Source organism: Desulfovibrio sp. SGI.230 (genome assembly GCF_050313065.1).
GTDB lineage: Bacteria > Desulfobacterota > Desulfovibrionia > Desulfovibrionales > Desulfovibrionaceae > Desulfovibrio.
The window spans coordinates 114093-227352 of record NZ_JBNPKS010000001.1 but is presented as its reverse complement, the minus strand read 5'-3'; the positions used below and the strand labels follow the sequence as shown (position 1 = coordinate 227352).

105 protein-coding genes and 4 tRNA genes (2 of these 109 only partly in view) are annotated in these 113260 nt (G+C 60.7%); 61 read left to right on the top strand and 48 right to left on the bottom strand.

The features are described 5' to 3' along the window. The 7 genes from ACQRAG_RS01055 to ACQRAG_RS01025 all read left to right on the top strand — a co-directional run. Positions 1-681 carry the end of a DNA translocase FtsK gene (locus tag ACQRAG_RS01055; RefSeq protein ID WP_414437667.1) on the top strand. 1794 nt of this gene lie to the left of the window's left edge, so 681 of the gene's 2475 nt are visible here — the last part of the coding sequence; its start codon lies off the left edge, out of view; its stop codon occupies positions 679-681. A gap of 9 nt (positions 682-690) precedes the next feature. Continuing rightward, positions 691-1362, top strand: a complete 672-nt coding sequence (gene lolA / locus ACQRAG_RS01050; protein WP_168935789.1) for an outer membrane lipoprotein chaperone LolA — start codon at positions 691-693, stop codon at positions 1360-1362. Between the two features lie 456 nt (positions 1363-1818). Continuing rightward, positions 1819-2247, top strand: coding sequence for a hypothetical protein (locus ACQRAG_RS01045; protein WP_168935790.1), 429 nt, complete (start codon positions 1819-1821; stop codon positions 2245-2247). 6 nt (positions 2248-2253) lie between these two features. Then, positions 2254-2775 carry a 3'-5' exonuclease gene (locus tag ACQRAG_RS01040; RefSeq protein ID WP_168935791.1) on the top strand — a complete coding sequence of 174 codons (522 nt, stop codon included), beginning with the start codon at positions 2254-2256 and terminating at the stop codon, positions 2773-2775. A gap of 137 nt (positions 2776-2912) precedes the next feature. Continuing rightward, on the top strand, positions 2913-3368 hold the full coding sequence (locus ACQRAG_RS01035) for a GNAT family N-acetyltransferase (protein WP_427803740.1): 456 nt from the start codon (positions 2913-2915) through the stop codon (positions 3366-3368). A 246-nt stretch (positions 3369-3614) separates the two neighbouring features. Continuing rightward, a complete protein-coding gene (locus tag ACQRAG_RS01030; RefSeq protein WP_427803739.1) occupies positions 3615-4556 on the top strand; it encodes a hypothetical protein in 942 nt (313 codons plus the stop codon). Continuing rightward, on the top strand, positions 4547-5545 hold the full coding sequence (locus ACQRAG_RS01025; RefSeq protein WP_168935794.1) for a hypothetical protein: 999 nt from the start codon (positions 4547-4549) through the stop codon (positions 5543-5545). The genes ACQRAG_RS01030 and ACQRAG_RS01025 overlap by 10 nt, the downstream gene beginning before the upstream one ends. 55 nt (positions 5546-5600) lie before the next feature. On the opposite strand, the gene ACQRAG_RS01020 is transcribed toward ACQRAG_RS01025, so the two are convergent. The 3 genes from ACQRAG_RS01020 to ACQRAG_RS01010 all read right to left on the bottom strand — a co-directional run bounded on the left by ACQRAG_RS01020 (position 5601) and on the right by ACQRAG_RS01010 (position 8625). Further along, a complete protein-coding gene (locus ACQRAG_RS01020) occupies positions 5601-6050 on the bottom strand; it encodes a YkgJ family cysteine cluster protein (RefSeq protein ID WP_168935795.1) in 450 nt (149 codons plus the stop codon). A 16-nt stretch (positions 6051-6066) separates the two neighbouring features. Further along, positions 6067-6486 carry a CoA-binding protein gene (locus ACQRAG_RS01015; RefSeq protein WP_427803738.1) on the bottom strand — a complete coding sequence of 140 codons (420 nt, stop codon included), beginning with the start codon at positions 6484-6486 and terminating at the stop codon, positions 6067-6069. A gap of 120 nt (positions 6487-6606) precedes the next feature. Beyond that, on the bottom strand, positions 6607-8625 hold the full coding sequence (locus ACQRAG_RS01010) for a cation:proton antiporter (protein WP_300645643.1): 2019 nt from the start codon (positions 8623-8625) through the stop codon (positions 6607-6609). Positions 8626-8744: 119 nt separating this feature from the next. Between ACQRAG_RS01010 and ACQRAG_RS01005 the strand changes: the two genes are divergently transcribed. Further along, positions 8745-9254: a nitroreductase family protein gene (locus ACQRAG_RS01005; protein WP_168935798.1), complete on the top strand. Its 510-nt coding sequence runs from the start codon at positions 8745-8747 to the stop codon at positions 9252-9254. Positions 9255-9343: 89 nt separating this feature from the next. On the opposite strand, the gene gdhA is transcribed toward ACQRAG_RS01005, so the two are convergent. Together gdhA and ACQRAG_RS00995 are read right to left on the bottom strand one after the other, a co-directional pair. Continuing rightward, the gene (gene gdhA, locus ACQRAG_RS01000; RefSeq protein WP_168935799.1) at positions 9344-10696 is read right to left on the bottom strand and encodes an NADP-specific glutamate dehydrogenase; all 1353 of its coding nucleotides are present in this window, start codon (positions 10694-10696) and stop codon (positions 9344-9346) included. A 117-nt stretch (positions 10697-10813) separates the two neighbouring features. Then, entirely contained in the window at positions 10814-11746 is a 933-nt protein-coding gene (locus ACQRAG_RS00995) for an AraC family transcriptional regulator (protein WP_239465006.1), read from the bottom strand. Between the two features lie 312 nt (positions 11747-12058). On the opposite strand from ACQRAG_RS00995, the gene ACQRAG_RS00990 reads away from it, so the two are divergent. From ACQRAG_RS00990 to ACQRAG_RS00950, 9 genes are all read left to right on the top strand, one after another. Beyond that, complete coding sequence (locus ACQRAG_RS00990; protein ID WP_168936340.1) at positions 12059-12907, top strand: substrate-binding domain-containing protein; 849 nt, start codon at positions 12059-12061, stop codon at positions 12905-12907. Positions 12908-13153: 246 nt separating this feature from the next. Further along, positions 13154-13927, top strand: coding sequence for a GntR family transcriptional regulator (locus ACQRAG_RS00985; RefSeq protein ID WP_337809781.1), 774 nt, complete (start codon positions 13154-13156; stop codon positions 13925-13927). A 93-nt stretch (positions 13928-14020) separates the two neighbouring features. Further along, a complete protein-coding gene (locus tag ACQRAG_RS00980; protein ID WP_204625573.1) occupies positions 14021-15673 on the top strand; it encodes an FAD-binding protein in 1653 nt (550 codons plus the stop codon). A 7-nt stretch (positions 15674-15680) separates the two neighbouring features. Continuing rightward, positions 15681-17264 (top strand): FAD-dependent oxidoreductase, encoded by a 1584-nt coding sequence (locus tag ACQRAG_RS00975; protein WP_427803737.1) that lies wholly within the window; start codon positions 15681-15683, stop codon positions 17262-17264. A 54-nt stretch (positions 17265-17318) separates the two neighbouring features. Further along, on the top strand, positions 17319-18281 hold the full coding sequence (locus tag ACQRAG_RS00970) for a tripartite tricarboxylate transporter substrate binding protein (protein WP_168936336.1): 963 nt from the start codon (positions 17319-17321) through the stop codon (positions 18279-18281). A 51-nt stretch (positions 18282-18332) separates the two neighbouring features. Next, complete coding sequence (locus ACQRAG_RS00965; RefSeq protein WP_168936335.1) at positions 18333-18782, top strand: tripartite tricarboxylate transporter TctB family protein; 450 nt, start codon at positions 18333-18335, stop codon at positions 18780-18782. Between the two features lie 24 nt (positions 18783-18806). Continuing rightward, a complete protein-coding gene (locus tag ACQRAG_RS00960) occupies positions 18807-20324 on the top strand; it encodes a tripartite tricarboxylate transporter permease (protein WP_204625802.1) in 1518 nt (505 codons plus the stop codon). 208 nt (positions 20325-20532) lie between these two features. Then, positions 20533-21951 (top strand): dihydrolipoyl dehydrogenase, encoded by a 1419-nt coding sequence (gene lpdA / locus ACQRAG_RS00955; RefSeq protein ID WP_427803736.1) that lies wholly within the window; start codon positions 20533-20535, stop codon positions 21949-21951. A gap of 8 nt (positions 21952-21959) precedes the next feature. Further along, positions 21960-22289 carry a DMT family transporter gene (locus ACQRAG_RS00950; protein ID WP_204625804.1) on the top strand — a complete coding sequence of 110 codons (330 nt, stop codon included), beginning with the start codon at positions 21960-21962 and terminating at the stop codon, positions 22287-22289. A gap of 166 nt (positions 22290-22455) precedes the next feature. On the opposite strand, the gene ACQRAG_RS00945 is transcribed toward ACQRAG_RS00950, so the two are convergent. The 5 genes from ACQRAG_RS00945 to ychF all read right to left on the bottom strand — a co-directional run bounded on the left by ACQRAG_RS00945 (position 22456) and on the right by ychF (position 26624). After that, positions 22456-22932, bottom strand: a complete 477-nt coding sequence (locus ACQRAG_RS00945) for a flavodoxin (RefSeq protein WP_240937740.1) — start codon at positions 22930-22932, stop codon at positions 22456-22458. A 134-nt stretch (positions 22933-23066) separates the two neighbouring features. After that, positions 23067-23561 (bottom strand): (R)-mandelonitrile lyase, encoded by a 495-nt coding sequence (locus tag ACQRAG_RS00940; protein WP_427803735.1) that lies wholly within the window; start codon positions 23559-23561, stop codon positions 23067-23069. Positions 23562-23575: 14 nt separating this feature from the next. Next, positions 23576-24532, bottom strand: coding sequence for a DUF362 domain-containing protein (locus ACQRAG_RS00935; protein ID WP_427803734.1), 957 nt, complete (start codon positions 24530-24532; stop codon positions 23576-23578). Positions 24533-24562: 30 nt separating this feature from the next. Further along, positions 24563-25282, bottom strand: a complete 720-nt coding sequence (locus ACQRAG_RS00930; RefSeq protein ID WP_427803733.1) for a carboxymuconolactone decarboxylase family protein — start codon at positions 25280-25282, stop codon at positions 24563-24565. A gap of 241 nt (positions 25283-25523) precedes the next feature. Next, a complete protein-coding gene (gene ychF, locus ACQRAG_RS00925; protein WP_006005438.1) occupies positions 25524-26624 on the bottom strand; it encodes a redox-regulated ATPase YchF in 1101 nt (366 codons plus the stop codon). Positions 26625-26949: 325 nt separating this feature from the next. On the opposite strand from ychF, the gene ispG reads away from it, so the two are divergent. Genes ispG through dxs form a run of 7 tightly spaced genes read left to right on the top strand, consistent with a single transcriptional unit; the run spans position 26950 to position 35237 of the window. After that, positions 26950-28026: a flavodoxin-dependent (E)-4-hydroxy-3-methylbut-2-enyl-diphosphate synthase gene (gene ispG / locus ACQRAG_RS00920; protein WP_006005442.1), complete on the top strand. Its 1077-nt coding sequence runs from the start codon at positions 26950-26952 to the stop codon at positions 28024-28026. Beyond that, entirely contained in the window at positions 28026-29756 is a 1731-nt protein-coding gene (locus tag ACQRAG_RS00915; RefSeq protein WP_204673738.1) for a proline--tRNA ligase, read from the top strand. Before ispG ends, ACQRAG_RS00915 begins: the two co-directional genes overlap by 1 nt. A 24-nt stretch (positions 29757-29780) precedes the next feature. Further along, complete coding sequence (xseA, locus tag ACQRAG_RS00910; protein WP_427803732.1) at positions 29781-31274, top strand: exodeoxyribonuclease VII large subunit; 1494 nt, start codon at positions 29781-29783, stop codon at positions 31272-31274. Continuing rightward, complete coding sequence (locus ACQRAG_RS00905; protein ID WP_337464294.1) at positions 31267-32160, top strand: M23 family metallopeptidase; 894 nt, start codon at positions 31267-31269, stop codon at positions 32158-32160. The genes xseA and ACQRAG_RS00905 overlap by 8 nt, the downstream gene beginning before the upstream one ends. Before the next feature lie 6 nt (positions 32161-32166). Then, a complete protein-coding gene (gene xseB / locus ACQRAG_RS00900; protein ID WP_204625811.1) occupies positions 32167-32436 on the top strand; it encodes an exodeoxyribonuclease VII small subunit in 270 nt (89 codons plus the stop codon). Continuing rightward, positions 32436-33329 carry a polyprenyl synthetase family protein gene (locus ACQRAG_RS00895; RefSeq protein ID WP_297139374.1) on the top strand — a complete coding sequence of 298 codons (894 nt, stop codon included), beginning with the start codon at positions 32436-32438 and terminating at the stop codon, positions 33327-33329. The genes xseB and ACQRAG_RS00895 overlap by 1 nt, the downstream gene beginning before the upstream one ends. 3 nt (positions 33330-33332) lie before the next feature. Continuing rightward, positions 33333-35237: a 1-deoxy-D-xylulose-5-phosphate synthase gene (dxs, locus tag ACQRAG_RS00890; RefSeq protein ID WP_204625812.1), complete on the top strand. Its 1905-nt coding sequence runs from the start codon at positions 33333-33335 to the stop codon at positions 35235-35237. Between the two features lie 247 nt (positions 35238-35484). On the opposite strand, the gene tilS is transcribed toward dxs, so the two are convergent. From tilS to ACQRAG_RS00860, 6 genes are all read right to left on the bottom strand, one after another. Further along, positions 35485-36540: a tRNA lysidine(34) synthetase TilS gene (gene tilS, locus ACQRAG_RS00885; RefSeq protein ID WP_427803731.1), complete on the bottom strand. Its 1056-nt coding sequence runs from the start codon at positions 36538-36540 to the stop codon at positions 35485-35487. 17 nt (positions 36541-36557) lie between these two features. After that, positions 36558-36893: a hypothetical protein gene (locus ACQRAG_RS00880; protein ID WP_168935703.1), complete on the bottom strand. Its 336-nt coding sequence runs from the start codon at positions 36891-36893 to the stop codon at positions 36558-36560. Beyond that, positions 36893-38197 (bottom strand): glutamyl-tRNA reductase, encoded by a 1305-nt coding sequence (gene hemA / locus ACQRAG_RS00875; RefSeq protein WP_168935702.1) that lies wholly within the window; start codon positions 38195-38197, stop codon positions 36893-36895. Before hemA ends, ACQRAG_RS00880 begins: the two co-directional genes overlap by 1 nt. 15 nt (positions 38198-38212) lie before the next feature. Next, positions 38213-39040 carry a cytochrome C assembly family protein gene (locus ACQRAG_RS00870; protein ID WP_006005466.1) on the bottom strand — a complete coding sequence of 276 codons (828 nt, stop codon included), beginning with the start codon at positions 39038-39040 and terminating at the stop codon, positions 38213-38215. Beyond that, complete coding sequence (locus ACQRAG_RS00865; RefSeq protein ID WP_297158912.1) at positions 39027-39722, bottom strand: precorrin-2 dehydrogenase/sirohydrochlorin ferrochelatase family protein; 696 nt, start codon at positions 39720-39722, stop codon at positions 39027-39029. The genes ACQRAG_RS00870 and ACQRAG_RS00865 overlap by 14 nt, the downstream gene beginning before the upstream one ends. Before the next feature lie 82 nt (positions 39723-39804). Next, entirely contained in the window at positions 39805-40764 is a 960-nt protein-coding gene (locus tag ACQRAG_RS00860; RefSeq protein WP_168935699.1) for a hypothetical protein, read from the bottom strand. Between the two features lie 143 nt (positions 40765-40907). Here ACQRAG_RS00860 and ybgF point away from each other — a divergent pair, with 143 nt between their 5' ends. From ybgF to ACQRAG_RS00840, 4 genes are all read left to right on the top strand, one after another. Further along, complete coding sequence (gene ybgF, locus ACQRAG_RS00855) at positions 40908-41945, top strand: tol-pal system protein YbgF (RefSeq protein WP_427803730.1); 1038 nt, start codon at positions 40908-40910, stop codon at positions 41943-41945. Further along, a complete protein-coding gene (gene dprA, locus ACQRAG_RS00850) occupies positions 41942-43246 on the top strand; it encodes a DNA-processing protein DprA (RefSeq protein WP_304025196.1) in 1305 nt (434 codons plus the stop codon). The genes ybgF and dprA overlap by 4 nt, the downstream gene beginning before the upstream one ends. Then, positions 43247-44230 (top strand): tyrosine recombinase XerC, encoded by a 984-nt coding sequence (locus ACQRAG_RS00845; protein WP_304025193.1) that lies wholly within the window; start codon positions 43247-43249, stop codon positions 44228-44230. A 193-nt stretch (positions 44231-44423) separates the two neighbouring features. After that, complete coding sequence (locus ACQRAG_RS00840) at positions 44424-45341, top strand: manganese-dependent inorganic pyrophosphatase (RefSeq protein WP_040369259.1); 918 nt, start codon at positions 44424-44426, stop codon at positions 45339-45341. Between the two features lie 642 nt (positions 45342-45983). On the opposite strand, the gene ACQRAG_RS00835 is transcribed toward ACQRAG_RS00840, so the two are convergent. The 5 genes from ACQRAG_RS00835 to ACQRAG_RS00815 all read right to left on the bottom strand — a co-directional run bounded on the left by ACQRAG_RS00835 (position 45984) and on the right by ACQRAG_RS00815 (position 50505). Continuing rightward, entirely contained in the window at positions 45984-46487 is a 504-nt protein-coding gene (locus ACQRAG_RS00835; protein WP_300646343.1) for a flavodoxin family protein, read from the bottom strand. A gap of 48 nt (positions 46488-46535) precedes the next feature. Further along, complete coding sequence (locus tag ACQRAG_RS00830; protein WP_289616090.1) at positions 46536-47837, bottom strand: TRAP transporter large permease; 1302 nt, start codon at positions 47835-47837, stop codon at positions 46536-46538. 9 nt (positions 47838-47846) lie between these two features. Beyond that, complete coding sequence (locus ACQRAG_RS00825; RefSeq protein WP_168935694.1) at positions 47847-48317, bottom strand: TRAP transporter small permease; 471 nt, start codon at positions 48315-48317, stop codon at positions 47847-47849. Positions 48318-48411: 94 nt separating this feature from the next. Continuing rightward, positions 48412-49488, bottom strand: coding sequence for a TRAP transporter substrate-binding protein DctP (gene dctP / locus ACQRAG_RS00820; RefSeq protein ID WP_204625819.1), 1077 nt, complete (start codon positions 49486-49488; stop codon positions 48412-48414). Between the two features lie 66 nt (positions 49489-49554). Next, complete coding sequence (locus tag ACQRAG_RS00815; protein WP_297158924.1) at positions 49555-50505, bottom strand: AEC family transporter; 951 nt, start codon at positions 50503-50505, stop codon at positions 49555-49557. Between the two features lie 259 nt (positions 50506-50764). Between ACQRAG_RS00815 and ACQRAG_RS00810 the strand changes: the two genes are divergently transcribed. Beyond that, the gene (locus ACQRAG_RS00810) at positions 50765-51163 is read left to right on the top strand and encodes a hypothetical protein (RefSeq protein WP_289616092.1); all 399 of its coding nucleotides are present in this window, start codon (positions 50765-50767) and stop codon (positions 51161-51163) included. 267 nt (positions 51164-51430) lie between these two features. Here the strand turns inward: ACQRAG_RS00810 and ACQRAG_RS00805 are convergent, their stop codons facing one another. The 5 genes from ACQRAG_RS00805 to ACQRAG_RS00785 form a co-directional block, all read right to left on the bottom strand. Beyond that, positions 51431-52285, bottom strand: coding sequence for a formate/nitrite transporter family protein (locus tag ACQRAG_RS00805; RefSeq protein WP_168935690.1), 855 nt, complete (start codon positions 52283-52285; stop codon positions 51431-51433). Between the two features lie 121 nt (positions 52286-52406). After that, positions 52407-53546 (bottom strand): UDP-N-acetylglucosamine 2-epimerase, encoded by a 1140-nt coding sequence (locus ACQRAG_RS00800; RefSeq protein ID WP_427803729.1) that lies wholly within the window; start codon positions 53544-53546, stop codon positions 52407-52409. A gap of 17 nt (positions 53547-53563) precedes the next feature. Continuing rightward, positions 53564-54430 (bottom strand): metal ABC transporter permease, encoded by an 867-nt coding sequence (locus ACQRAG_RS00795; protein WP_289616095.1) that lies wholly within the window; start codon positions 54428-54430, stop codon positions 53564-53566. Further along, complete coding sequence (locus tag ACQRAG_RS00790; protein ID WP_168935687.1) at positions 54423-55262, bottom strand: metal ABC transporter ATP-binding protein; 840 nt, start codon at positions 55260-55262, stop codon at positions 54423-54425. Before ACQRAG_RS00790 ends, ACQRAG_RS00795 begins: the two co-directional genes overlap by 8 nt. Next, positions 55246-56178 (bottom strand): metal ABC transporter substrate-binding protein, encoded by a 933-nt coding sequence (locus ACQRAG_RS00785; protein WP_204673754.1) that lies wholly within the window; start codon positions 56176-56178, stop codon positions 55246-55248. Before ACQRAG_RS00785 ends, ACQRAG_RS00790 begins: the two co-directional genes overlap by 17 nt. 149 nt (positions 56179-56327) lie before the next feature. Here ACQRAG_RS00785 and mobA point away from each other — a divergent pair, with 149 nt between their 5' ends. From mobA to ACQRAG_RS00750, 7 genes are all read left to right on the top strand, one after another. Further along, entirely contained in the window at positions 56328-56981 is a 654-nt protein-coding gene (gene mobA / locus ACQRAG_RS00780; RefSeq protein WP_303876435.1) for a molybdenum cofactor guanylyltransferase, read from the top strand. Positions 56982-57234: 253 nt separating this feature from the next. Beyond that, a complete protein-coding gene (locus ACQRAG_RS00775) occupies positions 57235-59688 on the top strand; it encodes a PEP/pyruvate-binding domain-containing protein (RefSeq protein WP_302261578.1) in 2454 nt (817 codons plus the stop codon). Further along, entirely contained in the window at positions 59689-61389 is a 1701-nt protein-coding gene (locus tag ACQRAG_RS00770; protein WP_303876433.1) for a sensor histidine kinase, read from the top strand. A 9-nt stretch (positions 61390-61398) separates the two neighbouring features. After that, positions 61399-61779, top strand: a complete 381-nt coding sequence (locus ACQRAG_RS00765) for a response regulator (protein WP_006005507.1) — start codon at positions 61399-61401, stop codon at positions 61777-61779. 1 nt (position 61780) lies between these two features. Then, positions 61781-64426 carry a PEP/pyruvate-binding domain-containing protein gene (locus tag ACQRAG_RS00760; RefSeq protein WP_427803728.1) on the top strand — a complete coding sequence of 882 codons (2646 nt, stop codon included), beginning with the start codon at positions 61781-61783 and terminating at the stop codon, positions 64424-64426. A gap of 77 nt (positions 64427-64503) precedes the next feature. Continuing rightward, positions 64504-64579: transfer RNA gene (locus ACQRAG_RS00755), tRNA-Val, on the top strand. A 582-nt stretch (positions 64580-65161) separates the two neighbouring features. After that, complete coding sequence (locus ACQRAG_RS00750) at positions 65162-67108, top strand: FAD-dependent oxidoreductase (RefSeq protein ID WP_427803727.1); 1947 nt, start codon at positions 65162-65164, stop codon at positions 67106-67108. A gap of 333 nt (positions 67109-67441) precedes the next feature. Here the strand turns inward: ACQRAG_RS00750 and ACQRAG_RS00745 are convergent, their stop codons facing one another. Continuing rightward, positions 67442-68191 carry an IclR family transcriptional regulator gene (locus ACQRAG_RS00745; RefSeq protein WP_304045975.1) on the bottom strand — a complete coding sequence of 250 codons (750 nt, stop codon included), beginning with the start codon at positions 68189-68191 and terminating at the stop codon, positions 67442-67444. Between the two features lie 267 nt (positions 68192-68458). Between ACQRAG_RS00745 and ACQRAG_RS00740 the strand changes: the two genes are divergently transcribed. The 10 genes from ACQRAG_RS00740 (at position 68459) to ACQRAG_RS00695 (ending at position 80389) form a co-directional block, all read left to right on the top strand. After that, positions 68459-68683, top strand: a complete 225-nt coding sequence (locus ACQRAG_RS00740) for a 4Fe-4S dicluster domain-containing protein (protein ID WP_304025946.1) — start codon at positions 68459-68461, stop codon at positions 68681-68683. Between the two features lie 9 nt (positions 68684-68692). Next, positions 68693-69727 carry a 3-methyl-2-oxobutanoate dehydrogenase subunit VorB gene (gene vorB, locus ACQRAG_RS00735; protein ID WP_304037333.1) on the top strand — a complete coding sequence of 345 codons (1035 nt, stop codon included), beginning with the start codon at positions 68693-68695 and terminating at the stop codon, positions 69725-69727. 12 nt (positions 69728-69739) lie between these two features. Next, positions 69740-70483: a thiamine pyrophosphate-dependent enzyme gene (locus ACQRAG_RS00730; RefSeq protein WP_304025942.1), complete on the top strand. Its 744-nt coding sequence runs from the start codon at positions 69740-69742 to the stop codon at positions 70481-70483. After that, the gene (locus ACQRAG_RS00725) at positions 70476-71012 is read left to right on the top strand and encodes a 2-oxoacid:acceptor oxidoreductase family protein (protein ID WP_304025940.1); all 537 of its coding nucleotides are present in this window, start codon (positions 70476-70478) and stop codon (positions 71010-71012) included. The genes ACQRAG_RS00730 and ACQRAG_RS00725 overlap by 8 nt, the downstream gene beginning before the upstream one ends. Before the next feature lie 13 nt (positions 71013-71025). Further along, on the top strand, positions 71026-73119 hold the full coding sequence (locus tag ACQRAG_RS00720; protein WP_427803726.1) for an acetate--CoA ligase family protein: 2094 nt from the start codon (positions 71026-71028) through the stop codon (positions 73117-73119). 66 nt (positions 73120-73185) lie between these two features. Next, positions 73186-74430: an MFS transporter gene (locus tag ACQRAG_RS00715; protein ID WP_304025936.1), complete on the top strand. Its 1245-nt coding sequence runs from the start codon at positions 73186-73188 to the stop codon at positions 74428-74430. Between the two features lie 53 nt (positions 74431-74483). Continuing rightward, entirely contained in the window at positions 74484-75899 is a 1416-nt protein-coding gene (locus ACQRAG_RS00710) for a sodium:solute symporter family protein (RefSeq protein ID WP_427803725.1), read from the top strand. A gap of 34 nt (positions 75900-75933) precedes the next feature. Then, complete coding sequence (locus ACQRAG_RS00705; protein WP_304045988.1) at positions 75934-77310, top strand: FAD-binding oxidoreductase; 1377 nt, start codon at positions 75934-75936, stop codon at positions 77308-77310. Positions 77311-77313: 3 nt separating this feature from the next. Next, entirely contained in the window at positions 77314-78612 is a 1299-nt protein-coding gene (locus ACQRAG_RS00700; protein WP_304047742.1) for a (Fe-S)-binding protein, read from the top strand. Between the two features lie 247 nt (positions 78613-78859). Further along, complete coding sequence (locus ACQRAG_RS00695; RefSeq protein ID WP_427803724.1) at positions 78860-80389, top strand: outer membrane homotrimeric porin; 1530 nt, start codon at positions 78860-78862, stop codon at positions 80387-80389. A 623-nt stretch (positions 80390-81012) separates the two neighbouring features. Here the strand turns inward: ACQRAG_RS00695 and ACQRAG_RS00690 are convergent. Further along, entirely contained in the window at positions 81013-81318 is a 306-nt protein-coding gene (locus tag ACQRAG_RS00690) for a DUF6538 domain-containing protein (RefSeq protein WP_427803770.1), read from the bottom strand. Between the two features lie 141 nt (positions 81319-81459). After that, a tRNA-Leu gene (locus tag ACQRAG_RS00685) sits at positions 81460-81544 on the bottom strand. Between the two features lie 169 nt (positions 81545-81713). On the opposite strand from ACQRAG_RS00685, the gene ACQRAG_RS00680 reads away from it, so the two are divergent. The 5 genes from ACQRAG_RS00680 (at position 81714) to ACQRAG_RS00660 (ending at position 86387) form a co-directional block, all read left to right on the top strand. Continuing rightward, positions 81714-82781 carry a DUF1786 domain-containing protein gene (locus ACQRAG_RS00680; protein WP_204673762.1) on the top strand — a complete coding sequence of 356 codons (1068 nt, stop codon included), beginning with the start codon at positions 81714-81716 and terminating at the stop codon, positions 82779-82781. Positions 82782-82814: 33 nt separating this feature from the next. After that, positions 82815-84113 (top strand): phenylacetate--CoA ligase family protein, encoded by a 1299-nt coding sequence (locus tag ACQRAG_RS00675; RefSeq protein WP_168935593.1) that lies wholly within the window; start codon positions 82815-82817, stop codon positions 84111-84113. A 5-nt stretch (positions 84114-84118) separates the two neighbouring features. Continuing rightward, the gene (locus tag ACQRAG_RS00670; protein WP_168935592.1) at positions 84119-84730 is read left to right on the top strand and encodes a DUF456 domain-containing protein; all 612 of its coding nucleotides are present in this window, start codon (positions 84119-84121) and stop codon (positions 84728-84730) included. 7 nt (positions 84731-84737) lie between these two features. Further along, the gene (locus ACQRAG_RS00665) at positions 84738-85499 is read left to right on the top strand and encodes an RNA methyltransferase (RefSeq protein ID WP_279137229.1); all 762 of its coding nucleotides are present in this window, start codon (positions 84738-84740) and stop codon (positions 85497-85499) included. Positions 85500-85838: 339 nt separating this feature from the next. Further along, positions 85839-86387, top strand: a complete 549-nt coding sequence (locus tag ACQRAG_RS00660) for a flavodoxin family protein (RefSeq protein ID WP_303739982.1) — start codon at positions 85839-85841, stop codon at positions 86385-86387. Between the two features lie 141 nt (positions 86388-86528). Here ACQRAG_RS00660 and ACQRAG_RS00655 read toward each other — a convergent pair whose 3' ends face one another. After that, a complete protein-coding gene (locus tag ACQRAG_RS00655; protein WP_304025924.1) occupies positions 86529-86951 on the bottom strand; it encodes a pentapeptide repeat-containing protein in 423 nt (140 codons plus the stop codon). A 312-nt stretch (positions 86952-87263) separates the two neighbouring features. Here ACQRAG_RS00655 and ACQRAG_RS00650 point away from each other — a divergent pair, with 312 nt between their 5' ends. The 3 genes from ACQRAG_RS00650 to ACQRAG_RS00640 all read left to right on the top strand — a co-directional run bounded on the left by ACQRAG_RS00650 (position 87264) and on the right by ACQRAG_RS00640 (position 89203). After that, positions 87264-87569 carry an Ada metal-binding domain-containing protein gene (locus ACQRAG_RS00650; protein ID WP_427803723.1) on the top strand — a complete coding sequence of 102 codons (306 nt, stop codon included), beginning with the start codon at positions 87264-87266 and terminating at the stop codon, positions 87567-87569. Between the two features lie 314 nt (positions 87570-87883). Then, positions 87884-87960 (top strand) — tRNA-Glu (locus tag ACQRAG_RS00645). A 445-nt stretch (positions 87961-88405) separates the two neighbouring features. After that, a complete protein-coding gene (locus tag ACQRAG_RS00640) occupies positions 88406-89203 on the top strand; it encodes a hypothetical protein (protein ID WP_427803722.1) in 798 nt (265 codons plus the stop codon). A gap of 512 nt (positions 89204-89715) precedes the next feature. On the opposite strand, the gene ACQRAG_RS00635 is transcribed toward ACQRAG_RS00640, so the two are convergent. The 3 genes from ACQRAG_RS00635 to ACQRAG_RS00625 all read right to left on the bottom strand — a co-directional run bounded on the left by ACQRAG_RS00635 (position 89716) and on the right by ACQRAG_RS00625 (position 93065). Further along, a complete protein-coding gene (locus tag ACQRAG_RS00635) occupies positions 89716-90414 on the bottom strand; it encodes a hypothetical protein (protein ID WP_427803721.1) in 699 nt (232 codons plus the stop codon). Between the two features lie 195 nt (positions 90415-90609). Continuing rightward, positions 90610-92355 (bottom strand): YcaO-like family protein, encoded by a 1746-nt coding sequence (locus tag ACQRAG_RS00630; RefSeq protein ID WP_427803720.1) that lies wholly within the window; start codon positions 92353-92355, stop codon positions 90610-90612. 2 nt (positions 92356-92357) lie between these two features. Beyond that, entirely contained in the window at positions 92358-93065 is a 708-nt protein-coding gene (locus ACQRAG_RS00625) for a class I SAM-dependent methyltransferase (protein WP_204625907.1), read from the bottom strand. A gap of 243 nt (positions 93066-93308) precedes the next feature. On the opposite strand from ACQRAG_RS00625, the gene ACQRAG_RS00620 reads away from it, so the two are divergent. After that, positions 93309-94172, top strand: a complete 864-nt coding sequence (locus tag ACQRAG_RS00620; protein WP_427803719.1) for a 50S ribosomal protein L11 methyltransferase — start codon at positions 93309-93311, stop codon at positions 94170-94172. A 75-nt stretch (positions 94173-94247) separates the two neighbouring features. Beyond that, entirely contained in the window at positions 94248-94751 is a 504-nt protein-coding gene (tpx, locus tag ACQRAG_RS00615; RefSeq protein WP_418473447.1) for a thiol peroxidase, read from the top strand. A 425-nt stretch (positions 94752-95176) separates the two neighbouring features. Here tpx and rho read toward each other — a convergent pair whose 3' ends face one another. The 15 genes from rho to ACQRAG_RS00540 form a co-directional block, all read right to left on the bottom strand. Then, complete coding sequence (rho, locus tag ACQRAG_RS00610) at positions 95177-96427, bottom strand: transcription termination factor Rho (protein ID WP_040369422.1); 1251 nt, start codon at positions 96425-96427, stop codon at positions 95177-95179. A gap of 195 nt (positions 96428-96622) precedes the next feature. Continuing rightward, entirely contained in the window at positions 96623-97141 is a 519-nt protein-coding gene (locus ACQRAG_RS00605) for a CarD family transcriptional regulator (RefSeq protein WP_006005737.1), read from the bottom strand. 178 nt (positions 97142-97319) lie between these two features. Further along, entirely contained in the window at positions 97320-97913 is a 594-nt protein-coding gene (gene pth, locus ACQRAG_RS00600; RefSeq protein WP_204625904.1) for an aminoacyl-tRNA hydrolase, read from the bottom strand. A gap of 10 nt (positions 97914-97923) precedes the next feature. Further along, the gene (locus tag ACQRAG_RS00595; RefSeq protein WP_368491367.1) at positions 97924-98679 is read right to left on the bottom strand and encodes an alpha/beta fold hydrolase; all 756 of its coding nucleotides are present in this window, start codon (positions 98677-98679) and stop codon (positions 97924-97926) included. A 178-nt stretch (positions 98680-98857) separates the two neighbouring features. Next, a complete protein-coding gene (locus tag ACQRAG_RS00590; RefSeq protein WP_168935716.1) occupies positions 98858-99448 on the bottom strand; it encodes a 50S ribosomal protein L25/general stress protein Ctc in 591 nt (196 codons plus the stop codon). 72 nt (positions 99449-99520) lie between these two features. Further along, positions 99521-100465 (bottom strand): ribose-phosphate diphosphokinase, encoded by a 945-nt coding sequence (locus ACQRAG_RS00585; RefSeq protein ID WP_168935717.1) that lies wholly within the window; start codon positions 100463-100465, stop codon positions 99521-99523. Between the two features lie 45 nt (positions 100466-100510). Continuing rightward, positions 100511-100585: transfer RNA gene (locus tag ACQRAG_RS00580), tRNA-Gln, on the bottom strand. Beyond that, a complete protein-coding gene (gene ispE / locus ACQRAG_RS00575) occupies positions 100576-101499 on the bottom strand; it encodes a 4-(cytidine 5'-diphospho)-2-C-methyl-D-erythritol kinase (protein ID WP_427803718.1) in 924 nt (307 codons plus the stop codon). The genes ACQRAG_RS00580 and ispE overlap by 10 nt, the downstream gene beginning before the upstream one ends. Before the next feature lie 10 nt (positions 101500-101509). Continuing rightward, positions 101510-102043, bottom strand: a complete 534-nt coding sequence (hslV, locus tag ACQRAG_RS00570; protein ID WP_072337505.1) for an ATP-dependent protease subunit HslV — start codon at positions 102041-102043, stop codon at positions 101510-101512. Beyond that, a complete protein-coding gene (locus tag ACQRAG_RS00565; RefSeq protein WP_302261562.1) occupies positions 102043-103458 on the bottom strand; it encodes a M48 family metallopeptidase in 1416 nt (471 codons plus the stop codon). Before ACQRAG_RS00565 ends, hslV begins: the two co-directional genes overlap by 1 nt. 10 nt (positions 103459-103468) lie before the next feature. Beyond that, entirely contained in the window at positions 103469-104920 is a 1452-nt protein-coding gene (cysS, locus tag ACQRAG_RS00560) for a cysteine--tRNA ligase (protein WP_168935720.1), read from the bottom strand. 15 nt (positions 104921-104935) lie between these two features. Then, the gene (gene rpiB / locus ACQRAG_RS00555) at positions 104936-105364 is read right to left on the bottom strand and encodes a ribose 5-phosphate isomerase B (protein WP_006005754.1); all 429 of its coding nucleotides are present in this window, start codon (positions 105362-105364) and stop codon (positions 104936-104938) included. Between the two features lie 15 nt (positions 105365-105379). Next, positions 105380-106147 carry a hypothetical protein gene (locus ACQRAG_RS00550; protein ID WP_168935721.1) on the bottom strand — a complete coding sequence of 256 codons (768 nt, stop codon included), beginning with the start codon at positions 106145-106147 and terminating at the stop codon, positions 105380-105382. After that, the gene (locus ACQRAG_RS00545) at positions 106144-107874 is read right to left on the bottom strand and encodes a tetratricopeptide repeat protein (RefSeq protein ID WP_418741183.1); all 1731 of its coding nucleotides are present in this window, start codon (positions 107872-107874) and stop codon (positions 106144-106146) included. The genes ACQRAG_RS00550 and ACQRAG_RS00545 overlap by 4 nt, the downstream gene beginning before the upstream one ends. A 3-nt stretch (positions 107875-107877) precedes the next feature. Beyond that, positions 107878-108972 (bottom strand): sigma-70 family RNA polymerase sigma factor, encoded by a 1095-nt coding sequence (locus ACQRAG_RS00540; protein WP_006005762.1) that lies wholly within the window; start codon positions 108970-108972, stop codon positions 107878-107880. A 167-nt stretch (positions 108973-109139) separates the two neighbouring features. On the opposite strand from ACQRAG_RS00540, the gene ACQRAG_RS00535 reads away from it, so the two are divergent. The 5 genes in view from ACQRAG_RS00535 to ACQRAG_RS00515 are tightly spaced (at most 23 nt apart) and all read left to right on the top strand, a layout consistent with a single transcriptional unit that may run on beyond the window. Next, positions 109140-111542 (top strand): homocysteine S-methyltransferase family protein, encoded by a 2403-nt coding sequence (locus ACQRAG_RS00535; RefSeq protein WP_289616022.1) that lies wholly within the window; start codon positions 109140-109142, stop codon positions 111540-111542. Between the two features lie 4 nt (positions 111543-111546). After that, entirely contained in the window at positions 111547-112008 is a 462-nt protein-coding gene (locus tag ACQRAG_RS00530; RefSeq protein WP_168935725.1) for a TlpA family protein disulfide reductase, read from the top strand. Next, positions 112008-112478 (top strand): N-acetyltransferase, encoded by a 471-nt coding sequence (locus tag ACQRAG_RS00525; protein WP_289616020.1) that lies wholly within the window; start codon positions 112008-112010, stop codon positions 112476-112478. Before ACQRAG_RS00530 ends, ACQRAG_RS00525 begins: the two co-directional genes overlap by 1 nt. Before the next feature lies 1 nt (position 112479). Then, positions 112480-113025 (top strand): hypoxanthine phosphoribosyltransferase, encoded by a 546-nt coding sequence (hpt, locus tag ACQRAG_RS00520; RefSeq protein WP_297138305.1) that lies wholly within the window; start codon positions 112480-112482, stop codon positions 113023-113025. Positions 113026-113048: 23 nt separating this feature from the next. Next, positions 113049-113260, top strand: the 5' end (the start) of a protein-coding gene (locus tag ACQRAG_RS00515) for a DUF3426 domain-containing protein (RefSeq protein WP_289616018.1). It continues 496 nt past the right edge of the window; 212 of the gene's 708 nt are visible here — the first part of the coding sequence; its start codon is at positions 113049-113051; the stop codon falls past the right edge of the window.

Here is a 113260-nt window from a genome sequence, read left to right as displayed (position 1 = left end):
CAGCTCCCGCCGGATCTGGCCGATCTGGAGCCCTTGCCCTATCTGGTCATCGTCATCGACGAACTGGCCGACCTGATGATGACGGCTGCCCGCGAGGTGGAGACCAGCATCGTGCGTCTGGCCCAGCTGGCCCGTGCCGCGGGCATCCATATGATCCTGGCCACCCAGCGCCCCAGCGTGGACGTGGTGACCGGCCTGATCAAGGCCAACTTCCCCTGCCGCATCTCGTTCCAAGTCACGTCGCGGCATGATTCGCGCACCATTCTGGACCAGGCCGGTGCCGAGCATCTGCTGGGCCGCGGCGACATGCTGTTCAAGCCCAGCGGCGGTCGCTTGCAGCGTTTGCACGGCCCCTTCCTGAGCGATGAGGAAGTGCAGAACGTCGTCGGTTACTGGAAGCACCATCTCGTGCCCAGCTACAAGGTCAGCTTTGCGGACTGGAACGCTGACGGCGCGGCCGGTGGCAGCGGTGGCGGCAGCGGCGCAGGGGATGTGGCTTCGGATCCCCTGTACGCGGAGGTCCAGGCTTTTGTGACCGAACAGGGCAGGGTGTCCATTTCCCTGATCCAGCGTCGCTTCAAGATCGGCTTCAACAGGGCCGCCAATATGGTGGAACAGCTGGAGGCCGACGGTATCATTGGCCCTGCTGACGGCAGCAAGCCGCGAGCCGTGGTCAAATAGGAGGTAACAATGCGCATGATCAAATCTCTGGTGCTTGGTGCCGTATCCCTGCTGGCGCTTGCCTCATGGGCGCAGGCCGCCGATCTCGTGGGAGATCTCAAACAGCGTTATGACACCTTGCAGTCTTTTTCCGCCGAGTTCGAACAAAAGCTCACCCATAAGGAAAGCGGGGCTGTAGAGACCCGTTACGGGACCCTGCATTTCAAAAAGCCCCTGCTCATCCGCTGGGAGACGAAGAAGCCCATCAAGGAGACCCTTGTGGTCACGGGCAAGGAGATCTGGGATTACATCCCGGAAGAGGAAGTGGCCTACCGCTATCCTCACGATCTGGTGCAGGATTCCCGCAGCATCATCCAGGTGCTGACCGGCCAGGCCGCGTTGAGCAAGGATTTTGACATCAAGGAAGAAGGTTCGGAGAACGGGATGCGGAAGATCCGCCTGTACCCCAAGGACCCGACGCCCCAGATGGTCGAAGCCCTGATCTGGGTGGATGCCCAGACCTTTATCCGTCGCGTGGATCTGGTGGACTTTTACGGCAACCATAACGACGTGAATTTCACCAAGTTCATTCCGGACGTCATGCTGGGAAGCAGCACCTTCCAGTTCACGCCGCCCAAGGGCGTCGACGTGGAAGACCGCACGGATAAAGCCAAGGTGCAGGAGCGCGAGCTTTTCAAGTAGCGCCATCGTGCAAAGCAGATAAAAAAGGCCCCGTTTTGCGGGGCTTTTTTGTTGTTTCGTTTCCCTCGTACTGGTTGCAGGAAGGAACGGCCTCCTGATCCCGTCTGCACAGTGTGCGGGCCGTGCAGGCCTGATGCGTACCGGTGCATGAGTGCTGGGGACCGTTCTGGATTCTGAAGCATTCCGTGTGGACAGGTGCCGCGACAGCATGGACGGCTGGCCTGTACGGCTTCGTCGGGGAGGTCTGTATCCTGCCTTGACAAAGGCTGCGGAGCACGGGCATTATCCCCACGATGGGGCATTCTCTGATCCGGCGGACATGCGGTCCGCAGAGGGTGGACGCGCGCGACAGCCGGTGGTCAGGCTGTGCACGAAAGAGCATGCCCGGATTCACGACGAGGCCGTTTCGTCCGTATGCGGTACGCCGTGGCAAAGAGCAGACAAAGGAGTGTTCATATGTCCGCTGACTGGAGCAAGGGCGTTGAAGAACTGGTGCAGGCCTGGCAGAGCGATCCCCTGAATGCCCGCGCGGCCTTCCTGGCGTATCGTGACTATCTGGTGGGTCTGGAAAACGTTTCGCTGGAATTCAAGGCCCGTCCGGGCGTCAGCTATTCGCTGCGTGCGCGCAATGCCGCCCAGAAACGGCGCGAGCTGTTCGTCCTGGTGGACGTGGTGGATGACGAACCGGAAAGCCGCTGGCTGTCGGTCTGCTTCTATGCCGACATGATTCAGGATCCTGACGAGCTGGGCGACTATGTGCCGGCCGGTCTCATGGGCGAAGATGCCTGTTGCTTCAATCTGGATGAAGATGATGATGCCATGCGTGCCTACATCGCTGACCGCATCGCCGAAGCTGCCCGCAGCGCGGCGGAGGGCAAGGAGTAGCCCCGTATGACGACAGGCCGGTATGTGGCCCTTGATTTTGAAACTTCCGGCTATGCGGCCCACAGCGCGTGCGCTGTGGGCCTTTGCCGCATCGAGGATGGCGTGGTGACGGACAGCTTTTACAGCCTGATCCGTCCGCCGTCCTCCCGTGTTTTGTTCACCCATGTGCATGGCCTGACCTGGCCCATGCTGAAAGACGCCCCCACCTTCACGGAACTGTGGCCGCAGCTCGTGGCCTTCATGGAAGGCAGCCATGCCCTTCTGGCCCACAATGCCGGCTTCGACCGCAGGGTGCTGCATGCATCCTGTCAGGCTCTGGAGCTTGTGCAGCCGCAGCTGCCGTTTTTGTGTACGCTCAAGGGAGCGCGTCGCAGCCTGCCGCTGGCATCGCGGGCGCTGGACAGCGTCTGCGGCTACTTCGGTATCCCGCTGGATCATCATCATGCGGGGTCCGATGCCCGGGCCTGTGCGGAGATCTATTTGCGCCTGCGCGGCCTGGGCGTCACAGATGGTCAGATGAAATTGTAACGGCGGTCAGACAGCGCAGACAGGAGGCATCCCCCCGGATGACCTCCTTTTTTTATGGCTGAAGGTCGGCGAACGGGGCACGGGCGGATGGGAGAAGCCGCGCGACCGTATGGAGAAACGGAGAGCTGGGAGGGGATATGGATATCGTACATGTCCGTAATCATAAAAAAGCCTGGTTGCCGCTCTTGCTCGTCGGGGATGAGAGCGAAGCCATGATAGACCGGTATCTGGAACGCGGGGAATTGTTCGTCCTTCATGACCCCGATGCCCGGGGGCTTTGCGTCGTGACCCGGGAAGGCGAGGGCGTGGCGGAGATCAAGAACCTGGCCGTGGCAGCCGCCTGGCGCAGACGCGGTTACGGCAGGGCGCTGATAGAATTTGTCTGTGCGCGCTATGCCTCGTCCTGCCATAGTTTGCAGCTGGGGACAGGAGAAGTCCCATCGACGCTGGCATTTTACCGGGCCTGCGGTTTTGTGCCCTTTGACCGCATCCCTGACTTCTTTATCCGCAACTATCCCCAGCCCATCGTGGAAGAGGGCATACTCTTGCGTGATATGGTGTACCTGCGGCGCCGGCTGTCTGCCGGGGGATAGGGCAGGGAGCGGGGGATCGTATCAGGACACAGCGTGCGTCATTTTTTTGAATGCTTATGTGGAGCCATTTGGGGGGTGATGTTTAATACATTGTAATCAATGATTATTCATGAATGGCATCCTCTTTGCTAGCTATATATGGATACAGCTATCCATGGGGGAAATTTGGCAGTGTCGGGCAGCATGCAGGAGCGTCACGGAGCGACAGGGCGTACACGACAGGCCGCGTTTGCGGCGGTCGGGTTCGTGTCTTTGCTTCTGGCCGTACTTCTTGGCTGGTTGTCCTTGCAGGGAGAAGGCGGGTGTAGCGGAGATAACGATGCAGCCGCCCTTCGCCATGAGCGGGAGACCTTGCTGGCCCGGCAGCTGGAACAGTTCTCCTGCATCCGTCAGGCGCGGGTGCAACTGGCTCCCCAAAGCTGGCAGTCCGGGGCGGTCATCGTCCTGGAGCCCGCGCGACCGGAAGCCATGCCGGATGCCGCAGCTCTGGACAGGATGCTGGATACCCTGTCCCTGATACCGGATGCCCCGGACAAACGCCATGTCCTCGTCTTCGATACGGAAGGACGGCGCCTGTATCCTGATCATGAGACAGACGAGACGGCCCGCCGGGAACAGGAAGTGGCGCTTGAGCGGCAGGCCCTGCGGGTCTTGCGGCCACTGCTGGAAGGCAACGGCAGGGCAGAAGTCCTCGTCAGTCTGGATGGGGCAGAAAAAGGCCGGACAACGGGACGTCGTACCATCTCGGTATTGCTGGAAGAAAATGCCGTCCCGGAAACAGTGCGCCCGTATCTTGAGAGCCTGCTGGGGCAGGCCTGTGCGCTGGAAGAGGGGAGGGGCGATGCCCTGCGGATCTGTTTTCTGCCTGCCAGGCGGAATGCGGCTGCCCTGCGGGGGCTGGCCTTCATCTTTGCCGTGCTGGCTCTGGCCGGTATGGCTGCATTCTTTCGGGCACGTCGTCGGGCCTCTGGCTCATCTGCCGATCCCGAAGTCCGTTTTGAGGAAAAACTGCCGTGTGAGGCAGAAAGGGACAGCAAAGCGGCAGAGGATGCCGAGAGTCTGCGCCGGCAGCTGGAAACCTCTTTGCGCGAGCATCCCGGGCAGGGGGTGGCCCTGCTGCGGCACTGGTTGATACAGGAAGATACAACGCCGGAAGGGGCAGCAGGAGGGCGGGAGTCATGCAACTGACAGGCAGCCAGCGGTGTGCGGTCTTCCTTCTGGCCATGGGCGAAGACGTGGCCACGGACATGCTGGGCCGCATGCAACGGCAGGAAGTTGCCCGGATAACGGAAGCCATGGCCAGCCTGCCGCACGTCCCCGAAAGCGAAGTGCGGGCAATCTTGCGGGAGGCCCGGATATTTCTTGAGACGCAGGCCGACGGCATCTGTGCGGACAGGGCCCTGGCCGGTCGCCTGCTGGCGCACTGTCTTGGCGAGCGCGAGGCGCGGGAGACCATGCGCGCCTGGGGCCCGGCGGAGTCGGCACGGCCGTTCGAATCTCTGGAGCGGATGCGCCCGGGGCAGCTCTATCAGCTGCTGCGGCAGGAACATCCCCAGACGCTGGCGCTGGTCCTTGGCCATCTTTCCGCTTCCCAGGCGGCGGGCCTGCTCATGCGCCTGCCGACGGAGATGCGCTCACTGCTGCTGGAGCATATCGGCGGGCTGGCCCCGGTGGATGCGGACATCCTGGATGAGGTGGACAGTGTGCTTGCCCGGCAGGCTGCGGAAAGATCCGTGCAGGACTGGCGTCCCGGCCTGCAGGTGGCAGCGGAGATCGTGGCGGCTGCGGGCAAGGATGCGGCCAGGGAGCTGCTGGCCGATCTGGAACGGCACGACTCCCGCCTGCCGTCGCTGCTGGGCAGGATGGTTCACTGTCCTGAAGACTGTTTGAAACTGGAGGACGGTCTGCTGGAAGAGGCACTGGAGGAAACGTCCGGTGAAGCTCTGGTCGGGGTCTTGGACACCTGCGGGCCTGCCGTGCGTGCGGCCCTGCTGGAGCATGTCCCGGAGGCACGGCGATCCGCCATCGAGCGGCGTCTCCGCGAGGGGGAAACATCTCCGGGGCAGTCTGCGACATATCGTGAAGATTTTTTGCGCCGTGTGCGTCATTTGCAGGCAGAACGCCTGCAGGCGGATCTGGATGCGGCAAAAGCCGCCGGACCGAGGACCGGATCATGAAAAACAGCCCGGAAGATCATCTTCCGGGCTGTTTTTTTCTCGATGTTCAGGCAACCTATTTGTCCAGGATCAGGGCATTGGCCTCGCAGCTGCGGTCACTGGCCAGCAGGCCGTTTTCCTGCAGATAGCGTTTGCCCTGGGCGGCAAAGTCGGCATGGCTGATCTCTTTGGGGATGCCGGGACAAAAATCCTTGGCCAGATGCAGGCTGACGGGGTCTTCTATATTGCCCCGGAAAAAAGGCCAGGCTTTGCAGATGGAAGGCTTGCCTTCATGGACGATGCAGCCTTTGCCTTCCCGGAAGAAGATGCAGTAGCCGTCTTCGCCCACGCGGATCTTGAGTTTGGTCCCCACATATTCCCCAAACTGGCGTATCACCTCTTCCTCTTCCATACGGAGAGTGGCGCAGAGCCGCTTCAGGTCGGAGGGGCTGACGACGATACCGCCTTTCCCCTTGCAGCAATGGCCGCACATCTTACAGGAAAAGGCCTGGGTTTCTTGGCTCATTTCGATATCCTCAGGATTATTTTTGCAAAGTGAGCAGGCGGGCGTGTTCGGCCATGAGGCAGAGATCCTCCACCACCAGGATCTGTTCAGGCTCCAGCAGGGCACGCGCCTCGGCGGAGCGGATGCCCTCCTGCATCCAGAAGCAGAGGGGCTTCCAGGGCAGGGCCAGCACTTCCTGCGCATGGGCGGGACAGTACTGGGGAGCACGGAAAAGGTCGATGATGTCCACCGGCTGGGGCAGGGACGCCAGATCGGGATAGGCCGTCAGGCCCCAGACGGTCTTGCGGACAGGGTGCACCGGAAAGATGGTATAGCCCTTGTCCAGCAGATAGCGGCCCACTCTGTCCACGGGCTGCCCGGCTTTGTCCTTGGCGCCTACGATGGCGATGCTGCGGGATCGCTGGAGTACGTCCCGGATGGCGGTAAACGAAAGCATCCTTGCCTCCATAAGGGATTGCCCCGACATAGCCGACGGGGGAAGACGACTATACGGGCTGACAGGGGCAAGTGCAAGCCTGGGCTCCGGCTTGATGAAAACTTGCGCCCTGTCGCGATATCAGGCCTGGTGGGCCTCCTGGGCGGTCGCTGTTGCAGGTGTCGCAGGAGCGGCACAAATGACCGGCTTGACGGCAAAGAGCTTGTCCGTTTTGCCGAACAGGTAGAGCAGATCCCCGGCTTCCATGACGAAGTCGGCAGGCGGGGAGGCCACTACCTCCTGCTCGCTGCGGGCCACGGCCACCACGGTCACGGCGTATTCCCGGCGCAGGTTGCTCTGGGCAAGGCTGAGGCCGCACAGGGGGGAACCTGCCTCCAGCCGCATGGTCTGCACACCCATTTCGGGCAGACGGCTGGCAACGCTTTCCAGACTGTCCGCAGCACTGCTCATGCGCCGGATCATACGGTAATTCTGCTGGCGCAGACGGGCGGAGAAGGCGTCGATATCCTGACGGGGCACCAGATACTGGGTCAGCACCTGGTTGAACACCTCGATGGAGGTCTCGAATTCCTCGGCGATGACCACATTGGCTCCCAGACGGCGCAGCGGGGCGACCTCGGTGATGAAGCGGGTGCGGGCCACGATGTAGAGGTCGGGGTTCATGCGCCGGGCTTCCAGGGTGATGGCGCGCACTGCCGCCGGGTCGGAGATGATGATGGCCAGGACACGGGCCGTGTAGACGCCCAGATGCTCAAGGATGACAGGCTGGGAGGCGTCCCCGTGCGAGATGGGCTCCTTGTTCTTGTAGCGGCTCACGGTCTCGGGGTTCATCTCCAGGATGGTGTAGGGGATGCCGGATTCCTTGGCCACCTGGGCCAGGTGTTTGCCGCTGATGCCGAAGCCCACGATGATGAGATGATCCTTGAGGGTGCTGGCCTTCTGCTGCTCTGCTTCCGGGCTGGAGGCTTCCTTGCCGCGTCCCCTGGTCAGCAGGGCGGCGGCGCGGGGGGCCAGATTGATGAGGAAGGGCGTGAGCATCATGGTGATGACGCTCAGGGCCAGGAAGGACTGGTAGCCGATGTCGTTGAGCAGACCGGCGGCCAGACCGGAGGCGGCCAGCACGAAGGAGAATTCACCGACCTGCGCGAGGCAGAGGGAGGTCTGGATGGCCGTACGCAGCGGGTAGCCCTGCACCAGGACGGCGGGCATGGTCAGCAGGCTCTTGATCAGGATGAACAGCAGGGTGTTGAACAGGATGGCCCAGATGTGCTGGAGGAAGAAGGAGAGATCCAGCATCATGCCCACGGAGATGAAGAACAGGCTCATGAAAACGTCACGATAGGGCATGATGCCCGAGATGACGCTCATGCTGTACTGGGAACGGGCCAGCATCAGGCCCGCCAAAAAGGCGCCCAGCGAAAGCGAAAGGCCCAGGCTGTGGGTCAGCAGCGCCATGCCGAAACAGGTGCCCAGGGTCGAGAGGAAGAGCAGCTCGCGCGAGCGGGTGCGCATGACCGCTTCCATGAAGCGGTTGAGGCCCAGATGCGCGGCCAGCAGCACGGCCCCGAGGATGCCGCCCACTTTCAGCACCGACAGCAGCATGTCCAGGGGCGCCATATGGAACTGCCCGGACAGCAGGGGCACACAGAGCATCATGGGCGCGACCATGATGTCCTGAAAAACAAGGATGGCCAGAGAAAGACGCCCCGTCGGCGTGCTGGTGAGGCCTTTCTGCTGGAAGATCTGCAAGACGATGGCCGAAGAGGACAGGGCCACGAGACAGCCCCAGAAAATACCGCTGGGCAGGCTTGTCCCGTCCAGAAGGGCGGTGAGACCGGCTATGGCCAGCACCGTCAGGCCGATCTGCAGGCTGCCCCCCAGGAACACGGGGCGTTTCAGGCGGCTCAGGGCCTCGCCGGACAGCTCCATACCGATGGTGAACAGCAGCATGGCCACGCCCAGCTCCGCCACATCGCTGATGGACTGGCTGTCCACGATGCCCAGCAGGGAAGGCCCGCACAATACGCCGGTCAGCAAAAATCCTACGGTTGCCGTCAGCTTTATCTTGTTGCATACAAGGTTGACGACGATGGAAAGCAGGAAAATGATGACCAGTTCATCGAGCAGTTCAAAATGCATTTGTACCTCCGGGGCAGGTGCGAACCCGCACGTCATGCGCCGGTCCCGGACCGGTTGGGCATGCCGTTTGCAGGGGAACTATCATAAAAAAAGGCGGCCAAAGCCGCAAGGGAGTACCTATGGACTTGTTTGAAGCGATCAGGACCCGGCGCAGTATCCGTTCCTTCACCGACGAACCCGTCAGCCAGGAAGATATGGACCGCATGCTGGAGGCCGCCATGTGCGCTCCCAGCGCCAACAACCGCCAGCTCTGGCATTTTGTCGTGATCCGTGACCGCGAGATGCTGCGCAAGGTGGCGGAGGTCCATCCCTACGCCAAGATGGCGGCAGGCGCAGCCGCAGCCGTCATCATCTGCGCCGATCTGAACGAAGAGAAGACCCCCGGGTTCTGGGTCCAGGATTGCTCGGCGGCCACGCAGAACTTCATGCTGGCGGCGCGTGCCCTGAACATCGGCACGGTCTGGTGCGGTCTGCATCCCATCGAGGACAGGGCCCGGCCGTTCCGCGAGATCTTCCACATGCCGGAGAACATCCGTCCCCTGAGCCTGATCGTGCTTGGACATACGGATCAGGAGTTCAAGGCTCAGGAACGCTTCCGCGCTGAACGTGTCCATAACGAAGACTGGTAGGCAGGCCCTCCGCGCACGCGTTTTTGTGTGATGCAATGAAAAAAGCCCGGCATGGCCGGGCTTTTTTCATTGCTGTTTGGAGGGGAGCGCTAGCAGACGCCCTGAGCGATCATGGCATCGGCCACCTTGCGGAAGCCGGCGATGTTGGCACCCAGCACCAGGTTGCCGGGCTGGCCGAATTCCTTGGCGGTCTCGGCAGCATTCTTGTAGATGTTGCCCATGATGTCCTTCAGCTTGCCGTCGACGGTCTCGAAGGTCCAGCTCTGCATGCCGGCGTTCTGCTGCATTTCCAGCTGGCTGGTGGCCACGCCGCCGGCGTTGGCAGCCTTGGCCGGGCCGTAGGCGATACCGGCTTCCAGGAAGGCGTGCACGGCTTCCAGGGTGGAGGGCATGTTGGCGCCTTCGGCCACGCACTTGCAGCCGTTGGCCAGCAGGGCCTTGGCGTCAGCCAGGTTCAGTTCGTTCTGGGTGGCGCAGGGGAAGGCGGCGAAGCAGGGCACGGACCACACGGCATTGCGGCCTTCGGGGTATTCGGCCACAGGGGTGTGCTTGGCGGTAGGCACCAGTTCGGCGTAACGGGTCAGGGAAGCGCGTTCCACTTCCTTCACCTGCTTGAGCACGTCGACCTTGATGCCTTCGGGATCATAGATCATGCCGCGGGAGTCGGACACGGTGACGGGCTTGGCGCCCAGCTGGAGCAGTTTTTCGCAGCAGTAGGTGGCCACGTTGCCGGCACCGGAAACGGCGCAGACTTTGCCTTCCAGGCTTTCGCCGCGGTCTTCCAGCATGTTCTGGGCAAAATACACGGCACCGTAGCCGGTGGCTTCCGTACGGGCCAGGGAACCGCCGAAGAGCAGGTTCTTGCCGGTCAGCACGCCTTCGTAGCTGCGGGTCAGGCGCTTGAACTGGCCGAACATGTAGCCCACTTCGCGGCCGCCCACGCCGATGTCACCGGCGGGCACGTCGATGGTGGCACCGATGTGACGGTGCAGCTCGGTCATGAAGGCCTGGCAGAAGCGCATGACTTCGGTCTCGGACTTGCCCTTGGGATCGAAGTCGGAACCGCCCTTGCCGCCGCCGATGGCCAGACCGGTCAGGGAGTTCTTGAAGATCTGTTCGAAGCCCAGGAACTTGAGGATGCCCAGGTTCACGCTGGGATGGAAGCGCAGGCCGCCCTTGTAGGGGCCGATGGCGGAGTTGTACTGCACGCGGTAGCCGCGGTTGACCTGGATCTCACCCTTGTCGTCCACCCATTCCACGCGGAAGCTGATGATGCGTTCGGGCTCGGTGATGCGCTCGAGGATCTTGTACTTTTCGTACTTGGCGTCTTTGTCCAGCAGGGGCTGGAGGGTCATCAGCACTTCTTCCACGGCCTGGAGGAAGACAGGTTCGCTGGCGTACTTCTGTTTCAGGCCTTCAATGACTCGTTGAGCGTAAGACATGGGTGCACTCCTCTGTGCTCTGTGTGCGCATAGCGCAAAAAACGTTGAATCCTGCCGTTAAAGGCAGGAATTTTTTTTACGCAGTTTCTCCGAGCCTTGCAATACGTTTTTCGGCGCTCAGTGGGAGTTTTCAGAGGGGCAGGCGTCGTGGCGGCGCATCCTTTTCAGATCGCGGAGGGGCGGTTCGCCAAAGAGGCGCTTGTACTCACGATTGAACTGGGCCGTGCTTTCGTAGCCTACAGCCAGCCCCGCGCTGCCCGCATCCATCTCGCCGGCCAGCATCAGACGCTGGGCCTCGTACAGGCGCAGCCGCTTGTGATACTGCAGCGGGCTCATGCCCGTGACCTCCTTGAAATGCCGGTGGAAGGTCGATGTGCCCATGTTGACCTGGCGGGCCAGCTGGCTCACCAGCAGGGGCTTGCGGTAGTTCTTGCGGAGCCAGTCCGTAGCCTGGGCGATGCTGTTGGCCTGGGTGCCGTGGGTATTGAGCTGACGCAGCCCGGCGCCCTGCGGCCCGATGAGCAGCAGGTAGTGGATCTCGCGGATGACCAGCGGCGCAAGGATGGGGATCCGTTCCGGCGTATCCAGCAGGCGGGCCAGACGCAGGAAGGCATCCAGCAGTTCGGGGCTGGTCGTGCCCAGGATGACGCCGCTGTCCGGGCGGGCCGCAGGCGGGACGGCATCGGCCAGTTCCTTGACCATCTGGCCGGTCAGGCTCCTGTCCAGCTCCAGCGACATGGCCAGGAAGGGGTGGTCATGGCAGGCCTGGAGGACGCGGAAGGCGTTGGGCATGTCGACGCCCGTGACCAGGCACTGGCCCTCCCCGTAATGGATCTCCCGGTCCCCCAGCATGGCGATCTTTTCTCCTTGCACGATGATGGATGCCGAAGGCTTGCCGAGGCAGGTCGTGGTGGTGTGGCAGGTCTCGAGCCTGCGCGTGACCAGTCCGGGCACGGGGCTGTGGTACGTGCCCGTGCGGGGCATGTGCTGGAGCAGGATCTCCTTGATGCGGGCATTGATGCGGAGCAGTTCAGCGTGCGGGTCGAGCATGGGAACATCCTTAGAAGAAAAAGGCTGCAACGACTTTGAATATAAACAACTTGTCGTAGCCTGAACAGCGGAAGAGAGGATCTGGCAAAAAAAGAGCATAAATGTATCGCCTGCGGGGCAGACCGGCCGTTCATGCTGCCGCGGCAAGGCGGAAAACAGGCTGTAATGGCCTGTATGGACGCCATGTCTGGCCGGACGTGTGCCGCCATGGGTCTTGTGTATTGTCCGAAAGTTTTTTTTGGGGCACAGTGGCCGGAAGCGACGTAAGGCCGGGCATCCCGCCCGGCTGCAAGTTCATCTGGAGGAAGCACCATGAAGTTTTCCCGTATGGCCAGCCTGGTCTGCCTGCTGTGTCTGTTCCCCTTGTCCGTCCCCGTCCAGGCCGCGGACAGCCTGAAGATCTCCAGCACCATCGGTCCGGTGGATGCCGGTATCCTGCCGCTGCTGGCCGATACCTTCAGCAAAAAGACCGGTATCGCCATCAGCATGGAAAAAGCCGGGACCGGCAAGACCCTGAAAAAGGCGGAAAGCGGCACCTTCGACCTGGTGATGGTCCATGCCCGCAAGCTTGAGGACGCCTTTGTGGCTGCCGGTTTCGGTGTGGATCGCCGCGATGTCATGTACAATGACTTCGTCATCCTGGGCCCTGCCGGTGACCCGGCGGGCATCAAGGGCATGAAGAGCGCTGCCGAGGCCTTTGCCACCATCGCCAAGGCCGGTGTGCCCTTCGTCTCCCGCGGGGACAAGTCCGGTACCCATGTCAAGGAAATGGACATCTGGCAGGCTGCCGGCATCCAGCCCGCTGGCGCCTGGTATGAGGTCTATGCCGACGGCGCCAAGGGCAACAAGGCCACGACGCTCTATACGGACAAGAAGCAGGCCTACACCCTGATGGACCGCGCCACCTGGCTGACCCTCAAGGATACGGTCAAGGTCGTGCCTCTGGTGGAGAACGACCCCATCATGCTCAACCTTATCGCCATCATCCGGGTCAATCCCGACAAATTTCCCCAGGTCCACAAGGATGCGGCCCTGAAGTTCGCGGACTGGCTGGTGGGCGATGAAGCCCAGACCATCATCCGTGATTTCGGCAAGGACAAGTACGGGCAGCCCCTGTTCTTCCCCAATTCCGATCAGTGGAACGCCAAGCACGGCAAGTAGTGACTGACGGCAGGGGAGCTTTCGTACACGGGGCTCCCCTATTTTTTATAAAAGATTTCATAATTTTTTGATACCGAAAAAGCGGGATGTGTCCGTTTAACATGCATGAATATATGATTTTTTTATGCCAGCATTCCCGAGAGATGCTCCTCGGGCCCCTGGGAGGTGCCCGTCTCAGGGAATTTTGGCCTTGACGACAAATTTGATATAGAGCTATATAGCACTTAACTTTTAAAGAAGGATGTTATGCAACCTTTGCAGCTCTCCCCCCGTTATTCCGAGGCCCTGCCCATGTACTACCGTCTGCAGCAGACCCTGATCGACAAGATCATCTGCCAGGACTGGAAGGCCGGCATGCAGCTGCCCTCCGAGCGCGAGATCGCCGCGACCATGGGGATCAGCGTCGGGACTGTCCGCAAGGCGCTGGAAAACATGGTCCACAAGGGCTATCTGAGCCGGATCCAGGGCAAGGGCACCTTCGTGGCCGAGAACACCCTGGATAGGAACAACGTGAAGTACTACAGGTTGCGCAAAAGCCTTACGGACCAGGATACCTCGCTGCGTGTGAGGACGATATCCATAGCCAAGGCCTCGCGGACCGATCCCGTCATCAGCGATTTTTCGCCGGCGCCGGACATCCAGGAGTTCCTTAAGGTCAGCCGTGTGTTCCTGGGGAAGGACGGCGAGACGTTCTGTCCCGTCGTCATGAGCGAGTCCTACATCCCGCTCCCGTTCGGAGAAGGGCTCATGAACATCTCTCCGGCAGAGATGGAAGAGCTTTCGCTGTATCTGCTGATAGAAAAGTACTGCCATTTCCCCGTGTTGCGCAGCTGTGAGCAGCTGGGGGTGGAATGCGCCTCCCGGGATGTGGCGCATTATCTGGAAGAGAAGGAAGGGACCCCCATGATCCGTTCCAACATGCTTTCCATGACCTATGAGGATCGCATCGTGGAGTTCCGGCGCAGTCTGATCCGGTCCTGTCCCTTCGGGCTCATGCGCTTCCATGAATTCAGGAAGTGATGTCGTTTTGGGAAAAGGGACTCGGCTCCCTTTTTTTGGTCTTTTAACTGCTATATAGAACCATAGCATATGTGGCAAAAAAGGAGACGATGTATGCAGCCATACATGACCCTGAGTGCAGATGTGCTGATTGTCGGCGGCGGTAGCGCCGGCGTGATGGCGGCTATACGGGCCAAACAGATGGACCCCGGGCAGCGGGTCGTCGTGTTTGAAAAAGGAGACATGCAGTATTCCGGGTGCATCGCCCGCGGCATGGACGCCATGAACATCGTGGCTGTGCCCGGGACCGAAGAGACCCCCGAGCTGTATGTGGAGACCAACAGGGAAGCCTGCCAGGGCATCATGGACGAGCCCGTCAACTATGCCATGGCCAAACGGACCTGGGCCGTCATGAAAGAGCTCATGGACTGGGGGGTCTGCTTCCCCGTGGATGAAAAAGGGCAGTTCGACAAGCTGCAGATCCACTCCAAGGGCAAGTTCTGCATCACCATGAAGGAGCCGGAGCTCAAGACGATACTGGCCAAAAAAGCCTATGAGTACGGCGCCGAGGTCTACAACCGCATCATGACCGTACGTCTTTTGAAGGACGGCGACAGGATCAGCGGCGCTGTGGGCATCAACGTCCGTACGGGAGAGATCGTGGTCTGCAAGGCCAAGAGCGTCATCCTCTGTTCCGGCGGCACGGCCCGTTTCGGTCTGCCTGCCAACGGCTATCTGTACGGCGTCTATGACTTCCCGGGCAATACCGGTGACGGCTACGTCATGGCCTACCGTGCCGGTGCGGAGCTTTCCGGCTTCGAATATACGCTGGTCTATTACATCATCAAGGACATCAACGCGCCCCTCCTGTACATCACCCTGACCCGCGGCGCACACCTGCTCAACGCCTTTGCCCAGGAGTTCCAGGAAGACCATCCCGGCATCCACCTCATGCACATGGAGCACCTTGCCGAGCGCGGTCCCATGCGCATCGACATGCGTCACATGAGCGAAGAGAAGATCCGCGAAGTGGAAGACCTGCTGTTCTCCACCGAACGACCGGTGCAGGAGCGGTTCTTCAAGGGGCGCGGTGTCGACTTCCGCACCGGCGAGATCGAGCTCTGGCCCACGGACTGCTACCTTTGCGGCGGGCATGGCCTTACGGGCATCCGCATCAACGAGAAGGGCGAGAGCTCGGTGCCCGGCCTGTATGCGGCGGGCGACGTCTCCCTGGTGGCCCGGGCCCATTTGAGCGGCGCGTTCACCTTTGGCCAGATCACGGCGGAGAACGCTACGGAATACGCCAGCACGCTGCCTGACATGCCGCTGGATGAGGAGCAGGTCCTGGAGGTCATCCGGGATCGTGATGCCAAGCTTGCCCAGGCTGACGGCAAGATCCCCATCGAGGAGTTCGAATACAAGGTGCGCCGCCTGATCAACGATTACATCCGTCCGCCCAAGAACGAATACAAGCTCGACAGGGCCCTCTGGTGGATGGACCGTTTCAAGAAGGAACTCAGGACAGACGTCAGGATCGCCAACAAGCACGACCTGTTCAAGGCCTATGAGGTCGAGAACATCATCCATTGCGCGGCCATGAGCGCCCTGGCCTCCAAGGAACGCAAGGAAAGCCGCTGGGGCCTCTGGCACATGCGCTCCGACTATCCGATGAAGGATGATGAACACTGGATGAAGCACATCGTGCTGAAGCAGGGGGATTCGTTTGATGATATCCGCATTTCCTATGCGCCAATCATAAAGATGTAGGTGTGTCATGAGCGCTGAAAACATCCTTGAAGCCTTGACGGACAATATCGTCGTCGACAAAAGCAAGTGCATTTTTTGTGGCCACTGCGCTGAAAAATGCGTGCTGGACAATATCCGCATCAACCGGGCTCCCTGTTCCGGGGCCTGTCCTCTGGGGCTCAATGTCCAGGGGTACGTGCAGCTCATCGCCAGGGGCCAGGAAGACCGGGCCCGCCAGCTGATCGCTGATGTGCTGCCTTTTGCCCCCGTCATCTGCAGGATCTGCGACCATCCCTGCGAGCATGCCTGCAACCGCCGGGACGTGGACGGGCAGGCGGTCAGCATCAACGGGCTCAAGCGCTATCTTTTTGCCGGTATGCCGGATGGGGAACTGTGTCCGGCTGCCGCGACAGGCAAAAAGGTGGCCATCGTCGGTGCCGGGCCTGCCGGTATGCTGGCCGCATATGACCTGCGCCGGGCCGGGCATGACGTCGCCGTCTATGATGCCGCCCCGAAGGCCGGCGGTCTGCTGTGCAGCGTCCTGCCGCTCTGGAAGCTCCCTGACAGCGTGCTGGACGGCCAGATCGCCATGCTTGAAAAAGGCGGTGTGACCTTCCATCTGGGACAGCGCATCGACAAGGCGGGCCTGGAGGCCCTGCAGGCTGCGCATGATGCGGTCATTCTGGCCCTGGGTGCCGGGGAGGGGCGCGCTTCGGGCATCAGCGGCGAACAGCTGCCGGGGACCTTGCAGGCTCTGGATTTCCTGACCCGCGTCCGGTCCGGGCAGGGCAGGGAACTTTCCGGCAACGTCGTGATCGTGGGCGGCGGCTATGTGGCGCTGGATTGTGCCCAGGCGGCGGTCCGCTGCGGTGCGGAAAAGGTCCTGGTCGTCTATCGCCGTACGGTGGACGACTTCAAGGCCGACCGCGAAGACCTGGAAAAGGCCAGGGCCCTGGGCGTGCGCTTTGCCTTTACCTGGGCCCCGGAACGCATCACTGACGCAGGCGGGCTGACACTGTACTGCCGTCACGATATGGCAAAATTGCCCGGCCAGTGCGTGGACTATCCCGATTTCGATCCTGATGAGGAACGGGCCTTCCCGGCGGATACCATCATCTGGGCCATCGGCCAGCAGCCGGACAGGCAGCTCGCATCCCTTGCGGGAGGCGTCAGCGTCGATCCCGTCACCCTGCAGGCAGGCGAAAAGCCCCTCTTCGTTGCCGGGGACATGGTGGGCGGGGCTTCTTCCGCCATTCGGGCCATGGCATCGGGGCGGCAGGCGGCCACATCTGTCCTGCGCCTGCTGGAAGGCAGCGACCTGTACTATGAACGCAGCTATCCCGGTCCCTTCATTGATGATTATGTTCTGGACATCGCGGAGCCCTGCCGTCATGAACGGCAGCAGGGCAGTGGTCATGTGTGCACGGGCAAGGGCGATTTTGCGGAGACGACGGACGTCTTCACCGCGGAACAGGCCCGTACCGAGGCCTCGCGCTGCCTTTCCTGCGGCGGCCCGACCGGCCATTACCGCAACTGCTGGTTCTGTCTGCCGTGCGAGGTGGAGTGCCCTGAACAGGCATTGTATGTGAATATTCCCTATCTGCTTCGTTAAGCCCCTAAAGAGCGGGGACATTGTGTTCCGGCCTGCATTATACAGGAGACAGGTATGAAAAAGATTCTTGGTCTGATTCTGGCAGTTGGACTTATGCTGGGTGCCTTGCCCGCGCGGGCGGAGTACCCTGACAAGGCCATTACCTGTATCGTTCCGTTTGCTCCGGGCGGAGCCGCCGACATCACGGTGCGGATGGTGGCGGACTATTTGTCCAAAGAGATCGGCCAGCCTCTGGTCATCGTCAACAAAGGCGGGGGGAGCGGCATCCCGGGCCTGAATTTTGGCCTCAAGGCACGTCCCGACGGGTATACGGTACTGGGAGGTTCCATAGGCAATGCGTTCGTCGCTACGTATTTTCTGGGCGCGCCCGCCTATGACATGGACAAGATCGCCTTCGTGGGGGCGTACATGCCCCACGACCGTCTGCTGCTCACCCGGCCCGACAAGCCCTACAAGACCTGGCAGGAGCTGGTGGAATATGCCCGGACCCATCCCGGTGAAGTAGCCATCGGGCACGGTGCCAGCCAGGAAGGCCTGGAAGTGGTCAAGGCTGCCGGCATCAAGGAAGGCGTCTCGTTCAACCAGGTGATGTACAAGAGCGGCGGCCCGGCCACGGCGGATCTGCTGGGCGATCACATCGACGTGTGTGACCTCGGTACGGGTACGGCCGGCTTCCAGGCCGCCCGCAAGGGGGACCTGATCATCATCGCCAACCTGGGCACGGCTGAAGTCCCCTTCTTCCCCGATGTGCCCAAGCTGCGTGATATGGGCGCCCCCTTTGCCACGTCGCTGATGTACGGCTTTGCTTTCCCCAACGGGACGCCGGAAGCCATCCGGCTCAAGTGGGAACAGGCTCTGGCCAAGGTCATGCAGAACAAGGAGCTCCTGGACAAGATGCACGCCGCAGGCTTTACCCCTGCTTTCCTCAACGGCAAGGAATACCGGGAATTTTCCCGTAACTCCACCATCGCCGTGCAGGAGATGCTGAAGTACAACAAGCAGGGGAGCAAGAAGTAGAGCAGCCAACCGTCCCGGAGGCCCCGCCTCCGGGACAAGATGGAGGAAGCGATGTCTGTCGACCGCCTTATCGGGGGCCTGTTCCTGTTTGCCTGCCTCCTGCTGTGGTTCTGGATCATCCCGCAGCAGGTCGTCGGAGAAGAACAGGCGTTTTATCCCAGATTGACAGTGATCCTTGTGGCCATCCCTGCGGCCCTGATGTTCCTGCGGAACAAGGGGCGGCGGATCACCCTGGCCTTTTTCCGGGAAGGTTCCGACATCTCGAAGGACCTTGCCGTCAAGATCCTGGTACTTGTCCTGAGTTATATCGTTTTTTTGCTTTGTGTTGAAAAGATCGGTTTCTTTGTTTCGAGTGCGGTCTTTTGTCCTTTGTACATGCTGTTCTTTGCAGAAAGGAACTTCTGGAGGATATCTCTGACGACATGCGGGCTGCTTGGCGGGATCTACATCATCGTGGTCCAGCTGCTCAAGTATCCCCTGCCGGCCGGCCTTCTTTTTTAGCTGATCGTTTTCCCGGAGCGGAATATGCTTGAGAATCTCATGGGTGCCCTGGATCTTGTCCTTTGCTGGGAGAATTTTTTCTGGGCATTTGTCGGTGTTTTTTGCGGGGCCATCATGGGGGCCATCCCCGGTCTGACGGATACCATGGCCATCGTGCTCCTGCTCCCGTTCACGTATTACCTGGGGCCCATCCCCGGCATCGCCATGCTCATGGGCCTTTCCAAGGGCGGCAACTTTGGCGGTTCCCTTCCCGCCATTTTGTTCAACATCCCGGGGACGCCCCAGGCCATGTGCACCACCTTCGACGGTCATCCGCTGGCCATGCAGGGCAAGAGCGGCAAGGCCATGCAGACGGCGCTGTTTTCTTCGGTCACGGCCGATGCCCTGTCGGACCTGGTGCTGATCTTCCTTGCTGCTCCGGTAGCCGCTGTCGCCCTGCATATCGGTCCGCCGGAATACAGCATGGTGGTGCTGTTCTCTCTTGTCGTCATCTCCGTGGCTGCCACGGCCGACCCCTTGCGGGGGCTGCTGTCCACCGCCCTGGGGCTGCTGCTGGCCACTGTCGGCACTGACCCGGAATACGGTACCCTGCGTTTCACCTTCGGCATCATTGAACTTTCTGACGGCATCAGCCTCATGCCCATGGTCATCGGCCTGCTGGCCTTTTCCGAAGTGCTGCTGCAGGCGGAAAATTACTTCCGGCAGCGGCTCAACGGGAAGGGGGCGATGCAGCAGGTGCCCGTCAGCTCCGATCCTGACGACAACCGCATGACGGGCAAGGAATTCAAGATGTGCCTGCCCACGATCGGGCGTTCGACCGTGATCGGCTCCATCGTCGGCATCGTGCCCGGTATCGGGACCACTGTCGGGGCGTATCTGAGCTATCTGTGGGCCCGGCGCAAGTCGAAGACGCCCGAAAAGTTCGGCAAGGGGGCCCTGGAAGGCATCGCGGCCTCGGAAGCGGGGAACAATGCCGTCAACGGGCCCAACCTCGTGCCCCTCGTGACTCTCGGCATCCCCGGCAACCTGGCTGCGGCCCTGATCCTGGGGGGCTTCATGATCAAGGGGCTCGTTCCCGGTCCCCGCTTCATGGAAGACCACGCCCCGCTGCTCTATGCCCTGTTCGCGGTGTTGTTCATCTCCAATATCTTCACCCTGTTCGTGGGGTCGTTCTTCATCCGCTATGCGCGCAGGCTGACCAACATTCCCCGTTCCGCCCTGTATGCCTGCATCCTGGTTTTCAGCATCCTGGGTTCCTATGTGTATAACGGCAACGTCTTTGACGTTTGGGTCATGTTCTGTTTCGGCATATTCGGCTATGTCCTGATCAAGATGTCCCTGAACCTGCCGACGCTCATCGTGGCCTTTTTCCTTGGCGAACTGCTTGAGGAGAAGGTCCGCCAGACCCTGCTGATATCCAACGGCGACTGGACGGTGTTCTTCACACGTCCTCTGGCCTTGCTGTTCATCGTTTTGACAGTCGTCGTCACCTATCTGTACATCGCCAAGATCAAAAAGGCGGCAAGCAGGGTCGTTGAGTAAGAAAGAACGGCCGGCGGTCCCCGTGACACTGCCGGCCGTTTTTTTGCCTGCAAAAATCGGAGGGCCGTCGCCGCCATGGAAGGCCATGTTTTTGGGTACCGGGGCTTGACCGGGCTCGGTGAAATGCGCCACAATCACTGCTGCAATTTCTTGCAAAGTTACAGTATATCAACTTGTTGAGTATGCATCAGCGCAACAGGAGGGCTGCATGAAACGTCTGACCGTCATCGGTGGTGGCCCCGGCGGCTATACGGCGGCTTTTGCCGCCGCCCGCGCGGGCATGGAAGTCACGCTGGTGGAGGCTGCCCATCTGGGCGGGACCTGCCTCAATTCCGGCTGCATCCCCACCAAGACCCTCAAGGCTTCGGCCGAAGCTCTGGAGACAGCCCTGCGCCTGGCCGAGTTCGGCATCACCTGCGAAGGGACGCCCCGTGCGGATCCGGCCGCCGTGCTGGCCCGCAAGGAAAAGGTCGTCGGCATCCTGCGCGGTGGTCTGGAAAAGGCCTGCGCCCGTCTCAAAGTACGTCTGTGCACCGGTCACGGCAGGGTGCTGGATGCCCGTCATGTGGAAGTGACCATGGCCGACGGCAGTGTGGAAGTGGTGGAGAACGACGCTCTCATCCTGGCGACCGGCTCCCGGGTGGCGGAGCTGCCCGGTCTGGCTTTTGACCACACCCATATCCTGAGCAGCGATGATGCCCTGCAGCTGGACCGTGTGCCGCAGCGCCTGATCATCGTGGGCGGTGGTGTCATCGGCTGCGAGATGGCGTTCATCTACCGTGCCTTCGGCGCGCAGGTGACCGTGGTGGAAGGACAGGACCGTCTGCTGCCCATGCCGTCCATGGATGCCGATGTCAGCACCTTGCTGCAGCGCGAGATGAAGAAGCGTCGCATCGCCTGCGAGCTGGGCCGTACCCTCAAGGACGTGCGGGTGGAGGATGGCGTGGTCCGTGCCACGCTGACGGCCTCTCCCTTCGTGGACAAGCCCACGCCCGCCCAGCAGAAGGAAGTGCCTGTGGAAGCCGACATGGTGCTGGTGACCGTGGGCCGTTGCCCGGCCACGGAAGGCCTGGGGCTGGCCGAAGCCGGTATCGGGACCGACCGCCGCGGCTGGGTCGTGGTGGACGATGCCCTGAAGACTTCCCTGCCCGAAGTGTACGCCATCGGTGATTTGCTGGGCCCCTCCCGTGTGATGCTGGCCCATGTGGCGGCCATGGAAGGCCTGTGCGTGGTGGAGAGCCTGTGCGGAAAACCGCGCGCCATGCGCTATGATGCCGTGCCCTCCGGCGTGTTCACCTCGCCCGAAGTGGGCAGCGTGGGCCTGAGCGAACAGCAAGCCCGTGAGCAGGGGCTGGACGTGCGTTGCGTCACCTTCCAGATGCGCGAGCTGGGCAAGGCCCAGGCCATGGGCGAACTGCCGGGCTTCTTCAAGCTGGTGGCCGCTGCGGATGGCGGTCGTCTGCTGGGGGCGCACATCGTGGGCGCCCATGCCTCCGACCTGGTGGCGGAAGCCGCCCTGGGCGTGGCCAACGGCCTGACCCTGGAACAGGTGGCCCATACCATCCATGCCCATCCCACGCTGGCCGAAGGCCTGTACGAGGCCGCGCTGCTGGCGCAGGAGGCATAGGAGGCCCCATGCACTGGTTGTTGCTCCTGCTGGCCATCGGCTCGGAGATCGTGGCCACCTCGGCATTGAAGGAAACGCAGGGATTCACCCGTTTGTTGCCGTCGCTGCTCTGCATCGGCGGCTATGCTCTGGCGTTCTACCTGCTCTCGGTGGTGGTCAAATATGTACCCGTGGGCATAGCCTATGCCTTGTGGTCAGGCATAGGTGTGGTCATCGTTTCCCTGGTGGGCTGGTTCTTCTTTCACCAAAAACTGGACCTGCCGGCCATGATCGGGCTGGGCCTCATCGTTGCCGGAGTGGCGGTCATGCATCTTTTTTCCAAAAGCATGGAACTGTGACGAAGAGGGCGGCAGGAGACATCCTGCCGCCCTTGCTTTTCAAGGGGACGCATTTTGTCCAGGGATACCGGCCCTCGTCAAACTGGCCGGCATCCGTCAGCTGTTCCTGCTTTTCCGGAACAGCGGGCACATGTGAAAGAGGAGCTGCTCCGCAGAAGCCTTCCTCTTAGGCAGGCAGCAGGCCTGCCTTCCGCAGCCAGGATTCCACCTGCTGGCGGGCACCATCCACCCGGCTGCCGCGTATGGCCAGCCCCTCGCCTGTTTTTGCGGAAGGGCAGAGGCGGCGCAAGTCGGCAGGCGCGCTGCCGAGGCCGGAGCCTTCGTGCGTGATGAAGGGGATGAGCGTTTTTCCGTCCAGGGCAGCCGTGGACAGGAAGGTGCGCACCGGTCCGGCAAAGGTGCCCCACCAGCTGGGCGATCCCACGAGGATGACGTCATAGCGGCTGACCATATCCAGCGGATTTTTCAGCGGCGGCAGGAAGCCCTGCTGCTTTTCCTTTTTTGCCTGGCTGACGACCGTGTCATAGTCGCGGGGATAGGGCGTGACGGGCTCCAGATCCAGCAGGTCACAGCCGGTCAGGGCCTGGATGTGCCGGGCGATGGTGCGAGTATTGCCCGTATGGGAATAAAAGACGACGAGCATGCGTTGTGCCTCCTGCGTTTGAGGGGCAGTGTGGCCCGTGCCCGGAAGGAACAGGCCGCCTGCGAGGGATGCGAGGGCCATCAGGATCTGACGGCGTCCGTTGTGGTACTTTTCCATGCTGCTCTCCTTTATGCTCAGCGGCTGGCGTACTGGCTGTCGGTAACAGGTTCCAGCCATTCCACGACCTTGCCGGGCTCTGTTTCTTCACAGATGGAGATATGCGTCATGGCACTGCCGGGAGCGGCGCCGTGCCAGTGCTTGACCTTGGCGGGGCAGATGACCACGTCCCCGGCCCTGATCTCCTGGATGGGCTTGCCCCATTCCTGGGTCAGGCCGACCCCGGCGGTGACGATGAGCACCTGTCCCACAGGATGGATATGCCAGTGGGAGCGGGAGCCGGGTTCAAAGGTGACGCTGCCGCCGCTGGAGCGCATGGCGTTGTTGGCGGCGTACAGGGGATCGATGCGCACGGTCCCGGTAAAAAAGCGGGGGGAGCCCTTGATGGGCGTCTGCTGCCCGCAGCGGATGATCTCCTGGCCGGGCTCCCGGGCGGATACTGTGGAAGGGGCGATACAGACAGCGGCAAGCAGGCCGCCGCAAAGGGCGAGCAGGGAAGCGAAACGTCGCATGACATGACCTCCTGTCAGGACAGGGAAACAAGATCGTAGCGGGCATGGCCCATGCCCAGGGTCTCCATATATTCCAGCTGGCGCAGGCCGCTGCGGCTCTCGATGCGTTCCACAAGATCGCGGCGCTGCTGTTCGGGCAGAGCGTAGACCATGTCCACCGAAGCCTGGTCCACGGCCAGCAGGTCGGTGGATGCCAGGATGCCGATATCCGGGGCGGTCGGTTCGGCGGCGCTGGTCCCTGCGCAGTCACAGTCCACGGACATGCGGCGCAGGACATTGATGTACGCCATATGCCCCTTGAAATGGGTGGTGATGGCCTTGCCGCCCTCCACCATACGCTCCATGAACAGCGGCCCTCCCGCCCACAGGTTGGTACCGTCGCTGTGCAGCTGGGCCTTGCCTGTTTTGCCGGAGGCGCAGCCGATGGCGATATTCTTGAGCGAACCGCCAAAACCGCCCATCACGTGGCCCTTGAAGTGGGTCAGCACCAGCATGGAATCATAGTTGAGCAGGTTCTTGCCCACGGCCACTTCCTTAAGGTGTCGCCCGCCGGGGATGGGCAGGGAGACTTCGCCGTCGGCATCCATGATGTCCACCGGGCAGAAGGTCCAGCCGTTGGTCCGCAGGGTCTCGCGATGGCCTTCCGTGGTCTGGCGGGGGCTGGGGTAGAGGACGTTGCACTCCACGATGCTGCTCTTCGGGATGCGGGCTTGCAGGGCCCGCACCATGTCGCGCGGCAGGATGTTGGGGCCGTGGGGCTCACCGGTATGGAGCTTGATGGCGATGCGCCCCTGCAACGGGGCACAGACCTTTTCGTAGATGCGCAGCAGGCTCTCCGTGGTGATCTCGGGCGTGAAGTACACGGTGGCCTTTTCCTCTGCCGGGCGGGCTTGCAGCGGCAGGCTGTGGACAGCCAGGGAGCCCAGGGCAAGGCTGCCCGCCTTGATGAACTGTCTCCGGTTCACGGACATGGCATTTCCTCCGTAGTTGGGTAGGGGGCATCAGCGCGAGGCGAGCACCTTTCGGGCCACGGTGCGGGCCGCATCCGCCTCCTGTCTGCCGACACGGGCAGCCAGCAGGTCAAGGAAGCCCTCCAGCTCTTCCGGGCTCAGGCCGCAGTTCATGGCCCCTCCCATATGGAATTGCAGCTGGCCTTCCAGCCCGGGCAGGCTGGCCAGAGCGGCGATGGTGCACAGTTCGCGGGCTTTGCGGTCGAGCACGTCTCGGGCGAAGATGTCCGCAAAAAGATGTTCCTTCAAAAAAGTATCGATGACCGGGGCAAAAGCCAGGACGCCGGACGGGGGCTGGATCTCTTTTTGTCCGGCAAGGTCGGCCCGGACACGGGCGCCGTACGCATCCCGATCCAGGGTGGAGGGCAGGGGAGAGGCGGCTTTTCCTTCCGCATCCGTGATGCCACGGGCACGGCGCTGCTCCAGGACTTCCATGAAGACCTGCAGTCCGTTCAGGCTGCGGGGAAAGCCGACGTAGGCATACAGATGGGTCAGGACTTCCTTGATTTCATTGATGGTCAATCCGGCGTCCAGCGCCTGGCCCAGGGCAGGGCGCAGGCGTTCCAGATCGCCATTGGCGGTGTAGGCGGCCACGAGCACCATGCTCTGCTGCCGCCCGTCCAGGCCTTTGGCAGGGCTGTTCCCCGCCTGAAGCAGCGGGAACAGGAACATCAGGATGACCAGAAGGGGAAGAAGGGATCTGCGTCGCATGGCAAGCTCCTTGAGGAAGATCATGGAACGAACCTAGCGCGGCCGCAGTGAGGGGGAAATATCAAATCGACGCTAAAAATTGTCCAATCGTCGCAAGGATGATTGAAAGGCAAAGAAGGAGTCAGGGAGGCATCCGGGTTGCGGCAGGAGCCTGCTGTGCTTCTGCCCCTGTTGCCGGGAGGCATAAAAAAAGGGACGGCTGTCGCCGTCCCTCGTGAAGATCGCAGACCTGTTGCCGCTACTAGACGTTGAACAGGAAGTGCATGACGTCGCCGTCCTGCACCACGTATTCCTTGCCTTCCACGCGCAGCACGCCGTCGGAGCGGCAGGCGGCTTCGCTTTCGTGGCTCATGTAGTCGGCGTAGGAGATGACTTCGGCGCGGATGAAGCCGCGTTCGAAGTCGGTGTGGATGACACCGGCAGCCTGGGGAGCCTTCCAGCCCTTGTGGATGGTCCAGGCGCGCACTTCGTCGGGACCGGCGGTGAAGTAGCTGCACAGGCCCAGCGTGTCATAGCCGGTACGGATGATGCGCACCAAGCCGCTTTCCGAGATGCCGTAGGAGGAGAGCATCTCGGCCTGCTCCTCGGCGGAAAGGCCCTGCAGCTCTTCTTCCAGCTTGGCGCAGATGCAGGCGAAACCGGAATGGCGTTCTTCGGCCAGCTGCTGCACGCGGGCTACAAAGTCGTTGCCGTCGGCCACGGCGGCTTCGTCCACGTTGGCGCAGTAGATGACGGGCTTGGCGGTCAGCAGGCCCAGTTCACGCCAGGACTGGAGGAAGGTCTCGTTGTCGGGCAGTTCGAAGGAGCGGGCGCCGTTACCGGCATTGAGGTGCTCCAGCAGGCCCTGCATGATCTCTGCGGCGGCCTTGGCGTCCTTGCTGCCCTTGGCCATCTTCTGCAGCTTTTCCAGGCGGCGTTCCACGCTCTGCAGGTCGGCCAGCAAAAGTTCGGTCTCGATGGTATCGATGTCGCGCAGGGGATCCACGCTGCCGTCCACATGGGTGATGTTCTCATCTTCGAAGCAGCGCACCACTTCCACGATGGCGGCGCATTCGCGGATGTTGCCCAGGAACTGGTTGCCCAGGCCTTCGCCCTTGCTGGCGCCGCGCACCAGACCGGCGATGTCGATGAAGTCCACGCTGGCGTGGATGGTCTTCTTGGGCGAGACCTTGGCCGAAAGCGCGTCCACGCGCTCGTCGGGCACGGCCACGGTGGCCTTGTTGGGTTCGATGGTACAGAAAGGATAGTTGGCGGCCTGCGCGTTCTGAGCCTTGGTCAGGGCGTTGAACAGGGTGGATTTCCCCACGTTGGGCAGACCCACAATGCCGATGCTGAGGGACATGGCCTCTCCTTGCGGGCTTGGAAGTTCAGGGCCATGCGCCGGTGGCGCAGGCGGAAAAAAGGCGCAGGAGCGCCCGGAACATGTCGTTGGAATGGGGAGTTTATAGGCAAAAGCCGTACGGCTGGCAAGTATGGCGGCAGCGAAAGGCCGCATGGGCCGCGCTGGAGATGGACAGCCTGCCCCGGCGTGCGGCATGATTCGGTGTCCTGGATGCGGGGAGTGGCGCCGCCATGTTTCCGGCCCCTACAGGACTTGGCTTGCCTGCTGAAATAGCATAAGACACTGGCGGCACTTTTGTTGCAAACCAATTTTTTCGAGGTCTGCCATGCAGGAAAAACGTATCAGCCGGGGCATCAGGCTGGGTAAGCTGGCCATCGGCGGCGGCGCGCCGGTGATGGTGCAGAGCATGACCAATACCGATACCCGTGACGTGGAAGCCACGCTGGCCCAGATCGACCGCCTTGTGCGCCGCGGTTGCGAAGCGGTGCGCGTGGCCGTGCCCGACATGACGGCGGCCAAGGCCTTGCGGGCCCTGCGTGACGGTTCGCCCGTGCCCCTCATCGCGGACATCCATTTCGACTACCGTCTGGCGCTGGCTGCCCTGGAAGCCGGACTGGAGGGCCTGCGCATCAATCCCGGCAACATCGGGCCCCGCGAGCATGTGGATCGCGTGGTGGATGCCGCCAAGGCCAACGGCGCTGTCATCCGGGTGGGCGTCAATTCCGGTTCCGTGGAAAAGCATCTGCTGCAGAAGTATGGCGGCCCCTGCGTGGAAGCCATGGTGGAGAGCGCGCTCAGTCATGTGCGCATGCTGGAGGACCGGGGCTTCTACGATACCAAGATCTCCCTCAAGTCCTCTTCGGTGCTCGATACCATTGCGGCCTACCGCCTGCTGGCCAAGTCCTGCGACTATCCGCTGCACATCGGCGTCACCGAGGCGGGCGGGCTCATGCGCGGCACGGTCAAGTCCGCTGTGGGTCTGGGCATTTTGCTGCACGAGGGCATCGGCGACACCCTGCGCGTCTCGCTCACGGCCGATCCTGCCGAGGAAGTGACCGTGGCCTGGGAGATCCTGCGGGCCCTGGGACTGCGCCGTCGCGGGCCGGAGATCATCTCCTGTCCCACCTGCGGGCGCACGGAGATCGACCTCTTCGGTCTGGCGCGTGCCGTAGAGGATGCGCTGGCCGAATCCACGGCGGACATCAAGGTCGCGGTCATGGGCTGTGTGGTCAACGGCCCCGGTGAGGCCCGCGAGGCCGATCTGGGCGTGGCCGGCGGCCGCGACAAAGGCATCATTTTCCGCAAGGGGGAAGTCATCCGTTCCGTCAAGGGACAGGACGCCCTGCTCGCGGCTTTTATGGAAGAACTTCAACGACTGCTTAAAGAAAAGGAAACTCACTGATGCGTTTCAGCTCCACCTACATCCCCACGCTCAAGGAATCCCCTTCCGAAGCGGAAGTGGTCAGCCACAAGCTGCTGCTGCGTGCCGGCATGGTCCGCAAGCTCACCTCCGGCGTGTACATCTACCTGCCTCTGGGCCTGAAGGCCCTGGAAAACGTGCAGCGCGTGGTGCGCGAGGAAATGGACGCCGCCGGTTTTTCCGAGCTGCTCATGCCCATGGTCATCCCCGGCGACCTCTGGAAAGAGACCGGCCGCTGGGAGTACTACGGCAAGGAGCTGCTGCGCTTCAAGGACCGCAACGACCGTGATTACTGCCTTGGCCCCACGCATGAGGAAGTCATCACCGACCTGGTGCGCGGCGAAGTGCGCTCCTACCGCCAGCTGCCCGTGCGTCTGTACCAGATCCAGACCAAGTTCCGTGACGAGATCCGTCCCCGCTTCGGCCTGATGCGCGGCCGTGAATTCGTCATGAAGGACGCCTATTCCTTCGATTCCAGCGATGCCGGTGCCGACGAAAGCTATAAGCTGATGTACGACGCCTACTGCCGCATCTTCAAGCGTCTGGGCCTGCGCTTCCGCGCCGTGGAAGCCGACACCGGCTCCATCGGCGGCAATTTCTCGCACGAGTTCATGGTGCTGGCCGATACCGGCGAAGACACCATCGCCGCCTGCACCGAATGCAGCTACGCCGCCAACGTGGAACGCGCCGAAGTTGTCTGGAACGGCACCCCCTGCACCGAGACCTGCGCCCCCTACGAAAAGGTCGCCACGCCTGCGGCCCACACCGTGGAAGAAGTGAGCGCCATGCTCAAGGTGGCTCCTTCGCAGGTGGTCAAGACCATGCTCTTCGTGGTGGACGGCAAGACCGTGGCCGTGCTGGTGCGCGGCGACCGCGAAGTCAACGACATCAAGCTCAAGAACCTGCTCAACGCCACCACCGTGGAACTGGCTCCGGCCGCCGTGGTGGAAAAGGTCACGGCCGCGCCTCTGGGCTTTGCCGGTCCCGTGGGTCTGGATGTGCCCATCTACGCCGACCTCGAGCTGCAGGGTGCCACCGATTATGTGGTGGGCGCCAACGCCGCTGACGCGCATCTGGTGCACGTGGACCTGCGCCGCGACGTGAAGGTCACGGCCTACGCTGACCTGCGCTGCATCACCCTGAGCGACCCCTGCCCGCGCTGCGGCGGCGCCATCGAGCTGCCCAAGGGCATCGAAGTGGGCCACATCTTCAAGCTGGGCACCAAGTACAGCGACGCCATGCATGCCGTGTATCTGGACGAGAACGGCAAGGAAAACGTCATGATCATGGGCTGCTACGGCATCGGCATCTCCCGCGTGGTGGCCTCCGCCATCGAACAGAACCACGACGAGCACGGCATCATCTTTCCGCCCACCGTGGCTCCTGTGGAATGCATCCTGCTCAACCTCGACCCCGGCAAGGAAGAAGTCCGCGCCAAGGCCGAAGAGATCTACGCCATGCTGTGCAAGGCCGGTGTGACCGTGCTGCTGGACGACCGCGAAGAGCGCCCCGGCGTCAAGTTCAAGGATGCCGACCTCATCGGTGCGCCCATGCAGCTGGTGCTGGGCGGCAAGGGCCTGTCCCGCGGCGTGCTGGAATGCAAGGACCGCCGTACGGGCGAAAAGGGCGAACTGCCCGTGGATGCCCTGGAGACCGCGCTGCCCCAGTGGATGGAAGGCGTGCGCAAGGCCTGGGCCGAGCGCCGCGCCTAGGACGGCTGACAGCGGAGCCCCTGCATGCCCGCTGCGTGTGAACAAGAGCGCATCCTGTCCGTCACTGAACTGACGGACAGGATGCGTCGTACTCTGGAGGGGACCTTCCCCTTCGTCTGGGTCCGGGGCGAGATAGGAGAACTGTCTTTCCCCGGATCCGGGCATATCTATTTTACCCTCAAGGATGCCGGTGCCCAGCTGCAATGCGTCTGGTTCCGGGACCGCCAGATGCGCGGCCGGAACTTCGACCCCCTGACCGGCGAGATCTTCGCCGAGCCCCGGCCGGATCCCGTACGTCTGCTGCGGCAGGGCTCCGAATTGTTCTGTGCCGGGCAGATCAGTGTCTACGGGCCGCGCGGCCGATACCAGCTGATCGTGGAACTGGTGCAGGCCGGGGGGCAGGGCCTGCTGGCCCAGGCCTTCGAGGAGCGCAAACAGGCGCTGGCTGCCCGCGGTTTTTTTGCCGCGGAGCGCAAACGTCCGCTGCCTGCCAGTCCCAGCCGCGTGGCGCTGGTGACGTCACCTGCCGGGGCCGCCATCCATGACTTCATGGAACTGGCCTCCGTGCGGGGCCTGGGGGCCGAAGTGCGCCTGTTCCCGGTGAGGGTGCAGGGGGAGGGCGCTGCCGGGCAGATCTGCCGGGCCCTGGACGAGATCAACCGTCAGGGCTGGGCACAGGTCGCGGTGATCATCCGGGGCGGCGGTTCGCTGGAAGACCTTTGGTGCTTCAACGAGGAAGAGGTGGCGACCGCCATTTTTTCCTCAAAGATCCCGGTGCTGGCCGGTATCGGCCATGAAGTGGACGTGACCCTGGCCGACATGACGGCCGACGTTCGTGCGGCTACCCCTTCCCACGCGGCCCAGCTGCTCTGGCCCTTGCGGCGCGAATACTGGCAGCGCCTGGACGAGCTTTCCCTGGCGCTGGAGCGCGCACGCCAGGGGTGGCTGCAACGGCAGGAAGACCGGCTCCAGCGTTGCGAGCGCGGCCTGCGCCTGTGTTCGCCCGCCCGTCGTCTTGAGGGGGCGGGGCAGCAATGGCAGCAGTGGCGGCAACGTTTGCTCCAGGCCGGGGAACGCCTGGTACGGGATCGTGAGCGCAGCCTGCAGCACAGCCAGGAGCGTTTGCGGGCCCTCACGGGGCCGGGACGGCTGGCACATCTGCAGCAGCGTCTTGCCCTGCTGGAACAAAAGCTTGGCAATGCCGTGCATCTGATGGTGCGCGGTCGTGAGCAGGCCGTGCGGGATTGCACGCGTGATCTGGCGCGTCTGGGGCAGGAGCGTATCTCGCATCGCGGGCACGGGCTGGAATGTCTGGAGCTGCGTCTGGCGGCCTGCAATCCGCTGGCTCCGCTGGGGCGCGGCTATGCCGTGGTACGCACGGACGAAGGGCGCGTGCTGTCTTCGACCGGGCAGAGCAGCGCCGGGCAGGACGTGCGCATCCTGTTACAGGACGGGGAGCTGGAAGCCAGGATCACCGCGGTGCATCCTCATGACGGACAGGGAGGGGATCATGCCTGAACAGTCTTCTTTTTTCCAACGGCCGGTAAGCGGCATCCTGGGGGCAGTGGTCCTGTTCCTGCTGTGGTCTTTCCCGGCCATGGCGGCCATGCATCTGGACGTTCCCGCACGGGCGGCCCGCGGCGACGCCATCCGCGTACAGGTCTCCGGTGACGGACCTGCACGTCCCGTGACCGTCTTTTGGCTGGAGCGTGAGCATGTCATGGCGGCACAGCCGTCAGGGAGCGGCTGGCAGGCGGAGTTCCTGCTGCCTGTCCCGCTGGACAGCAGCGCCAAAAGCCTTGACCTGAAAACGCGGACGCAGGACGGACAGCAGGCGGAGGCCCGCGTGGCCCTGTTCGACAAAAAGCGTCCGGTGCAGGCCCTGCGGGTGGACAAAAAATATGTGGATCCCCCGGCAGAGGTGCGGGAGCGCATCCGCAGGGACCGGGAGAAGGCCGGCAAGGCCCTGGACAACTACAGCCCGGAACGTTTGTGGACGGCCCCTTTTGCGCGGCCTGTGCCGGGGAGCGTTTCCAGCAAGTTCGGACTCAAGCGGGTCTTCAATGATCAGCCGCGCGGCGTGCATCGCGGGCTCGACCTGCGCGGTGCGGAAGGGACGCCCATCCTGGCCTGCGCCGACGGCCGGGTCGTGCTGGCCGACGATTTGTATTTTTCCGGCAATGCCGTATATATTGACCACGGGCAGGGAGTGTTCACTTCTTACCTGCACATGTCCCGTATCCTTGTCCGACCGGGCGATGTGGTCCGGCGTGGCCAGGTCATCGGCAAAGTTGGGTCCACGGGACGGGTCACGGGGCCGCATCTGCACCTTTCCCTGATCGTCCTGGGACAGGCGGTGGACCCGGAACCTCTGCTGGAAGCACGTCCCGCTGCCCGGAGATGATGAAGCATGAAAGCCAGAACGAGCAAGAAGAACCTGACCTTTGAGGAGCGCATGGCGCGCCTGCAGGAGATCGTGGAAGCCCTGGAGAACGGGCAGCCGTCGCTGGAAGAGGGGATGGCCCTGTATCAGGAAGGCATGGAATGTTCCCTGCAATGCCGGCGCCAGCTGGAGCAGGCCCGGCAGCAGCTGACGGTCTGGCAGGAAGGACAGGTCCGGGCGTTCCGGCCGGAAGAAAATATGGAAGATCCCCTGCAACAGAGTGTGGAGCAACGATGATGATGTCTACAGAAGCCATGAAATCCCTGCTGAAAGAACGCGGGAAGCTGGTGGAAAGCTATCTGGCGACCTGTCTTGACGGGCAGGAGATGCCGCCCCGGTTGCGGGAATCCATGCTGTACAGCCTGCAGGCGGGCGGCAAGCGTCTGCGTCCTGTCCTGTGCCTGAGCTGTGCCGCCCTGTGCGGCCTGAAGCCGGAGGACGTGCTGCCCTTCGCCTCCGCCATCGAGATGGTCCATACCTATTCCCTGATCCATGACGATCTGCCCGCCATGGATGACGACGATTTGCGCCGCGGCAAGCCCTCCAACCACAAGGCATTCGACGAGGCCACGGCCATCCTGGCCGGGGATGCCCTGCTGACGGATGCCTTTGCCCATATGTGCCGGGTGGAGCTGCCCGCCGGTCAGGTGCTGCGGGCCGTGGCGGAATTTGCCCGTGCCGCCGGTTCGTCCGGCATGGTGGGCGGACAGGAGTGGGACATGCTCTACACCGGCCTGCCGCCCGTGAGCATGGCGGAGCTGCGCCGCATGCATGCCATGAAGACCGGGGCCCTGCTGCGGGCCTCCTGCGTGTGCGGTGCGCTGCTGGCCGGTGCTGCGGACGATGTGTGCGAGCGCATCGGCCGTTATGGTGCCGCGCTGGGGGTGGCTTTCCAGATCGCGGACGACATCCTGGACGTCGTTTCCGACACGGCCACCCTGGGCAAGCCCGCCGGCAGCGATGCCGAACAGGGCAAGAACACCTATCCTGCGCTGGTGGGGCTTGACGAAAGCCGCCGCCTGGCCCGCGAACAGGCGGATGCCGCCTGCGCCGCGCTGGCCGGTTTCAGCGGTCCCGAGGCCGAATTCCTGCGCGCCCTTGCCGAGTACACCATCACGAGAGCGGCCTGAGAAATGACGGAAAACACTGCACAGTCCCTGCTGGACAGCCTGACCTCACCGAAACAGGTGATGGATCTTTCTGACGAACAGCTCCCGCTGCTGGCTGCGGAGCTGCGCAAGCGCATCATCGATGTGGTGTCCAAGAACGGCGGGCATCTGGCTCCCTCGCTGGGGGTCGTGGAACTGACCCTGGCCCTGCTGCATACCTTCAACATGGAGCAGGACAAGATCGTCTGGGACGTAGGGCATCAGGCCTATGCCTACAAGCTGCTGACCGGACGCGCTTCCCAGTTCCACACCCTGCGTACCCTGGGGGGCCTCGCGGGCTTCCCGCGCCGCAGCGAGAGCCCCTATGACCGCTTTGGGGTAGGGCATTCCTCCACGTCCATCTCGGCGGCCCTTGGCATGGCCATGGCCCGCGATCTGGCCGGCGGCAAGGAACATGTGCTGGCCGTCATCGGTGACGGCTCCCTGACGGCAGGCGAGGCCTTTGAAGGCCTGAACCTGGCCGGACATATGGGACGGCGGCTCATCGTGGTGCTCAACGACAACGAGATCTCCATCTCGCCCAATGTGGGTGCCCTGTCCCTGTTCCTGAGCCGTACGCTGTCCCGGCGCTGGGTGCGGCAGACGCGCAAGGATGTGCTCCAGCTTTTGCGCTCCATCCCCCGCATCGGCCAGAAGCTGGCCCTGTATGCCATGCGCGGCGAATGGAGTTTCAAGTCCTTTTTCACGCCCGGCATGCTGTTCGAGGCCTTCCGCTTCACCTATATCGGGCCCGTGGACGGGCACGACCTGCCCGCCCTGTGCCGTCATTTGCAGATGGCGGCAGCCGTGGAAGACGGACCGGTGCTGCTGCATGTGCGCACCTGCAAGGGCAAGGGCTATGCCCCGGCGGAGAAAGACCCCACGCATTTCCATGGTGTGGGCCACTTCGAGCCGGAAACGGGCCTGCTCATCCCCAGCAGCAACAAAACGCCTTCCTTTACCGGTATCTTCGGCAAGACCCTGGTCGAGCTGGCGGAAAAAGACGACCGTCTGCTGGCCATCACTGCAGCCATGCCCGAAGGCACCGGGACGAACCTTTTTGAAGAGCGCTTCCCGGAACGCTTCGTAGACGTGGGTATCTGCGAACAGCACGCCGTCACCTTTGCCGCCGGTCTGGCGGCCAGCGGCTTCCATCCCGTGGTGGCCATCTATTCCACCTTTTTGCAGCGGGCCTATGACCAGATCGTCCATGACGTCTGTCTGCAGAAACTGCCCGTGACCTTCTGTGTGGACAGGGCCGGTCTGGTGGGCGAGGACGGGGCCACGCATCATGGTGTCTTCGATATCGCCTACTTGCGCCATATCCCCGAGATGACCCTGCTGGCGCCCCGTGACGAGAACATGCTGCGCCATTGCCTGCTGACGGCCACCACGGCCGGTGGGCCCTGCGCCGTACGCTATCCGCGCGGTGCCGGTATGGGGGTCCCGCTGGATGCCGAACTGCGCCTGCTGCCTTCTGCTCAGGGTGAGATCATGCAGGAAGGGGAACGGGTGGCCATCGTGGCCGTGGGCAACCGTGTGCGCCCGGCTCTGGAAGCCGCGGCAGCCATCGAAAAAGAGTTCGGCTTCCGGCCGCTGGTCTTCGATCCCATCTGGCTCAAGCCGCTGCCTGCGGCGCAGCTGGCCGAGATCGCCCGCACGTTCGACCGTATCGTTTTTGTGGAAGAAGGCTGCCTGGCAGGCGGTTTTGCCTCGGCCGTGCTGGAGCGCTGGGCCGATGACGGCCTGCTGCGCGGCCAGCGCATCCGCCGTCTGGGTATCGGCGATGCCTTCGTGGAACACGGTTCCCAGGCCCAGTTGCGCGAGCTGGTGGGCCTGCGGGCACCGGATATCATCCGGGCTGTGCGGGAACTGATCCTGAAGGACTGAGCCTTTTATGGCATCAACGAAAAAAGAGGAGCGTACCTTGCCGGTACGCTCTTTTTTTATGCCTGCGGTGGAAAAGGAGGTCGGGCGTGAGGCGTGGGGATGGGAAGCCCCGGACATATGCCGTTCCGGCAGAAGGAATGAACGGTGTACGCACTGCCGTTGAGGGAAGATGTGCCGGGCGGAAGACGGGTTCCTGTGCGGGAGGCAAGCAGGCCACGCTGTTGCCATCAGCGCGTGGCGCAATTCCTCAGCTTTTCCGAACAGCCTGCCGTTTTTCGACGTAAAAGCGGATGCTGCCTCCCTTGAGATGGGCCATGATACTGCCGGGCAGCTGAAAGGTGGTACCGCCCCGGCCTTCCTGCCAGGCCTGATCCAGGGCCAGCAGCGTGGCGGAACGGGCCTGGCCGCCGGAGAGCCGGGCCAGCCGGGCCACGGCCCGGTGGTAAAGACGCAGCCGCAGAGCCGCATGCGTCCCACGCAACAGTGCGCGGGGCAGGGTGATGCTGCCGGGCGCCTCCTGCCAGGGCGTGCGGGCAAGATGGTGTTCCAGCTCCTGCTGCCAGTACTCCCCGTCGATACCTGCCAGCTCCCAGAGATTGAGGCAGCTGTCCTCAAGGCGGGGGTTCTCCTGCCGCAGGAGAGGGAGGAGGGTATGCCGCAGACGGTTACGGGTATAGCGGGTGTCCGCATTGCTGGCGTCTTCCCGCCAGAGGATGCCGCAGCAGTGCAGCAGCTCTCTCAGGGCATGCTTGTCCGTGCGGAGCAGGGGACGCAGCAGATGCCGTTCCGCGTCCTCGGCCCGCATGCCGCCCAGTGCCGGCCAGCCGGTACCGCGCAGAAAGCGGAGCATCTGGTCTTCGGTCACATCGCTCCGGTGATGTCCCAGCAGGATGGCTGAAGCGCCGCAAGCCTGACGGGCTTGCTCCAGCAGGGCATAGCGCGCCCGCCGGGCCGCTTCTTCCGTACCCAGCCCCACCTGTCGTGCCAGCCGGGGCACATCCGCCGTCAGGATGCGGCAGGGGATGCGCCAGCCCCGGCAGAGCCCGGCCACGAAGGCGGCATCTTCGGCGGATTCCGGCCGCAGCTGATGGTCCACTGTCGCCACATGCAGCTGCCAGTCATGCTGGGGGGCCAGCAGGGCCATGATGCATAAAAGGGCTGTCGAATCCGCGCCGCCGGAAACGGCCAGCAACCAGGTATCGCCATCAGCCATCTTCAGGTTGTGACGACAAAGGCGCTCCACATCCAGGCACAGGCGGGCCAGCCGGGAAGGGAGCGCTTGCAGTTCGGGGACGGGGATCATGCCGCAGGGCATTCCGTTTAGTTGGGGATCTTGAGTTCTTTCAGGGTATCCGTGATGTAGTCCATCATGTGCCGCTGCAGTTCGGGCGACGCATAGGCCACACATTCGCAGCGGATGCGGCCCCGGGCGCGCACCAGCAGCTCCAGACGCAGGCTGGTCTCTTCGCATTCCAGCGCCATGACATAGGGGCCGCACTGGCTTTCGTGTTCCTTCTGCACGGCGCTGAGCATATGGGCAGGGATGGGCAGCCAGTAGATGCCGTCCAGACCGGCGCCCAGATCCATGGCATCCAGATGTTCGCACAGACGCTTGGTCTCTTCGGCACGCAGGTCATCGATGAGGAAATAGCGCATTATTCGTGCTCTCCGTTGTTCCGGGCACTACAGGTACAGCCCTGGTCAAGGTTGAAGATGCGGCGCATGAGGCTGATGCGCGGCGCACTGCCTTCCTGCGACATGGTGCCGCGCTTGAGGAACATGATGGGATCGTGGTTCAGCTTGCGGACCAGAGCCAGCGCCATGACCTCGATGGCCTCGCGCGTGGCGTCGTCCACATGGCCCAGACGCTTCAGGGTACGGGCCACTTCTTCATGGGCGGCGTTCTCGCCGTGCTGGATGAGGTCCACGATGGTGGGCTGCACGTCCAGACTGCACAGCCACTGCCGGAAAATGTCCACTTCCTCGTCCACGATCTCGGCGGCTTTCTGGGCCTCGTCGCGACGGGTGGCCAGGTTCTCTTCCACCACTTCCTTGAGGTCGTCGATATCGTAAAGGTAGACGTTGTCCAGGCCGTTGACGTCGGGGTCGATGTCGCGGGGGACGGCGATGTCGATGAAGAACATGGGCCGGTTCTTGCGCGCCTTGAGCACGCCGCGGATGTCACGGGCACGGATGACGGGATCCGGCGAACCGGTGGACGTGATGATGATGTCCACCTCCGTCAGATGGGAGGCCAGGGATTCAAAAGGCAGGGCCCGGCCATTGAACTGACGTGCCAGTTCCTCACCGCGCGAGAACGTACGGTTGGCCACCAGGATCTCGTCCACACCGGCCTGGAGCAGGTGGGTGGCGGCCAGTTCGGCCATCTCACCGGCGCCCACCAGCATGGCCTTGTGGTGCTGCATCTCGCCGAAGATGCGCTTGGCCAGTTCCACGGCGGCATAGCTGATGGACACGGCGCTGGAGGCCACGGCGGTCTCGGTGCGCACGCGTTTGGCCACGGAGAACGCCTTGTGCAGCAGGCGGTTGAGGATCACGCCGGTGGCGTGGCAGGCGGCCGCCTTGCGGTAGGCGCTCTTGAGCTGCCCCAGGATCTGGGGCTCGCCCAGGATCATGGAATCCAGGCTGGAAGCCACGGAGAACAGGTGCCGCACGGCATCCATGTTCTTGTAGATGTAGACATAGGGCCGGAGCTCTTCGGGGTCGGTACCGCGTGCGGTGGCCCAGCGTTCCAGGATACGGCCCGCCACATCGCCATGACCGGTGGCAAGCAGTTCCACACGGTTGCAGGTGGAAAGGATCATGGCTTCACCGATGACGTCGTCACACGGCAGGGCCCAGTTTTCCCGGCTGCAAAAATCCACAAGGGCGAAACGTTCGCGCACGTCCACACCGGCGGTGCGATGGTTCAGGCCAACAAGTACGATATCACAATCCATATCAACGTCGGTGGATTAAGGTTTGATGAAGGAATGATGCGTTTCCATCAGGGTATTGACGACCACGATGGAGAAAAGGCTCAGACCGAAGACCAGCACCATCAGGCGGGCAGGCTTGCGGCCGCGCCAGCCGGTGGCCAGACGGCCGTGGAACACATAGGCCATGAGCAGCCAGACGATGATGCTGACCACTTCCTTGGGGTCACCGGTAAAGGTGGCGCCGTAGACGGGCTTGGCCCAGAACAGGCCGGAGACCACACCCAGCGTGTACAGCGGGAACGAGGCCGCCACGCCGAAGGCGTTGATCTTGTCCAGCAGGGAGAGGGCCGGCATGTCCTGCCAGAACCCTTCCATGCGCTGCTTGCTTTTGATGCGCCGTTCCAGGAACAGGAACAGGGAGCTGGCGGCAAAGGCCAGGGTCATGAGGCCCATGCTGAGGAACAGCGCCCCCACGTGCAGGGCGTAGAAAGAGCCCTTGAGCTGGGGAGGCACCTGCACCACGGCGGAAAGGTACGGGGCGGAAACGGCGAACAGGATGAGGGCCAGCGGCGTGGCCAGCAGGAGCAGGGCTTCCTGCTTGTAGCGCAGACGGCTGACAAGGCCGCACAGCAGGACGAACCAGGCCAGCATCTGCAGATAGCCGCCAAGGCTCAGGCCCGTGGGCATGGTCTTGTGGAAGCCGAGCAGGAGGGAAAACGTCTGGCAGACGAATCCCAGCCCCGCCAGCCAGCAGCCCAGCCGCCGCCAGAAGGCATTGCGCAGCAGCATGCCGGCCAGACCGGCCACAGTGGCAGCGCCGTAACAACACAGGGTCAGTAGGGTGGAGGTCTCAGGCGATAACATCAAGCAACTCCGGGATGCGGTCGTGCAGCTTTGGCGGCAGCAGGGCCTGCAGACAGCGCAGGCACGCCTGCCGGTCGCCCTGTTGCAGATGATCCTGCAGGGGCGACTGGGCCAGAGCGCGGAACAGGGCCGTATTGTGCCCTGTCTCGTCGTGCAAGGCAAGGACCATGGGACGCAACCGTCCCATCAGACGGACCATTTTCTGGCGGGCCTCCAGCCAGGTCGTCAGCTCGCCCTTCCAGCGCCGGGAAAGGGCCGGGCTGGCGCCGCCGGTGGAAAGGGCCAGCGCCATGCTGCCGGAGCGGGCCACGGCGGGCACGATGAACGAGCCTTCCGCCGGGGCATCGATACAGTTGCACAGGATATGGCGTTCCCGGCAGAGGAGGGCGATATGCCTGTTGACATCGGCATTGCCCGTGGCGGCGAAGACAAGCTGACGACCGTCCAGATCTTCGTCACGGAAGGGCCGCTGCTCGAAACGGACGCAGGGCTGCTCCAGCAGCGGACGCAGCTCTGCGGCAGGGGCTTCCATGTCCAGGGCCAGGATCGAGGCCGGTGCGCAATGCAGCAGGCCCTGCAGTTTGCGACTGCCGACGCCCCCCAGACCGGCTACAAGGCAGTGCAGGCCGCTCAGGTCCAGAAAAAGGGGATAGAAATTTTTTTCAGGCGATTCGTGAGGCATGGGCAACGTTCCTGATAGCGGCCCGGACGCACGACAGCCAGCATGCCTCCCAGGAATGGCGGCACACTGGCTGTCGTATCGGCTAAAGCCGGATCAGTTCCATAAAATAGGGCAGGGTGAAGCCCATGGACAGCAGCAGGCCGATCACAAGGGCAGGCTTCTGGCGCAGCGGAGTGGCGCTGCGCGCGACCAAGGTCCAGAGCAGGGCGGGCACAAGCCAGAGCAGCACGCGGAGGCTCTGGAAGATGGCATCCTGCTGCATGAACACACCGGTGGTCTGCCAGGTCTGCCAGATCTCCAGCCCGCTGGATGCCACCAGCAGCAGCCAGAGCAGGGCCCAGGCATTGCGGGCCCAGCGCGTGCACCAGGGGACCATGGTATTGTAATAGTCCCGGCCAAAGTCATCGGCCTTGCGGCGCAGGAGCAGCCACACGGCGCCAAAGCCGCCGGCAAGGGCAAAGATCAGGGGCAGGGTATAGCACAGGGCGCTCAGGTAAGCCTGACCGAACTGGGGCGTGAACAGCTGCGGGATGGTGATGCTGCTGGCCTCAGGCAGGGAAAGGGCATTGTACAGGCGGGTGACGGCCATGACGCCCACACAGGTCATCAGGCCCTGCAGGAAGGCGATGGCGCCCAGGACGATGTGCAGTACGGGATAATTGGCCAGGAATTTCCAGAGCATGAAGTAGCAGCAGGAAACGATGGCCGCAAAACCGAACATCATCCAAGTGGCTTCGCTGAGCAGGACGATGATGCTGTAGGAGTCGAAACCGTCCAGCGCCATGATGAGCCACAAACGCCCCCCCAGCAGCATGAGCCAGCCCAGCAGCATGCTCAGGCAGGCCAGCTGCCGCGCACATTTGTTGTAAGCGGAACGCTTGCGCCGCAGGGCTATGATCTCGCCGCAGATGGCGATGAAGGTAAGGCCGAAATAGGCATAGAGCAGGGCAAAGGGCACAATGATGCTCCCCATGTCCAGCCCTGTCTGCAGCAGCGGATTGTCAGCGATGAAGGCGCGCACGCTCTCTAAAAAGTTCCCCATTGTTCCTCCAAAGATTCACCGGATCCCGGTTCTCCGGCAGGGAGACGCCGAGTTCGTGTTGGTTGTGCCTCAAAAATGGCTGTGCTGCAAGCAGCGCTTGCATTGCCGGAGCGCATCGGGCAGAAAAAAGACAGGAGTCTCCCATGAAAGCACATGCCCTTAGCCTGTCCTTTTTCCTTGCTGTCCTGCCTGCCCTGTCGCATCCCGTAGCTGTTCCGGCCGCGGAAGCACAGCAATCGCAGGAAAGCTGGCAGCTGCCGTGGTCCGGGAGCAGCAGGCCCGTGCATGCTTACCGTGGCCCTGTGCGTGAGGAGTTCTTGCAGTGTGATCAGGGGCAGTGCCCCTTGCCTGTCCATCATGGCGCCGCCCCTGCTGACGGCACGGCCGGAGGCCCGCCCCCGGCCGTGGAGCCTGGGCCTTCATCCCGTCAAAATGAGGCGGCGGTGCGGGACGATGCCGCAGAAGTGACGGGGCAGTCTGTTGCAAAAGGGCAGGAGGTGCATGCAGGTCACGAAAGCTCCTCCCGGGAAAAAACACCATCCGCGACCGCCGCGACCACCAGTCCCGCTGCTGCCGGGAAGGGCATGTCGGCCCGGGCAAAGGATGCCCCCTCCGCACAGACGTCCTCCGCGGATACGTCCGAAAAACGGCAGCCTGTGACTTCTGCCGCCGCTTCCAGACCGGCAGCAGGTACGGCGTCCGGGGCCGCGCGTGCGGAAAAGCCTGCTGCGGTCAACGATGCAGGGCCTGCGCCCGGCACAGACAGCCCGTCCGGTACGGCAACGGCGGACACATCCGCTCCCGTCACTGATGAAAAGGCCGCTTATCAGGCAGGGCTGGATCTTATATTGTCGGGCCGTCTGGACGAAGGCATGGCCCGTATGCAGGCCTTGCTGGAACAGCATCCTTCCGGGACCTATGCGGCCAATGCCGAGTACTGGCTGGGCGAGGCCCTGTCCAGCCAGGGCCGAAACGAAGAGGCCCTGACGCATTTCCGAAATGTGGAGGCCCGGTATCCCAGGCACCATAAAAATGCCGATGCCCTGTTGCGTACCGGGATGATCCTGAAGCAGCAGGGAGATACGGCAGGCGCCGGCAAGGCTTTCCGGCAGGTGGTGCAGCGTTTCCCTTCGTCCGCAGCGGCTGATCTCATTCGCAAAAAAGGACTGGTGCGGCCATGACGGATCAGGCTCCCGCAGCTCCCTTGTCTGCCCGCTGGATCGATATGGATGACCGCGCCCGGCGTGAATACTGGGCCGGTCTTGCCCTGCGCCATTGCCGCGGGTTGGGGGCCCGTTCCTGCTGCCGGCTGCTCCGCCATTTCGGTTCGGCCTTCGCCGCGCTGGAAGGTAGGGAAAGATGGGCCGATGCCGGGGTGGACAAAGGCAAGGCCGCCGAACTCTCCACAGGCTCATGGCGGGTCACGGCACGGGCGGAATGGGATGCCGTCCGTGATTTGGACGCTGTCGTCGTCCAGTGGCATGAAGCCGCTTATCCGGCCCTGCTGCGTACACTGCCCGACGCCCCTGTTTTGCTGTACTGCCTGGGGGATCTTTCTCTGCTGGCCAATCCGGCCGTGGCCGTCATCGGCTCGCGCAAGGCCACGCCCCGGGGGCAGGCCCTGGCCGGACATATGGCGGGAGCCTTTGCTTCCTGGGGTATCACGGTGGTCTCGGGCATGGCCTGGGGCATCGACAAGGCGGCGCATGAAGCCGCGCTGGGCAGGACAGGGAGCAGTATCGCCGTCCTGGGGACGGGCATAGATGTTCCGTATCCCCGGGCCAATACCCGTTTATATGACAGGATGGCGGCAAAGGGCCTGCTGGTCTCTGAATTTGCTCCCGGCACACCGGCCCTGCGGGAAAATTTCCCTGTCCGCAACCGCATCATCAGCGGTCTTTCTCTGGGCGTGGTCGTGGTGGAGGCCGCCAGCCGTTCCGGGACCCTCATCACCTCGCGCCTGGCGCTGGAGCAGGGGCGGGAAGTCTATGCCGTACCGGGAGCGGCCCTGTCCGGTCAGAGTCTCGGCTGCCAGGAGCTTGTCCGGCAGGGGGCCAAACCGGTTTTCGCGCCGGAAGATGTGCTGGAAGACCTTGCCGGCCCATTGCGTGACTTTGGCGTGCAGGCCGACCATCTGACACGGGAAGCCGCAGAACGTCGCCGCCGGGCTGAAGCCGAGGGCACGGGGCTGTCCCGTACGCTTTTTGCCTGCATGCCGCCGGAGACGGACACGCCGCCAAAGGCCGACTCCGGCAACGGGGAAGAGAGGCCGACGCAAGGAGCCGGGGATACGGACACAGCTGCCGCGTCTCCGGCACAGGATACTATCATCCCGCTGCTGCGGGAGCAGGGCCCTTTGCATGTGGATGCCCTGGGGGCCGCCCTGGGACGCAGCCCCGCAGAGCTGGCGCCGGTGCTGCTGGGACTGGAGATAATGGGACGCATCCGGCGCTTGCCGGGCGCACGCTACGAGGCCGTATAGATGGGACGACACATAGAAAAGGATACGGTGGAAGAGGAGCTCGATCCCCGCACTACTCTGGAGATCGAAGCTTTCCTGGCCTGGCTGGACGTGCAGCGGGGCCTTTCGCCTACGACGCAGATCGCCTACGGGACGGACCTGCGCCAGCTGGCCCTTTTCCTCGCACAGCGCGGCGCCAGCCTTGCCCGTCCGGCCGAGGTGAGCAAAAAGCATATCCAGGCCTGGCTGGCCCGTCTGTACGCGCTGGGAGAGGCTAAAAGCTCCATGGCCCGCAAGCTCGCGGCGGCACGGACGTTCTTCCGTTATCAGCAGCGCATGGGACGCACGGAGAACAATGTGGCGGCCCAGGTGCGCAATCCCAAACAGGAGCAGCGCCACCCCCGCGTCCTTAATGTGGATCAGGCTTTTGCCGTGCTGGATACCCCCGATGCCCTGGCCGTGTCCGGTTCTCCCCGCATCCCCCCTGCCACCGGCGATGCCCTGGCGGCCCGGGATCATGCTCTGGCGGAGCTGTTGTACGGATCCGGCCTGCGCATCTCCGAAGCCCTGGGGCTCGATGTGACGGATTTGCGGCTGGAAGAGGGTGTTGTCCGAGTTTTCGGCAAGGGGGCCCGCGAGCGCATGTCACCGTTGTCGGATACGTCCGTGACGGCATTGCGGGCCTGGCTCGAGCAGCGGGGGACGCTGGCTCCCGAATATGAGAAAGCCCTGTTCGTGGGCGCGCGGGGCGGCCGCCTCGACCGCCGTGAAGCCATGCGCCGTATAGAAAGGCTGTGCCGTAACGCGGGCGTGGAGCCCGTCTCTCCCCACGCCTTGCGGCACTCGTTCGCGACCCACCTGCTGGATGCCGGTGCCGATCTGCGCAGTGTGCAGGAGTTGCTGGGGCACCAGCGTTTGACGACCACACAGCGCTATACGCGGGTCAGTCTGGAGCGGCTGATGCACCTGTATGATGAGGCGCATCCGAGGGCACAGAAAAAATAAAAAAATCACAAGTTCGTCATAAAAATAAAATATAAATAGAAATTAAATAGTTAAATATTGTTTTGCAGGAAAACGAGTCAGGTTTTTTTTTATGGGGGGCTTGGCAAGCCCCAGGTCTTGTGCTAAAGGTAACAAGCGTAAGGCAACTTACACACGTAACTGTGCAACGAAATTCCCAAAGAGGAGATATACCATGGCTGCACTCGTTCTTGGTCACATGAACCCCGATACCGACAGCATCATTTCCGCCATCGCCGCTGCTGACCTGTACAGCAAGCGTGGCTTTGAAGTCACCCCCGCCGCCCAGGGTGCTCCTACCCCTGAGACCGAATTCGTGCTGAAGAAGTTCGGCCTGACCGCTCCTCAGGTTGTGGAAGATGTGGCCGGTAAGGACCTGTACCTGGTCGACTACTCTGACCTGGCCCAGGCCCCCAAGGGCATGGACTCCGCCACCGTGCTGGGTATCGTTGACCACCACAAGCTGGGCGATGTGACCACCTCCAGCCCGCTGGAAGCCTGGATCTGGCCCGTGGGCTGCACCGGCACCGTGCTGAAAAACATGTACGACTTCTACGGTGTGGAACTGCCCAAAGCCATCGCCGGTGGCCTGCTGTGCGCCATCCTGTCCGACACCGTGATGTTCAAGTCCCCCACCTGTACCGAAGCTGACAAGAAGGCCGTGGAAGCCCTGGCCAAGGTCGCCGGCGTGGAAGACGTCATGGCCCTCGGTATGGAAATGTTCACCGTGAAGAGCGCTGTTGACGGCGCCTCCATGTCCGACCTGGTCTTCCGTGACTACAAGGACTTCGACATGAACGGCAACAAGGTCGGTATCGGCCAGCTGGAAGTCGTCGACCTGTCCATCCTCGACAAGGTGAAAGACGGCCTGAAAGCCGAAATCGCCAAGGTCAAGGGCGAAGGCCGCCACAGCGTGTTCCTGCTGCTGACCGACATCATGAAGGAAGGCTCTGAAATGCTGATCGTCTCCGACGATCCCGCCGTGGTCGAAAAGGCCTTCGGCGTGAAGCCCGACGGCGACAGCGTGTGGCTGCCCGGTGTGATGAGCCGCAAAAAGCAGGTCGTGCCCAACTTTGAAAAGGCCTTCAAATAAGGTTTTTGCTCAAAGCTGATATGGGGCCGCTCCTTCGGGGGCGGCCCTTTTTGTTTGGTCAAAGCATAACGAGCTACCGTATTGGGCAGGCAAAAGCTCAGGAGCAGTTCAAGGGGCTTGAGCAGGTAAAGACTGTTTGCCCTGCAGCCGGTCCTCCCCCGTTTGAAAAATATATCCTCTTGCAGCTGCTGGATGGACTCCCTGCAACTATTGTCACTGCTCCACAGAGGGGAAAAGGTCCTCCTGGCTCAAATATGGATCAGTCCTTCGGGCAACAGCACAAGCATGGCACGGCAGCGGCAGCTCTGAAGCTAACCGGTTCCCATAGCCCGGTGCTCATGGACGGTGTCTCAGGCAGCGGGAAAAAGATGCACAAGTACCATGAGGGCGCCGGGAGGTCGGCTATTTTTCGTCTCGATGGGGACAGTAGGGGAAGAGGGCAGGCATAGCGGCAGGGAAAGGAGGACAAAGGTATTTCCCTGTATGCGTTGGACAACGTCATTGCCTGCCGGGAAATGAAAAAGCGGCCTGCCCTCTCAAAAGAGCAGACCGCTTTTGCATATGCTTGCGGCGCAAAGAGCGGGATAACGGACGCAGCTCCGGGCTTTTCCGGCGTCTGTGTCGTTTCGCTCCGGCCCAGAGTTATTTATTGGGGAACAGTTCCCGGGCCTTTTCCGCGAAACGGCGGCCGAAGATCTCGAAATCGGCCTTGCATTCCTCATAATGGTTGCCCACGGCATCCAGAGCCACAGGACCCAGATGGATGTAGGGCTTGCCGTGGGCAGCGCCGCCGGAATAGACCAGCATGCCCTTGACCAGCATATGAGGCAGCAGGGTCATGATGGCCACATCGGCACCGCCCTGGGCATAGTGGGCGGTGGCGAAGACCCCGCCCAGCTTGCCGGCCAGCTTGATACCGCGGGAACCTTCATCGAACCACTGCTTCATCTGCCAGCAGGTATTGGCCAGGTACGTGGGCGTCCCGAAAATGACGCCGGCGCACTGGTCGATGTAGTCGGCATCCATGGCTTCTTCCACGGAAAAGAAGCGGGTCTCTCCACCTGCGGCAGCCAGACCGCGGGCGATGACTTCGGCCATCTCACGGGTATGGCCGGTCTTGCTGTAATAGACGATGGCAAATTTCATGTTCTGGATCTCCTTCAGGCAGCAGCCATAAACAGGTTGCCTGCCGGTTTACATCTGTCCCAGCATGCGCGGCACGAAGGTCGAAAGATCAGGGAAGATGATGATGACCACCAGGGCCAGCAGGGAGGCAAAGATCAGCGGCAGGGCCGCCTTGCTGATGCGTTCCATGCTGATGCCGCTGATATTGGCGCCTACATACAGGTTCACGGCCACGGGCGGCGTCACCTGCCCCACAGCCAGGTTGACTGTCATCATGATGCCGAACCAGACGGGGTCCCAGTTGAAGTGGGCCATGATGGGCAGCATGAAGGGCAGGAAAACGTAATAGATGGAAATGGCGTCCAGCAGCATGCCCGCCAGCAGCAGGATGATGTTGATCATCAGCAGGACGACCCACTGGTTGTCCGAAACAGCCAGAAGCACGGCGGAGCCTTTTTCCACCAGGCCCACAGTGGAGGCCACCCAGGAGAAGAGGCCCGCACAGGTCACCACCAGCATGACTACGGCCGTGGCCCGGATGCTGGCCGCGAAGATCTCGACCAGGATGCTGATGCTGTTGATGGTGCGGTAGATGAACACCCCCACGAACAGGCCGTAAAAAACGGCCACGGCCGCGGCTTCCGTGGGCGTGAACACGCCGCCGTAGATGCCGCCCAGGATGACCACAGGCGTCATGACCCCCCAGAAGGCTTCTTTCAGGGCGGTACCCACGCTCTTGCCGCTGGGCTGGCCCCTGTATCCCCGCTTGCGGGAGATGATGAGCACGGCCGCCATGATGAACAGGGCCACCACGATGCCCGGCACGAAACCGGCGGCAAAGAGCGCGGGCACGGAAACATCGGCCACGCTGCCGTACACGATGAAGGCGATGCTGGGCGGGATGACGATGGCAAGGCCGGAGGTGACGGAAACGGTGGCCGCGGCAAAGGCCTTGTCATACCCGGCCCTGGCCATGCCCGGGATCAGGATCAGGCCCAGGGCCGCCACGGTGGCAGGGCCCGAACCGCTGACAGCGCCCCAGAATGTGGCCACGGCTACAGTGGCCACTGCCAGACCGCCGGTCATGGAGCCTACAAGAGCTTCCATCAGGGCCACGATGCGCGCAGCGATGCCGGAACGCTCCATGATATAGCCGGCAAGGATGAAGAAGGGGATGGCCAGCAGGGGGAATTTGGCTATGCCTGCAAAAAAGTTGTAGGAAAGCATGCTGAAGCCCAGGTCCCATTGCCAGACGACGACCAGGGCAGAAAAGCCCAGGGCCAGCGCGATGGGCACACGCAGGATCAGCGGGATGGCGAACAGGACCAGCAGCCAGAAAGCCGGATCGTGCAGCAAGGATGTGGTTTCCACACGGGCCTCCTAATAGCTGCCGCTGCGCAGGTCAGCGCAGGCACGTTGCAACATGCGAAAAATGGTCAGTACGGAAAAAAGCGGGGTGGCGATGGTATACCACCAGACAGGGACGGCCAGCGCTTCGGAAATGACTTCCAGCTCGTATTCGTCCCGTACTTCCAGCCAGCCCGTCCAGGCCAGGGCCCCGAAAAAGCCGAGGCAGAGCGCCATGGAGAGCAGATAGCAGCAAAAGCGTAGCGACTTGGGCAGGGCATCGTACAGGATGCTCATGCCCAGATGGCTGCCGTCACGGAAAGAGCGGGCCGAACCGAGCAGGACGATCCAGACGAAGAAGTTGATGGTCAGCTCCTCCGTCCAGGCAAAAGAAAACGGTGTGCAGTAGCGCACGACCACATTGACAAAGGCGATGGTCACCATCACCGCCAGCAGCAGCGCGCCCAGCATCTCTTCCAGGCGCGTATCCAGAAAACGCAGCATCGAATCCATCCGGTGGTTGAAAGGGGAGGGCCGGGCCCTCCCCGCAAAACGAAAAAACAAAAATCAGCAAAGCCTGCCGTACGGGGATCGCTCCCTAACGGACAGAGGCCATATCCTCCTCGGCGGCCTTGACAAGGTCGGCACCGATCTTGGCGGTCCAGTCCTTGCGGACGCCTTCCGTGGCCTTGGCCAGGGCGGCGATCTGTTCGTTGCTCAGGCGGGATACCGTCATGCCGTTGGCTTCCATGACCGCGTAACAATCCGTGGTCTCGGGCAGCTTATTGATGCTCTTGAGGTAGGCCAGTGCGGAACCGTCGTCCATGCCCAGACGGGAAAGGGCCTTGCCGTACTTTTCCGTTTCGGCGGCGCATTCCAGCAGCAGCTTCTGGTCTTCAGGGCTGAAGGACTTCCAGACGCGGGGGTTAACGCCCAGCATCAGGGGGTCGATGATGTAGTGCCAGTCGCAGTGGAACTTGTGGTAATCCCAGATCTTGAGCGGGATGTTGATGCCGTTGGTGGGGTTTTCCTGACCGTCCACCACGCCCTGCTGGAAGCCGGTGGTGGCTTCGCTCCAGTTCATGTTGACGGGGTTGGCACCCAGGGCACGGAAGGTTTCGATGAAGATGGGACTGCCCACCACACGGATCTTCAGGCCGCGCAGGTCTTCAGGCTTGGTGATGGGGCCCTTGGAGGTGGTCAGCTCACGGAAGCCGTTCTCGGTCCAGCCGATGATCTTGACGCCCTTCTTTTCCACAGCCTGGGTCATCATCTTGCCGGATTTGCCGGCCAGGATGGCATCCATGGCCTTGTAGCGGTCAGGCTGCACGGCCAGGAAGAAAGGCAGGGCGGGCAGGTTCAGTTCCTTGATCTGGGGAGACCAGTTGATGGTCGAGGCCAGGGCAAAGTCGATGGCGCCGTTGCGCAGCAGCAAAAATTCCGAAGTCTGCTTGCCGGCCAGCAGCTGGCTGGAGTGATAGACCTTGATGTTGATGCGGCCCTGGCTGCGCTCGCGCACCAGGTCGGCAAAGAACGTACCGGTCATGCCCCAGCCGGAGGTGGCGCCGGGCACGACGCTCAGTTTGTACTCGCTTTTGTACGGAGCTGCCGTTGCCGGCAGGGCCAGCAGACAGGCGCACACGGCCATGACTGCCCAGCGGTAGAAACCTTTCATGAAACATCCTCCTCAGGATAGAACGTCCTGCCGTGGCCACAGGTCCCCACGACACGCGGCAGCATCTCACAACAGCGGCAGAACGAAATACAGCACAGGCAAAATGACGACCAGGGCCAGGGTGGAAAAGATCCACAGCGCATTGGCCATGTCCACGTCGAGTCCGAACAGGGCCGGAGGCACCAGGGCCGTCATGGCAACGGGCATGCAGGAAAGGACCGTCACGACCCGGAGCGGCAGCCCCCCGTCGATGCTGCCGAGCCCTGCCAGGGCGGCCAGCGGCACCAGCAGCAGGGGAACGCCGATGAATTTGACGATCGCCAGGGCCGCGGCCTCACGCGCGTAGCAGGATATGCGGGAAAGACGCAGCCCGAGCCCGATGGCAAAAAGAAAAAGTACGGTGGCAAGAAGCATGGCGGCCGCAGCCACGGAGCCCAGCGGCGCGGGACGGGGAACGCCCAGCATGTTGAGGGCAAGTCCCAGCCCGAGAGCTGTCAGGATGAGCAGCAGCACAGGATCAGGCCGGAAGGAGCGCAGACGGAACGCACCTTCGCCGCCCCCGAGACGGCGTGCCACAGGAAAGGAGATCCCGAAGTAGAACATTTCTTCGCAGATCCGGAACAATGCCACGATGGCGATGGCCTTTTCTCCAAAGAACATGACGGAGACCAGGGCCCCCACCGCACCCAGATTGGAGAAGGTCCCGCAGCAATAAAAACTGCCGGTACGCGGCGCATCCAGATGCAGGGCCCGGGCGACACGCAGGGAAAGGAGGCCGCCCCAGATCCAGGAGGCGATGCCCAGAAAGGGAAGGGCCAGCAAACGGGAATCCGGTGAGGGCAGACCCCACAGGGAAAGCATGGCCGAACAGGGAATGAGGCAGAAGACGGCGAAGGTTTGCAGGCGCTTCCGGATGCTTTCCAGCCGGGGACGAGGAATGCACAGCAGATGCTGCGCGGCATGACCCGCGGCAAGACTGAGAAAGATGAGGCAAAGGGAAAGGAGCAACCTGTCCATAAAAACGCGATCCGGATTCTGGCATCGGCGACATGAAGGCCATACATGTCATTTCTGATTCCGATGCCCCTGTCATGCTAGGCGCAGGTCTTTATCTTGTCAAAGCCTATCTGACTGCTTGGAAGATTGTCATGGAGCAGACGGGCGGGGTAGGCTGTTCGTGCGGGCTGCGCATATGGTCATCCCGGAAGATGCCTGGCCCTTTCCGGACAAGGCCGGCTCCGTCCGGGCGAAGTCCTTTCTCTTCAAGGAGATATCGATGCAGAAAAAACTGCTTGTTTTTCTTGTCCTGCTGCTGATCCTTCCTGTGGCCTGTATGGCCAGAGATTTCGACGGCTTCCGTGCCGATGTGCCCCCGGGATGGGAGGTCATGGAGGAAAAGGGCGCCATGGTGGGGTTCGTATCGCCCGACAGGGAAGCCATTGTGACCGTGACCGTGGCCTCAGCCCAGGATGTCGATCCGGCAGCCTTCGCTGCCGAGATGGCCCAGGGCCTGGGGGGGAGCGATATCATGGAAGAAGATGGTGTCTACAGCTTCGCATTCGGGGATAATGGTGTGACTGTCGTCCATGTTGCCGGTACGGATCTGCGTGTGATCTCCATCATCGGAGGACATCCTGCCCTGGAAGGGCTGATAGACAGTATCGAGTGGCGCTAATCTCCGGAAGGGGGAGCAGCCTTGCAGTATCGCATCCGCTGCAAGGCAGATCCTGGTATGTACGGTCTGGCCGGTCGAAAAGATCGCAGGTACGAGGTCGCTCGTGGCGCGTGGCGGTCTTTTGAAGACTCTCTGCCAGGACAGAAAAAGGCGGACATCCGTTCGTGAAGGGATGTCCGCCTTTTATATTGTCTTCAGCGGGAAAGGGAGCGAGAGGCGTGGACATCCTGTCCGGCAGTGCCCGGGGCCTCTCGTCGGGCCTATTTTTTAGTGGCCCTGTCTGGCCGTCAGCGCCCCCCGGTGCGTCCACCAGTGGATCATGCCGACGAACAGAGCACCGCCGGCGATATTGCCCAGGGTGACGGGGATGAGGTTGTGGATGGCAAAGTTGCCCCAGGTCAGACTGGCCAGCGCCTCGGCGGACAGGCCCGAAGCCTTGGCAAAAAGTTCGTTGCCTGCGGCCATGATGCCCGCCGGGATGTAATACATGTTGGCGACACTGTGCTCGAAGCCGGAGGTGATGAACAGCCAGATGGGGAAGAAGATGCCCAGCATCTTGCCGGTCTGGCTGCGGGCGCTCCAGCAGAACCAGACCGCCAGACAGACCAGCCAGTTGCACATCAGGCCCAGGTAGAAGGCGGGCAGAAAGTCCAGGGCGACCTTGCTGGCGGCGATGCGCAGGGTCACACCGCCAAGCATCCCGGCGCCGCTGGCGAGCTGGCCGGACGTGACGATCATGTGGGCAAGGAAGAGGCTGCCCAAAAAATTGCCGATGTAGACGAACAGCCAGTTGCGCAGCATGGCTGCCAGGGTGATGCGTTTTTCCGCAAGGGCCATGCACATGAGCGTATTGCCGGTGAAGAGTTCCGCCCCCGTCAGCATGACCAGCATCAGGCCCACGGGAAAGATGGTGCCTGCCAGACATTTGCCCAGACCGTAGGTCTCCGGCCGGGCGAGCAGGTTGAAGGCGGCCATGTTGGAACCTTCCGCAGCAAAGGCGATGAAGGCCCCGGCCCAGAAGGCGAGCACGATCTGACGCACCCAGCCGGCTTTGGCCTTTTTCTCTCCCATGGCTATCCCAAAGGCCACGGTTTCCGGTTGACTCAGCATAAGCGCATCCATGGTTCCTCCCGGGGATTGTGCTCTTCTGTACAGGGCAAAAAAAGATTGCCCGGTGAAAACACCGAGCAATCCTTGTTTCGCGTTTTTCCCTGATTGTCAACAGGTTGCGGAGGATAGAGCGTCAATCATCCTGTGGACCGGAGGCGCTGTCCCCCTGAGGGATGCCGTCCGCGATGTCGGCAAGGATGGCCATGACGGCAGCCGCCACTCGACGGGAAGCCTGACCGCTGGTCCCGGGCAGACCCGGATGCGGACAGGGCTGGAGTACGGTTTCTCCGGCGGCGGCCAGGTCTGCGGCAGAGGCGCAGGCGATATGCCAGCCGTTCTGCACGGCGGCCGACCCGGACGGTACCGGAGGAAGCAGCAGGGCGCGCTTGCCGGCATACAGGGCCTCCCGCTGCAGGGCGGGCGAGTCCGTCACGACGAAGGTGCTGGCGCATACGAGGGACAGGAAGGCGATGTGCGTCAGAGGCGGCAGGATGCGGATACCGTCCGGGATCTGCTGCTCCCGCTCCTGGAAACAGGCAAGGGCGGACGGATGCTGCACCAGCAGGACGGGACGCTCCTGCCGGGCGTGCAGGGCCTGCAATCCTTCCAGCAGGGAGCGGATGCCGTCGGGGCTGCGGAGGGCCGCTGGCCGGGAAAGATAGCAAAGGATGAATTCCCCGAAGGTCGCTCCATGACGCTCTGCCTCCTCAAAGGGCTGCAGGCGGGGGCGGTCCTGCTCGAACAGATCATAGAGGGTATCGCCTGTGACGCAGGTCCCCCGTTCCATCTGCCGGGCATGCAGATCCTGTTCATCGGCAGGATCGAGACAGCAGAGCAGACTGGACAGGCGGTCCGTGAGCTCGGCATGCCGCTCTTCCGGGCTGCTCATGCCTTCCGGGCATTGCCCGGCGCCCACATGGATGACCGGGATACCGTGTTCCGCTGCGGCCAGAGCCGCGGCCAGCGTCGTGACGGAATGGCCGTAGACAAGCACCGCGGCCGGGGCTTCCCGATGCAGCAGCAGACTGGCGCTGCTCATGATGTGGGCCAGCAGGCTCGCATCGGAAAGGGAGGCCGGGGCCGGGCCCAGCCGGTGGCAGGGCGTAACGCCATAGTCGTCGAGCAGGGGAGCCCAGAGGGCGTGATCCCCTCTTTCAGAAGAAAGGACGAGGCGGGGCTCCCAGGCACGGAAACTCCGTACCGTACGTTCTACGGGGATATGCTGCAGCAGCTGGGAGCGGCTGCCGGCAAAGACCAGGACGCGCATGCTCATGGATCAGGACTCCTGCATCACGAAAGCCGGTGGGGACGGCGCAAGCGGGCCCACACGCTGCTGAGGGCGAACCAGACGCAGGCCACAAGGATCATGGTGGCGCCGCTGGCCGTAGACATCCATTCCTGTGCCGAGAGCAGCAGACCGGCTACCCCGGACGTGACGGCCACGACCTGGGCCCACCAGAACATGCCGCCCGCCGTCTGGGCAAAGTTGCGGCCTGCCGCCGCCGGGACGATGAGCATGGCCGTGACCAGCAGCACGCCCACGGTCCAGACGCAAAACATGACGACCAGGGCCAGCAGACCGGAAAAGGCGTATTGCCACAGGCAGACATTGATGCCGTGGACACGCGCCATGACAGGATTGAGGGCGATATAGAGCAAACGGTTGTAACCGATGATCTGAAAGATCAGCAGGGCGACGAACAGAACGGCCAGACAAACGATCTCGCCCTGGCTCACGGTCAGCACGTCGCCGTAAAGGAATTGCTGCATGGTGCGGGCCATGCCCGGCTGGCGGCTGACAACGGCCAGACCGAAAGCCACGACGGCCGAAAAGACGATGCCGATGACCGTATCCGAGGAAAGGGCGCTGCCCCGGCGTACGGCCATGACGGCCAGACCCACCAGCACGCCGAACGCAGGCATGGACCAGTGCGGGTCAATCGAGAGCAGCAGGCCCAAAGCCACACCGGCAAAGGCCGAATGCCCGATGGCATCGGAAAAGAAGGCCATGCGGAAGGAGATGACCTCCACTCCCAGGGCGGCTGTCATGGGGGTGAGCAGCAGGACGGCCAGCAGGGCCTGCTGCATGAAGCTCAGCTTGAGGCAGTCCAGCGGCAGCAGGGAAAGCATATGGCAGATGGAGGAGATATCAGGCATGGCGCTGCCCCTTGTCTTCCCTGCCCGCAGGGGCCATGCGCAGGGCGTGGCACAGGGCGCCGCACTTGTTGCAGGCGGCTTCAGGGTGTTCGCACTGGTTGGGGTAAAGATGGATGGGCACGCCGAACAGCTTCATCAGGGTAGGGGCCAGCAGGGTCTGCTGGGGCGGCCCCTGGGCAATGACCTTTTTGTTCAGCCCGATGACGTGATCGGCGTAATGGGCCGCCAGAGGCAGGTTGTGGGTCACCATGAGCTGGGTAAAGCCCTGTTGCTGCCGGGCATTGTCGAGGACCTCCCAGAAAAGGCGTTCCCCCTGAAAGTCCACTCCCGCCGCCGGTTCGTCCAGCAGCAGGATCTCGGGCTCACGGGCCAGGGCTGCAGCCAGCAAGACGCGACGCAGTTCTCCGCCGGAAAGGTCGCTCATGCGACGGCGGATGAGGTGTTCCGCATGCACGGGCGCCAGAGCCGCACGGGCGCGCCGGGAAGCACTGCCCTTGATGCCGAGCCAGAGGGGACGACGCTGGTGCCCCAGGGAAAGGAATTCGGCCACGGTCAGGGGTAGGGCGCTGTCCATCTGCAGGTTTTGCGGCACATAGGCCAGGCGGGGTCTCCGGCCGCTTTTCCCCTGCATGCGGATCTCGCCGGTATAGGCGATCTCGTTGATGATGCAGTGCAGCAGGGTGCTTTTTCCCGCGCCATTGGGGCCGACCAGGACCGTGCTGCTCCCCTGGGGGACGGCAGCCGATATGTCCTGCAGGATGTGGAGATCCCCGCGGCGGACATCCACATGGGCGATGTCGATGGCCGCAGGCTGATTAGTGAGAGAGGGCATTTTCGAGGATCTGGCAGTTGTTGCGCATCTGCTGTTCAAAATGGTTCACAGGAGTATTTTCCGGCCCCGAGGCCATGGAATCCAGCTGGATGACGGGGATGCCCGTCTCGGCGGCCAGGGTCTCCAGGGGACGGGGCGAGAACTGGGGCTCGCCTATGAGCAGGGCGGGCCGTTCTTTCTTGATGTGCTCGATGCATTCCAGCAACCGGGCGGCAGAGGGGGCCTGCTCTTCGTTTTCCTGCAAAACGTCCATGACCTTCAGGCCTGCGGAACGCATCATGTACGCCAGGGAGTCGTGTTGCAGCAGCACGCAGGCACCGGGATGGGCGGCCCCCAGGGCGGCAAGCCGGTTTTCTAGATCCAGCAGGCCTTTTTGCAGGGCAGCGGCATTGCTCCGGACGGTTTCCGCCTGTTCCGGGCAGGCACGGATCAGGGCTTCGGCCATGGTCCCGGCCATCTGGGCCGCAGCAGCAGGAGAAGTGAAGACATGCGGGTTGTCATCGTGATGATGATCGTGCCCTTCTTCCTCATGGTCGGAGCGGCCGGCAAGCAGGGCGATGCCCTGGCTGCAGTCGGCTTTGCGGGCTTCGGCCTGGGCCAGGGCCGGGGCGAAAGCTGCCTCCAGTCCAAGGCCGTTCATCAGGATCACGTCCGCAGTCGCCACCTTGGTCAGGTCGGCCGGGGTCGGCGCGTAATCATGCGGGCAGCCGGTGGCGGCAGGGATCAGCAGGTCGAGCCGGACGTTTTCCAGACCGGCCACCAGAGGACGGGCCAGCTGCCAGACGGGGTAGGTTGTTGCCAGGACATGGACGGGTCGTGAGGCCGCCTGCAGGGACAGGGGCAGCAGCGACAGGAGGGCCAGGATCAGGAGGCTTGCAGCCGTTCGAGAGCTGCATCGGGGAGCGATTGCGAGCATAGGATGAATCCGAAAATGATTTTCAAAAAACTTAGTAAAGAACTCGGCTGTCTGTCAACCACAGACTTGCCAGCCTCTCCGGCGGGCATTATGCTGGCAGGAAGACGTCTTGGCAAGGCCTTTTGTGGCCGCCAGTGGCAGGAGGGAGCGTGGTACGGATCGCCGGTGTCGTTTTGGCGGGGGGGCGTTCCCGGCGTATGGGCCGGGACAAGAGCCTGTTGCGGCTGGGAGGGGATACTGCCCCGACCCTGCTTGAACGGAGCGTCGCCCTGCTGCGGCCGCTGTGTGAACAGGTCTGGGTCTCGTGCCGTGCCGGGCAGACGTATGCCCGGCAGAATTGTGTGCCGGATCTTCTGCCGGCTTCCGGCCCCATCTGCGGCGTCCATGCGGCTCTGGTCCGTGCCCGCGCGGAAGGTATCCCTGCGGTGCTGGCACTTTCGTGCGACCTGCCGCTCATGCATACGGGCATGTTGCGACGTCTGGTCGCAGCGTTTGCCGCCTCTCCCCGCCAGTCCCTGATGACGGCCTTCATGGCGCCCAATGGCTGGACGGAATCCCTGGCCGCCATCTACCGGGTGGAGGCCGCCCCTTTTCTGGAAGCTGCTGTGGCCCGAGGGCATCTCAAGATGCGGGAAGCCGTGCCCCTCGAACTGCAATGCTTCGAAAAGTACGGGGCGGAAGACGCCCGTGCTTTTTTCAATGTCAACACACCGCAGGATCTGCAGCAGGCAGCAACCGCCCTGGGGGGGACCATAGCGCAGGAGACGGGTGAGAAATTTGCCGAAATCCCTGACCGGGCTTGAATCTGCGGCCTGCTTGGGATATTATGCACAATATCCTGCAAATCGTTTTCCCGGCCTTCTGTAAAACGGCTGATCCTGCCGTCCCTTGTTTTTTCGGACGAGGAAGAGAATGTTTTTAAGCAAATTTTTCAAACGGTTTACCAGCGATAAAAAAGGCAGCTCCGCCTCGGACGGCAGCCCGGAACATACGTTTGCCGTCCGGCATCATCGCTTCAAACTGTTTTTGACGGCCTGGAACAAATTCCAGGAGAACATGACCTCACTGGAATATACCCTGTGCTGTGACCATCCCTTTGGCCTGCACAGGGTCCGGGCCCTGTGCACCAGCGTGGCCACGCAGGTGTACCAGTGCATCCAGCATCTCGAACGCCTCAATCCTTCCCAGTGCAAGGCCCTGTACGAACGCTTCGACCATTTGCAGACAGCGGTTGCCAGTGAGGTCTACCCGCATGTGCAATTACTGGAGGGACCGTACATCATCCCGCTGGAAGAGGCGGGCCGTGCAGCGGAGGCCCATCTGGCCGACAAATCCACGGCCCGTCTTGGCGAACTGCGCCGTCAGAGCCCCGATGTAGTCCCTGACGGTTTCGTGGTGACGGCCGCAGGCTGCATGAGCCTGTTTGCCGGTACGGGGATGCTGGAAGAGATGAACCGGCGCATCCAGGCCGCAGGGGGGTACCTCCCCGAGACCTTGCAGGATCTTTCGGAAAGCCTGAGCGAACTGACGGAAAGCACGCCGTTACCGGACAGGCTGGTGGAAGAATTTTGTGCCGCGCTGGCGGAGCTGCGCAAAAAATGTCCGGGCGAGATGCGCCTGCTGTTCAAAGGGCGTTTGTGGCCCTGCATGGATGACGGCGAGGACACGCCGGGCACGGATCCCGGGCTGCTGGTCTGGGGCCCCACAGTCTCCCTGCATGCGTCCGATATGGATATCCTGGCTTCCCTGCATACGACGCTGGCCCGCAAGCAGCAGGCCCAGGCCCTGGTTTACCGGCGTGCCCGCGGCCTGATGGAAGCCAATGCCCGCATCTGCATCACCTGCCTTGCCGTGGAGGAGGACAGCTTTGGCGGCATGGCCCATACGGCCAACCCCATCGACCTGAAGGGCGGTAACGTCCATATCTATTTCTGTAACGGGCTGCCGCAGGACATGGAATACTCGCTGGTGCCCGTCAACGTGATGCATGTTTCCCGGACCCCGCCGTACAAAGTCAGCGCCCGATGTATGCATGACGCCGAGGACGGCAGTTCCTTTTCCGATCAGGCCGCCGCTGATGTGGCGGCCCTGGCCATGGAGCTGGAAAATATGTCCGGCTGTCCACAGTCCATGGTCTGGCTGCGCACGCCGTCCGGCCGGACGCAGGTGCTCATGGCGCGCCCCATGGTCATCAAGGCCCGGACTCAGGAAGAGCGTGAAGACGAGGCCGAGTCCCGCGCGGATGACAACCTGCCCGCGCCCCTGCTGACCGGCGGCGTCACCACCAGCCGCGGCAGGGCCTGCGGCCCGGTGGTCATCGCCCGTTCCTGGTCTGATGTCCTGGATTTTCCTGACGGCGGCATCCTGGTGGTGCAGCGCGATCTGTACCAGTGGGCTTCGCTGGTGGACCGTGCCGGGGCCATCATCGCCGAGGACGGCCTGCTGGGCTCGCGCCTGTTCTCTCTGGCCCGCGAGTTCGGCATCCCGGCCATGTTCGGCCTGGCCGGAGCCATGGAAAAGCTGACCCCGGGCGACAAGGTGACGGTCTGCACGGAGATGGGCTGTGTCTTCACCGGCCAGCTGGACGAGCTGCTGGCCCAGGCCCGTCCGCCCCGCGACTATCTGCCCGGCAGCCCCGTGTATCGGGTGCTGCAGCATGCGGCGGAACATATCCTTCCCCTGACCATCGACGTGGACAGCGTGGATTTCAAGGCGGCCAACTGCCAGACCTATCACGATATCGCCCGCTACTGCCATGAAAAGGCCGTCAGCGCCATGTTCACCCTGGGGTCCGACAAACAGTACGCGGCCCAGCGCATCAAGCAGCTGCGGGACAAGGTCCTCAAACAGTTCTGGGTCGTGAACCTTAATGACGGCTTCGGCAAGGTCCAGCCCGGCCCGGTCATCGACGTGGAGGACATCACCTCCATCCCCATGCAGGCTATCTGGCACGGCATGAACGCCTATCCCTGGCAGGGGCCCCCGCCGGTGGACGGCAAGGGCTTCCTTTCCGTGCTGTTCGAGGCCACGGCCAATCCCAATCTGGATCCGGCGGCACAGACGGCCTACTTTACGGAAAAGAACTATTTTATGGTTTCGCGCGACTATTGCAGCCTGCATTCGCGCTTCGGCTTCCATTTCGTCTCCGTCGAAGCCCGGCTGGGGGACCGTACGCCGGAAAATTACGTGGCCTTCCAGCTGCGCGGCGGGGCGGCCAATATCGAGCGCCGCATCCTGCGGGTGCGCTTCGTGGCCGATCTGCTGTGGGAATTCGGCCTGACGCCGGTGGTCCGCAATGACGCCGTGACAGCGCGCCTTGAAGGCATGGATATGGAAGAAGGCCAGTGCCTGCTGGCTGTGGCAGGCTATCTGACCATCCATACCCGCCAGCTGGACATGATCATGCAGGATAGCGCCAAGGTGGCGGCGACCCGCAAGACCATGCTGAACCATTGCCGTATCTTGCTGACTGGTGGAGACCTTTCCCAGATTTCAGCCAAGGAGGAGTAGATGCCTTCCACACGGGAATACAGACGCATCTTCCGCCGTCTGTTCGTCACGCATCTGGGGCTTGCCCTTTTGCCGCTGGTGGCACTGGGGATCTTCAGCATAGACCGCATCAATTCCATCTATGATGAAAAGATCTCTGCCGGTATCGAAGCCGTTTGCAGCAGTAAACACCGGGCGCTGGATACCTTTTTGCATGAGCGCGTTTCCCAGATAAAAACGCTGGCCTTTACGCATGACCTTGCCGAATTGCGGGATCCCGACCGGCTGAGCCGTATCTTTACGGTCATGCAGCAGAGCGGGCGCTCCTTCGTGGACCTTGGCATCATCGGCATGGACGGCCGCCACATCTCCTATGTGGGGCCGTTCGACCTGCGTGATGCCAACTACGTCAATGCGCCCTGGTTCACCGAGGTTCTGCGCAAGGGCGTTTTCGTCAGCGACGTGTTCATGGGCTTCCGCAATGTGCCGCATTTCATCATCGCCGTCCTGCGTCATGAAGGGGGCGAGAGCTTCATCATGCGTGCCACCATCGACATGGAAGCCATCAACAGCCTGCTGCAGCGCGTGTACTCCGGGGAGCGCAGTGACGCCTTCCTGATCAACGAGCAGGGCGTGCTGCAGACCGATTCCCGCGATTACGGCCGCATCCTGGAGCACTTTGATGTCACCTTGCCCAACGTGCTGCGTCAGGGCATCGCCCTTGTGCCCCTGCTGTCCCAGCCGGGAGACAGCGGCAGCAAGGAGCCTTTGGCGGCCATGATGCATCTGGATTCCATGCCCTGGCTGCTGGTGGTGGTGGACGATGTGCGGGAAAGCCTGGCTCCGCTGCACCGCCTGCGCATCTATATTCTGCTTTTCGTGGGACTGGGTGCCGTGCTGGTCACGGTGGGTGCCTTCCTGGGGACGCGCTACATCGTCTCTTGTCTGACGGCCGCCGACCGCAAGCAGGCCCATATCGACGCCCGCATGCTGCAATCCAGTAAGATGGCGGCTCTCGGCAAGATGGCCGCAGGCGTGGCCCATGAGGTCAACAATCCTCTCATGCTGATCCAGGAGAACGCCGGCTGGATCCGTGACCTGCTGCAGGACGAGAACCCCAAGAACATGGTCAATTACGACGAGATCATGGAGAGCACGGACAAGATCGAAAAGCACGTGCAGCGTGCCAAGGGGATCACGCAGCGCATGCTGGGCTTTGGCCGGCGCATGAATCCCGGCCGCTCGGAGATCATGGTCAACGTTCTGGTGGATCAGGCGACGGAGTTCCTCAAGACCGAGGCCCGCGGCCGCAATATCACCATTGAAAAGGACTTTTCCGCCGATGTGCCGGTCATCCTTTCCGATTCGGCCCAGCTGGAGCAGGTGTTCATCAACATCATCGACAATGCCATCGACGCCATAGGCAAGAATGGCTCCATCGCCGTGCGCACCGAACCATGGGAAGATGGCGCACGCATCTACTTCAAGGATACGGGGCCGGGCATGGACGAAGAGACCATGCAGCGCATCTTCGATCCTTTCTTCACCACAAAGGCAGTGGGCGAGGGTACAGGGCTTGGCCTGGCCATCTGCTTTACGATTCTGGAAAAGCTTGGTGGCCGTATAGAGGTCAGCAGCGTTGTGGGGCAGGGGACGACATTCTGCATCAGCCTGCCCGCGGAACCGCCGAGCCAACCCCTTGAAACCAGCGAAGACGCTTAGGAGAATGCCATGCACGCACTCTTTGTTGATGATGAAGTGGAATTCCTGCAGCTGATGGAAAAACGTCTGTCCCGCCGCGGCATGACCATCGTGACGGCTCCTGACGGGCAGAGCGCGCTGGATATCGTCACGGAGGCCATGAAGCAGCCCGAGACCATGTTCCAGGTGGTGGTCATGGACGTGCGCATGCCCGGCATGGATGGGCTGGAAACGCTGCGCCACATGAAGAAGATCGCCCCCAAACTGCCTGTGCTGCTGCTGACGGGCCATGCCTCCCTCGGTGTGGCCGTGCAGGGCATGGATCTGGGGGCTTACGACTATATGCTGAAGCCCGTGGCCATCAACGAGCTGATCATCAAGATGGAGGAGGCGGTTCGCGCCGCTGCGTGATATGTCCATATTCACACGATTGCGACACTTGCTGGGCGGGCAGAAAGAGCTGAGCACCGAGGATCTGGCACGCGAGGAAGAGCTGAAAAAGCAGCTCCGCGAACGTTGTGCCCGGTTCCGTCGCCTGCTGTCCTCCAACAAGAACGCGCTCGAGATCATGAGCGAAGTGGAAGAGGCCCTGGCCGGTTCGCGACCCTTCGGCATGAGCTATGTTCGCGGTGCCGGTACGCGGGCGGCAACGGCCGTGTACCAGATGGTACGCGAGCTCAACGCGCTTTCCGACAACCAGTACGAAAGTCTGCAGACCGCTTTCAATGATGTCAGCGGCCGCATCACCGATGTGCTGGAGCGGAAGAGCCTGGTCACGGACGGCCCCCTGCTGCTGCCCCTGACGGACATCCGTCTGGGGGACATGCCGCAGGTCGGCGGCAAGATGGCCAATCTTGGCGAAGTCTCCGCCAATGTGGGGCTGGCCGTGCCGGACGGTTTTGCCGTGACGGTCAACGCCTATCATGCCTTCATGGAATACAACGGGCTGCGTGACGAGATCTCCCGCCGCATCCAGAGCGCGGACATGGATAGCATGGACGATCTGTTCAGCCTGTCGGCCGCATTGCAGCAGTGCATCCTCAACGCGCCCTTGCCGCCGCAGCTGGAGCAGGCCATCGAAGAGGCCGTGGCGGGCATGGTGGAACGTTGCGGCAGCGAGCTGCGCCTTGCCCTGCGCAGCAGCGCCGTGGGCGAAGATGCTCTGGGCGTGACCTTTGCTGGTCAGTACAGGTCGGAATTGAATGTCCTGCCCGAAGAAGCCTGCGAAGTCTGGAAGGAGATCGTGGCCAGCAAGTACGCGGTCACGGCCATGAGCTACCGTTTCCAGCGCGGCATCCCGGATGAGGCTGCGCCCATGAGTGTGGGCGTGCTCAGCATGGTGCAGGCGCTGGCCGGCGGTGTGGCCTACAGCCGCGACCCCGTGGCCAGCCGGCAGGGAAGGGGACAGGTGACGCTCAATGCCGTTCCCGGGCTGCCCCAGGCTGTGGTGGACGGGGCCGTCACACCGGACGTGTTCGCCTTCAGTCGCCAGAATCCGCCGGAACTGCTTGAAAAGCATATCGCCTACAAGGCGTTCCGCCTGGATTGCGCTCCCGAGGCGGCACAGGGCGTCAGCCGTTCCGATCTGGAAGGCGAGGCTGCTGTCCGTCCCAGCCTGACGGATGCCCAGGCCCGCGAGCTGGCGCAGGTGGCCCTGGCGCTGGAAGAATTCTACAACGAGCCGCAGGACGTGGAATGGGCGCTGGAACCCTATGAGGGCAACACGCGTATCGTGGTCCTGCAAAGCCGTCCGCTATTCGAGAGCGCGCCCGACCAGGTGGAGGAAGCCCCGGCGGCAGTGGCCGGAGAAGAAGACCCCGGCGATCTGCCCGTCCTGGCACAGGGCGGTATGGCCGTCAGCTCCGGGGTGGCTGTGGGACCTGTTTTCGTGGCCCGCAAAGACGCGGACATGCTTTCTTTCCCGCGAGGCGGCATCCTGGTCATCGAACGGGCGCAGCCCCGCTGGGCCACGCTGCTTTCCCGGGCCGCGGGCCTGATCAGCGAAACGGGCGGCATGGCCGGGCATCTGGCCTCTGTGGCACGGGAATACAAGCTCCCGGCCCTGTTCAGTCTGAAGGATGCCAGCCATCTGCTGGAAAATGCCGGTGAGGTCACGCTGCTGGCCGACCGGGGCACGGTACTGGCCGGGAGCCATCCCGAATTGATCCCGGCAGGGGCGACGCCCCCCAACCTTATGGCCGGGAGCCCCGTCTATCAGCGCCTCAAGGAACTGGCGGCCCTGATGACGCCCCTGCATCTGCTGGACCCGGATTCGCCGGATTTCTCGCCGGCCAATTGCACGAGCCTGCACGACATCACCCGCTTCTGCCATGAAAAGGCCGTGGGGCTGATGTTCGACAGCGAGGCGGCCCTCAACCGCAACATGGGCAAACAGCTCAAGGTGGGCGTCAAGCTGCAATACTGGGTCATCGACATGGATGACGGCTTCAAGCGCAGCGTCAACGGACCATTGGTTGAGCTGGGGGACATCGCCTGCAAACCCATGCTGGCCCTGTGGAACGGCATGGTGGCCGTGCCCTGGGCCGGGCCGCCGGCGACCAGCGCCTCTGGCTTCATGAGCGTCGTGTTCGAGAGCACCATGAACCGGGAGCTGGAAAGTACGGCGCCTACGGCCATGGCTGACAAGAACTTCTTCATCATCGCCTCGCGCTATATGATCCTGCAGGCCCGGTACGGGTATCATTTCTGCACGGTGGAATGTCTTGCGGGCGAGGATGAGCACGAGAACTTCGTCAGCTTCCAGTTCAAGGGCGGGGCAGCGGACGTCAGCCGCCGCATCCTGCGCGCCAGGATGCTGGCCGACCTGCTGGAGACCCACGGCTTCCGTGTGGACATCAAGAACGATTCCATGTTTGCCGTGGCGGAAGCGTACAACGCCGAAGAGACCCTGCGCCGGACGCGCCTGATCGGCTATCTGCTGATCCACAGCCGTCAGGTGGACATGATCATGAAGGATACCGTACGTGCCGCGGCCCTCAAGGAAAAGCTGGCCGGAGACATGGCAACGCTGATGGCAAAGCCCTTGCAATTCAGCTGATCGGCGGCTGCGGTTGACACACGTACGGCGTTATATTAGAAGACGGCATGCCTTTTCCGCTCTGGAAAAGGCAGCTTGGGCAGTTAGCTCAGCTGGTTGAGCACCGCCCTTACAAGGCGGGGGCCACAGGTTCAAGTCCTGTACTGCCCACCAAGGAAAATCAAAACCACCCGCTGTGCGGGTGGTTTTTTTGTTATGTACACTCATGGCTGAAGCCTGGTCAGGGGGACGGTATCGACCGTCCCCCTTTTTTTGTCCCATACCGCTTTGACGTATAGACAGGGCCGTAGCGTGGACATGATACGAGTATATCCCGACGGAGATGGAGAGGATGCAAACGATTCTCGCTGTGGGCCGCCGTATTTCTATGTAGGGAAATTTTGCTTTTTTCTTGTTTTCGTACTATCAAACCAAACAGAGGCGGGTACGCCGTGTCCATTCAAGGCAATATGGAGCGGATATGGCAGGCGATCCGTCTTTTTTTCAGCCGGATAGTTGCGAGGGAAACGATCTGGAGCGTCGGAGCATCTCCTGCTGCCGCGGTCCTGCAGTCTGTTCCGTTGCAGGCTGCCAGCATTGCCGGCAGCTCTTTGGCCGCACGGTGTCCTCCTCGTGGAAGGTTGTCAGGATCTTGGCAGTCTTCGATATACTATCCTACCAATATATTTTGTTTTTCAGATACTTTCCCTGAACGGGTGAAGCGTCATGTCGTTACAACGACAGCATGGAGTTTTTATGGAAAGAAAGTTCCCTCATTTGTGCAAACCCATCACTATTGGGCGTGTCACGTTCCGCAACCGCATGTTTTCCGCGCCCATGGGCGGTACGGACATTACCAACGACGGCTGCATCGGCCCCAAATCCACTGCTTTTTATGAGCTGCGGGCCAAGGGCGGCGCCGGTGCCGTCACCATCAGCGAATGCATGGTGCATCCGAAGACCGACGGCAGCCATGCCTATCATCTGGATACGGCCATTTTGAATTCTTTGGCCTCCTTTGCCTATACGGCGGACGCCATCCGCCGGCATGGCGCCATCCCCAGTGTGGAGCTTTCCCATTCCGGTATGTATTCCGGCACGTATATGACGGACAAAAGCCGACAGCATGGTCTTGCCCAGTGGGGACCTTCGGCCTGCGTACGCCCCGACGGCGTGGAAGTGGGGGAACTGAGCCACGAGATGATCGACGAGATCGTGGCTGCCTATGGGCAGGTCGCCGGTCTGGCCAAACGCGCGGGCTTTGAGATGATCATGGTCCACGGCGGGCACGGTTGGCTCATCAACCAGTTCTTGTCGCCCTGGTTCAACCACCGGACGGACGAATACGGGGGCAGTATCCAGAACCGTTGCCGCTTTGCCCGCCGGGTGCTGCAGTCCGTGCGCGAGGCCGTGGGCCCCGGTTTTCCCATCGAATTTCGCATGAGCGGCTCTGAGCTGTTCGAGGGCGGTTACACGCTGGAAGACGGCATCGCCATCGCTCAGGAACTGGAAGACTGCATCGACCTTTTGCATGTTTCCGCCGGTACCTACCAGCGCGGTTTTGGGGATACGCATCCTTCCATGTTCAAGGAACACGGCTGCAATGTTTATCTGGCGGCGGAGATCAAAAAGCATGTCTCCATCCCTGTGGCCACCATCGGCGGTTTGAACGATCCTGCCCAGATGGAAGAGATCATCAAGTCCGGCAAGGCCGACGTGGTGTATATGGCGCGTGCGCTGCTGGCCGATCCCTTCCTGCCGGAAAAGGTCATGGCCAACCGGGACGAGGAGATCGTCCGTTGCCTGCGCTGCTTTACCTGTATGGCTGAGCGTGCGGCCACGGCCACGCGTCGCTGTACGGTCAACCCGCTTATCGGGCGCGAAATGGAAGGCGACTATGTGCTGCCTGCGCCGGAAAAGAAAAAAGTCCTGGTGGCAGGCGGTGGCCCCGGCGGCCTGTATGCGGCCTGGGCGGCGGCCCGGCGCGGCCATCAGGTCATCCTGTGCGAAAAAGAGGACAGCCTCGGCGGCATCCTGCGCAGTGAACAGGCTCTTCCCTTCAAGTACGAGATGTATCAGCTGGCCGGGACCTATGCCCACCTTGCCCGCAAGGCTGGCGTGGAGATTCGCCTCAATACGGAAGTGACCGCGGAATATGTGGAACGGGAGGCGCCCGATGCCCTGATCATCGCTGTGGGGTCCCGTCCGCTGTTGCCGCCCATCCCCGGGCTGAAGGGCGATAATGTGGTCGTGGTCAACAATTACTATAAGGAAAAGGACAAGGTCGGGGAAGATGTGGTCGTCTTCGGCGGCGGCCTTGCCGGGTGTGAGTGCGCCATCCATCTGGGCCAGGAAGGCAAGACCGTCCATATCGTGGAGATGCGGGATGCCCTTGCGCCTGATGCCAACGTGCGCCACCGCCCCCTGCTGCTGAAGGAAGTGGAAAAATACGCCACTGTCCACACCGGCTGCCGGGGCCTGGAAGTCCGCCCTGACGGCATCTGGTGTGAAGACAAGGAAGGGCGGCAGTTCCTCGTGCCCGGCAAAAGCGTCATTGCGGCCCTTGGGCAGCGTTCGTGCTCGGATATCGTGGAAGAATTGCAGGATGGCGCGCCCTTTGTGCGCATCATCGGTGATGCCGCCCGCGTTTCCACCATCACCAATGCCGTCTACTGGGGCTATCACGCCGCTCTGGATATCTGATCCTGATTATGGTCTGTGCGGGGGCGCGTATGCGTCATGCGGGGCAGTGATGTTCGGAAAGGGAGTTGACAAACGTATTGGCAGATTTTTCCCTTCTGATGATTGTGGGATAAGACTGCAACTATGTCTGCTAGAGTGATGGTCTTTTAGGCAGCTGAGGACAATCCGATTTCCTTTCCCATCAGATGTCTATTTGAGTGCAAAAAACAAAGTCCCTGATCCTCTAAGAGGATCAGGGACTTTGTTTTTTGCTGGAAGTCATTTCAATAGTGAAAATATGGATTGAATACAATGATATTATACGAGTATATTTATTGACAAAATAGATATGCATTAACTTTTAACATGTGTAAGCATCTTTCCCTCAATATTTTTTACAGTTTTCATGATATCACTGGCAATAGTGTTTATCTCATTTTCATGTACCTGTAATCCGGACAATGTAACAGCTGCGACTACTTGACCACTATGGAAAATAGGTACGGAGATGCATGTCTGCAGAGCATTGAATTCGAATCTATCGACGGCATATCCACAGGATTTGACTTTTGACAGTTCTTTTAAAAACGATTCTTCGTCTGTAATTGTATTTTCTGTAAGTGCTGTAAAACTCAATTTTTTTAGTTCTTTCTTCAGTTTTGCAGGAGAAAGATAAGCAAAGATGGCTTTCCCTGATGCAGAAGCATGGATGAAACTGTAGCCGCTGGAAGCCCCTGATGAGACGATGGAATTTGCCGGGCGATATTCGAGCGCATAAACAAGTCCTTCTTCTTCATGGAAGACCAATGAAGCCGTCATGCCGAATTTGTCCCCCAAAGGCGGCAGCTCCGGCCGAACTATACCATAAAGGTCTCTATCCGGTTGATAGGAACGTCCCACTTCGTGCGCCATATACCCGATGCTGAAGCGTTTGTGTGTTTCCCGTAAAAAATGCTCTTGACGTAGGGTTTGCAGGATATCGAATGCACTGGTTTTGGGCATTTCCAGTTCCAAGCTTATTTCCGAAAGAGTCATCCCGTCCGGGCGCTTGGCTAGGAGGCAAAGGATTTGCAAGGCCCGTTGCGTAGTTCTGTTTGAAGACATGCCTTCTCCTATTTAGGGACGGTCGTGGGCAGCCGCATGAGCTGTGCGCGGCCGTTTTTTCGTTTTTACGGTATCTGAAGAGGGTTTTCAATATTTTATTCGTATATACGAATAAAAAATCGTATATACAAAAAAATTTGACAAAAAGACCAGGTCTGGCTACCCCTGAATCATCCTGCTGTGAGTGGGAACAGAGCCGCCTTCCCATGAGGAAAGGGAAAGACTCGATGCACAGGATAACGATGCAGCACAATATGGAGATAGACCATGGCTGAAGAAAAGAAGCGGAAAGCAAAGATGATACAGCATGTGGAACGCTGTAAGGAATGCGGTTACTGCGTCCGCAGCTGTCCTGTTGAGGCACTGTCGTTTTCTGATGTTGTGAACAAAAAAGGCTACCGGGTCGTGAGTATGGATGAGGAAAAGTGCACCTGCTGTGCGATCTGCTACACTGTTTGTCCTGACAATGTCTTTGAGCGAGTGGAGGATTAGGCGATGGCGATGAAACTGATGAAAGGCAATCATGCGCTGGCCGAAGCCGCTGTCCGCGCCGGCTGCCGCTTCTTTGGGGGCTATCCGATCACTCCCCAGACGGAGATCTTGGAATACCTGTCCGCCCGTCTGCCCGAAGTAGGCGGTGTCTTTTTGCAGGCGGAATCCGAGCTTGGGGGCGTCAATATGGTGTACGGAGCTGCCGCTGCCGGATGTCGTGCCATGACGAGCTCTTCCGGCCCGGGCTTCAGCCTGCTGCAGGAAGGTATCTCCTACATTGCTTCCGCCGAACTGCCCGCCGTCTTCGTGGACGTGCAGCGCTACGGTTCCGGCCTGGGCGACATTTTCCAGGCTCAGAGCGACTATTTTACTGCCACGCGCTGCGGTGGTCACGGTGACTACAAGCTGCTTGTTTATGCTCCTGCTTCCGTTCAGGAGAGCGTGGACTTGACCATGCTGGCCTTTGATAAAGCCGACGAATATCGCAATCCGGCACTCCTGCTTTCCGATGCCTCCATCGCTCAAATGATGGAGCCGGTAGAGCTGCCCGCAATGCGCGACGTGGACTTCGACAAACCATGGGCCATGCGGGGAAAGCACGGCGGTCCCAACAAGCGGGTCTCGTCCACCATGTACTATATCGAAGATTTCGATGCCTACATCAAAGCCAAATACGACACGATGATCGCCAAGGAACAGCGCTGGGAAAACGTCTGCGTGGAGGATGCTGATGTGGTCCTGGTGGCATATGGCATCAGCTCACGTATCTGCAAGGAGGCTGTGGCCATGGCCCGTGCCAAGGGCATCCGCTTGGGCCTGCTGCGTCCCATTTCCCTCTGGCCCTTCCCTGTCGACGGTTTTTCGGAAGTGAACCCCGCCGTAAAAGGCTACTTCACGGTAGAGCTGAGCGCTCTGCCGCGTCTGCAGGAAGATGTGCTGCTGGCTACGGGCCAGCGTGTGCCGGTGCATTATTTCCTTGGCGGGATGAATATCCCGGAACCTTCGGCAATCATTGAAAAAGCTGTCAAGCTCATCGCGGAATAGAGGTGCAGAACCATGGCTGAGAAAAAAACGCCCGCTCTTCTGATCGAAGACAACAGATATTGCCCCGGTTGTGGTCACGGGATCATCAACCGGATCCTGGCCGAAGTACTGGAAGAAATGGGCCTTGCCGATGAAACGATCGTGTCCCTGGCGGTCGGTTGCGGCGGCCTGATGATGTACTCCTTCGGTACGGACTGGATCCAGGCCCCGCACGGCCGTGCCGCTGCTGTGGCCACGGGCATCAAGCGTGTTCGCCCTGAAAATTGCGTCATCGCCTATCAGGGCGACGGTGACGCCCTGGCCATCGGTTTCTCGGAGACCATGTACGCCGCCATTCGTAACGAGAACATCACGGTCATCATCGTCAATAACGGTATCTACGGCATGACTGGTGGCCAGATGGCCCCCACGACCCTGCCAGGCCAGAAAACGGCCACCTCTCCAAAAGGGCGAGATGCCGAGACCACAGGCCTCCCGCTGGATGTCATTGCCTTCATGAAGGAACGCAAAGTGGGGTACCTGGCCCGCGGTGCTCTGCATTCCGCCAAGGAGATCAACAAGGTCAAAAAATACATCCGTGCTGCCGTAGAAAACCAGATGAACGGTGGCGGTTACGCCCTGGTGGAGATCCTCTCCCCTTGCCCGACCAACTGGTACATGACCCCTGAAGCGGCCATGAAACATATCGAGACCACGGTCGAATCCCAGTACCCCTTGGGGGAATTTGTTAAAAATGGAGTAAAAATCAATGCTTAGCATCACTTGTTCTGGTTTCGGGGGGCAGGGGGTTCTGACGGCAGGCCTGTTGCTGGCCAATGTTTCCATGGAAGCAGGGAAAAAGCTGACCTGGGTACCTTCTTATGGTTCGGAGATGCGCGGCGGTACCGCGAGCTGCCATTTGCGTATTGGCGACAGCGAGATCCTCAACCCTTTCTATTCTCGCATGGACGCCCTGATCGCCATGAATGAAGGTGCTGTGGACAAGTTCGTGGATCATATCGCGGAAGGTGGCGTGCTGATCGTCAACACGAGCATGGTCGCCGAGCGCGAGTTCCGCAAGGATATCCGCGTGGTCCGCGTAGCGGCTACCGAACTTTCGCAGCAACTGAAGAACCCCCGTGGTGCCAACATCATCATGCTTGGTGCGGCTATTGAAGCGACGGGTCTGTTCCCGGCCGAAGAATTTGCCGACGGTATCGATACCTTCTTCCAGCGCAAGGGGAAGAACAATCCCCTGAACCGTGAATGCTTCATGCAGGGGGTCCAGGCGGCCCGCAACTCCTAGGGGAGATTCCATTATGGATCTGAAAAAACTTTTGGCCCCCAAGACGGTCGCCATCGTCGGTGCCAGCGAGAAGGAAGGTTTTGGCGGAGATACCTGCCGTAATGTCCTGTCCTACGCGGACTGCGATCGGGTCTACTTCGTTAACCCCAAGCGCGATACCGTGTTCGGCAAGAAGTGTTGGCCTTCTCTGGATGCCCTGCCTGTGGACATCGATCTGGTCGTGGTCTGTACCCCTCAGAAGACCGTGGAAGACATCCTGAGACAGGCCGCTGCCAAAGGTGCTGGCGGGGCTGTGGTCTACGCCAGCGGCTACTCCGAAGTGGGCACGGAAGAAGGGCGTGAAGCCGACCGCAGCCTGCGAGCCCTGTGCGCAGAACTGGACATGGCGCTGATGGGTCCCAACTGTGCGGGATTCATGAACTATGTGGACAAGGTCGCGGCCTTTGCCTTTATCTCGGCGGAACGCGACAGGACCGGCGCCGTGGGCATCATCTCCCAGAGCGGCCAGCTGTGCCTTTCCCTGATGGACAGCCCTTCCATGCGTTTCTCGTACTCCATCTCGGCCGGTAACTGTTCGGTCGTGAGCATGGAAGACTACCTTTCCTATCTGGTAGAAGACGAGCACACCAAGGTCATCGGCCTTTACCTCGAAGGCGTGACCCAGCCTGCCAAATTCCTGGCGGGGCTGCGTGCCGCCGCCCTGAAGCGCAAGCCTGTGGTGGTGCTCAAGGCGGGCCGCAGTGAAAAGGGGAGCCGCGTAGCTGCCTCCCATACCGGTTCCCTGGCTGGTGCCGACCGCATGTATGATGCCATTTTCAAGAAGTTTGGCGTGATACGCGTCCGTGATGTGGAAGAGCTGCTGGCGACGACCCAACTGTTTGCCACGCTTCCGTCCTTGCCGGAGTCGACTGGTTTTGCCTCCATCAATCTTTCCGGTGGCGAGACGGGCATCTGCGCCGATACCGGCGACATGGAAGGGATTGACTTCCCCGACTTCCAGCCGGAGACCCTGGAAAAGCTCAAGGCTCTGCTGCCTTCCTATGCCAGCCCGGCCAATCCGCTGGATACCACGGCTACCATTTCTTATGACGCTGATGTCTATGCTTCCGTCCTGCGGGCCGTCATGGACGATCCTTCCATCGGCATGGTGATCGTCGGCTATACGTTGCTGTACGAAATCGCAGATCCCTGCATCCATTATATGGCCCGGGGTATCGAAAAGGTCATGGCCGAAGGGAACTGCAAGCCCGTGGCCATGCTCCCCTTCCTGGAGAGTTCCCGCAATCCCGAATATCTGGAAAGGCTCGCCGCTGCCGGTGTCCCGGTGTTGCCGCCGCCGGTCTATGCCTTTGCCGCGCTGCGCTATCTGAAGGAATTCATCAGCTATCGTCCGGAAGAGCATACGCTCGACCTCGCCATCCCCTCCCTCCCTGCCGCTCGCGAACGCCGGGCCCTGTCCGAATTCGAGAGCGGCAGGATCCTGCAGGAGTACGGTATCCCCACGCCTGAGGGCGTAGTGGCTGCTACTGCCGAGGAAGCCGCCGCTGCCGCAGAACGTCTGGGATATCCCGTGGCCCTGAAGATCGCCTCTGCCGATATCCTGCATAAGTCCGACATCGGCGGTGTGGAGCTGGGTATCCGTTCTCCTGACGCGGCTCGTGAGGCCTTTGGGCGCATCATGGCCAACGCGCGGGAAAAGGCTCCGCAGGCGGTGATAGACGGTGTTCTCGTTCAGAAGATGCTCAAGCCCGGCACGGAAGTCATCATTGGGGTGAACAACGATCCTCAGTTCGGTCCAGCCGTACTTGTCGGTCTGGGCGGCATCTTCGTGGAAGTGTTCCGCGATACCTCATTGCTGCCCGCGCCTTTCAGCAGAGAAGAAGCCCGGGCCATGCTCGATGAGCTCAAGGCCATTCCTCTGTTCAAGGGGTACCGGGGCAAGGCGCCGCTGGATCTGGAGGCACTCGCCGGCATGATCGCCAATGTGGCCCGTCTCGCGGCCGATCGTCGGGACGAGATCGTCGAACTCGATGTCAACCCTGTCTTTGTTTACGAGCAGGGGCAAGGGGTTTGTGCCGCTGACGCACTGGTCATCCTGCGCAAGTAAGAAAGAAGGCAGGCCGTCGCATCATTGACGGCCTGCCTTCAAAGGCATCAGGGAGGAAGATGCTGTATGAGTACGTTCCGACGCTATTTCGTCGTCATGGCGTTGTCTTTGGGGTACGCCGCGAGTTTCATGCTCCCCTATATCAAATATGTCTTTTATGATCAGCTGCTTGTGGGGATCAACTGCACGAACGAGCAGGCCGGTCTGCTGCTGACGATCTACACGATCATGAACCTCTGCCTGTATATCCCGGGCGGATGGGTCGCTGACAAGTACAGTGCCAAGTGGGTCATCGTCCTTTCCCTGGCCGGTACGGGCATCCTCAATATTTTCTTTGCCACCTACATGACCTTTTCCATGGCCATGATTGTCTGGGTACTGCTGGCCTTTACCACGGCATTTGCGTTCTGGTCGGGCGTCATCAAGGCCATCCGCCTGCTGGGGAGCGCCCGAGAGCAGGGGCGTCTCTACGGCTTCTTCAATGCTGGTGTAGGCCTGTTTTCCGCAGGCGTCTCGGCCGTAGGCATGTTCGTATACGGGCTGTTCGTGGCGGACCAGGTGGCCGGCCTCAAGGGGGTCATCTACGTGCAGGGCGCAGCTTGTCTGCTTTCCGCTACCGTAGTCATGTTTTTCTACGCTGAAAACAAGAATGGCGCGGAAGAATCCGAGGACGACAAATTCCAGACCAAGGATCTGCTGACCGTCCTCAAGGAACCCATGACCTGGGTCATCTCCCTGCTGATCTTCTGCGGTCACGGGATCTACACGAGTACTTCCTATTTCAATCCCTACATGACCAACGTCATCGGTGTGACCATGGCCTTTTCCGGTGTCCTGGCCATCGTGCGTACGCATATCCTGCGCGTTATCTGCGGGCCCGTGGGCGGTGTGCTGGCCGACAGAGTCAAATCTCCTTCGCTCGTGCTTATCTACTGCTTCGCGGCCATGACGGCCTTGCTGGCCATCTTCATCTTCATCCCGGCGGGTACCAGCGCGGTCGTCGTCATCGGTCTGCAATTGCTGCTCGCCGCCGTCACCTTTACCGCGTACGCCATCCTCTATTCCTGCATTGAGGAGGCGGGTATCCCGCGCAAGCTGACCGGCACGACCGTCGCCATGGCTTCCATGCTGGGCTACCTGCCCGACATGATCTACAATCCTCTGTTCGGCCGCTGGCTCGACCAGTACCAGAACACCGGTTACATCTATATCTTTCTGTTCCTTGCAGTCTCCGGCCTTGTAGGCATGGGCATGGCCTTCCTGGTGCGACGTCGCGGGAATGCCCGTCGATTTACTGAATCTGCCGGTTAGATGTTGGGCTTGGCCCCCCACAGTTGTGGGGGGCCGGAATGGCGGAGATGCCTATGGATATATGGGATTATGCCGTGCTTTTTGGCTACCTTGCCACCCTGGTGGTCATTGGCTGGCGTGCACGCCATCGGCAGAAGGATATAGACTTGTACTTTGTTGGCGGACGGAAAGCCGGGACATTTGCTGTCATGACCCTGTGGCTGACGGCCTGGGTAGGCGGAGCAACCATCCTGGGCACTGCGGAGCAGGCTTATGAGCTTGGGATACGTGCTTTGCTGTATCCTCTGGGCATGGCTGTTGGCTGCGTACTGTTTGCCCTGACGTTTACCGGAAGGATCAAGGAAGCCGGAGATGCCTACGGGCATATCACCTATCCGGATTTCATCGAGCGATCCTACGGGCCGGGTTGTCGCATCGTCAGTACAGTGACGGCCCTGTGTGCCAACATCGGCTACGCAGCCAGTCAGCTCCTGGCCACGGCAGTCATCTTGCACGAGTTGGCCGGCATTTCCATGCTGCTTGCCTTTATCCTGGCGACAGTTGTGACGGTCTTCTATACCGCTGCCGGCGGTTTCCTGGCTCTGGACAGGACGTGTCGCTTCCAGGCCATCCTGATCCTTGCAGGAACGGGGCTGATCGGTATGCCGCTCATGGTGTTCTATACAGGAGAGAGCGGCAGCAGTCTGGGCGCCCTGCCGGCGTCATTCACCGGGGTGGGAGATCTCGACGGAATTTCCCTGCTGGGCATGTTTATCAGCATTATTCTGACATTCTATACCTCCAGTGACAGCTACGTCCGGTGTTTTTCTGCACGCTCCCGGAACAGCGCCATCGTGGGAACTGTCCTGGCAGGTCTGCTCATCATGGGAATCGGGATTTCCGTCTGTATCATGGGGCTGGGTGCCCGTATTCTGTTCCCTGATCTGGGGGATGGCTCCAGCGCATTCATCACCGTGATACTGCGGCTGTTTCCCTCTGGCTTGAAAGGCCTGATGCTCGTGGTACTACTGGCAGCCATCATGTCAACGGCCTGTTCTTGCATCCTGACAGCCTCAGCCAACGTGACCCGCGATATATATCAGCGTTTTTGCACCCATCAGGTACAACCCCGACAGCTTGTTACGGTCGGTGTCCTCAGCTCTGTAGGCGTAGGAATCGCCAGCGCCCTGATCGCTTGGTATGTGCGGGATATCATCAATCTGCTGTTCATGGCCTTTACCGTCAATTCAGCCAGCCTGTTTGTGCCCACACTGGGTGCCTACTTTTGGAAAAAGGCAAGCTGCCGCGCTGCATTCTGGAGTATTTCCCTGTCATTGCTGACAGTCATCGCATGGTATGCGGGACGTATGTTACAGGTTGGCGGCATAGTATCATCAGTTGATCCTGTATGGCCTGGGCTTGGAGTTTCTGCTGTTTTGTTTGTTGTCATCAGCCTCATGGAAAATAACAGCAGTAACGTTGCTTCTTGAAGAGACTAATTCAACAATATGGAGATTTTTCACGATGCTTGACAAGGAATTCAAAGAAAAGATTGAGGCCCTGCTTGGCACAGATCGTTCTTCTTTCGCTCCCGAGGATCTGATTGCCTACTCGTATGATGCCAATACAGAAAAGCGGGCTATGCCCGAAGGTGTCGTGCTGCCCGAAAGTGTGGCCGAAGTTTCGGCCATCTTGAAATTGGCCAATGAATATGAAGTGCCGGTAACCCCCAGGGGGGGAGCCAGTGGCTATACCGGAGGCGTCGTTCCCGTTGAAGGGGGCATCATAATGGCCATGGATCGTTTCAACAAGATCCTTGAAATCGACAGGGACAATTTCCTGGCCATTGTTGAACCGGGCGTTATCACCAAGACGCTTCAGGAAGAGGTGGACAAGATCGGGCTGATGTATCCGCCGGATCCTGCATCTACGGCTTTTTCCACCATTGGCGGGAATATCGCGGAAAATTCCGGTGGATTGCGCGCCGTAAAGTACGGGGTGACCAAAAATTATGTCATGGGGCTGGAGGTCGTCCTGCCGACTGGTGAGGTCGTGCGAACCGGGTCCAAATGCATCAAGGACGTCGTGGGCTATAACCTGACGGAACTGTTCGTGGGCTCTGAAGGGACGCTGGGCGTCATCACCAAGGCAGTCATCAAGATCGTGCCCAAGCCCGAATCCGTGCGCACCATGACAGCGACCTTCCACACCCTCGAAGACGCCGCCGAGGCCGTAAAAGCTATTTTTGCCACGGGCGTCCGTCCGTCGACCCTGGAGTTCCTGGACCGCATCTCCGTTGAGGTCGTGGAGCGGGCCATCCATTTCGGTGCCCGCCCGGAAGAGGGGGCCCTGCTGCTCATCGAAGTCGATGGCCCGGACATCGCCCTTGACGGCGATGTGGCCAACATCGAAGCCGCCTGCAAAAAGTGTGGCGTGATCACCTTCCGCAAGGCGCGTACGGAAGAAGAGCGGGAAGAGCTTTGGAAGGCTCGACGTGCGCTGTCTTTCGCCGTGTGCGAGATATCTGAGGACTGGGAAGATGACGATATCTCCGTGCCGATCTCCCGTATCCCGCAGATGATTCGTAAGCTGGATGAAATTGCCGCGCGCCATGATATCATCATCTACAATTTTGGTCATTACGGCGATGGCAATATCCATGTGGGCATGACCACGGGCAAGAGTGGCCGCCCCTTCCCCATGGCAGCTAAAGATGAAGTCGTGGCTGCTGCCGTTTCTTTGGAAGGCCGTATCGCGGCCGAACACGGCATTGGCTGCGTCAAAGTCCATAACCTGCATTGGAATATCGATGAACCTACGCTGAAGATGATGCGTAGCTTTAAAAAGCTGCTGGATCCCAAGGGGATCCTGAACCCCGGCAAAGTCATGCCCAAGGAGTAGTCCATGAACAAGGACAAAAAAGCAGCACTCGATAACCTGAAGAAGGTTGTTAAAGAAGAGCTTTACAAATGCATCCGCTGCGGCGAATGCCGTACGGTATGTCCCATTTTCAAGGAAAGCCCGGCAGAACGCTATACGGCCCGTGGCAAGATGCAAATAGCCCAAGCTCTTGTTGATGGCCGCCTGGAGTTCACGGCCCATGTGCGTGAAGCCTTGGACAATTGTTTGTTGTGCACTGGTTGTGCTTCCCAGTGCGGCAGCGGGGCCCGTGCCGATCGTGTCATCATGGCGGCAAGGCAGGCCTTTGCCGAAGAACTGGGGCTGCCCGCCATCAAAAAGGCCATCAGTCTGGCTCTGGGCCAAGGCCAGGGGCTTTTGGGAGCGGAAGCCAGGATGGGCGCCCTGCTGCAGCCCTTATTCTTCAAGGGTGTGCCTCAGGATAGTGGTCTCTATCGTCGTTTTGCCATGCCGTTCGTGGATGACAAACAGTACATCCCCAAGGTGGCCACTACGCCGTTCCGCAGCCGGGTCTCCTTTGCTGGTGAAAAGGGATGGCCAGTGGTGACGTTTTTTACCGGCTGCATGACCAATTATGTCATGACGGAGATCGGTGACAGCCTCGTCAAGGTCCTTAATGCTTTGCATATCGCCGTCAGGGTCCCGTCCGCTCAGGGATGTTGCGGCATGCCTATGCTCATCAGCGGCGATCGCGAAGCCGTCAAAAAAGCTGCCAGACGCAATGTGGAGGCCCTGGAGGCAAGCAATCCCAATGAACCTGTGCTCGTCGTCTGTCCTTCGGGCGGACACATGCTGCGGCACGGTTACCTTGAGCTGTTTGCAGATGATGCCTCTATGAGGGGACGACTGGAATCTTTGGCCAGCCGTACCATGGATGTGACGGAATTCCTTGTCCACCGGGTCGGTGTGGAGCGGTTGGAACAGCTCGTCGGAAAGGGAAGGGCCCGGGCCGTCACCTATCACGATCCCTGCCATTTGCGGAAAGCCCAGAAGGTGACGCAAGAACCGCGTGAGATCCTGGCCGTTGCTGCGCACAGCGAAATCAAGGAGATGCGTCACCCCGAAGCCTGCTGCGGTATGGGAGGAACGTATTTTTTGACGCATCTGGACATGTCGAAAAAGATCCAATCGCGCAAGATAGAAGATATCATGGAAACATGCGCGGACTGTGTGGCGACGACCTGCCCGGGCTGCATCATGCAGCTGCGGGATGGTATCAGGCGGAGCAAAGATTCCGGTGTGGCCGTCAAACACGTCATCCAGATGCTTGCAGAAGCATTTTAGGAGACAATCCGGATTTCTATCGAAAGACGACTGATTAGTGTGGCACGAAGAAGCTGGCATGGAGCGGCAGGGATCGCTGTTCGATCCTGTGCGGTACGATGATTCTGTTGCAGAGGAAAGGATTGCTACTGCTGGAAAACGCCTACTTCCAAAAGATGCGCACGTTTGATCGTCGCGACATAAGTATGGAGGGAGCCCCTGTTGATGCCGATTCAGACAACGGCTCCCTCCCTTTAGGAGGTACATAATGAAAAAATTGATGATTCTGGCTCTTTCAGCCGCACTTCTCACGGGGATGTCATCCGCTGTTCAGGCCATAGACTTCAAAGCTAGAGGAGAGTGGCTGATGGGTTTTGGTGCTGGTGATGGGCAATTCACCAGTGATCGGCGTATCGGTGCCGACAGCAGGAAAACGGATACGGATGACGTGCTTGATGTCCGCCAGCGCGTCAAGCTGCAACTGGATGCCGTAGCCTCTGAGTCGCTATCCGGGACGGTCATCTTCGAGATCGGGGATCAGGTATGGGGCCAAAACCGCACCGGGGGAGCCTTGGGCGCGGATGGCAACGTCGTAGAGTTGAAGCATGCCTATATCGACTGGACGCCGCCCGATAGCCGACTCAATTTCCGCATGGGTATCCAAGGGATCGGCATGCCTGATGCCGCCGGCGGATCCTCCGTTTTGAACGATGACATGGTGGGGATCACCGCTTCGTACCAATTCAATGAAAACGTCGGGTTGACGGCTTTCTGGATACGGGCTTTCAACGACAACTGGGCGAATGACAGTACGTATTGGAAAAGCTCCGATAGCAAGTATGCAAATTTCAACGATAATGTGGATCTGTTTGCACTGACGCTCCCCCTGTCACTGGAAGGAGTTCGTTTGATCCCCTGGGTCATGGCCGGAATGATCGGGGCCAATGCTTGGGATGCCATGGATAACGATTTGCATAAAGCTAGCTATCCCGGATACAGTTTGCGTCCGTATCCTCTTGCCACTGCCTCCAGCCGCACAGGTATTCTTGGCGATACAGACAAAGCCTACGGGCTTGCCTTCTGGGCCGGTCTGCCTGTCGTCGTCAGCATGTTCGATCCTTGGAATATCGAGCTGGACATCAACTACGGCTCTATCGAGTCCATGGGGCGTTACATGGCTACGCGCTACAATACCGGCGAGAGCGTATGGGCCGGAACCAAGCGTGAAGGCTGGCTGGTCAAGGCGTTGATCGAGTACAAACTGGATTGGGGGACACCAGGGATTTTTGGCTGGTATGCTTCCGGCGATGACGGTAACGTCAAGAATGGATCTGAGCGTATGCCCACACTGTCCGGTTGCGCAAACTTCATGTCTTTCCATGGTGATGCTATTGGTTGGGGCGATCCTCGCCTTTATGATAAAGCCCTGACCTATGCCGGGACTTGGGGGATCGGTCTGCGCCTGCACGATATGAGCTTTATCGCTGACCTGAAGCACTCGTTCCGTGTTGCTTGGTGGGGGGGGACAAACAGCCCCTCGATGGCAAAATATGTGGAGCATTCCTACGGCTGGGACAATCAGACAGCGGAGGGGCCCTATCTGACGACCACTGATGGGCTGCTGGAATTCAATCTCGTCAACACTTATCAAATTTACGAGAACTTGGAAGCTTCTTTGGAGCTGAGCTATATCGCCAACTTCGTAGATGATTCCACATGGAAACGTTCTTACCGAGACGATTCTTACAGCAAGCAGGATGCTTGGAAAGCCCAGTTGATTTTCGCATACCGCTTTTAAGTTTATACTGTCTAGGTATCAGATGTATGTATCTGGCTATAGATAGTTATGTCTGATGCTGCTGTGCAATTTAAAGCCTGTCGGTATTTATTTATCGGCAGGCTTTCATTGTTTTTTAATATTGATATTTATAACAAATTAATAATCTTGAATAATATATTTAAAAGCTATGGATGCATGAGGGAAATATCAACGGAAACGTTCTTCACACAATAACAGCAAGGCATCAGGGCAGAACATCCCGTGGGGATGGTCTGTCCTGATACTGTTTTCAGCGGAACAGGAAGTCACTGAAGGGGAAGCCAAAGCCCCGTCAGGTGATATGGCAGCTACATGCTTCCCAGAAAATCTTGCAGTGGAAAGCGGGGAAATTTTGCTGCAACTGGTTGGGATAGAGGATGGAGACAGGTATCCTGACAAACAGGTTTCTTGGCAAATGGAGGAGTGAATCGTGTGGCCGGATATGCTGGTTGCCGATCACAAGTAAAAGAAGGAGCCGTGAAGTCTTTTGCATCTCCTGCATCCATACTGTTTGTGACCGTCATTGCTGGTGCTTGGGAAAAAGAGCAGGGCAGAGCCGTTTTTCGGGGACCACGTTTCCCGTATTCACTGACATCCTTTCCCTACATGGAAGACAGATGCCGGACAAGGATATGCCGCAGCGTGGGAAGATCAGGTACGCCAGGTAACGAAGCATGCAGCAGGACAAAAAGCCGGCAGGCAAGCAGCTTGGCTTCCTGACGGAAACATGTTCCCAGGCTCAGGCGTATCTCGGCATTCCCCAGACGTTTTTGGGCAGCAGCAGGCAGAGCACAACGAAAATAGAAGATGCGGCCCACGCAAAGAAGATGCTGGCCGGAACGGCGAGTTGTAGAGTGGGAGTGGGAAGTGCCGTGCGGGTGAGCGGAAGAAGCGGCAGCGGATGGCATTTGAGGCACCTTTTGTACCACCTGTTTGACCCAAATTCGTAAAGGCAGGAAAAACAGGGGACGGGCTGGGCTTGCAGCGCTGCTCGAAACAACAAAAAAAGAAAGGGTTGCGGCTACTTGCCACAACCCTTGATGTCTTGCTGGTGCCGAGGGCGGGAATCGAACCCGCACGGCGGTTGCCACTACCACCTCAAGATAGCGTGTCTACCAATTCCACCACCTCGGCACAAGTGGAGTGATACAGAAAACAGGGTGGCTTGGCAAGAACTTTTTTGCATTTTGGAAAAATTTTTTTGAGCAGCCCTGCCGGAAAGGCTGGGGACTTGCCTTGGGCCCGGCTAACCGGTACACCAAGAAACGGCAAACTTTGCTATTGTTTGGCCTGGAGAAAAACCATGGATGACGGTGTTCGTACTTTTTTACAAAAAACAGGTCCTGTCCTTTGTGTCGATATCGGCAGCGGCACCCAGGATGTCCTTTTGGCCCGTCCGGGACTGGAAGTCCACAACTGGCCACGCTTCGTCCTGCCTTCACCGGCCCGTCTGGCCGCGCAGCGCATTCGTGAGCTGACCCTGCTCAAGCAGCCGGTATGGCTGTATGGTGAAAATATCGGTGGCGGCTTTGGCCTTGCCGTGCGTGACCACATCAAGGCGGGGTTTGCTGTCTACAGTACCGCCAGTGCTGCCAGTGCCCTGCACGACAACCCCGAAGTCGTCCGCAGCATGGGCGTCCAGGTAGCGGAGCAGTGTCCGGCCGGTGCCGTGCCGGTGCCTCTTTCCGATTATTCCCCGGAATTTTTTGCCGGACTGCTGCGGCAGGCCGGGCTCCCGTTGCCGCATCTGGTACTGGCGGGCTGTCAGGATCATGGTTTTCATCCCAACGGCAACCGCATGGGACGCATGCAGGCCTGGACGGCCCTGCTGCAGGCATCGGCCCTGCCGGCCAACTGGATCTACGAACAGCCGCCGGCGGAGTGCACCCGTCTGCTGGCCTTACAGAAAAAAACTGGCGGCCCGGTGGCGGATACGGGGACCTGTGCCCTGCTGGGCGCCTTGTGCGTGCCGGAAGTCATGAAGCGGAGCTGGCGCGAAGGGATCACCATTATCAATGTGGGCAACAGCCACACGGTGGCGGCGCTGGTCTATCAGGGGCAGGTCCGCGGCATCTACGAGCATCATACCGGCATGCGTACCCTGCAGGAATACCTTGCGGATCTTGAGCAGTTCCGGCGTTCCTGGCTGCCGTGCGAGGAGGTCCTTGCACACGGAGGGCACGGGACGGCATTCGGTCCCTACTGTGAGGAGGCCGGAGGCTACGAACCCACCTATATACTGGGACCGAAGCGGGAATTTTTGCAGGGACAGGGACAGTTCCTGGCCCCGTATGGCGATATGATGCTGGCAGGCTGTTTTGGCCTGCTCTGGGGATGGGCGCACAGGGGCGACGCCGCCGGGCGTTTGTAATTCAAGATGGACAAGCAGCAATAAGGTTTTGACATGGAAGTTTTCGATGCAGCGGAATTGTGGAGCAGGGACCAGATCGAACACACCCAGCTGACGCGCCTCAAGGCCACCGTGGCCCATGTGCGCAAGAGCGAGTTCTATCGCCGCCGTCTGGATGAAGCCGGTGTGACGCCCGAGAGCATCACGTCGCTGGACGACATCCGGCGCATCCCCTTCACCACCAAGCAGGATCTGCGGGACCAGTATCCCACGGGGCTCCTGTGCGTACCGCGCAGCGAGATCGTGCGCATGCACTGCTCCAGTGGTACCACGGGCAGTCCTGTGGCCATCTGCCATACGCAGAACGACATCAATAGCTGGGCCGATCTGATGGCCCGCTGCCTCTATATGGTAGGCGTACGCCGTGATGACGTGTTCCAGAACATGTCCGGTTACGGCCTGTTCACCGGGGGCCTGGGGATCCATTTCGGTGCCGAGCGCCTGGGCTGCATGACCATCCCGGCCGGTCCCGGCAACTCGCGCCGCCAGATCAAGCTGGCCAAGGACTTCAAGACCACGGTCGCCCACATCCTGCCGTCCTATGCGCTCATCCTTGGCGAACATCTGCGCAATATGGGTGAGGACCCGCGCGACTTCCCCCTGCGCATCGCCGTGGTGGGGGCCGAGCCCTATACGGTGGAATTCCGGCGCCGCATCGAAGAACTTTTCGACATGAAGGCCTACAACTCCTACGGCCTCTCCGAGATGAACGGCCCGGGCGTGGCCTTTGAATGCCAGAACCAGAACGGCCTGCACGTCTGGGAAGACGCCTACCTGCCGGAGATCGTGGATCCCAAGACCGGCGAGCCCGTGCCCGACGGCGAGATCGGCGAACTGGTCATGACCTGCCTGTGCCGTCAGGGCATGCCCATCCTGCGTTACCGCACCCGCGACCTGACCCGCTTCCTGCCCGGGGAATGCTCCTGCGGCCGTCATCATCGCCGCATCGACCGCATCCTGGGCCGCGCGGACGACATGTTCATCATCAAGGGCGTCAACGTCTATCCCATGCAGATCGAACAGGTCATCATGACCTTCCCCGAAGTGGGGCAGAACTACTGCATCCTGCTGGAGAACGACGGTATCGGCGACGTCATGCGCGTGCAGGTGGAGATCCGCGACGAGTACTTCGTGGAAGACATGCGCTGCCTGCAGGGCCTGCAGAAGACCATCGCCCAGCGGCTGCGTGACGAGATCCTGGTTACGCCGCGCGTGGAACTGGTGCAGAGCAACAGCCTGCCCAGCAGCGAAGGCAAGGCCGTGCGCGTGTACGACAACCGCGTCAAGAAGTAGCCTGTATGGAAGGATTCATCGCGCTGGCCTCGTTCAGCCTGGCCTATGCGTTCATCGTCCTGCTGGGGCTGATCCTGCTGCTCAACATCCTTGGCCTGCCCGCCAACTGGGTGGTGGTGCTGCTGGTGGTGCTGTGGAAGTTCCTGCACCCGGCCGCCGGGGCCCTGGATGTCTGGTTCTGGATCATGTTCCTGGGCCTGGCTGTCCTGGGCGAGGTGCTGGAAATGGGCGTGCAGGTCATGAATGCCAAACGGCACGGCTCCAGCACGTCCGGCACCGTGGCCGGTATGGTGGGGGCCATCGCCGGGGCCATCTTCCTGGCACCGCTCTTTTTCGGGCTGGGGGCGTTCATCGGGGCTCTGGTGGGCGCCTGGCTGGGCTGCCTGGTCATGGAACTGCTGCGTGGCCGTCCCGGCAAGGAGGCCTTTGATGCGGCCTTCGGCACCATGATGGGGCGCTTTCTGGGAACGGTCTGCAAACTGGGCACGGGCAGCGCCATGGTCGTGCTGACGGCCCACCGCATCTGGCCGGATATGGCTCCGGTACCGCCGCCGTTGCGTCCTGTGGTGCCGGAACCCGGGCAGGTCGTGATGCTGCTGAAGAACTGGCTGTGTTGAGGTGATCATGTCACTGGATTTGTTGCAAGTTGTTTTGGTTCAGACGCGCTTTCCCGAGAATATCGGCATGGCTGCCCGCGCCTGTGTGAATATGGGCAGCCACAGCATCCGTCTGGTGGCGCCGGAACGCTGGGACAGGGAAAAAGCCCGTCCTCTGGCCACTCCCAAAGGGCAGGGCGTGCTGGATGACGTCCAGGTCCTGCCAGACGTGTCGGCTGCCGTGGCGGATTGCTCGCTGGTCATCGGGACGACGGCCCGGACAGGTGGCTGGCGGCGTTCCCTGCTTTCCCCCGAGCAGGCCGCGGGAGAAGTGGCCCAGGCCCTGGAGCGGGGAGAAAAGGTCGCCATCGTGTTCGGCCCTGAGGATCGGGGGCTGGATAATGATGCCATCCAGCATTGCCAGCGGCTGGTGACCATCCCCACCAATCCCGAGGCCAGCTCCCTCAATCTGGCGCAGTCGGTATTGCTGCTGCTGTATGAGTGCGCCAAGGCCGTACGGGCCCGCCAGCATGAGGCTGCCGGGGAAAAGGCTCCGGCGGAGGGCGGCTCCGGCCGCGTCATCTCCTCTGCCGACTACGAGCGTCTGCTGGACAATCTGAAGGACATGCTGCTGCGTCTGGATTGCCTGCACGGGGACAACCCGGATTATTTCCTGATGCCGTGGCGGCGCCTGCTGGCCCGGGCCCAGGTGCGGCGGCATGAATACGACGCGCTGATGGGATTGTGCCGTCAGGTCCGTAACAAGCTGGATGGCGGCAATAAGGCCTAGTCGCCCGACAGCTGTAACCATGCTCCATGAACAGCCCCTGAGAAGGGGCTGTTTTTGTATCCTGCATCCTTACAGGGTGCTCCGCGCGGCGGGCAAAAACAGCAAAGGATCTGACTGCCGGGCTCGCCAGTCCCCGGAGATTACGGAGCAGGGGCGGGGAGGGGCTTTTATCCGGCCCGGAAAGGACAGAAGGGGAGAGGAGGGCACGGCGGTCGTCTCCGGAACTTTTTATGAAAAACGGTTGACGAACGGGCCTTCAAAGAAGACCATCTGCCCGTTCACGTGGCCGGCCGCTGTCATCTGTCTGTGTCCCGGTCAGAGCCAAAAGGAGAAAGATCCATGAGTGGGAAAAAAGTCCTCGTCATTTCTTCCAGCCCTCGCCGGATGGGCAATTCTGATCTGCTGGCCGATGCCTTTATCGAGGGAGCTCGGGAAGCCGGTCATACCGTGGAAAAGATAAACCTGCATGACAAAAAGATCGGTTTTTGCAAGGGCTGTCTCGGGTGTCAGAAAACGCAGCACTGCATCCTCCGGGACGATATGGATGACATCCTGCCGCGCATGCAGCAGGCCGAGGTGATCGCTTTTGCCAGCCCCGTGTATTTCTATTCGTTGTGCGGGCAGCTGAAGACCCTGCTGGATCGCACCAACCCCCTGTTCGCCGGGGACTATGCTTTCCGCGACATCTATTTGCTGGCCAGTGCTGCCGATACGGACGAAAAGACCATGGAAGGCCCCAAGAAAGCCATGGAGGGCTGGGTGGTCTGTTTTGAAAAGACCCGGTTGTGCGGCGTGGTGCAGGCGCTTGGCGTGACGGAATCCGGCGACATCCGGAAAACGCCTGCGGCCCTGGACGCTGCCCGCGATATGGGCAGGAGCATCCGCTAGGGACTTTGCCTGTCTGCCGGATCCTCTGGCAGCAGAACAGGGCAGGGGACAGTGGCCTCCGTGTGTCTGTCTTGGCAGGCACCTTCAGGAGCGGCTGCTGTCCCCTGTTTTTTTTAGAAAAGACCTTGTTCAGGAACTGGCTTATTTGTCCGAAAGTCCTGTGACGCCTTCCAGCCACGCACCATCCAGACAGGCCTCTCGCAGGCTGGCCCCACTCAGATCGGATCCCCGAAGACTGGCGCTTGTCAGATTCGCACCGTCCAGCAGGGCATTCTCCAGGATGGCACCATTCAGCCGGGCTTCCCGCAGGTCTGCATCACTCAGGTCTGCTTCATTGAGCGCCGCTCCGGCCAAGTTGGCCCAGGAAAGATTGGCCTTTGCCAGCTCCGCGTTGACAAGGTTAGCCCCGGCCAGATCGGCCAGCTCCAGATTGGCGCCCCGCAAGTCGGCACCGGCAAAATTGGCTCCCCGCAGCTCGACGCCCCGAAAATCCTTGCCGGCCAGATCGGCATTGGCAAAATTTTTCCCCGCCATGCTTTGCGGGTGGGAATGCTGATGGCTCATCGGATCCCTCCTGAAACGGTTTTCGGTCATGATAGCCCAGAGGGCTACTTTGCTACAACTGTTTTGTCGTGACGGATGCCTTGCTGCTCCCGCGAAGGGGTAAAGCCAGGATCTTGCAGGCGCGTCCTTCCTGGGGGCGCAAGGGGGGAAGGAGGCTATGCAAGCAGGAGGGCGGGAAAGAAATACAGCAACGGGAGGACCGTGTCTTTATGCTTCCGGCAGAATGATGTATCCTGCATGGCATGGGCCGGATGCAGTGCTGTTTCGTCCGGCTGCGGATAGTTTAAAAAATATTTCGGAGAGTATCTGCCAATGAAGAAAATGCTCGCCATCCTGATGATCCTGGGGTTCGTTTGCTCTTCCTCCGGTCTCGCCCTGAGTGCGACTGCCCAGCAGACCGCTCCGGCGGCGGCCACGGCTCCGGCCCCTGCCGCCCAACCCGCCCCCAAGGCTGCGCCCAAAAATGTGGAGGCAGGCTATCGCGGCAACCCGGAAAGCAAGATCTATCACAACTCTTCCTGCCGCTATTATAAGGGCAAGAGCGTCAGCAAAACTTTTGCCTCCCCGGCGGATGCCAAGGCCGCCGGGTACCGCCCCTGCAAGGTCTGCAAGGGCTAGGGACACGCCTGGAGCTGGTCGTGAACGGCTTTTCCTGTGCGGGCGGATCCGTCAGGGGAAGCCGTTTTTAGCTATCTTCTCCGGCTGTTTCGCCGTTATCAATGTTGCGATAAGAGGCGTACAGGGCCTGGTCTCTTCTCTTGTGCTGGGATCAAGAGCAGGGGAAGGGGGAGGACAGCCCCTAGATTGGCGGGAAAGCCTGCCTCGTGGCGCATCAGGACAGGCCACACACGGAAGGTGTGAAAAAGAAAAAAGGAAGTTCTCGATTTTTTGCTTGACGGCGACCCGTCTTTCCCGTAGATACACCTCATCGCGTCCCCATCGTCTAGCCGGCCCAGGACAACGGCCTTTCACGCCGTCGACAGGGGTTCAAATCCCCTTGGGGACGCCAACAGGAAATCAAGGCACCTGCAGTGATGCAGGTGCCTTTTTTTATTGGTGTACTTCGTGTCGTAGTCATATGGCTGTTTTTTGTCTCGCTCGTGGGACCTCCTTCTTCTCCGTTAAAAAAATTCTTTTCCCCCCACGTAAATTTTGCTATCGTTCTTTAAATATCGTTTTATATTTGTGTAAGGATAGCCATGACACGCCCCAAAAAGAAAGATTACAGCAACATATTTCAATTGATAAAAAAGAGACAGTTATGGAAATTACCGTGATGCTCGCAAAATGTGTTCCATAGGATGGCTAGGAGCAGCTTTGGAGAATATAGGAGGTAATACTTTCAGATCATTCTGACTCCTGTCATAAGGGGCTGTGGTATCGGCTACGACGACAGGTCTATGGCAAGTCCATTGCTGTTTTTTTGATAATATTAATAAAATCGAGAGGTTATAATGGAGAATAAATTGTACTTCTCAACATATTTATTAGAGATTGACGGAAGTGAATTCTCTAAAGAAAACCTTGATCTTCTTTGGATAACAATGCCTTACACTAGTACGATTCAAGAAGAGAAAAAATGTAAGAAGTTCTATGTAGAGAGAAAAAATAATTTTCTTTTAATATCTATTACCGAAGGGCATTTTTTGCCTTTATCAGAAAATGTGTATGATCGCTTATTGAATCGAGAAGTGCCTAACAAGCGCAATGAAAATGAAGCAGAATGGCTATCACAAACTTTTGCAGTATACGATTTTAGAACTAAAATATTCTATTTATCAAATTCAAATAAAAAAGTAGATATAAAAGCGCTGTTTGAAATTATATTAAAAGATAGAGAAAAGATAACAGTAGAAATTCTTAATATATATAAAGATGTAAATGACTTTATTAAGGAGGTAAACCAGATAGGAAAAATTAAATTTACTAGGATTCCAGATCCGCAGATGAATATATTTTCTGACCGTAAGGAATTTGACCCTCGCTGGGCGGATGGAGCAAGCTCATTTTCTGTAGAACTGCGCTATAAGAATAAGTATGCTGCTGCTGAAAGGCTAAAGAAGTTGCTGTCTCGACAGCCTGGTGAAGAAGTGCAAGGATTGATGTGTATTGGCTACGGAGATGAAAAAGTAGAAAAAATATTTAAAGTTGATAGTTTTATAGAAAAATTAACTATTGATGCACAGCGTAATGAAAGAGGGCTTTATGAAGATTCACTAGTATTTTTCCAATTAATGGAAAAATTGAGATGAAGAAATATGTATTGTCTCTATTATTTATTTTTTCATTTATGGAAGTGAATTATATCGAATATATATCAATTTCAAACATTATTGTCTTTATAAGTGTATTGTTTGGTTTTATAACAGCAAGTTATACTATACTACTCTTTCTACCTATAACAAAGAGGATGTATTTAAGAAGGTGTGGAGGCTCTAATCAATTAAACAAATTTTTTTCTATTTTTCGGATGTTCTTTACTATACAGCTAGTTTCTTTAATGTATTTTGTTCTTATTGAAAATCATGATGATTTATTTTTTTATATATGTGTATGCTTTTCTGTAAAGTTACAGCATGTAATTATTTGTAATAATTTTATATTGATTGCTATTTTGTTAGCTAATATCATAATTTTTTACCGCATCATAAATTTCCTTGAGAATATGTGTATTGCTATTATAAAAAACAAAACATAGTCGAGATTAATCTTTCTGAAAAATGAAAGATTAATCTCGACTTGTTATATAAAAAATCCCTTTATTCTACAGCGACCGTTCCTGAAGGCCGGAGCGGGGCGTGCTGTCGGGGCGAGGAGGCTCGGTCACGCCTTCCATGCCGGGCAGGGCATCATGCACGTCCGTGGGGGGCAGTTCGCCTTCGCCCACGCGGGGGATGGCGCGACTGTCGCGCACGGTGAGCTTGCAGGCCAGGCCGTAGCACTCGTACACCGCGGCCACAGTGGCCTGCAGGGGCTCGCCCTTACGCAGCGGCGGTGGCACCAGCACATAATAGGTGCGGCTTTCGGAGCCCAGGTGCGGGCGGACATCACAGGCAATGAGCCATTCGTCCTTTTCGTCTTTGTTCCAATCCACGATGCCCAGCATGGCCAGATTGATGGTCTGGGTGGGGTGGACGATGGTGAAGCCGGTCTTGCGCACGGTGGCATGGCTGGACGGCGTGCGCGTGGCGGCAAAGGTGCTGCCCAGATAGACGTGGCCCCTGTCATTGAATAAAAATTCAGGCGAGAGCTGGCGGAAAAGGATCTCGCCATAGTTCTCGCCCCCGCCACCGGGCAGGGAGATATAGCTGCCATTGCCGGTGAGCAGGCCGCGGGCTTTCATTTCCTGGGGCATACGCTGGCTCATGGTCATGAAGCCGGACTTGTCCACAACGGTCACGCCCTTGGCGCCGCAACCGGTCAGCAGGAAGGCCGCGCAAAGCAGCAGAAGAAAACGGGTCATTGGGTACCTCGGTAAAAAATCGTATCAGGAAAAAAGGTGTACGCGTCCCGCCCGGGCTTGTAAAGCCGCTTTCCCCCTGTCTTTTCAGGAAACGGAGAGGGCTCGGCAGCGGTCGTCAGGTCAGCCTGAGAGGATGAAAAAGGGAGAAAGCCCTGTACAGGACTTTCTCCCCGTAGTCATGGAATGCGGTAATACTTAAAGCGATGCTTTAAGTTCTTCCAGATGCGTGCGGGCAAAGTCCAGCGAAGGATCCACTTCCAGTGCGGCCGCCAGATGCTCCATGGCGGCTTCCTTCTGGCCCAGGAATTTCTCGCACAGGCCCAGATTGGCCAGATCCATCACCGAGCCCTTGTCCACCTTGAGCACGGCACGGAAGGCGGCAGCGGCTTCTTCATAACGCTTGAGCTTGAACAGGCAGACGCCCAGCAGGTTGCCGTATTCCTTCATGTCCGGGCACAGGGCCACAGCGTCACGCAGGGGGGACAGGGCACTTTCCCAGTCGCCGGTCAGTGTGGAGACATAGCCTTCATAAAAGGCGGCCAGCCCCTTGGCGTCATTTTCGGGCTGCAGGGGGCGGGCCTGGGCGAAAAGGTCGCGAGCTTCTTCAAAACGTTCCGCACGCAGGGCCAGCATGGCCCGGAAAAAGGGCAGGAAATGCGCGTTGGGGTAGCAGCGTTCCAGCACGGCCAGCCCATGCAGGGCCGTTTCCTCGTCCGCTTCTTCAGCCAGCTTGCGGCCCACGAACAGACCGATACTCTGGTTGCGGTCACGCTCGCGGAAGGAGAGCCCCGGAGCGATGCAGTAGTGGGCCGGGACGCCCAGATCGGGATGCGTGGTCTCCACAGCGTAGACCTGTACCGGTTCCAGACCATGCAGCGCCCGAAGCAGCTCGTCGCGGATGTCGGGCGCTTCCACGCTGGGCAGCTCGGACAGGCGGCAGACAGGCCCTTCCAGCAGCCACTGGATATCCTCCAGGCGCTCGAACTTGGAAAGGCCGGAGGCCTCGTAGCAGGCCTGCGTGCAGAAGTCACCGCCCAGCTGGGCGATCTCCGTGACGGCACGGATGGCGGCCTTGGCCGGAGAGGCTGCGGTGCCGGCCGTGAACACGATCTCGGAGCGGGCCGGGAAGGTGGCCGGGTCCCAGGCCACCGCGCCGACAGTAGGCAGCGGCATGCCCAGGGAGAAATCCTTGAGCACGATATGGATGCCTTCCCGCTCAAAGGCGGCCAGCAGGTCGCGCAGGGTGGGATCGTCCACCTCATGAGGATCGATGGTGGGGGTGGTCAGGCGTTCCCGGTCGATACGGCAGCAGACATGCCGCTCCACCAGTTCGGAAAGGCCCTGCAGAAGCGATTCCTCCGGGCTGTTGCCGGCGGACGTGCCGTTGAATTCGCCCAGCAGCTTGAACCAGTCCAGCGGCAGCCAGACAGTACGACCGTCAGCCAGATGCGTGGCAGGGAAGAAGTTCCAGCGCAGAGTGCTCATGGCTTCGCGGGCCTGTTCCGGGGAAAGACTGTCGTCCACGGAGCGGCAGATCTCCTCGATGGGCAGCAGATCCTTGCCGAAACGCTCCTCGGCCTCGGCCCAGGTGGCGCTGACCATATGCGGCAGGCGCTGCCAGAAGCTGAAGAAGGCAAAGCGTTCCATCAGCTCCATCAGAGCGGAAGCACGGGCTTGTTCCGGCGAGGAACCTTTGCCCATCTGTTTGCGGGTGGGCATGATGCCGCGGGCGTCCCTGCCGCAAACGCTGAGGTAGACCGGGATGCCCAGACGGCCCACGTCCACGCGGCGGACTTCGGCCAGGATATCCAGACCGGCGGCCTGCATGCGGGCCTGCACGCGTTCATAGGTCTCCTCGGGCGAGATGGTCTTGTCCAGGTCGCGGGTATAGCCCTTGGGGCAGGACTGCAGACGGATGACGGGAAGAGTGGTCGTGCTCATGGCTACTGCTTGCGCTCCAGGATATGCAGGACGTAGATGCGGCGCTGTTCCTTGCCGTCGGCATCCTGGCTCTTGACGCCGATATGGCCTTCCTGCACCTGGAAGGTCTTGGCGGCCAGCTTGGCAAAATGCGGTTTGGCGCGGGCCATGTCCGTGCAGAACACGGCCTTGCCGCCCGGGGCCAGATGACGGTCCACAAACTTCAGCAGCGGCCGGTGCAGGTCATCGAGATACAGGAGCTCCGAAGCGACGATGCGGTCGAAGCCTTCGGGGAAGCGCTCGTCCTTGCCGGGACGGGAAACGTCCAGATAGCAGACGTCGATCAGATCCTGCAGCTTGTTGTGCAGCACGTTGGCCCGGGCGAACTGGAGGGCATCATTGACGATGTCGCTGGTCACGATATGACGGAAGCCGTAACGGGAGGCCACCAGACTGAGCACGCCACAACCGCCGCCCAGCTCCAGCATGGTCTTGCCCTCGGGCTCCAGCTTGCGCAGGAAGCGCCCCAGCACGAAGGAGCCCGGCCAGACCTTGGCCCAGAGCGGCAGGTCTTTCAGCGGGTCATGGATGGCGTGCCGTGCCAGCAGCCCGTCCAGATGGCTTTGCATATTGTTGATGTTCAGGACCTCCAGCTGGCCGTCATCCAGCTGCAGGGGAACAAAGTCCACATCGAAGGTCTTGCGGATGTCCGCAAGGATCTGGTCCAGCATCGTCGTCTCCCGTATATTTTTCCGTCTGGGCCGGATACGTTCCGGCTGGCCGGAAAAGGCTTGTAGAATTCTCAGGGGATCACTAGGAAAATCTGAAAAGCTGAAAAAAAGGAGGCGCCCCGCCCGGGGACGCACTCACGAAGCAGACGGCAAAAGGCCGATGCCGACAATCCATACAGGCATTTGCGCCGCAAATCAACATGCCGTCTTGACAGGGCCCGGTGTGCGGGCTAGGCAGAATGCATGAAAACCATCCATCGCCTCGAAATTGTTGTTGCGGAAAGTGATTACGACTGCGCCACCGGCCTGCTGGCCCTGGAAGTGCCCTTTGGCTGGGAAGAGCAGAGCCTGCCCACCGGCGAGACGCGCTTCCGGGTCCACTGTGAGCAGAAGGATTTTCTGGAACGGCTGCAGCAGCTGCTGAAGCAGACCGTCCCGGCTGCGGAAAGCACGCTTTCCGAGCTGGAGGAGACCGACTGGCTGGCGGCCTGGCGTCAGTTCTTCACGCCTGTGTGTTGCGGTAACCATTTTGTGGTCCTGCCGCCGTGGCTGGCGGATACGCAGGACTTTCCCGGCCGGACACCCATCCTCATCGAGCCCAAGAGTGCCTTTGGCACCGGCCATCATGCCACCACGGCCCTGTGCCTGCGTGTGGTCAGCGACCTGCTGGAAGCCGGACGCCTGCAGCAGGGACAGCATTTCCTCGACCTGGGCACCGGTTCCGGGGTGCTGGGCATCGGCTGCTGCAAGTTCGGCCTTACGGGCGAAGGTCTGGACATCGATCCGCTGGCCGTGGACAACGCGGTCGAGAACCGTGCCCTCAACGCCATCGCGCCCGAGAGCTTCACGGTGGCCGAAGGCAGCATCGGTGCCGTGGCCGGCAAGCAGTTCGACCTGGTGCTGGCCAACATCCTGGCCCGTCCGCTGACCGAGATGGCGGCCGATATCGTACGTGCCTGCCGCCCCGGCGGTTGCCTCGTCCTTTCCGGGCTCTTGGAGATTCAGGCTGACGGCGTGACCGCGGCCTACAAGGCCCAGGGACTGCCCGAACCGCGCCGTATCATCGACGGCGAATGGGCCGCCCTGGTCTGGGATTCCGTTAAATAGGAAATGTTCTTGACAAGGACAGGACATCCTGCTACATAAGGGCATCTTGAACGCAAAAGCCGCAAGGAGCTTTTTATGAATACTGTCACTTTCATGGGTAATCCTCTCCACCTCGAAGGCAACCTGCCCGTCGTTGGCCAGGAGGCCCCCGAATTCACGGTGTGCAACAACGGCCTCGAACCCCGCAGCCTGAAAGACTACGCGGGCAAGATCGTGGTCCTGGTGAGCGTGCCTTCTCTGGATACGCCCGTGTGTGATATGGAAGTGCGCCGCTTCAACAAGGAAGCCGCTGCCCTGTCCGACAAAGTGCAGATCCTGGCCCTGAGCTGCGACCTGCCCTTCGCTCAGGCCCGCTGGTGCGGTGCCGCCGGCGTGCAGGCCGTGGAAAGCCTGTCCGACTACAAGGACGTGGATTTCGGCAAGAACTACGGCGTGCTGATCCAGGAACTGCGTCTGCTGGCCCGCGCCATCTTCGTGGTGGCGCCCGACGGTACGCTGGCTTACAGCCAGCTGGTGCCCGAAGTGACCAACGAGCCTGACTACGACGCCGTTCTGGAAGCGGTGAAGAAGCTGGCCTAACCGGCCCCATCCATTGCTCTGATGCTTCCGGGCTCCCTTCGGGGAGCCCTTTTTTTGTGTCGTCGCTCGCCGGAGTCCTTCCTGTCCTTGCCGCTTCCCCGCGGATGCAGGCCAGGGAGCACTGTCCCTGGCCTGCAAGATCATAGAGATGTTGATGGTGTGGCACAAGAAGACGGCAATGTCCCTCGGTAAACACGGACTGGCAAATGCTCCAAGGGAAGTGTGCCGCGTCACGAGTTTTTCTGGATGACTCGTGGAAAAAAGAAACGGAGCAGGGGAGAGCGGATGTATGGGCCACAAATCAAAACCGCCCATCAAAAAACACCCAACGCGTGTCTTTTCATTTCGCTCTGTGGCGTTCAGCAGGGCAAATAACAAAAAAGGCGCTCCGAAGAGCGCCTTTCTGAAAAGCGGATACGTTGTTGCTATTTGCCCATGGCGTCCATGAAGTCCTTGTTGGACTTGGTCCCGCGCATCTTGTCCAGCAGGAATTCCATGCTGTCGATGGAGGACATGGGAGCCAGGATCTTGCGCAGGATCCAGACGCGGTTGAGGATATCGTCGGAAAGCAGCAGGTCTTCCTTGCGGGTGCCGGTGCGGTTGATGTCGATGGCCGGGAAGATGCGTTTTTCCGCCAGGTGGCGGTCCAGATAGATCTCCATGTTGCCGGTACCCTTGAATTCTTCGAAGATGACTTCGTCCATGCGGGAGCCGGTGTCGATCAGAGCCGTGGCGATGATGGTCAGGCTGCCGCCTTCTTCGATATTGCGCGCGGCACCAAAGATACGCTTGGGGCGCTGCAGGGCATTGGCGTCCAGACCACCGGAAAGCACGCGGCCAGACGAGGGGGTCACGGCGTTATAAGCGCGGCCCAGACGGGTGATGGAGTCCATAAGGATGACCACGTCCCGCTTGCGTTCCACCAGACGCTTGGCTTTTTCCAGCACCATTTCACAGACCTGCACGTGGCGCTGCGGCGGTTCGTCAAAGGTGGAGCTGATGACTTCGGCCTTTTTCACGGTACGTTCCATGTCCGTGACTTCTTCGGGGCGTTCGTCGATGAGCAGGACGATCAGATAGACGTCGGGATTGTTGGCATTGATGGCGTTGGCCAAAGACTGCAGCAGAACAGTCTTGCCGGTACGCGGCGGGGCCACAATGAGACCGCGCTGACCACAGCCGATGGGCGACATGATGTCGATGACGCGGTTGGAAAGATTTTTCTCGCCGTTTTCCATGATCAGCTGGTGATCAGGATAGATGGGCGTCAGGTTGTCGAACAGAACGAGATTTTTGGCATTTTCCGGCGGTTCGAAGCCGATCTCCGTCACTTTGAGCAGGGCAAAGTAGCGTTCGCCTTCTTTTGGGGGGCGGATCTGGCCGGAAACGATATCGCCTTTACGCAGGGAAAAGCGGCGGATCTGGGAGGGAGAAACATAGATGTCGTCCGGGCCGGGCATGTAGCTGCACAGGGGAGAGCGCAGGAAGCCGAAGCCGTCGGGCAGGATCTCCAGGACGCCATCCCCGTAAATGGCACCGTTTTGGGAGGCACAGGCCTGCAGGAGGGCGAAGATGAGTTCTTGCTTGCGCATGGAGCTGGCATTTTCGATCTCGTACTGCTCAGCCAGTTCCATCAGGGCCTGCATGCTGCGGGTTTTCAGTTCTGTCAGGCTCAGGCCGCTATCTGAAAGTAAGGCGGGTGCAGCCTTTTTTTTACGGACGTATTTACGGGGTGCTTTTTCCATGGGCGTAGAAAGCACGCATCACCGAAAAACGGCAATGCGATGCAAAAAGATGTTATGGGATTGGAAGAAAAAAGGCGTGTGAAAAGCGTGTAGCCTATCTTGTGGCCGGAAGCAAGTAAAAAATAGTTAATGCGCAGTGGTCGCAGGCTGCTTGGCAGGCGGGGAATAAAGGGAGATGAGCTCGGACTGCAAGTCCCGCTGTTCCGTCTTGAGGACTTCGCCCAGTTCACCGGTCACAAGGCTCATGGCCTGTTCCAGGAGACGCCGTTCACCAAAGGAAAGATCCTTGGTACGGCCGATGAGGAGGAGTTCGCGCAGGACGTTGGCGACGATGGAAAGGTCAGGACTCTTGAGGCGTTCGGAATACTCGCGGAAGCGCCGGTTCCAGTTCTGGCCTGTGTGGACGGTCTGCTGGGGGTTGTTGCGCAGCGCTTCCCAGATGTGTTCTGCTTCCTTGGTGCTGACCAAAGTGCGCAGACCAACATTAGAGGCATTTTTGACAGGTACCATGAGGGTGATACTGTTGGCCCGGATGCGCACGATGTAGAAATCGCACGCCGAACCACCAATATTCTGGCTGTCGATGCGCTCTATCTGGCCCACTCCTTGAGCTGGGTACACTACAAGCTGTTCGGATGTAAACATTTCCGTCCAAGGGTTGAAGTGCCCGCGCCAAACGCGAAGAAAAATAGCAAATGTGGAAAAGATTCAGGTAATCTTTTCCACTGTTAAAAGAACATAACGTACAACCAATCATTAGTCCAGCAAAAATTTTTTTTACTGGAATCATGACAAAAAAAGCCGGCCACAGGCCGGCTCATGATCAGGAACGGGTCGCCCGCACAGCGGCTTCCAGTCCTTTTTTTGCAAAAATTTCCAGTACTTCAAGCGCCTTATCAGTCGCTGTCCGTATCTTGTCGGCATCTTCACTGCAAGGACGCCCCAGCACCCAGTTGATGACGTCCCCTTTCTGGGGAGGCCGCCCGATACCGATACGCAGACGGTAGAAGTCCGGCGTCCCCAGCAGCTGGGTGATGGACTTGAGCCCGTTGTGCCCGGCGTTGCCGCCCCCCTTCTTGAAGCGCAGCTCTCCGGCGGGGATATCCAGTTCATCATGCACCACCACCAGCTGATCGGGGCGGATCTTGTGCCAGGCCAGCAGGGGCTGGACACACTGGCCGCTCAGATTCATGAAGGTCTGGGGCATGGCGGCCAGCCAGTCTCCGGGCAGCCCGTCATAGCGCAGCCGCCACAGTTCACAGGAGAATTTGCCTCCGTTCTGGCTCTGTACCTGGCCGCCTTCCCGGCGGGCATGATCCAGCAGGCTTTCCACAAAGGCAAAGCCGCAATTATGGCGCGTTCCGGCATACTGGTTGCCGGGATTGCCCAAACCAACGACGACACCACCAAAATCCATGACAGTTTCCTTACAGGTGAAGAGAGAGTGGCAGGCCGTGACCACTGGCCAGCGCCGCCACATGGGCGGCTGTCCTGGCGGCCACGACGGGGGAGAGGATGGCCAGATGGCCACCCCGAGGCAGCCAGATACAATGTTTTTCCGGGGCCGTCACCGCGGCGAACGTCTCCTCGATCAGAGGTCTGGTGAACAGAGCGTCGTCGAGAGCATTGAAAAGATAGAACGGGCAGTGGACCGTGGACGCTACCGAGGTGCTGAACAGGGAGTACAGGTACGCCAGGGGATAGCTTGTCCTGGCCTGCCGGCGATCAAGGGGAAGACGCAGGCAGCCGGCAAGGATCTTTTTGACCGACAGATAGCTGAATACGGGCAACGGCAGCCGGGGCAAGCAGGTACTGAGTATCTTCAGCCCGGCCAGCAGACGATCACGCTGCGCTGCCCAGGGAGCGAAGCGGGTCAGTTCTATGGCCCGGCGGCTTTGCGGGAATATCCCGCTGAATGCGAAACAGGCACGCATCCGCTGACTGCGGGAGGCGTGGGCCATGGCCAGGATCCCTCCCTGACTGTGACCGGCAAGGAGCAGAGGCCCCATGCCGTGACCATGCAGCCAGCGTTCCGCATCCAGGCCGTCCTGCAGCAGGTCGTCAAAACTGAACAGACGCCGGTGCGGGTTGCTGCCATGTCCGGTCAGGTGCAGGGCCGCGATGGCAAGTCCGTTTTTCCAGAGGCAATGCAGGAACGTCCGGTACTGGACCGGACAGAACATGGTCCCCGGATAAAAAACGAGGCAGGAGGCGCCCGGTCTGGGCCACAGCTCGATGCTTACCTGCCGGTTTCCGTGGCGCAGGGTATGATACTGCAGGGGAGGAAGGCTGGACATACGTATAAAAATCAGGCCGGCCTCAAAAGAGACCGGCCTGAAAAAAACTGCGGTGAAAGGCGCCTTATTCGGCGGCTTCGGCAGCGTCCTTGCTCTTGGAGAACACGCTCACGATGGCGAAGTTCTTGTCGAACACGGCCTTCACGTTTTCGGGGAGAGCCAGGGTCTCCACGGTCACGCTGTCATTGATGCCCATGTCGGTCACGTCGATGGTCACCTTCTTGGGCATGTCCAGGGGCTTGCTGCACAGACGCACGCTTTCGCGGTAGGTTTCCATCACGCCGCCCAGCTTGACGCCGCGGGCAACACCCACGAATTCGATCGGCACGTCGACCTTGACTTCCTTGTCCAGATCCACACCGTAGAAGTCCACATGGGTGAAGGCCTTCTTGTAGGGGTGCTTCTGCACTTCCCAGAACATGACGGGATGCACGGTCTTGGTGCCGTTGTCGTCGATTTCCAGGTTGAACACGGCGGTACGGCCCATTTCGGCGTACATCTTTTCCAGAGGCAGAGCAGGAGCCTGCACGGCGATGTTGTCACCCTTGGCGGTGTAGAACACACCGGGGATCATGTCCTGCGTGCGCGCACGGCCCGCAGGGCCTTTGCCGCTACCTTCACGCTTTTGCACGCTCAACGTCTTTTCAATGGTCATGTTTAACTCCTTACCTAGTGCCGCATGAAAGTGCGGGAAGTTTTCTTATTATGGAGTCGGGAAAACCCGGCATTATACAAAGAGAACGCTGACGGAGGAACCCGTGTGGATGTTGTGGATGGTCTTGCCCAGCAGGGCAGCCACAGACACCACCTGCAGCTTGGGACACTGTGCCAGCTTTTCACCCAGCGGGATGGTATCGGTCACGATGACGCGATCCAGAGCCTCGGTAGCATTGATGCGGTCGATGGCGGGGCCGGACAGCACACCGTGGGAAGCACAGGCGATGATCTTCTTGGCGCCGTACTTGAGCAGCACGTCGGCACCGGCGCACAGGGTACCGGCAGTATCGATGATGTCGTCAACGATGATGGCGGTCTTGCCTTCCACGTCACCGATGACGTGCATGGCCTGGGCCTGGTTGGGCTTGTCGCGACGCTTGTCCACGATGGCCAGAGGAGCATTCAGGCGCTTGGCGTAGGAACGGGCGCGTTCCACACCGCCGGCGTCGGGGGAGACGATGACGATGTCGCCTTCGATCTGGCGCAGGGGTTCCATCATGACAGGAGCGGCATACAGGTTATCCACAGGGCAGTTGAAGAAGCCCTGGATCTGACCGGCATGCATGTCGATGGTCACCACACGGCCGGCACCGGCCACGCTGATGAAGTCGGCCACCATCTTGGCGCTGATGGGGGCGCGGGGGCTCACCTTGCGGTCCTGACGGGCATAGCCGTAGTAGGGGATCACAGCCGTGATGCGGCCGGCGCTGGCGCGCTTGAGGGCGTCGAGCATGAGACAGAGCTGCATCAGGTTGCGGTTGACCAGCGGGGGACAGGTGGGCTGGACAACGAACACGTCATCGCCGCGCACGTTGTCGCCGATTTCAATGCGCAGCTCGCCATCGCTGAAGGTGGTTGCCAGAGTAGGAGTAAGCTGACAGCCGAGGTGGTCGCAAATGGCTTTGGCCAACTCGGGATTGGAAGAACCCGTGACAATCTTGAGATCGCTGAACATGGTCCGTTCACCTTGCCGATAGCGGCAGCAGTTATGGTTTGGGTGTGGCTGGGATGGAAGGGCTCGAACCTTCGAATGACGGAGCCAAAACCCGTTGCCTTACCACTTGGCTACATCCCAGCATTCATGGGCAGCACAAAGACCTTCCCGTACTGTGACTCCAGGCTTTGCGCTGCCGCCTCGGCTGCGTGACGGGCTGAGAACAGGCCGAACATGCTCGATCCACTGCCGCTCATGCGTGCACAAGCGGCCCCGGAATGGAGCAGATGTTGGCGGATTGTCTCTAATTGCGGGTATTCACGCACAACGGCGGGCTCCAGATCGTTACGGATTTGGAGCACGTTTTCTGTGGTGATGCGGAACGTCGTTCCCGTCCCGGCATATTTACCCATCACGAGAAGCGTTTCATTATCCTTGCTCTCCGGATTTGTCAAGCCTTTACCACCAGCTTTTTCCGCTTCCGCCATCAAATCGTCATAGGCGCGGTAGGCCCAGGGGGTGGAGACCGACACGGGCGGACAGACCAGCACCAGCCACCAGCCGGGCAGATCCACTGCCGCGGGCGTCAGCACCTCGCCGATACCGGTCACGCGCCGGGGCTGCCCGTGAAGGAAAAAGGGGACGTCCGCACCGACCTTGATGGCGGCTTTTTCCAGCTCTTCCAGCGGCAGAGGCGTCTCCAGGCAGCTGTTGAGCCACAGGAGCAGGGCTGCGGCATCGCTGCTGCCGCCCCCCAGGCCTGCGCCGTGAGGGATACCCTTGCGCAGGGTGACATCCACGCCCGGGCAAGCAACCTGTTCCGGCAGCAGGGCCGCGAAAGCGGCATGGGCCTTGGTCAGGGTGTTATGCTCCAGGTCGATGCCGGGGGTATCGCAGAACACGCGGATGCCTGCCGCTTCCCTGCGTTCCACTTCCAGGACGTCGAACGGCCGGGCCAGCGGATAGAACACGGAATCAAGGGTATGATAGCCGTTGGGCAGGACGCCGGTTATCTCCAGCCCCAGATTGATCTTGCAACCGGTGCGGATCTCCACGTTGTCCCCCCTACAGGGTCTCGACCACGAAATGGTCGTTGGTGTAGACGCAGATCTCCGAAGCGATCTTCATGGATTCCAGGGCCAGCTCCCGGGCGGGGAGGCTGCTGTGGCGCAGCAGGGCGCGGGCTGCGGAAAGGGCATAGGGGCCGCCGCTGCCGATGGCCGCCACGTCATCGTCGGGCTCGAACACGTCCCCGTTACCGGAAAGCAGCAGGATATGCTCGCCGTCAGAGACCAGGAGCATGGCTTCCAGGCGGCGCAGGTATTTGTCCTTGCGCCATTCCTTGGTCAGCTCCACAGCGGAACGCTGCAGATTGCCGCGAAATTCCTTGAGCTTGGCTTCGAACAGTTCGAACAGGGTGAAGGCATCGGCCGTAGCACCGGCAAAGCCGGCCACGATCTTGCCGTCATACAGGCGGCGCACCTTGCGGGCGGTGTGCTTCATGATCATGGACTGGCCCAGGGTGACCTGGCCGTCCCCGGCCATGGCAACCTGTCCGTCCTTCTTGACTGCCAGAATCGTCGTCGCGTGCGTTTCTATCATCGGTCTTCCCAGATTTCCTTGCGTTCTTTGTACACCGCATCCAGCTTGCGGAAAGCCGCACTGTCGGCGGATTTTTCCGTCTTTGCCTTGGCCTGCTTGAAGTAGCGCTCTGCCAGCTTGCGGTTGTTGGAGTAAATGGCACTGTAGGCCATGTGGATGTAGGCCAGTCCGGTCTTGCCTATGGAGCCCAGCGAACGGGCATAGGCTTCATGGACATCGGCGGCTTCCGGCACGGCCCGCAGGACTTCCGTATAGTACGGCTGGGCCTGCTGGGCGCGGCCGGTCTCATCCAGCATGCGCGCATAAAAGAATCTGGCCATGAAATCGTTTTTGTCCAGCTGCATGGCCTGACGCAGCAGGCCTTCCGCCCTGGCCATGTCACCTTTGCGGTAGTGGAAGGTCCCGGCTTCGCGCAGCACCAGCGGGTCCTTGGGGGCCAGCTGCAGGGCCTGATCGAAGGCGGCGGCAGCTTCGCGCACGTTGTTCCTGCGCGAAAGGACCATGCCCCGCCCCATGCAGGAAAGGGCGTCCTTGCCGGAAAAACGCTGCAGGGCCGCCTGGCTGTCGCCGTAGCGTCCCCAAAGGACGGTCTGGACCCTTTTGAAGCGGCGATTGTCGAAGGACCGGTTGCGGATAGAAGCGGGGAAGGAACTCAGCCGGGCCTGGATGCCGTTGATGCGGTCACCGATATCCGGGTGGGTGGAAAGATAGGCGGGCACGCTGGCTCCCGCCATCCAGCTTTTCTGGCGCATGATCTTGAAGCCGCCCACCATGCCGGAGGGCGGATAGCCCGCTTTGGTCAGGTACTGCAGGCCGATCTGGTCGGCTTCGTTCTCGTCCAGACGGCTGTAATTGAGCATGGCGGACTGACCTGCGCCCAGGGCCCCGACGGCCACGGCGCCGCCCGCAGGCCCGCCGACGGCCACGCCGGCGATGGCCAGCAACAAACTGCCCACGGACAGATACTGGGCCCGCTCCAGACGCGAGGCCACATGGCGCTGGGTCACATGGGCCAGCTCATGCGAAAGAACTCCAGCCAGCTGGCTCTCATCCTCGAAGTTCATGATCAGTCCGGTAAAGACATAGACATGGCCGCCGGGGATGGCAAAGGCGTTCATGGCGTTATGCAGGATGACGCCGGACGTGAAAGTGAAGGGCTGGGGCGGGATGGCCTTGACCAGACGACGGACAAGGCCATCCACATATTTGCTGACTTCGGGGTCGTCGACCATGGGCAGGCTGGAGCGGATGGCCACATCGAATTTGTGCCCCATCTCCTTCTCGTCCTTGAGGGAGACCCCTCCGAAGAAGAATGCCCGGGCCGTCAGCGGCAGAAGCAGCTGGGCGACCAGGAAGACACTCAACATCACCAGCGCCACAGGGCGACGGAACTTCCCGAAACGATGCAGCATCGTCACCTCGCTAAGCTATATCCCAGACCTGCCCTTCCACGGTGTCGCGCACGGCCACGCCCAGTTCGGCAAGCGCGGCGCGCAGTTCGTCGGAGCGGGCAAAGTCCTTGGCGGCACGGGCCGCGGCACGCTCGTCCAGCAGGGCCTGCACGCGCGGCACGTCGATGTTCAGACGGGCCGCCCGCTGATCACGCAGAGCCAGCAGGAAGGTGGCCGGATCCTGGCCGAACAGGCCCAGCTGGGCCGACCAGTCATTGCGGCGCTCGAAGAACTCTTCCAGCAGACGGCGGGCGCCTTCGCCCGCGCGCAGGGCCTTGTCTTCCAGCACGCGGTTGACCAGGCGCACCTGGGAGAAGATGTGGCCAAGGGCCTGGGCCGTGTTCACATCGTCGTCCAGAGCGGCATTGAAGCCCTGGCCGTGTTCGTCCCATTCCTTGAGGATGTCGGCGGGCAGATCGACTTTCTTCCACTTGGCGCGCTCCAGAGCCTTGCCGGCTTCCAGCTGGCATTCGTAGATGCGCTGCAGGGCCTTTTCGGACTCGTCCATGATGTCGGCCGTGAAGTCGATGGGGCTGCGGTAATGCTTGCCCAGCAGGAAGAAGCGCAGGGTCTCGGGCAGGTAGCTGGCCAGAATGTCGCGGATTGTCTTGAAGTTGCCCAGCGACTTGGACATCTTTTCGGCATTGACCTGCACGAAGCCGTTATGCACCCAGAAACGGGCCAGCTGGCAGCTGCAGGCGGCTTCGGTCTGGGCGATCTCGTTCTCGTGATGGGGGAAGATGAGGTCCTGGCCGCCGCCGTGGATATCCAGGGGCAGATATTCCTTGCTCATGGCCGAGCATTCGATATGCCAGCCGGGACGCCCCTTGCCCCAGGGGCTTTCCCAGAAGGGCTCGCCGGGCTTGGCCGCCTTCCACAGGGCAAAGTCCAGGGGATCCTGCTTTTCTTCACCGGGAGCCACGCGGGCACCGGCCTGCAATTCGTCCAGGCTGCGGCCGGAGAGCTTGCCGTAAGGCGGATAGGCACGCACGCGGAAGTACACGTCGCCGGACGGCACGGCATAGGCCTTGCCCTGGGCGATGAGCTCGGAACAGAGATCCTGCATCTGCTGGATGTATTCGGTGGCGCGGGGCTCATGATCGGCACGCACCACGTTCAGGCGATCCATGTCTTCATGGAAGGCATCGATGTAGGTCTGTCCCACTTCACGCCAGTCGCGTTTTTCTTCATTGGCGCGGCGGATGATCTTGTCGTCCACGTCGGTGAAGTTGCGGACAAAGGTCACATCCAGCCCCAGGGCGCGCAGATGGCGCACCAGCACGTCGAAGACCAGGGCGGACCGGGCATGGCCGATGTGGCAGTAGTCATAGGCGGTGATGCCGCAGACATACATGTTGACCTTGCCGGGCCGGACAGGGACGAATTCTTCCTTTTTACGGGTAAGGGTATTGTACAGCTGCATGACAGGTCCCACAGACTAGGCGTTGAGGAGGTCGATGCGGCGCTGATGGCGGCCGCCTTCGAATTCGGTGGACAGGAAGGTATCGACGATGGCAAGCGCCAGCTCCACGCCCGTGACCCGGGCCCCCAGGCACAGCACGTTGGCATTGTTGTGCAGGCGGGTGAAGCGGGCATGCAGTTCCGTGGTGCACAGCGCCGCGCGGATACCCTTGTGACGGTTGGCCGCTATGGACATGCCGATCCCCGTACCGCAGATCAGGATGCCGGGCACATCTTCGGCTTCGACAGCATTGCACAGGGCGTGGGCGAACACGGGGTAATCGCAGCTTTCCTTGCTGTAGGTGCCGTGGTCGGTGACCGTATAGCCCATCTTTTCCAGATGGGCGCGCAGGGTTTCCTTGAGTTCGATACCGGCGTGGTCACAGGCCATGTGGATGGATTTCATGATCTCTCCTTAGGGTTATTGCTGGGGAGCCGTGTAGCGTTCCAGGGGCAGCACCGGGGTGCTGTCCGGCAGAAGCAGACTCAGCTGTTCGTTATTGAAAGGAGCCGGGGCCTGACGTTCCTTGACCAGCAGCACGGCCGTCTGGCCGTCGGGGTGGCGCAGGCTCACGCGACGGGGCAGACCGGCCTCGTCATACGCGATGGCCATGCTCCAGCCGCGACTGCCGTTTTCCTGCCAGGCCACAGCCTGGCCCTGGGCGTCGATCTCCAGAAGGCCGCCCACGGCAGAAGAAAGGGTAAAACCGACATGGCCGTTGGCAAGGGCCTGGCTGTCGGAGTAGCGGTCACCGAAGACCGTCACGAGACGGCCGTTGAGCAGGGCCGCCAGCTCATCCAGGGCAAAAGGCACCGGTACGCCGACGCGCAGCAGGGGCTTGTTGCTGCCCTGATGGAAAAAGGCCCGGTTTTCCGTGGGACTGTACACGAGGAACTCATCGCCGGATTCCCAGATCTTGGCCACTACGGCCCCGATACCGGCCATGACGTCCATGCGCAGGCTCCGGCTGTCATTGCCCCAGAGCAGGGCCGTGACACGTCGGGTATCGCCCTCCGTACCAAAACGCAGACTGGCGTTCAAAAGATAAGGGGCTTCCTTGACGGCTCCGCTGCGGGCCACGAAGGCCTGCCAGCGGTCGGCGCTGTCGGCAGGCGGCACGGTGGAAGGCTGGCGGGCACAGGCCGAAGCCATGAACATCAGGACGATGAGACAAAGGATCTTTTTCATAGGTCCCCCAGACGCTGGCGCAGGGATTCCGCATTGGCGGGTTTGAGTTTCAGGGCCTGTTCGTAGGCCTTGCGGGCTTCCTCTTTCTGGCCCGCGGCGGCGGCGATGTCGCCGTAATGTTCCAGTATCTCGGCTTCGGGCGAGGGGACGAGAGCCACCGCGCGCCGGATGTTCTGCAGGGCCTCTTCCGTACGGCCCAGGCGGAACAGGGCCCAGGCCAGGGAATCCACGATGAAGAACTGGTCAGGGGCCAGACGGTCGGCCCGCTGCAGCAGCTCCAGGGCGTGTTCCAGATCCTTTCCCTGTACGGCCAGGCTGTAGCCCACATAGTTCAGGGCCTGATAGTGCTCCGGATGGCTGGCGATGATGCCCTGCATGACCTTCATGGCTTCATCGCGCTTGCCGAGGCTGTCCAGAAGGCTGCCGAGGGTAAAGGCCAGTTCCGAACTTTCCGGGACGATCTCCACGGCCTGACGGGCCCTGGCCAGGGCCTCGTCCATGGCCTTGAGACGGGCCAGCAGACGGACCTCCAGCAACAGCAGGGTCTCGTTGCGGGCATGGCGCTGCTGCAGATTGCGCACGGAGGCCAGCGCCTCCTGTTCCTTGCCCGCATCGGCCAGGATCTGGGCTTTCAGCCCTTCCGCCTGTACGGCCGTGGGACTGCTGGCCGGGATCCGGGCCAGCCAGCTCAGGGCCAGCTCCGTGTCACGGCGCTGGTCGCGGGCGATGCCGGCCAGCATCAGGAAAACGTCAGGCGGTACGCCCGGCTCGTCCAGCATCTCCTTGAGCAGCCGCTCTGCCTGCAAATAATGGCGGCTTTCCAGGAACATGCTGATGGCGGTGAGCTTGAACGCCGCGGCATCCGGGCCCTTGCGGAAATATTTCAGGGCCTTTTCCGGCTGGTTGAGACGCAGCGAAAGGTGGACGAGGCGCAGGCATACATCCTGCTCGGAGACCTGGAGCTTGAGCAGCTTTTCGTAGATGGTGCGGGCCTCGTTCCATTGCTTTTGCTGTTCGTAGGCATAGGCCAGCTCCACCAGGGCCTCGACAAAGTCCGGCATGGCCTGGATGGCCTTCTGGAGCAGCGGGATGGCTTCCGCACGGCGCTGCATCCCGATCAGGGCCCGGGCATGGTAATAATCCACCATGGGCGTCCGTTCACCGGCAGCGATACTGCCGATGTGCTTTTCCGCCTCATCGAATCTTTTGGCCTTGACCAGCAGCAGGATCAGCTCCATGCGGGCATCCAGGGAGTCGGGATGCCGCGCCACGAAGGCCCGGATCTGCTCCAGGCCCTGTTCCGTCTTGCCGTGGGCCGCCAGGGCCTCGGCGCTGAACAGATTGAGGGGCAGATCGTCGGGCCAGACCTGCAGGCCCAGCTCCAGCAGGGGCAGCACCTTTTCCGAACGACGGCTGTCCAGCCACAGGGCGCCTTCCAGCCAGGCCTTGGCAGGCAGGGTGCCGCCGGTCATCTGCTGGGCCGCCTGCAGGAGCAGTTCTTCATCCTCGTCGGCAAGGGCCTGCATATAAAGGAGATAGGCGTAGGTATCCTTGGCGGCCGGCGAAAGCTCTTTTTCCTCGGGCAGGATCTCGATGCCCTGGAAAGAGGGGGAAGCGGCCCCGCTCCGGGGCTGGGTGGAGGCACAGCCGCCGCATCCCAGCAGGGAAAGGGACAGCGAACCGCTCAGCAGGGCAGAGCAGAGCAGGAGGATGGTCTTGTTTCTCATAGATTATTGAATCCAGGCGTCGGAAAAGTCCTTGATGTCCAGGGCCAGATGCTGGCGGATCTTCTCCAGAAGACGGGCTTCCAGCTGGCGCACGCGTTCGCGGGTCACGTTATATCGTTCACCGATCTCGCGCAAGGTGACGGGGTCATCTGTCAGCAGCCGGTTCTGCAGGATATAGAGTTCCTTCTCGTTGAGCTTGGGCAGGATGGTCTTGAGCTTTTCGCGCAGCAGCTCCGCCACTTCGGAATCCCCCAGACTGTCCTCGATGCCCGGTCCCAGGGCCGGAAGGAAGTCCATACGTGTGGCGCCGCCCGCATCTTCCCCCACCTGGGCGTTGAGGGAAAGGTCGTTGGCGGCAAGGCGCTGATCCATCTCCGTGATCTGTTCTTCACTGACGCCCAGACGCTCGGAGAGCATGGCGGCGTCGGGATCGAAGCCCTGGGCGATCAGCTTTTGCCGTTCACGATTGAGATTGTAGAACAGCTTGCGCTGCACCTGGGTGGTGCCGATCTTGACCATGCGCCAGTTATCCATGATGAACTTGAGGATGTAGGCCTTGATCCAGAAAGAGGCGTAGTAGGAGAACTTGATGCCCTTGTCGGGGTCGAACTTGTTGACGGCCCGCATGAGGCCCACATTGCCTTCCTGCACGAGGTCGAGGACGTTCTGCATCCAGCGGCGCTGGAAGTCCATGGCGATGCGCACCACAAGGCGCAGATGCGACGAGACCAGCCTGAAGGCGGCGTCGGGGTCGTTGTGATCGCGCACCCGCACGGCCAGCTCGTGTTCTTCCTCGGGCTTGAGCATGGGGAAGCGGCTCACCTCGCGCAGGTAAAGCTGCAAACTGTCCCGGCCGCCGGTGGACGGCAGGCGGGGCATGGACGGCGCAGGGAGGCTGGATTCGTCATGGCTGCCTTCGGTAAGCAGCATGGGGCCGTCGTCGCCCACATCCAGTATCTCGCCCTGGTCGAGGCTGTCCTCATCGAGTTCTTCCAGCGAGTCCAGAGAGCTGTCTTCGTCTGCGGCATCCAGGACTTCCACGTCCGCCACAGGCGCGGAAGAAGGGTGATCGGGGACATTCTTGTTGTTTTTCTTCATTATTTTCCTCAGGGGGCTGATGACATCCCTGATGTCGGTGTAGCCCCATGCTATAGTTTTGATTTGTCCTTTTCAATGATTTTCAGTAGTAAAAGCCTTGCGGCTGCCTTGCAGCCGGCCCTTTGACGGGCAGATGCCACATTTTATTACAAAGGCTGGGTACAGGAATGAAATTTGTTCAGCGCCTTGCGGAAAGGCGCCCGTTGTTGCTCGATGGCGCCATGGGGACCATGTTGCAGGCTTCCGGCCTGCCGGCCGGGGTGAGCCCGGAAGAGTTCTGCATGGAGCGACCGGATATCCTTCAGGGTATCCACAAAGCCTATCTCGATGCAGGAGTGGACATCATCACTTCGTGCACGTTCGGCGGCAATCCCTGCAAACTCCCGGCCTCCCTGGATGTTTTTACGTTCAACAAGCGTATGGTGGAGACCGCGCGCGCCGCGGCCGCCCAGGCCGGGCGTCCTGTCTTCGTAGCCGGCAACGTGGGCCCGAGCGGTCATTTTGCCCGTCCGCTGGGCGATATGGAGCCTGAGGAACTCATCAAGGCCTTCTCGGAGCAGATCCGCGGCCTCGTGGCCGGCGGGGCGGACCTCATCTTCATCGAGACCCAGTTCGACCTGGCCGAAGCCAGGGCCGCCGTGACGGCTGCGCGTCAGGTCTGCGACCTGCCCGTCATGGTCTCCATGACTTTCGAGCAGGGCGTCAGCCTGACGGGCTCTTCGCCCACCATCTTTGCCGAGACCATGCAGAACATGGGCGTGGCGGCCCTGGGCACCAACTGCAGCCTGGGGCCGGATCAGATGCTGCCCGTGGTGGAAGAGCTGCTGTCCGTCTGTTCCTGCCCCGTCGTCGCGGAACCCAATGCCGGTCTGCCGGAGCTGCGCGGCTCGGAGACCGTCTTCCCTCTGGGGCCGGAGGCCTTTGCCCAGAAAACGGCGGCCTTCGCCGCCCGCGGAGCACGGGTGCTGGGCGGCTGCTGCGGCACCACGCCCCAGCATCTGGCGGCCCTGCGTCAGGCCCTGGAAAGCGTGACCTGCGACGAGCGTCCGGTGGTCAGCCCTTCGGGCATCTGCCTGACCAGCCGTTCGCAGCTCCTGCGCCTGGGAGAAGGGCAGCCGTTCAGCGTCATCGGCGAGCGCATCAATCCCACGGGCAAGAAGGAACTGACCCGCCAGCTGCAGGCCGGGCAGTTCGATGAAGCCTTCCGCCTGGCCGATGAGCAGCTGCAGGCCGGGGCCCGCATCCTTGATGTGAACGTGGGCGCCTCTCTGGTGGACGAGACCGTGCTCTTGCCCGATCTGGTGCAGCGTCTGGTCTCCCGGGTGGACGTGCCCCTGTCTCTGGATTCTTCCAATGCCCAGGCCATCGCCCGTGCCTTGCCCTACTGTCCGGGCTCCTTCCTTGTCAATTCCATCAGCGGCGAAGCCGGGCGCATGGAGCTGCTGGGGCCTGTCTGCCGCGATTTCGGCGCGCCCTTCATCCTGCTTCCCCTGCAGGGGACGAAACTGCCCGTCCGGGCCTCCGAGCGTATCGCCATCGTGGAAAAGCTGCTGGAGCAGGCCGACTCCCTGGGCATCCCCCGCCGTCTGGTGATGGTGGACATCCTGGCCCTGTCGGTGTCCTCCAAGCCTGAAGGCGCCCTGCAATGCCTTGAGATGGTCCGCTGGTGCCGCAGCCAGGGCCTGGCGACCACACTGGGACTTTCCAACGTTTCGTTCGGCCTGCCTGCCCGCGACCTGCTCAATGCCACCTTCATGGCCATGTGCGCGGGCGCCGGTCTGTCCTCCTGCATCGCCAATCCTTCCGCTCCCCGTCTGCATGAGGCCTGCGATGCCGTGGCCGTGCTGCAGGGGAGCGACAGCAATGCCGGGTCGTTCATCGCCTCCTATGCCGGCTGGAAGGCCAGCGGCGGTGTGGTCAGGGCCGGCAAGGGCCCGGGCGCCGCTGCCGAGACCCTGGGGGATGCCGTCCTTTTCGGCGATCTGGAAAACGTGCTGCCCCTGCTGGAAAAGGAACTGGCCGCCGGTGCCGAGCCTTTCGCCCTGGTGCAGGACGTCCTGATCCCGGCCATCACCGAAGTGGGGACGCGCTATGAGCGCCGGGAGTACTTCCTGCCGCAGCTCATCCGCGCGGCGGAGACCATGCAGAAGGCCTTTGCCCACCTCAAGCCCCTGCTGGAGAAGAGCCGCGGCCCCGAGGAACGTCCCGTGATCGTCATGGCCACTGTGGAAGGGGACATCCACGATATCGGCAAGAACATCGTCTGCCTGCTGCTGGGCAACCACGGATTCGACGTCATCGACGCCGGCAAGGATGTCCCGGCGGAGCAGATTGTCGCTTGCGCTTTGGAACATAAGGCGCGTATCATCGGCCTGTCGGCTCTGATGACCACGACCATGGTACGGATGGAAGATACCATCCGTCTGGTGCGGGAGCGCAATCTCCCCATCAAGGTGCTGGTGGGCGGCGCTGCCGTGACCCAGGCCTTTGCCGATGCCATCGGCGCGGATGCCTATTGCGAAGATGCGGTCAGCGCAGTGCGGGCCGCCAAACAGTTTGTCACAGGATAATCCCATGAAGCGATTTATTTTGCCCCTGCTGCTTCTGACCCTGTTCCTGCCCTGCCTGGCGCAGGCCCAGGAGTACAAGACCGTGGGGCTCAAGGACCTGACCTCCATAGTGGCCCAGAACAAGGGCAAGGTCGTCATGCTCAACTTCTTCGCCACCTGGTGCCCCCCCTGCCGTGAGGAGATCCCGGATCTTGTCAGCCTGGCGCCCAAGTACGAGGGCAAGGTCGTCATCGTGGGCCTTTCGGTGGATGAGGACGCGAGCACACTCCCGGCCTTCCTCAAGCGGCTGAAAGTCGACTACCCTGTGTACAGGGCCAGTGAAGACGTGATCCGCGCCTTCAACGTGCGCACCATCCCGCACAATGTTTTTTACGGCAAGAACGGGCGTCTGGCCCTGATGGGGTCGGGCATGGTCTCGAAAAAAGAACTGACGGAAATCTTTGATTCTCTCGGAGAGCAAAAATAATGAGCGACACCTACACGGTACGCCGTGCGACCATGGACGATGTGAAGGATATCCATGCCCTGCTGATGGAAAATGCGCGCAAGGGCCTGCTGCTGCCCCGTGCGCTGATCTTTCTGTACGGCCATGTCCGTAATTTCCTGGTCATCGACGACCCCCGGGGCGGCCTGGCCGCCTGTTGTGCCCTGGCGCCTGTCTGGGAGGATCTGGCCGAAGTCTGCTCCCTGGCCGTGCGCGAAGATCTGCGCAAGCAGGGCCTGGGCCGCAAGATCGTGATGGCCTGTGTCGATGACTGTCGCATCCTGCACCTCAAGAAGGTCTTCTCCCTGACGTATCAGGCGGCTTTCTTTGAGCGCATCGGTTTCCATGAGGTGGACAAGGGCGTCCTGCCCCAGAAGATCTGGGCCGACTGCGTGCATTGCGCCAAGTACCCCGACTGCGACGAAACCGCCATGTTCCTGGAGCTCGATTAAGATGAACGCCATCAAGGAACGCAAGATCGTCTATACCTCCGGCCAGATCGCCGAACGCGTGCGTGCCATGGCCGCCGAGATCGATGCCTTTTACGGTGATGAGCCCCTGGTGGCCGTATGCGTCCTCAAGGGCGCTGTGTTCTTCTTCACCGACCTCGTCCGGGCCATGCGCTCGGAGAACCTCGAACTGGATTTCGTCCGTCTGTCCAGCTACGGCAAGGGGACGTCCAGTTCCCGCCATGTGGTGTTCAGCAAGGACGTGGACTGCGACATCACCGGCAAGCATGTGCTGATCGTCGAGGACGTGGTGGACAGCGGCCTGTCCATGCAGTTCCTGATGCGCCAGTTCGAGGCCCGCGGGGCCCGCAGCCTGCGTCTGGCCGCGCTGGTGGACAAGAACGAACGCCGCGAAGTGGACGTGCGCGTCGATTTTGCGGGCTTCAAGCTCGAGGAAGGGTTCATCGTCGGCTACGGCCTCGACTATGCTGAAAAATATCGGGCCCTGCCTGATGTGGAAGAGCTGGTCTTCGAATCCGCCGGGGACTAGCACCTGCCCGCACCTGGAGCCAAATGATGGAAATTCAATGCCCTCACTGCGCCAGCCGTTTCAACCTGCCGGAACATCTTGCCCGGCCGGGTGCGAAATTGCGCTGCTCCGTATGCAAGACGGTCTTTGCCCTGCAATTGCCTGAGCCTGCCCCTGCGCCCATCCCGGATCTTCTGCCGGACGATGTGGAGCAGCCCCGCCCCCGGCGCCGCTGGCTGTTCTGGCTGATGCTGCT

What these genes read in the sequence shown, in the direction of transcription:
- lolA (WP_168935789.1), top strand. Translation starts at nt 691, where the DNA reads ATGCGCATGATCAAATCTCTGGTGCTTGGTGCCGTATCCCTGCTGGCG.
- ACQRAG_RS01045 (WP_168935790.1), top strand. Translation starts at nt 1,819, where the DNA reads ATGTCCGCTGACTGGAGCAAGGGCGTTGAAGAACTGGTGCAGGCCTGG.
- ACQRAG_RS01040 (WP_168935791.1), top strand. Translation starts at nt 2,254, where the DNA reads ATGACGACAGGCCGGTATGTGGCCCTTGATTTTGAAACTTCCGGCTAT.
- ACQRAG_RS01035 (WP_427803740.1), top strand. Translation starts at nt 2,913, where the DNA reads ATGGATATCGTACATGTCCGTAATCATAAAAAAGCCTGGTTGCCGCTC.
- ACQRAG_RS01025 (WP_168935794.1), top strand. Translation starts at nt 4,547, where the DNA reads ATGCAACTGACAGGCAGCCAGCGGTGTGCGGTCTTCCTTCTGGCCATG.
- ACQRAG_RS01020 (WP_168935795.1), bottom strand. Translation starts at nt 6,050, where the DNA reads ATGAGCCAAGAAACCCAGGCCTTTTCCTGTAAGATGTGCGGCCATTGC.
- ACQRAG_RS01015 (WP_427803738.1), bottom strand. Translation starts at nt 6,486, where the DNA reads ATGCTTTCGTTTACCGCCATCCGGGACGTACTCCAGCGATCCCGCAGC.
- ACQRAG_RS01010 (WP_300645643.1), bottom strand. Translation starts at nt 8,625, where the DNA reads ATGCATTTTGAACTGCTCGATGAACTGGTCATCATTTTCCTGCTTTCC.
- ACQRAG_RS01005 (WP_168935798.1), top strand. Translation starts at nt 8,745, where the DNA reads ATGGACTTGTTTGAAGCGATCAGGACCCGGCGCAGTATCCGTTCCTTC.
- gdhA (WP_168935799.1), bottom strand. Translation starts at nt 10,696, where the DNA reads ATGTCTTACGCTCAACGAGTCATTGAAGGCCTGAAACAGAAGTACGCC.
- ACQRAG_RS00995 (WP_239465006.1), bottom strand. Translation starts at nt 11,746, where the DNA reads ATGCTCGACCCGCACGCTGAACTGCTCCGCATCAATGCCCGCATCAAG.
- ACQRAG_RS00990 (WP_168936340.1), top strand. Translation starts at nt 12,059, where the DNA reads ATGAAGTTTTCCCGTATGGCCAGCCTGGTCTGCCTGCTGTGTCTGTTC.
- ACQRAG_RS00985 (WP_337809781.1), top strand. Translation starts at nt 13,154, where the DNA reads ATGCAACCTTTGCAGCTCTCCCCCCGTTATTCCGAGGCCCTGCCCATG.
- ACQRAG_RS00980 (WP_204625573.1), top strand. Translation starts at nt 14,021, where the DNA reads ATGCAGCCATACATGACCCTGAGTGCAGATGTGCTGATTGTCGGCGGC.
- ACQRAG_RS00975 (WP_427803737.1), top strand. Translation starts at nt 15,681, where the DNA reads ATGAGCGCTGAAAACATCCTTGAAGCCTTGACGGACAATATCGTCGTC.
- ACQRAG_RS00970 (WP_168936336.1), top strand. Translation starts at nt 17,319, where the DNA reads ATGAAAAAGATTCTTGGTCTGATTCTGGCAGTTGGACTTATGCTGGGT.
- ACQRAG_RS00965 (WP_168936335.1), top strand. Translation starts at nt 18,333, where the DNA reads ATGTCTGTCGACCGCCTTATCGGGGGCCTGTTCCTGTTTGCCTGCCTC.
- ACQRAG_RS00960 (WP_204625802.1), top strand. Translation starts at nt 18,807, where the DNA reads ATGCTTGAGAATCTCATGGGTGCCCTGGATCTTGTCCTTTGCTGGGAG.
- lpdA (WP_427803736.1), top strand. Translation starts at nt 20,533, where the DNA reads ATGAAACGTCTGACCGTCATCGGTGGTGGCCCCGGCGGCTATACGGCG.
- ACQRAG_RS00950 (WP_204625804.1), top strand. Translation starts at nt 21,960, where the DNA reads ATGCACTGGTTGTTGCTCCTGCTGGCCATCGGCTCGGAGATCGTGGCC.
- ACQRAG_RS00945 (WP_240937740.1), bottom strand. Translation starts at nt 22,932, where the DNA reads ATGCTCGTCGTCTTTTATTCCCATACGGGCAATACTCGCACCATCGCC.
- ACQRAG_RS00940 (WP_427803735.1), bottom strand. Translation starts at nt 23,561, where the DNA reads ATGCGACGTTTCGCTTCCCTGCTCGCCCTTTGCGGCGGCCTGCTTGCC.
- ACQRAG_RS00935 (WP_427803734.1), bottom strand. Translation starts at nt 24,532, where the DNA reads ATGTCCGTGAACCGGAGACAGTTCATCAAGGCGGGCAGCCTTGCCCTG.
- ACQRAG_RS00930 (WP_427803733.1), bottom strand. Translation starts at nt 25,282, where the DNA reads ATGCGACGCAGATCCCTTCTTCCCCTTCTGGTCATCCTGATGTTCCTG.
- ychF (WP_006005438.1), bottom strand. Translation starts at nt 26,624, where the DNA reads ATGTCCCTCAGCATCGGCATTGTGGGTCTGCCCAACGTGGGGAAATCC.
- ispG (WP_006005442.1), top strand. Translation starts at nt 26,950, where the DNA reads ATGCAGGAAAAACGTATCAGCCGGGGCATCAGGCTGGGTAAGCTGGCC.
- ACQRAG_RS00915 (WP_204673738.1), top strand. Translation starts at nt 28,026, where the DNA reads ATGCGTTTCAGCTCCACCTACATCCCCACGCTCAAGGAATCCCCTTCC.
- xseA (WP_427803732.1), top strand. Translation starts at nt 29,781, where the DNA reads ATGCCCGCTGCGTGTGAACAAGAGCGCATCCTGTCCGTCACTGAACTG.
- ACQRAG_RS00905 (WP_337464294.1), top strand. Translation starts at nt 31,267, where the DNA reads ATGCCTGAACAGTCTTCTTTTTTCCAACGGCCGGTAAGCGGCATCCTG.
- xseB (WP_204625811.1), top strand. Translation starts at nt 32,167, where the DNA reads ATGAAAGCCAGAACGAGCAAGAAGAACCTGACCTTTGAGGAGCGCATG.
- ACQRAG_RS00895 (WP_297139374.1), top strand. Translation starts at nt 32,436, where the DNA reads ATGATGTCTACAGAAGCCATGAAATCCCTGCTGAAAGAACGCGGGAAG.
- dxs (WP_204625812.1), top strand. Translation starts at nt 33,333, where the DNA reads ATGACGGAAAACACTGCACAGTCCCTGCTGGACAGCCTGACCTCACCG.
- tilS (WP_427803731.1), bottom strand. Translation starts at nt 36,540, where the DNA reads ATGATCCCCGTCCCCGAACTGCAAGCGCTCCCTTCCCGGCTGGCCCGC.
- ACQRAG_RS00880 (WP_168935703.1), bottom strand. Translation starts at nt 36,893, where the DNA reads ATGCGCTATTTCCTCATCGATGACCTGCGTGCCGAAGAGACCAAGCGT.
- hemA (WP_168935702.1), bottom strand. Translation starts at nt 38,197, where the DNA reads ATGGATTGTGATATCGTACTTGTTGGCCTGAACCATCGCACCGCCGGT.
- ACQRAG_RS00870 (WP_006005466.1), bottom strand. Translation starts at nt 39,040, where the DNA reads ATGTTATCGCCTGAGACCTCCACCCTACTGACCCTGTGTTGTTACGGC.
- ACQRAG_RS00865 (WP_297158912.1), bottom strand. Translation starts at nt 39,722, where the DNA reads ATGCCTCACGAATCGCCTGAAAAAAATTTCTATCCCCTTTTTCTGGAC.
- ACQRAG_RS00860 (WP_168935699.1), bottom strand. Translation starts at nt 40,764, where the DNA reads ATGGGGAACTTTTTAGAGAGCGTGCGCGCCTTCATCGCTGACAATCCG.
- ybgF (WP_427803730.1), top strand. Translation starts at nt 40,908, where the DNA reads ATGAAAGCACATGCCCTTAGCCTGTCCTTTTTCCTTGCTGTCCTGCCT.
- dprA (WP_304025196.1), top strand. Translation starts at nt 41,942, where the DNA reads ATGACGGATCAGGCTCCCGCAGCTCCCTTGTCTGCCCGCTGGATCGAT.
- ACQRAG_RS00845 (WP_304025193.1), top strand. Translation starts at nt 43,247, where the DNA reads ATGGGACGACACATAGAAAAGGATACGGTGGAAGAGGAGCTCGATCCC.
- ACQRAG_RS00840 (WP_040369259.1), top strand. Translation starts at nt 44,424, where the DNA reads ATGGCTGCACTCGTTCTTGGTCACATGAACCCCGATACCGACAGCATC.
- ACQRAG_RS00835 (WP_300646343.1), bottom strand. Translation starts at nt 46,487, where the DNA reads ATGAAATTTGCCATCGTCTATTACAGCAAGACCGGCCATACCCGTGAG.
- ACQRAG_RS00825 (WP_168935694.1), bottom strand. Translation starts at nt 48,317, where the DNA reads ATGCTGCGTTTTCTGGATACGCGCCTGGAAGAGATGCTGGGCGCGCTG.
- dctP (WP_204625819.1), bottom strand. Translation starts at nt 49,488, where the DNA reads ATGAAAGGTTTCTACCGCTGGGCAGTCATGGCCGTGTGCGCCTGTCTG.
- ACQRAG_RS00815 (WP_297158924.1), bottom strand. Translation starts at nt 50,505, where the DNA reads ATGGACAGGTTGCTCCTTTCCCTTTGCCTCATCTTTCTCAGTCTTGCC.
- ACQRAG_RS00810 (WP_289616092.1), top strand. Translation starts at nt 50,765, where the DNA reads ATGCAGAAAAAACTGCTTGTTTTTCTTGTCCTGCTGCTGATCCTTCCT.
- ACQRAG_RS00805 (WP_168935690.1), bottom strand. Translation starts at nt 52,285, where the DNA reads ATGGATGCGCTTATGCTGAGTCAACCGGAAACCGTGGCCTTTGGGATA.
- ACQRAG_RS00800 (WP_427803729.1), bottom strand. Translation starts at nt 53,546, where the DNA reads ATGAGCATGCGCGTCCTGGTCTTTGCCGGCAGCCGCTCCCAGCTGCTG.
- ACQRAG_RS00795 (WP_289616095.1), bottom strand. Translation starts at nt 54,430, where the DNA reads ATGCCTGATATCTCCTCCATCTGCCATATGCTTTCCCTGCTGCCGCTG.
- ACQRAG_RS00790 (WP_168935687.1), bottom strand. Translation starts at nt 55,262, where the DNA reads ATGCCCTCTCTCACTAATCAGCCTGCGGCCATCGACATCGCCCATGTG.
- ACQRAG_RS00785 (WP_204673754.1), bottom strand. Translation starts at nt 56,178, where the DNA reads ATGCTCGCAATCGCTCCCCGATGCAGCTCTCGAACGGCTGCAAGCCTC.
- ACQRAG_RS00775 (WP_302261578.1), top strand. Translation starts at nt 57,235, where the DNA reads ATGACCTCACTGGAATATACCCTGTGCTGTGACCATCCCTTTGGCCTG.
- ACQRAG_RS00770 (WP_303876433.1), top strand. Translation starts at nt 59,689, where the DNA reads ATGCCTTCCACACGGGAATACAGACGCATCTTCCGCCGTCTGTTCGTC.
- ACQRAG_RS00765 (WP_006005507.1), top strand. Translation starts at nt 61,399, where the DNA reads ATGCACGCACTCTTTGTTGATGATGAAGTGGAATTCCTGCAGCTGATG.
- ACQRAG_RS00760 (WP_427803728.1), top strand. Translation starts at nt 61,781, where the DNA reads ATGTCCATATTCACACGATTGCGACACTTGCTGGGCGGGCAGAAAGAG.
- ACQRAG_RS00750 (WP_427803727.1), top strand. Translation starts at nt 65,162, where the DNA reads ATGGAAAGAAAGTTCCCTCATTTGTGCAAACCCATCACTATTGGGCGT.
- ACQRAG_RS00745 (WP_304045975.1), bottom strand. Translation starts at nt 68,191, where the DNA reads ATGTCTTCAAACAGAACTACGCAACGGGCCTTGCAAATCCTTTGCCTC.
- ACQRAG_RS00740 (WP_304025946.1), top strand. Translation starts at nt 68,459, where the DNA reads ATGGCTGAAGAAAAGAAGCGGAAAGCAAAGATGATACAGCATGTGGAA.
- vorB (WP_304037333.1), top strand. Translation starts at nt 68,693, where the DNA reads ATGAAACTGATGAAAGGCAATCATGCGCTGGCCGAAGCCGCTGTCCGC.
- ACQRAG_RS00730 (WP_304025942.1), top strand. Translation starts at nt 69,740, where the DNA reads ATGGCTGAGAAAAAAACGCCCGCTCTTCTGATCGAAGACAACAGATAT.
- ACQRAG_RS00725 (WP_304025940.1), top strand. Translation starts at nt 70,476, where the DNA reads ATGCTTAGCATCACTTGTTCTGGTTTCGGGGGGCAGGGGGTTCTGACG.
- ACQRAG_RS00720 (WP_427803726.1), top strand. Translation starts at nt 71,026, where the DNA reads ATGGATCTGAAAAAACTTTTGGCCCCCAAGACGGTCGCCATCGTCGGT.
- ACQRAG_RS00715 (WP_304025936.1), top strand. Translation starts at nt 73,186, where the DNA reads ATGAGTACGTTCCGACGCTATTTCGTCGTCATGGCGTTGTCTTTGGGG.
- ACQRAG_RS00710 (WP_427803725.1), top strand. Translation starts at nt 74,484, where the DNA reads ATGGATATATGGGATTATGCCGTGCTTTTTGGCTACCTTGCCACCCTG.
- ACQRAG_RS00705 (WP_304045988.1), top strand. Translation starts at nt 75,934, where the DNA reads ATGCTTGACAAGGAATTCAAAGAAAAGATTGAGGCCCTGCTTGGCACA.
- ACQRAG_RS00700 (WP_304047742.1), top strand. Translation starts at nt 77,314, where the DNA reads ATGAACAAGGACAAAAAAGCAGCACTCGATAACCTGAAGAAGGTTGTT.
- ACQRAG_RS00695 (WP_427803724.1), top strand. Translation starts at nt 78,860, where the DNA reads ATGAAAAAATTGATGATTCTGGCTCTTTCAGCCGCACTTCTCACGGGG.
- ACQRAG_RS00690 (WP_427803770.1), bottom strand. Translation starts at nt 81,318, where the DNA reads ATGCCATCCGCTGCCGCTTCTTCCGCTCACCCGCACGGCACTTCCCAC.
- ACQRAG_RS00680 (WP_204673762.1), top strand. Translation starts at nt 81,714, where the DNA reads ATGGATGACGGTGTTCGTACTTTTTTACAAAAAACAGGTCCTGTCCTT.
- ACQRAG_RS00675 (WP_168935593.1), top strand. Translation starts at nt 82,815, where the DNA reads ATGGAAGTTTTCGATGCAGCGGAATTGTGGAGCAGGGACCAGATCGAA.
- ACQRAG_RS00670 (WP_168935592.1), top strand. Translation starts at nt 84,119, where the DNA reads ATGGAAGGATTCATCGCGCTGGCCTCGTTCAGCCTGGCCTATGCGTTC.
- ACQRAG_RS00665 (WP_279137229.1), top strand. Translation starts at nt 84,738, where the DNA reads ATGTCACTGGATTTGTTGCAAGTTGTTTTGGTTCAGACGCGCTTTCCC.
- ACQRAG_RS00660 (WP_303739982.1), top strand. Translation starts at nt 85,839, where the DNA reads ATGAGTGGGAAAAAAGTCCTCGTCATTTCTTCCAGCCCTCGCCGGATG.
- ACQRAG_RS00655 (WP_304025924.1), bottom strand. Translation starts at nt 86,951, where the DNA reads ATGAGCCATCAGCATTCCCACCCGCAAAGCATGGCGGGGAAAAATTTT.
- ACQRAG_RS00650 (WP_427803723.1), top strand. Translation starts at nt 87,264, where the DNA reads ATGAAGAAAATGCTCGCCATCCTGATGATCCTGGGGTTCGTTTGCTCT.
- ACQRAG_RS00640 (WP_427803722.1), top strand. Translation starts at nt 88,406, where the DNA reads ATGGAGAATAAATTGTACTTCTCAACATATTTATTAGAGATTGACGGA.
- ACQRAG_RS00635 (WP_427803721.1), bottom strand. Translation starts at nt 90,414, where the DNA reads ATGACCCGTTTTCTTCTGCTGCTTTGCGCGGCCTTCCTGCTGACCGGT.
- ACQRAG_RS00630 (WP_427803720.1), bottom strand. Translation starts at nt 92,355, where the DNA reads ATGAGCACGACCACTCTTCCCGTCATCCGTCTGCAGTCCTGCCCCAAG.
- ACQRAG_RS00625 (WP_204625907.1), bottom strand. Translation starts at nt 93,065, where the DNA reads ATGCTGGACCAGATCCTTGCGGACATCCGCAAGACCTTCGATGTGGAC.
- ACQRAG_RS00620 (WP_427803719.1), top strand. Translation starts at nt 93,309, where the DNA reads ATGAAAACCATCCATCGCCTCGAAATTGTTGTTGCGGAAAGTGATTAC.
- tpx (WP_418473447.1), top strand. Translation starts at nt 94,248, where the DNA reads ATGAATACTGTCACTTTCATGGGTAATCCTCTCCACCTCGAAGGCAAC.
- ACQRAG_RS00605 (WP_006005737.1), bottom strand. Translation starts at nt 97,141, where the DNA reads ATGTTTACATCCGAACAGCTTGTAGTGTACCCAGCTCAAGGAGTGGGC.
- pth (WP_204625904.1), bottom strand. Translation starts at nt 97,913, where the DNA reads ATGGATTTTGGTGGTGTCGTCGTTGGTTTGGGCAATCCCGGCAACCAG.
- ACQRAG_RS00595 (WP_368491367.1), bottom strand. Translation starts at nt 98,679, where the DNA reads ATGTTCTGTCCGGTCCAGTACCGGACGTTCCTGCATTGCCTCTGGAAA.
- ACQRAG_RS00590 (WP_168935716.1), bottom strand. Translation starts at nt 99,448, where the DNA reads ATGACCATTGAAAAGACGTTGAGCGTGCAAAAGCGTGAAGGTAGCGGC.
- ACQRAG_RS00585 (WP_168935717.1), bottom strand. Translation starts at nt 100,465, where the DNA reads ATGTTCAGCGATCTCAAGATTGTCACGGGTTCTTCCAATCCCGAGTTG.
- ACQRAG_RS00565 (WP_302261562.1), bottom strand. Translation starts at nt 103,458, where the DNA reads ATGCTGCATCGTTTCGGGAAGTTCCGTCGCCCTGTGGCGCTGGTGATG.
- cysS (WP_168935720.1), bottom strand. Translation starts at nt 104,920, where the DNA reads ATGCAGCTGTACAATACCCTTACCCGTAAAAAGGAAGAATTCGTCCCT.
- rpiB (WP_006005754.1), bottom strand. Translation starts at nt 105,364, where the DNA reads ATGAAATCCATCCACATGGCCTGTGACCACGCCGGTATCGAACTCAAG.
- ACQRAG_RS00550 (WP_168935721.1), bottom strand. Translation starts at nt 106,147, where the DNA reads ATGAAAAAGATCCTTTGTCTCATCGTCCTGATGTTCATGGCTTCGGCC.
- ACQRAG_RS00545 (WP_418741183.1), bottom strand. Translation starts at nt 107,874, where the DNA reads ATGAGAAACAAGACCATCCTCCTGCTCTGCTCTGCCCTGCTGAGCGGT.
- ACQRAG_RS00540 (WP_006005762.1), bottom strand. Translation starts at nt 108,972, where the DNA reads ATGAAGAAAAACAACAAGAATGTCCCCGATCACCCTTCTTCCGCGCCT.
- ACQRAG_RS00535 (WP_289616022.1), top strand. Translation starts at nt 109,140, where the DNA reads ATGAAATTTGTTCAGCGCCTTGCGGAAAGGCGCCCGTTGTTGCTCGAT.
- ACQRAG_RS00530 (WP_168935725.1), top strand. Translation starts at nt 111,547, where the DNA reads ATGAAGCGATTTATTTTGCCCCTGCTGCTTCTGACCCTGTTCCTGCCC.
- ACQRAG_RS00525 (WP_289616020.1), top strand. Translation starts at nt 112,008, where the DNA reads ATGAGCGACACCTACACGGTACGCCGTGCGACCATGGACGATGTGAAG.
- hpt (WP_297138305.1), top strand. Translation starts at nt 112,480, where the DNA reads ATGAACGCCATCAAGGAACGCAAGATCGTCTATACCTCCGGCCAGATC.